Source organism: Bradyrhizobium sp. TM233, assembly GCF_036247965.1.
Taxonomy (GTDB): Bacteria; Pseudomonadota; Alphaproteobacteria; order Rhizobiales; family Xanthobacteraceae; genus Bradyrhizobium; species Bradyrhizobium ottawaense.
Genome location: NZ_BTIG01000002.1, coordinates 110,998 through 225,203 on the forward strand (window position 1 = coordinate 110,998; position 114,206 = coordinate 225,203).

Below are 114,206 nucleotides of genomic sequence, written 5' to 3' on the forward strand. Positions count from 1 at the left end.
GGAACCATCGTTCCCGCCTCGAGATTGTCTGGGCAGGTGGCGCGGCCAGCCGCGCCAAACGCAGACAGACATCAAGACGAGGGTTTTACCATGCTTGGCTGGGTTGTGACGTTTCTGGTTATCGCATTGATCGCCGGCATCCTGGGCTTCGGCGGCATCGCCGGCGCCTCGATCGAGATCGCCAAGATCATCTTCTTCATCGCGGTCGTTCTGTTCCTGGTCTCGGCCGTGGTCGGCCTGGCCCGCGGTCGCAACAGGATCTAGTGCGCCGGATCACGCGCTACCGCTTCGAGGGCATCGCCACGTTGCGGCCGATGCCCTCGGGGCGCGCCACCGCGCTGTGGGCCTTTGTGACCGCAGCGATGCGCTCGCTTATATCCGGCGGAAAAGGCGCAACCTTGCGCGAGTTCATGTCCATATGAAGCGACATGTTCTCGGAAGTCGCCGACAGCCAGCCTTCGCTTGCGTGCCGCATCTCCTCGAACGTGTGCAGCCGCTTGTCGTCGGCCTCCAGCAGCCAGACCAAGATCTGCACGGGATCGCCGAGGTGGATTTCGCGCAAGTAACGCACGTGGCATTCGGCGGTGAAGGTCGAGCCGTGGCGTTCCTTCATGTAAGCCGGCCCGATGCCGAGCTCGGCCCAGAGCTGGTCGATCGCGCGGTCGAACATCACGTTGTAATAGGCCATGTTGAGATGGCCGTTATAATCGATCCATTGCGGCTCGATCTGCATGATCGAGGCGCGGAATGGCTGTGCTTGGGGCGCTGAGGCGGCAGTCTCCGGCATGTTTCCTTCCAGCTATGCGTCCGGTCGCTTGACTTGACCGGTTTTATGTCCTTTGCCACGGTTCTTCTGTCGGGAGGAATTCCGTGGGTACGACCATCACCAATAATCCGCCGCGGCCGGAGCCGAAAGCCCTCGCGAGCGCACTGGAGCAGCTTGCCGCACGCTTCGGCAACCGCCTCATCACATCACAGGCCGTGCGCGAGCAGCACGGCCATACCACCACCTGGATCCCCAACCAGCCGCCGGATGGCGTGGTAATGGCGCAGGAGACCGCCGACATCCAGGACGTGGTGAGGATCTGCGCCAAGAACCGCGTCCCCGTCATTCCCTTCGGCACCGGCACCTCGCTCGAGGGCCAGGTCAACGCGCCCGCCGGCGGTATCTCGATCGACCTGCGCGACATGAACAAGGTGCTCGCGGTGCACGCCGAGGACCTCGACTGCGTGATCCAGCCCGGCGTGACCCGCAAGGCGCTCAACGAGCATCTGCGCGACCAGGGCCTGTTCTTCCCGATCGATCCCGGCGCGGATGCCTCGCTCGGCGGCATGGCCTCGACCCGTGCCTCCGGCACCAATGCGGTGCGCTACGGCACCATGCGCGACAGCGTGCTGGCGCTGAAGGTGGTGCGCGGCGACGGCGAGATCATCACCACCGGCACGCGCGCCAAGAAATCATCCGCCGGCTACGACCTGACCCATCTGTTCGTCGGCGCCGAAGGTACGCTCGGCATCATCTCGGAGTTGACCATCCGTCTGCGCGGCATCCCCGACACGATCGCGGCCGGTGCGGTGTCGTTCGAGAGCGTGCACGGGGCCTGTCAGGCCGTGATCCTGGCGATCCAGACCGGCATTCCCGTGGCGCGCATCGAGCTGCTCAACGCCGCGCAGGTGAAAGCCTGCAACGCCTATTCGAAGTTGACGCTGCCGGAGACGCCGCTGCTCCTGATGGAATTCCACGGCAGCGAGATCGAGGTCGCCGAGCAGTCCAAGGCCTTCGGCGAGATCGCGAAGGATTGCGGCGGCGGCGATTTCTCCTGGACCACGAAGCCCGAGGATCGCACGAAGCTGTGGCAGGCGCGGCACGACGCCTATTGGTCGGTGAAGGCGCTGCGGCCCGGCGACAGCATCGGCGTGGTCGCAACCGACGTCTGCGTGCCGATCTCGCGGCTGGCCGATTGCGTCAGTGAAACCGAAGAGGATCTCAAGCGCCTCAATCTGTTGTCGCCGATCGTCGGCCATGTCGGCGACGGCAATTTCCATTGCTCGCTGGTCTGCGACACCAACGACGCGGCGGAGATGGCGCGCGGCGAAGAGTTCATGCATCGCCTGGTCGAGCGCGCGCAGGCGATGGACGGCACTTGCACCGGCGAGCACGGCATCGGCCAGGGCAAGCAGAAATACCTCAAGGCGGAACTCGGCCCCGAGGCGCTCGATGCGATGCGGGCGCTGAAAAAGGCGCTCGATCCGCTCAACATCTTCAACCCCGGCAAGATCGTGCCGGAGGCGTAGGCCTTCGGCACCACAAGCCGCCGCAGGGCCGATGCCGTCCCCCGGTCGGGGGCGGGAACTTTCGGCAATCCTATCGGTTCCAATTCCCGCCAAGTTCCGATGCCTCAATGGTGCGGCTCTGCGGGAGGATGCGATGGTGCGACCGGTCATTGGAATTGCCGCGATGGCGCTTGCCTGCATGCTGGCGGGCGCGGCTCTGGCGAAGGGCGGACATGGCGGTGGCCATGGAGGCGGGCACGGCGGTGGCCATCACGGCGGCGGACATTTCCGTGGCCACGGCGGTGGACATGGGCATGCCGGCGGGCATCATCGCGGCATGCGGTTCACGTCCGGGGTCCGACGCGGCGGGCCCAACTTCGGCCAGATCCGCAATGCTGCGATCCGCCCCGCGAGCTTCCGCAATGCCCTGAACACCAGCGCATTCCGGAATGGCCGGCTGATCAGCAATCCGGCAGCGCGTACACAGATCGTGGCAGCGGCCGCGTTGGCCGGCTGGAGCGGCGCAAGCAGCGGATGGTGGCAGCATGCGGGCGGCGGCTATGGCTGGGTCGGGCCGCTGTTCTGGCCGTTCGCCTATAACGACCTTTACGACTACACGATCTGGGGCGACGGGCTCGGCTTCTGGGGTTACGGTTACCCCGACATCTATGCAGGCATTTTCGGCCCCTATGGCTATGATCGCCTGTCGGCCTATCTGCCGCAGCAACCGCAGGGACGACGACGGGCGCGTAACGCACCGCTCGATCAGCTCTGCGGCAGTGACCGGCGTGCCATCGCCGGACTACCGATCGATCAGATCGCATCCGCGGTGCAGCCGACAGATGCGCAGGGCGCCGCTCTCGATGCGCTCGGCAATGCCTCAGTCGACGCGGCAGCGCTGATCCGCACATCCTGTCCGACGCAGGCCGCAGCGACGGCGCCCGGCCGGCTCGCAACGATGCAGCAGCGCATCGAGGCGATGCAGAAGGCTGTCGAGCTGGTCCAGCCCGCGCTCGACCAATTCTATGGCTCGCTGAACGACGAGCAGAAGGCGCGCTTCAATGCGCTGGCCGAGGATCAGCGTCGTGCGACGGCATCGAACAATGCGAGGGAAGCGTCGGTGCAGTCTTGCAATGTGACCGCCGCGTTCGATTGGCCCGGTGCTGCGATCGATGAGAGGCTTCGTCCGAGCGACACCCAGCGCGCGGCGCTCCAGGTGCTCCAGGATACCAGCGCCAAGGTCAGCGCATCGCTCAAGGCGGGCTGCGAGCCCAATGACATGATGACACCGCCGGCACGCATGGCCACAATCCGCAAACGGCTCGATGCGATGCTGGACGGGATCAAGTCGGTGCGCGCGGCGCTCGATGATTTCTACGCCACGCTCAACGACGAGCAGAAGGCGCAGTTCGAGGCGATCGGGCCGCGCCGCACGTCCTGAACGGTGCAAGCCAATAAAGGCCACGGGTGGGGGCAATGAAGTGGTTCGCAAGGCGGCAGCCGGCCGACATCTGGGATGAGCCGATCCAGGGACCGATCGGCGATATCGACGCGGCGGAGCGCATTCGTAACATCTGCGAGGCTGCGAGAGCGGGCGCGGAGGCTGTCGGAGGCTCCGCACAGGCTGATAAGCGCGAACGTGAGCGCTTTGAACGTGCAGCCCGCGTCGCGATGGAAATTGCGATGAAGATCGCAGACGATCTGATGCGCGACGATGCGGTCCGCCGCATCGTCGACCTCTGCGTGAAGGCAAATGATATCAAGACGGCGCAGATCCTGTTTCGCGCGATCCAGGCGGGCTGGATCCGGGAGGCCGTCCAACACGACTATCCGGCGCTGGCGCAGTAGATCCGGCTCGCGCGTCGGGCGCGAGCCGGATCAATGTCTATGCTGGACAGTCTCAGTATCTGCGGTAGTCGCCGCGATAATGGTCGCCGCCGCCGCGGCCGCCCATTCCAATGCCGATCCCGATACCGACGCCGATGCCCTGCATGACAGCGGCTGGCGGCGGCCCCGGGGGCGGGGCGCGCTCGTAGACCACTTCGTCCGGAGGCGGTCGGCGCTTCGGCGGCGTCTCGACCACCTTGCGCTTGGGCGGTGTGTCGTCGATGCGCTTCTTGATCACGGGCGCGACGCTCGGATTGACGGGCGTTGCCGGACTCGACGGGGTCGAGCATGGGCAGGTCGGGGCCATCGCGACGGCAACCGGGGCAGGGCTCGCAGCGGCGGCGACAGGCAGGCCGTAATTTCGGTTCTGCACGCGAAGCAACAGCCTGCGTGCGGTTGCCGCGAGGTCGCTGTTGTCCCAGTTCGCAAGATAAGCCTCGAACGAGGCGCGGGTGTTGATCGCGGTAGCGCGCTCCCAGGCCAGCATCTGCCGTCGCCGCTCCAGCACGGTGCGCACGCGCGGTGTACGGGTGTCCTGTGCGTACAGCTCGATATAGGCCTGATACGCCGGCACCGTGTCGTCGGTGATGACGAGTTCATAGGCGACCATGGCCGGCTTGCCCTGCAAGTCCCGGCGCCAATCCTCGACGCTGCGCGTGCCGCTGGCGAGCGCCATCGAGGACGCGCCCGGCATGGCCGGCTGGCTGCCGCTGCTCTCGCCGAAGAACTTGAAGTCGGTCGTCAGCGAGGAGCTTTCCCAGGGGATCTGCCGTCCGTCGGTCGATTGCGCGACGGCGACGCGGATGCGCTTGAACACTTCCTCGATCGGCAGATTGGGCTGCTTGGCAACGGTCAGCGCTGCCGTGGTGTAGGGGCTGTCGATGCCACTGCCGTCCTCGGCCTCGGCGCCGGGCGAGGTTGAATAGGAGATGAAGGAGCCCGGCGCGCCGGCCTTGGTGTCGACGATCGCAAGCCCGTGGCCGGCGCCGCTGAGCGCCGGGAATGGATTGTTGCGGCAGGCATCGAGCATGAAGATGCGCGCCCGCGTCGGCAGCGCGCCGAGCGTGTTGAGCATGTCGTTCAGCCGCACGCCCTGGAGCGGAATGTCGGCCTCGCGCTTGGGATCGAGATCGACCGGCACCAGATAATTCTCGCCGTCGATCTGCAGGCCATGGCCGGCATAAAACACCAATGCCACCGTGTCGGCGCCGCTGGCGCTGACCTTGCCGGCGAAATCCGAGATCGCCGCGCGCATCTCGTTCTGCGCCAGGTTGGCGGCCGTGGTGACGGTGAAGCCGGCATTGCCGAGCAGCTCCGTCATGCCCTTGGCGTCGTTGGCGGCGTTGGGCAGCTCGGGCACGGTGCGATAGGCGGATTGGCCGATCACCAGCGCGAGCCGCGCTTCGGCCGCGGCCACCGTCGGTGTCATCAACTGTGCGAGCGCAAGAAAACCGGACGCAAGAAGCAAATTGGGAAAGGCTGGACGGCGCATGATGTCACCTCCATCGGCAATACGCGCGATGATGTCACTTTTTCTAGGTCGGTGCCATGACACTGTCTGTGCGCTAGCTCACGCTGGGCGTGCGACAAATCGGGCAGGATGTCTGCCTGGCCGGCGCGGCAGGCCGTGCGGCGTCACGGCAGTCCGCGGTCCCAGGGCGGGTCAGGCGCAAAGCACGCGGCGAGAAAGTCGATGAAGGCGCGTACCTTGGCCGGTGGCCGGCGGTCGGGCAGGTAGACCGCGTGCACCGCCGAGGTCTGGATTTCCGGCTGGTCGAGCGGGAGCGCGACGAGCGCGCCCGAGCGGAGATCGTCGGCGATGATGAAGGTGGGTTGTCGCGAGAGGCCAAGGCCGGCCAGCGTCGCCGCGCGTAGCGCATCGCCGTTGTTGGCACGCAAGGTGCCGCTGACCTGGACGCGGATTTCGCCCTCTGCGCCGAACAGCCATTCCGCCGCGCTCGCCTGCTGCGAGAGCGTGTACCCAAGGCAATTGTGCCCGGCGAGATCGGCGACGGTGCGCGGCGTGCCGTGCCTGGCAAGATATGAAGGTGTGGCGCAGACCACGAGGCGGTTCGGCGCGAGCTTTCGCGCCACCATGCTGGAGTCGCGCAAGCTGCCGATGCGGATCGCGAGGTCCCAGCCTTCCTCGGCAAGGTCGACGAGGCGGTCGTTGAGGCCGAGTTCGACCGTGACCTCGGGATGGCGTTCGCAGAACTCCGCGATCAGCGGCGCGATCTGCCTGGTGCCGAACACGACGGGCACGTTGACCCGCAGCAGTCCGCGCGGCTCGATGCGCTCGCGCGCAACCGCGGCATCGGCGGCCTCCATGTCCGCGAGGATGCGCTCGGAGGATTCGAGATAGCTCCGTCCGGCCTCGGTGATGGAGAGCCGCCGCGTGGTGCGGTGGAACAGTTTCGTGCCGAGCCGCGCCTCGAGCGAGGCGACATGCTTGGTCACCATGGTCTGCGACAGGCCCATGGCCCGGGCCGCGCCGGACAGGCTGCCGCTCGCGGCGACCTTGGCGAAGACCTCCAGGCTGGTCAGGCGGTCGAGCAAATAACCTCACTCTGCAGGTGTGAAGTGTATTTCGATAATAGCGGATTATCGTTGGAATGAGAATAGATCATGTTGCGGCCAAAGGAGACACCCCATGATCGATTCCCGTACCGCCCCGTACGCCGCACTGGTGCTGCGCGTGACCTTGGGCGCGCTGTTCCTGGCCCATGCCGGCCTCAAGCTGTTCGTGTTCACGCCCGCCGGCACCGCAAAATTCTTCGGCAGCCTCGGCTTTCCGCCCGAGCTCGCTTACCTCATCATCACCGTCGAGGTGCTGAGCGGCGTCGCGCTGATCCTCGGCCTCTGGGCCCGCTATGCCGCGCTCGCCGGCATTCCGATCCTGCTCGGCGCGATCTTCACGGTGCACGGCGCCGCCGGTTTCTTCTTCACCAATCCGAAGGGCGGCTGGGAATACCCCGCCTTCTGGGCAATCGCGCTGGTCGCGCAGGCCCTGCTCGGCGACGGCGCCTACGCGCTGCGTCCCTCGCGTGATGTCGCGGCGGCGGGCGGCCAGCTCAGCGTCGCGCATTCGCGCTGACGTCACGGCATTCGCTCCAACCTGAAAGCCGCGGGATCATGATCCCGCGGCTTTCATTCGTCTGCTTCGTACCAGGCCGATCAATCTACGTTCGGTATTGATCCATACCTGAATTGGATCGATCCGCGTCCATCTTGCCTGGCGGGTCTTTCGTTCGCCGGACCATCGCGCGGCATTCGTCGAAAACATCGGCAAACACAGGCATTCCACTGCGTGTTCGCCGGAATGCTTGTTCCTCCCGCGTCCGCTTCCTCACCGGCCGCAACCCTTGCCCGCGCCGTCGCTTTGGCCATACAGTCGTTGCAACGGGCTGCGGCAACGACCGCGGTCGCGAAAAAGAATAATCGGGGAGAGACCGCACCATGACCATCGTGCCCGTGAACCGTCGCGCGTTCATCAAGTCATCGGCGGCGGTCACCGCCGGCCTCGTGCTCTCCCCCGCCATCATCGGTCGTGCCGAGGCCGCGACGCTGAAGCTGAAATGCTCCTCCTCGCTGCCGAACGATCCCAAATACGCCAACGGCCGCGTCTACTACGACAACCTCGTCAAGAATTTGAAGGGCAACGGGCTCGGCGAGCAGATCGAGGTCGCGTTCTTCCCCGACAACCAGCTCGGCCAGGAGATCGATGTCATCAACTCGGTGAAGCTCGGCGTCATCGATCTCATGGTGTCGGGCTCCTCGATCTCGGCCAATCTCGTGCCTCTGGTCGGCACCTACGATCTCGGCTTTCTGTTCTCGAGCTTCCCGCAGCAGACCAAGGCGTTCGATGCCGGCGCCGCCAAGCCGATCGAGGACGCCCTGCTCAAGGGCGGCAACATCCGCATCATCGCCTGGGCCTATAATTTCGGCTCGCGCAGCGTCTTTGCCAAGAAGCCGGTGAAGACACCGGAAGATCTCGCCGGCCTCAAGATCCGCACCCTGCCGAATCCCGTCATCACCGAATGCCTGCGCCTGATGGGCGCCGCCGCGACGCCGCTGGCGTTCGGCGAGATCTACACGGCGTTGCAGGCCGGCGTGCTCGATGGCCTGGAGCACGATCCGCCGACGATCCTTGCCAGCAAGTTCTTCGAAACGGCGAAATTCTACGCGCTGACGCAGCACAATTTCTCGCCGCTTGCGATCTACTTCAGCGACATGACCTACAACCGCATGGACCCGAAGCTGCGCGAGGGTTTCCTCGATGCCGCGAAGAAGGCCGCGGCCGACACGCGTGCCCATGGGCTTGCGGTCGAGAAGGAGGCGCTGGCGGCGTTGACCGAGAAGGGCGTGACGGTTGCCGAATGCGACCGCGAGGCGTTCAGGAAGCGCGTCGCGCCGCAGACCGAGAATTTCATCAAGGCGCGGCCGGAATCCAAGGCCGTCATCGACATCATCCGCGCAACGCAAGCCTGAGATGACGATCACAGCCGCCGTGCCGCTCCCGGGCGGCCGCCACGGGAGCATCACCCTGCTGCTTCGCCTCAGCGATGCGATCGCGGCCGTCCTGCTCGCCGCCGATCTCGTGGTGGTCTGTGCGTCCGTGCTGTTGCGCTTCTTCTTCAACGCGCCGGTCGAATGGTCCGACGACGTCGCGCGCGGATTGATGGTCGGCTCGGCCTTCTTCGGTGCCGCGAGCGCGCTCGCGCGCGGCGAGAATGTCGGCGTGTCGTTCTTCCGCGACCTGTTGCCGGCACGGCTGCGGACGCTGGTCGATGCCGCCGGCGCGCTGCTGGTGGTGCTGATCTCGGGTTACGTCGCCTATAACGCCATCAAGCTGGGCTCATTGACTGCAGGCCAGACCACCGGTTCTGGCCTGCCGCTGGAGCTGACGTTCTATCCGATGGGCGTCGGCGCGCTGTTCATGACGGTGTTCGCGATCGACCATCTCTGCGCGAGGCCGCTTCCCGATATCGTCAGGGGGCTCGTTGCGATCATCGTCGTCACCGGGCTCTATCTCGCCTGGGATTATCTGTCGCCGTCCTCGGTCCCGTCGGCGGGCACCTTGATGCTGATCGGCTTTTTCGTGACGCTGTTCGGCGGATTGCCGATCGGCTTTGCGCTGGCGCTTGCCGCGCTCATCTTCATCTGGGTCGAGGGCGCGCTGCCCGGCGTCATCTTCGCCCAGCAGATGGCGCGCGGCATCGACAATTTCGTGCTGCTTGCGATCCCGTTCTTCATCCTCGTCGGCTATCTCATGGAAGCCAACGGCATGTCGGTGCGCCTGATCGAGCTGTTGCAGCGCGGGGTCGGCCGCATGCGCGGCGGACTAAACGTCGTGATGGTCGCTTCGATGGTGCTGTTCTCGGGCATCTCGGGCTCGAAGATGGCCGATGTCGCCGCGGTCGGCTCGGTGCTGATCCCGGCGGCGCGCCGCTCGAAGCAGAACCCCGGCGGCGCGGTGGCGCTGCTGGCGGCGTCCGCGGTGATGGCGGAGGCCATCCCGCCCTGCATCAACCTGATCATCCTGGGCTTTGTGGCGAACCTGTCGATCGGCGGCTTGTTCGTTGCGGGGCTCTTGCCGTCGGCGCTGATGGCGCTGGTGCTGATTGCGGTCTCCATCATCTTCGGCAAGCGGCCGGACAGGGTCGAGGACGTCGAGCCGCAGATGCCCGTGTCGGGGCTGTGGAGCGGGGCGATCGCCTCGTTCGGCCTGATCTTCATGATCTTCTTCGGCTTCAAGAGCGGCTTTGCCACCGCGACCGAGATCTCTGCCTTCGCGGTGGCCTATGCGCTCGTCGTCGGCAGCGTGGTGTTCCGCGAGCTCAGCTTCAAATCGGCCGCGCACAGTTTCGTGCAGGCGGCGACGCGCGCCGGTCTCGTGCTGTTCATCGTCGCTGCCGCGCAGTCGCTTGCGTTCACGCTGACCTTGCAGCAGGTGCCGCATGCGGTTGGCGATTTCATGCTCGGTTTGTCGAAGACCTCAGGCGTCTGGCTGTTCATCCTGCTCGCGATCGCCGTGCTGATCGTGATGGGCTCGGTGCTGGAGGGCGCCGCCGCGCTGATCATCTTCGGGCCGCTGCTGTTGCCGGTGGCCGTGCAGCTCGGCGTTGATCCCCTGCATTTCGGCGTCGTGCTGGTCATCGCCATGGGCATCGGCCTGTTCGCGCCGCCGCTCGGGCTCGGACTCTACGGCGCCTGCCTGATCGGCAACGTGCCGATCGAGCAGACGGTGAAGCCGATCATGGGTTATCTCGGCCTGTTGTTCCTCTGCCTGCTCGTCATTGCCTTCGTGCCGTGGCTGTCGACCGCGCTGCCGCGGGCATTCGGCTACTGAAGGAGTTTTGTCGTGAAGGTTCTGCTCGCTCACACGCCGGAGATGCGGCGCAATTACTATGGCGATCGCAGCCTGAACGGTTTGCGCGCGGCCGCCGAGGTGATCCTGCATGAGAGCGATGAAACGCTGGACGCGGACGGCCTCGTGCGCGCCGCGAAAGACGCCGACATCGTCGTTGCCGATCGCATGACGGAGGGACGCGGCGAGATCTTTGCACGGCTGCCGCGTCTGCGCGCGTTCGTGCGCTGCGCCGTCGACATCCGCAACGTCGATGTCGAGGCGGCCTCAGAGGCCGGCGTGCTCGTGACCCGCGCCGGCCCCGGCTTCGTTCAGGCCGTCGCCGAGCTCGCGCTCGGCTTCATGGTCGATCTTTCCCGCGGCGTGTCGCGGACGACCGCGGACTACCAGGCCGGCCGCAAGGTCGAGGCGCGGATGGGTCGTCAGCTCGCCGGCAGCAAAATCGGCATCGTCGGTTACGGCAGCATCGGGCGCTATCTCGCCGAGGTGGCAAAAGTGCTGCGCATGGAGGTGCTGGTCGCCGATCCCTTCGCCACCGTCAGCGATGCAGCGATCCGGCAGGTCGGCCTCGACGAGCTTCTCGCTGCGTCCGACTATGTCGTCTGCCTCGCCATCGCCAACGAGCAGACCGAAAACCTGATCGGCGAGGCGGCGCTGGCGCGCATGCAGAAGCATGCCGTCTTCATCAATCTCTCGCGCGGCAATCTGGTCGACGAGGCGGCGCTGGCCAAGGCGTTGCTTGAGAACCGCATCGCCGGCGCGGCGATGGATGTCGGCCGCGCGCCCGACCAGATGCCGACGCCGGAGCTGGCCAGGCTCCCCAACGTCGTCGCCACGCCCCATGTCGGCGGGCTGACGCCGCAGGCGATCGAATACCAGTCGCTGGAAACGGTTCGGCAGGTCGAAGCGATCGTCAGGGGCGAAATTCCCCCGGGCGCGGTCAACGCTGCGCGCTGGACGCGGCGGCCGTGAGCGGCCCTAAAGCCGATCCACCGCCTTGAACGTCCCGTCCTTCTGGATCACCGTCAAAAACACTTTCGGCGGCGTGTCGATCGTGCGCAGGCCGACGGTGACGGTGCTGCCGCTGATATCGAAGTGGCCGACATCGTTGATGGCGCGGAGCAGGTTTGCGCGCGTCGGTTTCGGTCCGGCCTTTTCCAGCGCCGCGGCCGCGAGGCGGCCGGAGAGATAGCCTTCCAGCGACACGAAGTCCGGTGTCAGCGTCGGATCGAACGCCTTCTGCGCCGCCTGGTAGTCGGCGACGAGCTTGAGCGAGCGATCCCAGGGAAACGGCACGACCTGTGAGACGATGACGCCTTCACCGTCGGGACCGAGCTCCCTGGCCAGCGCATTGGCGCCGACGAAGGAGACGTTGACGAAGGTCGGATAGAAGCCGCTGCGGTGCGCGAGCTTGATGAACTCCGCGCAGGGACCATAGGTCCCGACCATCACGATCGCCTCGGGTTCGGCGCGCTTGATCACCCGCCAGGCCGCGGTGACCGCGCGGGTGTTGCGTTCGAAGGTGCCTTCAGCGGCAAGCTCGAGGCCGCGCTTGGCGAGCGCGCGCTTGACGCCGGTCAGACCGTCGCGGCCGAAGGAATCGTCCTGGTAGAAGATGCCGATGCGGGTGAAGTGGCGATCCTCGGTGAGGTGCTTGATCCACGCCTCGGCCTCCGCACCATAGCTCGGGCGGATGTTGACGACGTTGGCAAGCTCGAGGTCGCGCAGGAATTCGGCGCCGCTGAACGGACCGATGAAGGGGACGTTCCTGGCGCTGGTGATCGGAATTGTCGCCATCGCGGTCGGCGTGCCGACCGCGCCGATCAGCGCGAACACCTTGTCGTCCTCGATCAGGTGCAGCGTCTGCGCCACCGAACGGTCGGGGTCGTAGCCGTCGTCGCGGCTGATGAGCTGGAGCTTGCGGCCGTGGACCCCGCCCTCGGCGTTGATCTCTGTGAATGCGGCGACGATGCCTTGCCGCATGCGCTGTCCGAGCGCGGAGGAGGGGCCTTCGAGCGCGGCGGCCTGGCCGAACAGGATCGCATCCTCGCTGACGCCGGCCTCGTCGGCTCTCGCGGCAAGCATGGTCGCGGCGAGGAGCGCGATGGTCAGGACGAGGGATGTCGCCGATCGAAATCGATGCATCGGGAAGGTCTTGCTGAATGAATGGAAGCAGCCTCGTGCAGCATATTCCTGCGAGCCTGAATAGCTCGCTAACCGGCGACGTGGCGGCAGCCCGTAGTACTCCGGGCAAAACCGGCAAGTTGTTTCCACAATGCCGGATCATTCGGACACTTCATTAACTAATTCGCGCGTTGCGGAATGCTCGGGTTCCGAAATTGTGCAGTTCTTAACCGCGGTCTTGTTCCGATAGCGGCGCCGGCACCTCAACCAGAGGTTCGGTTCGTCGCGGACAGGGGGACGGCGGCTTCAAGATGGGCGATCGCGATCAGAACGATCAGGATCGGAGGCGTATGACCGGATGGTGGCGTGCCGCGCCGCTGCTCGGGCTGTATCGCCCTGCGCTCGTCGCGGTCGGCGTCGGTCTTCTGTTCTCGGTTGTCGGCGCGGCCGCCGTGGCGCGGTGGGAAGACCGCGTCAACAGGATCGAGTTCGAGAACGCGGCCGAAACCGAAGCGATCGTCATGCAGAATGGCATGGGCGAATACATCTCCAGGCTCGTCGCGCTGCGCACGCTGTTCGAATCGACCAATGACGAAGTCACCCGCAGCGAGTTCGAGACCTTCAGCGCCCGCCTGTTCGAGCGCCATCCCGGCATGCTGCGCATTGCCTGGCTGCCGCGCGTCAACCGCAAGGAGCGCGCCGAATACGAGACCGCGGCGATCGCGGACGGCGTGTCCGGCTATCGCATCAAATCGCTCCAGAGCGAGGGCTTTGCGACGGCGCCGCAGAGCGACGAGTACTTTCCGGTGTTCTACTCGACCCAGCCGAAGACCTCGTCGGTCTACGGCATGGATTACGCCACCGTTCCGGAGCGCCGCGCGGTGCTGGAGCGCGCGCGCGACAGCGACAAGGTCGCAGCCATTCGCACGCGCCTGTTCGAGCCGAAGGAGGGGGGCCGGCTGCCCGACGTTCTCGTTGCCATTCCCGTCTACGCCAAGGGGACGTCGCGCGAGACGATCGCGGACCGGCGCCGCAATCTGGCCGGCTTCGTGGTCGGCGTCTTCGACCTGCCGCTGCTGATCCAGGCCATTCGCGTCACCACCGGGGCAAGCCCCGCTGTCAGCATGAACGTCTATCCGCCCTTCACGGCGCAGATCGTCAGCCTGGAGCAGATGCTGCCGGATTATTCCTCGGCGGCCACGGCGCCGCAATCGATGCGGGACGTCGCGCGGGCGCTGCACTGGGCAGGCAGCCTCAAGATCGGCGATACCGACTGGCAGGTGCGGGCGGTTCCAACCGCCGGCGGTCCGCTGGAGACGACTTACGATCGCGCCGGCACGGTGCTGATCGTCGGCATGCTGCTGACGCTGTCGCTGTCGACCTATCTCATGCTCGCAAGCCGCAATTCGCGGCGGCTGTCCCTGGCGAACCGGCGGGTGCTCGAGCTCGCCCAGACCGACATCCTGACCGGACTGCCGAACCGCGCCTTCTTCCTCACGCGGCTCGACGAGATGAACAGCCAGCTGAGTGTGCGAGGTCTGCCGTTCTCGATCCTGATGCTCGACCTCGACCGCTTCAAGAACGTCAACGACTCCCTCGGTCACGGTGCCGGCGATGCGCTGCTGCGCCAGGTGGCGCAGCGGCTGAAATCCGCCGTGCGCGCCAACGACGTGCTGGCGCGGCTCGGCGGCGACGAGTTCGCCATCATCCAGGAAACCGGCGCCGATCAGCGCGCCTGCTCGACCGAGCTGGCGGCGCGGATCGCCAAGCTCTTGACCGAACCGTTCCTGCTGCCCGGTCACCGCGTCGAGATCGGCACCAGCATCGGCATCGCCATCGCGCCGGATCACGGCAGCGATCAGGAGCAGCTGCTGAAGAAGGCGGACCTTGCGCTCTACCGTTCGAAATCGGCAGGCCGCAACTGCTTCACCATCTATGACGAGGCGATGTCGGCCGAGCTGGAGGCCCGCAACACGCTGGAGGGGGATCTGCGCGATGCCATCGCGCGGTGCCAGCTGGAGGTGCATTACCAGCCGTTCGTCGACGCCCTCAGTGGCGCGCGGCGCGGCTTCGAGGCGCTGGTGCGCTGGCGGCATCCGACCCGCGGCCTGATCCCGCCGGACCAGTTCATCTCGCTTGCGGAGGAGACCGGGCTGATCGTGCCGCTCGGCGAGTTCGTACTCCGGCGCGCCTGTGCGGATGCGGCCGGCTGGCCCTCCCACCTCGCGGTCGCCGTCAACCTGTCGCCGATCCAGTTCAAGGAGGCCCAGCTGTTCGAGGTGATCTGCGCGGCGCTCGCCGATTCCGGCCTGCCGCCCCAACGGCTGGAGATCGAGATCACGGAATCCGTGTTGCTGGAACGCGGCGGCGAGAACCACGCCTTCATGCAGCGGCTGAAGCAGCTCGGCGTCGAGCTCGCGCTCGACGATTTCGGCACCGGCTATTCCTCGCTCAGCTATCTGACGGCGTTCCCGTTCGACAAGATCAAGATCGACAAGTCGTTCATCCGCAACCTCACCCAGCAGCCGCGCAGCTCCGCCATCATTTCCTCGATCGTGACGCTGGCGCGCGGGCTGGACATGTCGGTCACCGCCGAGGGCGTCGAGACCCGCGAGGAGTACGAGCGGCTGAAGGCGCTGGGCGTCAATTTCGCGCAAGGCTATCTGTTCGGCCGCCCGCAGCCGATCGAGCGGATCCTGTTCGACGCACCCGTCAAACCTTCACGGCGCGACGCCGCCTGAGATCGCCCTGTCGCATCTCGCCCGACGGGCATGCGCGGAATTCGCTTGACCCGGGCACCCCCGGATGGTCGGTAGGACCGTCCAGGGATGAAACACACAAATATGCGGCTTCCGTTCTTCTACGGCTGGGTCGTGGTCGCCGTGACCTTCGTCACCATGGCCATTGGCGTCAACGCGCGCACCGCCTTTTCACTGTTCTTTCCTCCCATCATCTCCGAATTCGGCTGGGAGCGCGGCGTCACCGCCGGTGCCTTCTCCTTCGGCTTCGTGGTGTCGGGCGTGGTCAGCCCGCTGATCGGCCGCCTGATGGACCGCGCCGGCCCGCGCGCGGTGATGGAGCTCGGCGTCGTGCTGATGGGAGGCGGGTTGCTGCTTGCGCCGCTCACCAGCGCGCCCTGGCATCTCTATGTCACCATCGGCGTCATGGTCGGCGCCGGCTCGGTGTGTCTCGGCTATTCCGGCCAGTCGCTGTTCCTGCCGAACTGGTTCATCCGCAAGCGCGGTTTCGCCATCGGCATCGCTTTCGCCGGCGTCGGCATCGGCTCGGTGACGCTGCTGCCCTGGGTGCAGCACATGATCGAAGAGACCGGCTGGCGCACCGCCTGCACCGCGATGGGCCTGCTCATCCTGGTCGTGCTGGCGCCGGTCAATCTGCTGCTGCACAAGCGCCCGCAGGACATCGGCCTCGAGCCGGACGGTGATGCCGCCCCGGCCGCGGGCGCGGCTCAGCCGATCTCCAACATCGTCGATCCCGTCTGGGTCGGGACCGACTGGACGCTGAAACGCGCGGTGGCGACCGCGCGATTCTGGTGGATCGCACTCGGCTATTTCTGCGGCCTGTACATCTGGTACGCGGTGCAGGTGCACCAGACCAAATTCCTGCTCGACATCGGCTTCAGTCCCGGTGTCGCGGTGTGGGCGCTCGGCATCGTCAGCCTGCTCGGCATTCCCGGCCAGATCCTGCTCGGCCATGTCTCCGACCGGATCGGACGGGAATGGGTGTGGGCGATCAGTTGCGCGGGCTTTGTGATCTGCTTTGCGGCGCTTATGGCGCTGAAGTTCCAGCCGTCGCTGTGGCTGGTCTACGTGATGGTGTTCACGCAAGGCGCGCTCGGCTACGGCCTCACCTCGATCATGGGCGCCGTGGTGTTCGAGATTTTCCAGGGCAAGCACCAGGGCAGCATCTTCGGCACGATCATGCTGGCGGCGCTGGCGGGCGGTGCGGCCGGACCGTGGGTGACCGGCTTCCTCTACGATCGCACCGGTGACTATACGCTCGCCTTCGCCATTGCGATGATCGTGAGCGCCTTGTCGGCGCTCTCGATCTGGCAGGCCGCGCCGCGGAAGGTGCGGGCCGTCGCCGGGCGGCTGCACAAGCTCCAGGCAGGAACCGGCGCCGATTAGGTTCCGCACGCATCAACATACCGCCGTGGTTTTCGCCGATCGTTAAGCATGCCGCGTCTTGGTCCCGAGGCGATAGGGCGGCAAAAACGTCTTGGACACCATCGGAGCGTTGCCGCATTTTCCCGCTATCGCCGGGTCAAACGATGTCCGCCTTCGATTGTCTCACTGAAATTCCGGACGTGCTGCGAGCCGCGCTCGAACGCGCCGACGATGGCGTCGTCATCGTCGATGACGCCCATCGCATCACGCATTTCAACGCCGCCGCGGAGCGCATCTGGAAGCTGGCGCGCACCGACGTGCTCGGTCGCGATGCCGAAATTCTCACCCTCAAGGGCTTCCAGGCCGATCCGGTGACCGATCTCCGGGAAGAGATCAGTCTCGTGCGCCCTGACGGCAGCCGCATCAGGGCGGCTGTCGCGCTGTCTTCCGTGGCCATCGGCGGCGCCGATCATTACATCGTGTTTGCGCGCGACGTCACCATCGAAGCCGAGCGGCGCGTCAGGATTGGACTTCTCCACGCCGTCTCCGACCAGACCAACCGGGCGGTGATCATCAGCGACACCGAGCAGAACATCGTCTACGTCAATTCCGCCTTCACGACGCTGTTCGGCTACACCGACGCGGAGGCCGAGGGCCGCCGCGCAGGCGAGCTGATTGCCGGCCGGCACACCGATCGCAAGGCGATCGCGAAGCTCATCAAGCGCCTGATGCATGGCGGTCGCCGCGGCGAGGCCGAGGTGCTGGCCTACGACAAGGACGGCGAGGAGATCTGGGTCTGCGCCCGGATCGATGCCTTCCGCGACACGAAGGGCCGGGTCAGGCACATCTTCGCGCTGCTCGAGGACATCACCGAGACCAAGCAGCTGCGCTCGCTGCAGCAGCTCATCATGGGCGCGCTCGCCGACGAGGTGCCGATCGGCGAGATCGCCGACAGGCTGTGCCGTCGCGTCGAGGAGATCGCGCCCGACGTCGTCTGTTCGCTGCTCCATGTCGATGCCGCGGGCCTGATCCATCCGCTCGGCGGTCCCTCTCTGCCCGAGGACTATTCCCGCGCGCTGGACGGCGTGGCCATCGGCCCCAACGTCGGCTCCTGCGGCACCGCCGCCTTCTACGGCGAGCCGGTGCTGGCGACCGACCTGGAGACCGATCCGCGCTGGCAGCCCTACAAGGCCATGCCGCTCGCGATCGGGCTGCGCGCCTGCTGGTCGACCCCGGTCAAAGCCAAGGACGGCCGGGTCATCGCAACATTCGCCTTCTACTATCGAGAACCCCGCGCGCCCAGCAATTGGCACCGGCGCATCGTCGAGGCCTGCGTCAATCTCGGCGCCTTCGCGATCGAACGCAAGGAAGCGCGCGCCGAGATCGCGCGGCTCGCCTATCACGACATCCTCACCGGCCTGCCGAACCGCGCCCAGCTGCGGAACCTGATCACTACGGCGATCGATGCCTGCCCGACCGGCAGCCATGTCGCGCTGGCCTTCCTCGACGTCGATCATTTCAAGGACGTCAACGACACGCTCGGTCACGCCGCCGGCGACGAGCTCCTGATCCAGCTCGCCCAGCGCCTGCGCGAGCAGATCGGCCCCGAGGACATGCTGGGACGGCTCGGCGGTGACGAGTTCGTCATCCTGCTGCCGCAACGCAACGCCGAGGGCGCCGAGCGTGTCGCGGCCGGGATCACCGAAGCGCTGGCCGCACCCTTGAGGCTCGGATCGAAGCTGATGCCGATGTCGGCCAGCATCGGCATCAGCCTCTATCCCGATCACGCCACCGACATCGACACCCTGATGCAGCAGGCCGATGCCGCCATGTACATGGCCAAGCAGGCGGGACGCTCGACCCACCGCATCTTCAGCGCCGAGATGAACGGGCTCACCGAGCAGCGGCTGGCGCTGATCGCGGCGCTCCGCCGTGCCATCGCCGAAGGCGCGCTGACCCTCAGCTACCAGCCGCAGATCCGCAGCTGCGACGGCGCCATCCACGGCGTCGAGGCGCTGTCGCGCTGGCGTGATGCCGTGCTCGGCGACGTCTCGCCGGCGAAATTCATCCCACTCGCGGAGGAGTGCGGCCTGATCGAGCAGATCGGCCTGTGGTCGGTGCGCGAGGCCTGCCGGCAGATGGCGAGCTGGCGCCGCGCCGGGCTCAACATCCCTAGCGTGTCGGTCAACCTGTCGCCGATCAATTTCCGCAACGTCACGCTGGCCGCGCGGCTCAAGGACATCCTCGCCGAATACGATCTGCCGGCGGACGCCTTGATGCTGGAGATCACCGAAGGCGCCTTCATGCACGACAGCGTCGCGGCGCTGGAGACCATGAACGCGATCCGCGAGCTCGGCGTCGGGCTCTCGGTGGACGATTTCGGCACCGGCTATTCCAGCCTCAGCCGTCTTGCGCATCTGCCGATCCGCGAATTGAAGATCGACCGCAGTTTCATGCGCGACATCGAGCGTGACGCCGGCGCGCTCGCAATCGCCACCGCCGTGGTGCGCGTCGGCCAAGGCCTCGGCATGACCGTCGTCGCCGAAGGCGTCGAGACCGAAGGCCAGCGCAAAACGCTGGCCGAACTCGGCTGCGACGTCGTGCAGGGCTTCCTCTATGCCCCCGCGCTTCCTCCCGTCGCGTTCGAACGCTGGCTGATCGAGCACTGCGCCGAGCAGGCGAGGGCGATGCTGGGGCGGCTGGATATTGGGGCGGCGGGCAGCGATGCTGTGAGGCGGTCGGCTTAGGGGCAGGTTCGAAAATAGGGTGCGAACTCACTCATACCGTGAGTGCGCACCCCGGTTCGGCTCTAACCCGACGAGCGGTCAGTAGTCCCAGAAGGCTGGCACCCAGCGAAAGTGGTCGCCGTCGACCGCCACCCGGCCGATGGACGGGAACGGCATGTGAGTGGCGACGAGGAACTCTCCGTTCGCTGCCAGCTCCCGCAGAAGGCGGACCCGGACTCGGGCCGCCTCTTCGGGATCGTGCTCGAAGCCGTTGTACCAGTCGGGGTGGTCGAACCCAACAGTGAACACGGCGTCGCCGGCGAATGTCAGCCGATCGCCGCCGGATGCCAGGCGGACCACGCTGTGCCCGGGGGTGTGGCCGCCGGTGCGCGTGACCACCACTCCCGGCGCCACCTCGTGCTCGTCCTCGAAGGTGCGCAGCTGGTTGTGGTATTCCTTCGCGAACCGCTTGGCGGTCGCCCGAAGCGCGTCGGGGAATCCCGGCGGCATCGAGACGTGGGAGAAATCGGGCGCCTCCCAGAACTTGACCTCGGCAGCTGCCACGTGGATGCGCAGGTCCGGGCGCAGCCGGTCCCTCACCTCGTCGACGAGCAGCCCGCCAATGTGGTCCATGTGCATGTGCGTCAGCACCACGTCGGTCACGGACTCAAGATCGATACCGGCGGCTTCCAGTCGCTTGCTCAACTGGCCGGCCCGCGGTAAGTGCAGGTCCGGGTCGGATCCCAGTCCGGCGTCGACGAGGATGGTCTGGTCGCCGCTACGCACCACGACCACGTTCAGCGCCCAATCGAACGCATCCGGCGGCAGGAACATGTCCTTCAGCCACGCCGCGCGAACGGCCGGGTCGGCGTTGTGGGCCAGCATCGCGCCCGGCAGCGTCAGTACGCCGTCGCTGATTACCATCACGTCGATCTCGCCGATCTTCAGCGCGTAGCGCGAAGGAACCAGCTCTCGGGGCCCCGGCCCGCCGGGGCGTGTGGTGTTGTGCAGGTTCATGTTCGTCTCCTTAGTGTTACGGATCGTCTGGTTCATCTTGAAAGCTCCTTTTCTTCAGTCTGTAAGAGACCGCGCGTCTGCCGTGGGCAGTGCGGCCAATGCTGATGAGGTGTTCGGAGAATGGAGGCGCTCTGGGGCGACCAGATCCAACAAGCGGTCAGTAGTCCCACCAGGTCGGTACCCAACGAAACAGGTCGCCTGTGGCCGCGACCCGGCCGACCGACGGGAACGGCATGTGTGTGGCGACCAGCCACGCGCCCGTCTCCGCCAGCTCGCGCATGAGCCGGATCCTGACGCGGGTCGCTTCCTCGGGATCGTGCTCGAAGCCGTTGTGCCATTCGGGATGGTCGAACGAGACCGGGAATATGGCATCGCCCGCGAACATCAGCCGGTCGCCGCCGGACGCCAGGCGGACCACGCTATGCCCGGGTGTATGGCCGCCGGTACGACTGACGACCACGCCCGGCGCGACCTCGTGCTGCTGCTCGAAAATGCGCAGCTGGTTGCGGTATTCGTCCAGGAATTGCCTGGATGCTCGCCGAGCCAGGTCGGCAAGCGCCGGCGGCATGGCGGTGCGGGAGAAATCGGGCGCGCCCCAGAACTTGACCTCGGCCGCGGCCACGTGGATCCGCAGGTCCGGACGCAGCCGCTGCTTCACCCCGTCGACGAGCAGCCCGCCGACATGGTCGAAGTGCATGTGGGTCAGCACGACGTCGGTCACCGATCCAAGATCGATGCCGGCAGCATCGAGTCGCGAGCCCAGCTGCCCGGCGCGCGGAAAGTCCGGGTACTCCACACCAAGCCCGCTGTCGATGAGAATGGTCTGGTCGCCGCTGCGCACCACGACCTCGTTCAGCGCCCAATCGAACGCGTCTCGCGACAGGAACATGTCGTCCAGCCACGCTCCTCTTGCAGCGGGGTCGGCGTTGGTGGCCATCGACTCCGCGGGCGGCGTCAGCACGCCATCGCTGATCACCATCACGTCGATCTCGCCGACACGGAGCGCATAACGCGACGGAACCAGCTCGTCGGACCGCGCTCTGTCGAAATGTGTGGTGTCGTGCAGGTTCATGTTCGTCTCCTTCTGAGCGTGAGAGATCATCTGATTCATCTTTGAAGGCTCCTCTGTTCGCATTGTTTCATGCTGTGGATTGCTCATGGGCTGCAGCGGGGCCGCGCCCGCAGGGAGCGCGGCCCGTCATCGGGTTGGCGTTTAGAGATCAGTCACGCGTTCCGGATCGGCTGACGCGAGCGCCGCGGCGCGCTCGGCGCGTGGCGGGTAGATCCAGACCGTGTTGATCTCCCGCTTCGTCTTCTTGGCGACGTCGCCGACCATCTCGACATTGCGCTCCCAGCCGCGCGTGAACAGCGCGCCGGCTTCGCCGAGGTCGAGACAGGTGACGTAGGTTTTCTGGTGGTAAGGCCTTGTCGCGAGGCCGAGCAGCTCGGCCGCGGCATTGTTGCCGGCGAAGGCGCCCATCCGCGTCGCGTGCTGGCACGACATCAGTGCGTAATTGCCCTCGTCGTCGCAGGCTGCACGTGCCGCATCGCCGGCCGCGAAGACGCCCTGAACGCCTGTCACCTGCAGGCAGCGGTCGACAAGCAACCGGCCGAAACTGTCGCGCTCGGCGGGAATTTGCGTCGTCAACGGCGCCGCGCGAATGCCCGCCGCCCAGATCACGGTCTCGGTTTCGATGTGCTCACCACTCGACAGCGTGACGCCGGATTGATCGAGCGAGGCGACACCGGCGCCGATCCGTGTCTCTACGCCGACCTTGCGCAGAGCTTGCTCGATGACCGGGCGGGGGCCTGCGCCCATGTCGGGCGCGATCGCATCGTTGCGCTCGACGATGATGACGCGAGTCCTTGGGCCCGTGCCGAGGATTTCGCGAAGCCGCGCCGGCATTTCGGTGGCCGCCTCGATGCCGGTGAAGCCGCCGCCGGCGACGACGACCGTGTCGCGCCCGTTCGTGGCCGGTCGCTTGGCGAGACCATGCAGGTGCTTGTCGAGCGCGATCGCATCGTCCAGTGAATCGACGCTGAAGCCGTGCTCGGCAAGACCCGGAATGTTCGGACGGAACAGCCGGCTGCCGGTGGTCACGACGAGGCGGTCGTAAGAGAGCGTCTTCTTCGCGCCCTTCGCCGTGGCGATCTTCACCATGCAGGATCTGGTGTCGACCGTCTCGGCGCTGCCTTGCACATAGCTGACGTCGATGGCCTCGAGCACCTCAAGCAGGGGCGCCGTCAGGGTCTCCGGCTTCGATTCATAGAGCCGCGGGCGAACCACGAGCGTCGGTTCGGGGGCAACCAGCGCGATCTCGAGCTGGTCTGGCGAGACGCCTTGGATCTCACGCAGGCGAGCGGCGGAAAGGGCGGCGTACATGCCGGCAAAGCCGGCGCCGATGATGACTAGTCGCATGGGTCTACTCCTTGATCTCTGCGTTTCGAAAGTCCGTGCGCGAGCCGTCGCTGCTCCGCTCAAAGCAGCGTCCGGTGACGGCACGAAGAGGTGAAGTGAATCGCCGGTGTTAAGGCGCTACGCAGCGCGACAGCGGCGAACTCGATGGCCAGCCTTGGTGCAACCAACTTTGGCGTAGCCAACTTTGTCGAAAGACGACCGGCTGAGTCGTCCTCGGGCCCCAGTCCTGGTAGGGAAGACCGGAGCCATCCCGGATCATGATGGACACCAGCGGGTAGGTCGGATGCATGGCTTGCGCCGGAATCTCCACCTCTTCGCCCGTTGCCGACGTGAAGCGAACGGCCAGCGAGAGTCCGTACAAGGTTGCGGTTGCGAGGCCTCGGCGGCGCGACGCGATCACCCGCCGGCTGATGAAGTTTTTCCAGGTCATCTTCGATCTCCGTCGATTGGTCTGGGCATGGTGATGGTCTAGCGGATCGAATTTGCCGCTGCGCCAGAGCGATTGCCGTGGTTGCATCGCGATTGCTGTTAACGCTTATGCCTGCGCCAGTCGCTCGGCGTCTCGCCGGTCAGCTTCCTGAAGGCGGCTGCGAACGCCGTCTGCGACGAATAGCCCAGCGCCGCGGCGATCGAGACGACCGCTTCGTCGCTGTCGCGCAGCATGCTCATGGCCTGCTCGAGCCGGTGTTGGCGCAGCCAGGAGTGCGGGGAAAGGCCGGTGCTCTCCTTGAAGGCGCGGCAGAAGTGAAAGCGCGATAGTCCGGCATCGGAAGCCAGGGCATCGAGCGAGACGTCCGCATCGCTGTCCGAGCGCAACCGTTCGATCGCACGGAGCAGGATCTTCGGCGACAGCCCGCCCATGGTCGGCTGCAGCTTGGTGGGCGAACCTGTGTGCGCAACCAGCAGGCGCGTGGCGAGAAGATCTGTCAGTTGATGCCGGAACAGCGTATCCAGGGCTTCATTGCCTCCCAGCGCATCTGCCGCGCTCAGGAGTAGCCGGGACGTAATCGGGTCAGGATGCGCCGTCCGCTCCAGCAGGTCGTCCGTTCCCGTGATCTCGGCTTCGCGAGCAACGCGCTTCAACGTTGCATCCGGAAGATACAGTTGAACCACATCGACGGGCTTCGGAATGTCCCATCGGGAGCTCGATCCCTCCGGAATGATGATCAATACGCCGGGACGAAACGTACCGATCGCAATCGATTTTCCCGTCCGCCGCTCCATGCGTTGCATCATGCCGTTGTAGGCCATGATCACGTGGTGGCTCATGGGCTCGACGACATCGTGCAATGGATCATGTTTCCAATGGGCGATCCCGGCACCGGAGGACTCCAATGCCATGCGAAGTGGTTCGGTCCCGAGCACGCGCGCCATCTCCGCATCGGCGCGTCGCTCGGAACTCGAGCGATCGTCCGATTGTGGGCTCTGCGCGGGTGGCAAGCCCTTGTGCGAGGGATTGCGCATGAGTGTAGTGCTCCCGGTCATCGCGTGGCTCCTCCTGATCAGCTCAAGCTTTCGATCAGTGTCCGTATTTGTACGGGTCGGGGCGTGTTCTATGCGCGGCGAAGGCTCAGCGTATTTCCTGAAGCGGTTGTGCTTTGTCCGATCCTGCTCCAAGCCGGCGCGCGCTTTCACAAACGCACGATGGGCCGGTGATGCGCATGCCGAGGCATTGAACGGAGATTGCGCGAGAGGCACCCAAGCCCGTTGAGATTGCTCGTGAAAAGGGGTCTGAGGCAAGAAATGCGGCGGGCCGTCACACGGCTGTCGCCCCGAGCCGCTGGTCTGGACCGTCACTTGGCGATGTCGGATAATTGGGCCTGATTTGGCGGCGGCGCCGCGTTCCCAAATCTCCTCTCATATGAGTTCCACGCCCATGGCACAGGCAGCTGCCTTCGCGCAGAAGGTCGAACGGTTTCTGCATCTGAAAGATGCGCCGCCAACGCTGGTCACGCGTTCGCTGCGCAGCGCCGAGCTCGCCGTCACCGAGACCCGGGATGACCATCCCATGCCGCGTCTTTCCGATTCGATGCCCTCGGAGGACGCCTATCTCGTTGGCCTGAAATTCCGCGATTTCGCCGATTGCGAGTGCTGGGAGCGCGGCCGCTGCGTGATCAAGAGCGATATCCAAGCCGGCGCGACATACCTGTACGACCTGAAGCGCGATCCGCGCTACGTGATCGACAAGCCTTTCCATTCCCTGTTGTTCTATCTGCCCCGTTCGGTGCTGGACGACATGGCGAGGCAAGGCGGTGCGCCACGGATCGGCGAACTCGCCTATCAGCCCGGCGTCGGCCATGACGATACGACCATCCGCCATCTCGGCGCGTCGTTCCTGGCGGCGTTGCGCCAGCCTGATGAGGCCAACCAGCTCTTCATCGACCACATGATGCTCGCGCTCACCGCACATGTTGCGACGACCTACGGCGGATTGCGGAGCGCCGCCGAGCCGGCGCGCGGCGGCCTTGCCCCATGGCAGGTCAAGCGGGCTTGCGAAAGGCTTGAATCCGATCTCCGCGGAAAGCTTTCACTGGACAAGATCGCAGCCGAGTTCGATCTCTCCGTCAGTCATTTTTCGCGGGCATTTCGCCTCTCCACCGGTCTGCCGCCGCACCAATGGCTGCTGCGCCAGCGCGTGGACACGGCCAAGCAATTGATGACGGTGCGCGACCTGTCCCTGGCGGAGATTGCGATATCGGCCGGGTTCGCCAATCAGAGCCACTTCACCCGGGTGTTTTCCTCGGTGGTCGGCATCAGCCCGGGAATGTGGCGCCGCGAGGCGCAGGGCGCGCCGGAAAGCGAAACGTGATCCGGCCTCCAAAAGCCTGTCCGCTCGCTGTTCGGCTCAACGGCGCCTTGCCTGAGAGATGGTATAGGCGGCGCTGCGCGCCGCAAACATCTCGTCCGGCGGGTGGCCGATGCCTTCGGCAAGATTGGCCGGATTGAACGCGGACCCGTCGCACGTCTCGTTTGATTCTGTGCCCGTTATCACGATCGTTCCGAGGCGTACCGCTTCGCGCGCATCCTCGTCGGGCCAACGGGTGGTCACGTCCATGACGGGATCGCCGGGCCGGTCCAGCAGCGCCATCACGCTGAACCTGACATCGCGTGCCCCGATCCGGGCTTCGAGCTCGCCGCGCAGAAAGCCGGTGGACTCGGCTATGGCCGCGTCCTCGGGCGGCGTGCCTTCCTCGCCGACCGGCGCGACCTTGAATTTGATGAACCGTGCCTCGCCCTTCGCGTTCGTTGCGGGAAAGGCGTGCACGCCCCAATAGGTCGTGCACGCAAGGCTCGCGGGCGGCGGATGCACGGCAAGGTAGCTTGCCTGACGCAGCGTTTCGGGATTGGCGGCGGAGAATGCCGCGACCTGCGCCATGTCCTGCTTGCCGTCCGGCCCCGGCATGCGCGCCTGGAGGAACGCTAGCATCTGGTCGAGCGTTCTGGCGAAATGAACCGGGGCGCTCTGGGTGAAGATCTCGGAGCGCTGATCCCCACTGCCGAGCCGGAAGCTGAAGCCGCGCAGCGAGCACCTGTCAGTGTCCACCGCGTTTGGGGTGCAGCCGTCCGCCGAGAACCGCGCCAGCACCCGGGACGGCTTGGTGAAGCTGCGGGATCTGGTGATCTCCTCGACCTGATGCGACGGGGTGTAGGTGCCGCGAACACATTGGCCCCAGGAAAAGCTCGCGCGGGCCTTGGGCGGAAGCCCGGCAACCGCCTTCAGGGCATCGACAACAGACGTCGGCGTGGCAGCGCCGCTGGGGAACTGAGGCAGGACGAACCCCTGGGTTCGAACGGTGGCGCTCGTTTGTGGCGCAGGACTGATCGAGCTTCTTTCCCAAAGCGGGCGTGCCTTGTCCGATCCTGCGACAAATCTCGCGACTCGCTTGCTCGGGCCCGCCGCGCTCTATGAAGACGCCCCCTCGTCCGATGCCAGTCCCGTCCTCCGCCGCAAATCCGTGATCGCGCGCAGAAAGCTGTCCGCGGGCGTCGTCTCGGGATCGATCAGCCGGTGCAGGCGAAAGCCGTCTTCGAGCGCCAGCACGACGGAGGCCATCCAGGGCGGGTTCAGATTGTCGTTCCGTCCGTTGCTCTTCAACGTCGCCTCGACGATGTCGGCCACCAGCTTGCGCCGCGCGCGCAGGCGTTTGGCGAGCTCGGGGCGGCGCTTCTCGGCGCGGGCGACGAACAGGATCATCTCCATGTGCAGCAGCGGCGAGCGGGCGAGGGGATCCTGCCGCGTGCGGTCCATCGCCTTCAGCGCGGCGATGAAATCGTCGAGATTGTCGTGCTGGGCGAGGATGTCGAGGTTGCGCCGGATCGACTGCTCGACATGGTCCTCGAGCATGGCGATGATCAATTCGTCCTTGCTCTTGAAATTCGAATAGAACGCGCCGCGGGTGAAGCCCGCCGCCGCCGCGATCGCCTCGATGCTGGCGCCGCCGATGCCGTCCTCCTCGAACACGCGCGCGGCCGCCTCGAACAATTTGTCGCGCGTGTCGTCCCTGGTCGGCCTGGTTCTCAGCCTTGACATCGGAGGAGGTTAAGGCAGAATGCAACTCGATACAACAATGTATCGAGTTGATAAATTCAAGGGATGGTTGCGCCGGGCAGTGGGGCTGCGATCGGCGTATTCGTGTCATCGGCAACCGATTTGAGGTCACCATGAACGAGCACGTGCAAGGCGCCGGCGGCGCGCCGCTGTTCAACCCGCTCTCGCCGGACTTCATCCGCGATCCCTATCCGCACTATGAACGGCTGCGCACGATCGATCCGATCCACGTGACGCCGTTCGGCCAATTCGTCACCAGCCGCCACGCCGACGTCAGCCTGGTGATGCGCGACAAGCGCTTCGGCAAGGATTTCGTCGAGCGCACGACGCGCCGCTATGGCGAGAAGATCATGGACGAGCCGGTGTTCCGCAGCATGAGCCATTGGATGCTGCAGGCCGATCCGCCGGATCACACTCGCCTGCGCGGCCTCGTCGTAAAGGCCTTCACCGCGCGCCGGGTCGAGGACATGCGGCCGCGCATCCAGGCGATCGTCGACCAGGCCATCGATGCCGTGATCGATCGCGGCCACATGGACCTGATCGAGGATTTCGCCTTCCGCCTGCCCGTCACCATCATCTGCGAGATGCTCGGCATCCCCGAGGACCATCGCGAGGTCTTCTACAAGAGCTCGCGTGACGGCGGCCGGCTGCTCGACCCCGTGCCACTCACTGCCGAGGAGATCAAGAAGGGCAACGAGGGCAACCTGATGGCGCAGATGTATTTCCAGCAGCTGTTCGAGCTGCGCCGCAAAAATCCCGGGGACGATCTCACCACCCAGCTGGTGCAGGCCGAGGAGGACGGCAACAAGCTCACAAACGAGGAGCTGACCGCCAACATCATCCTGTTGTTCGGCGCCGGCCACGAGACCACGGTGAACCTGATCGGCAACGGCCTTTTGGCGCTCCACCGCAATCCGGACCAGCTTGCGCTGCTCAAGGCGCGCCCCGAGCTGATGGAAGGCGCGATCGAGGAATTTTTGCGCTACGATTCCTCGGTGCAGATGACCGGGCGCGTCGCGCTGGAGGAGATCGAGGATCTCGGCGGCAAGAGGATCCCCAAGGGCGAGACCGTGCTGTGCCTGCTCGGCTCGGCCAACCGCGATCCCGCGGTCTATCCTGACCGGCCAGACCGGCTCGATGTCACCCGCCAGAACGTGAAACCGCTGTCGTTCGGCGGCGGCATCCATTTCTGCCTGGGTGCCCAATTGGCGCGCATCGAGGCCGAGATCGCCATTGCCACGCTGCTGCGGCGGCTGCCCGATCTGCGCATCGACGACGTCGAAAACCCGGAATGGCGGCCGACCTTCGTGCTGCGTGGCCTCAAGCGGCTGCCGGCGAGCTGGTGAGGCGCGCCGGCATTAACCTCCGCGCGCAACAGTCGCTGTGACTTCGCCACACTTCCCCCTATATAAGGGGCTGTTCCGGCACGCCTGAAGTCCACTAAGGCCAGGGTTTGGTCCGGATGCCGGTTTGGCCGAGGGGAGACCCGTGCAGACGACACTGCTCGGATTGGCGATTGCCTTCATCATTGCGCTGCTGGCCGCGCTGATCGGGCCTTACTACGTCGACTGGAACCAGTTCAGGCCCCAGTTCGAGGCGGAGGCTGGCAAGATCATCGGCGTACCGGTGCGGGTCGCGGGCGAGCTCGACGCGCGGCTGCTGCCGGCGCCGACGCTGCGGCTGCGCCAGGTCACCTTCGGCGGCAACAACGATCTCGGCCGCCTGCGCGCCGACAAGCTCGACGTCGAGTTCAGCCTCAGCTCCCTGATGCGCGGCGAATGGCGCGCCACCGAGCTTTCGGTGGGTGGCATGGCGGTCGATCTCGGCCTCGATGCCCGGGGGCGGGTCGATTTGCCCTCCACCGCGAGCGGCACCTTCAATCTGGCGTCCCTCGCCATCGAGCGGCTGAATCTCACCGGCCGCATTGCGCTTCACGATGCCGCCAGCCGCTCGACGCTGGAGCTGAACGACATCGTCTTCTCCGGCGACGTCCGCTCGCTCGCGGGCTCGGTGCGCGGCGACGGCAGATTCACCGCCGCCGGGGTGCGCTATCCCTTTCGCGTCTCCTCCGGCCCGAGCGCCGACGGCAGCGCCACCCGTCTTCACCTCAACATCGATCCCGGCGAGCGCGCCATCCTCGCCGATCTCGAAGGCGTGCTCGCCTTCGACAACCGCCTGCCGAAATTCGACGGTGCGCTGACGCTGGCCGTGCCGGCGGTCAAGAAGGCGGGCGAGGCGGGTCCGACGCCGTGGAAGCTCACGACCAAGCTCAAGGCGGACCCGGCCGGCGCGAAGTTCGAGCAGATCGACGCGAACTTCGGCGCTGAAGACAATGCGCTGAAGCTCGGCGGCGTCGGCGACCTCAGATTCGGTGCCTCGCCGCTGCTGCGCGCGGTGCTGTCGGCGCGCCAGGTCGATGCCGACCGGCTCGCGGGCAAGGACGATGCCGAGCCGCTCCGCATTCTGCCGGCGCTGCGCGCGGGGCTGGCTGCCATTCCGCAGGCACCAATCCCGGCGCAGATCGAGTTCAACTCCGACCAGATCATGCTCGGCGGCCGCCCGCTGCAGAACATCACGGCCGAGCTGCAAACCGATGGAAGGTCCTGGACCTTCCAGAGGCTCGAGCTGCGCGCGCCCGGCACGACGCAGCTCTCGCTCAACGGCGCAACCCCGGGCGCCGACAGTTTCAGCGGCCGTCTCAGCGTCGAGTCTTCGGACCCCGACACGTTGGTGGCCTGGCTGCAGGGCCGCAGCGAGATCAACCGCCGCAGCACGCGGCCGCTGCGTCTTGCCGGCGACGTGACCATCGCCGCCAACCATCTCGCCATCGACAGGCTCAAGGCCGACATCGAAGGCGGCGCGGTCGAGGGCCGCATCGCCTTCGTGCAAACAGGCGCGAGCAAGGGTTCGCGGATCGACGCGGAGCTCAAGGCCGACCGGCTCGACCTCGATGCCGCCGCGAGCTTCGTGCGCGCGCTTGCGGGGCCGCAAGCCGAATGGCCGGAAGAGGCAAAGCTCTCGCTCGATATCGGCCGCGCGATCTCCGCCGGCCAGGAGCTGCGGCCGTTCGCGGCAAAGCTCGCTTTCGGCCCCGCATCGCTGTCGCTGGAGCAGCTGCGCTTCGGCCAGGCCAGCGGCGTGACCACGGAGGCGAGCGGCAGCTTCGACCGCACCAAGGCCGCCGGCAAGCTCGCGCTGAAATCCTCGGCCAATTCGCTGCGCGAGCTCACCGCGCTGATCGAGCCGTTTGCGCCCGCGGTGCGCGCCCGCTTCGATGCCATCCCGGCATTACCAGGCGCGACCCGCCTCAGGCTCGATCTCAGTCTCGACAGGAATGCCGAGCATGCCGATCGCAGCAACGCCCGCGCCGTGCTCGACCTCGACGCGCCGCAGCTCAAGGCGAGCGCGACGCTGGCCGCGCAGATGCCGGCGGCGGCCGTCAATGGCATCGATATCGACAAATTGCGCGACAGCGACTTCACGCTGGATTCGAAAGTGTCGACGCCGCAGGCCGGCGCGCTGCTGGCGCTGCTCGGGCTCGATCGCGTGGTGGCCGCAGGCGAGGGCGCTTCGCAATTCGAAGGCAAGCTGATAGGTAGCTGGCGGCGGCCGTTGCAATTGAACGCAAAGCTCAGCGGCGGCGGGCTCGAAGCCGATGCGCAGGGCAGCGTCGAATTGTCGGAGCCGAAAGCCAGCGTGAACCTGCGCGTGCGCAACGCCAATCTGGCACCGCTGTTCGGGACCAGCCCGGCCGACAAATCGATGCAGGCCGTCAGCCTGTCCTCCCGCGTCGGGCTCTCCGGCAGCCGCCTGACCTTCGACGATCTCGACGGCAATGCGGCCGGCTCGCATTTGCGCGGTCATCTGGCGGTGAGGCTCGATCAGGAGAGAAGCGTCGACGGCGAAGTCGGCCTCGATACGCTCGACCTGGCGCCGGCGCTCGCGATGGCGATCGGCGCCGCCGGGCATGAGTCCGGCGAGCCGCTGAGTGCGGGGGTGTTGGGCGGCTGGCGCGGCCGCATCGCCTTCCAGGCGTTGCGCGGGATGTTGCCCGGCGGCATCGAGCTGCGCCCGTTCGGCGGCACGATTCGAAGCGACGGCCAGTCGCTCGCGCTCGATGCGCTGAAGGGCGGCCTCAGTGGCGGCGAGATCTCGGCGAGCTTCGACGCACGCAATGGCGCGAATGGTCTTGCGCTCAACGCGCGCATCGATCTCAGCAATGTCGACGCGGCGGCGCTGCGCTATCGCGATCTCGCGCTGCCGAAGGGACGCGCCTCGGTGCAGATGGCGCTGACCAGCCAGGGCCGCAGCGTGGCGGCGCTCACCGGCGCGCTCGCCGGCAACGGCATGGTGACGCTGGACTCCGCGGAAATCGGCGGCCTCAATCCGCGCGCCTTCGAGATTGCGATCCGCGCCAGCGACGGCGGCCAGGTCGCCGACGACAACCGCCTGCGCCAGCTCGTCGAGCCCGCGCTTGCCGCCGCACCGATCGCGGTGGCCTCGGCGCAGATCCCGTTCACGATCCGCGACGGACGCTTGCGCGTCGGCGCGACGCCGCTGGAAGCGAAGAACGCCCGCGCCATCGTCTCCGGCGGCTACGACATCCCCGCCGACCAGGCCGACATCCGCGCCAGCCTGACGCCGATCATGACCGGCCTCTCCGGCGCCCCGCCGGAGATTCAGCTGTTTGCGGCGGGCCCTCCCGACAGGCTGAGCCGCACCATCGATCTTGCGCCGCTGTCGTCGTGGCTGGCGGTGCGCACGATCGACCGCGAGACGCGCCGGCTCGACGCCATCGAGCGCGGCGAGCCTCCGCCGGCGACCGCGGCGCTGCCGACGCTGGTGTCTCCGGATGCAGCGCCCGAGCAGGCGCCGGCCAATGTCCCGCTGCCGGGCCACGATCCGCGCCGCGCGCCGCCAAAGCCGAAAGCCGCACCGCTGCCGAAGGCTCCGCAAGCCGCGCCCGCAGCGCCAAGCCCTCCGCTGACAAGCCCGCCGCTTGCCAGCCAACAGCTCGCGCCCTTGCCTCCGCCGATCGACGTGAGGCCCGCCCCGGGTCCTGCGCCCGCCAGGCCCAAGCCAAAGCCGCCGCTGGTGCTGACGCCGCAGAATCCGTAGGGGCGGATTGGTTTGCGCGAATTGAGCCGCGGGCTCGCTTACCTCTCCCGCTTGCGGGAGAGGTCGCGCACCTTCTCCCGTGAACCTCTGGTAAACCCATTCGCTCGCATTTGAATGAATTTTGCCCGGCAAAACTGATTTGCCGATTTTACCGAATTCTCGCGTTTGATCTCTAGCGTCAGTTCTCAGAGGAATCCGGTGTCCCGCCACGAGCGGCGGGACGGCTCGCCAAAAGAACTGCCAAGAACTGGGGTTATCGAGATGAACGGGGCGAAAACGCTTCTACAGGATCTGGACGACGCGATCGCGCGCGGCACTGACGAAAGCCGGGCGAAGGCCTTGTGGCATGCGACCGATATTCTGATCACCGGCCGCTACAGCGACGACGAGATCAGCATGTTCGGCGAGGTCATCGGCCGGCTCGCCGACGAGATCGAGGTCGCTGCGCGCGCGCAGCTCTCGGAGCTGATGTCGGCGTGCGATCACGCTCCGCTCAACGTCATCGAAAAGCTGGCGCTCGACGATGAGATCGAGGTCGCCGGTCCCGTGCTGCGCGACTCCAATCGTCTCGACGAGAAGATGCTGGTGGAGAGCGCCATGACCAAGGGCCAGTCGCATCTGCTCGCGATCGCCCAGCGCAAATCGATCGGCGAGGCCGTCACCGACGTGCTGGTCAAGCGCGGCGATCAGGAGGTCGTGACCTCGGTGGCCAGGAACGAGGGCGCGCGCTTCTCCGGTTCGGGCCTGTTGCACATGGTCCGCCGCGCCGAGGGCGATTCGATCCTCGCCGAGCAGCTTGGCCTGCGCAAGGACGTGCCCCGCCACATCTTCCAGCAGCTGATCTCGAAGGCGTCGGAAGACGTCCGCCGCCGCCTCGAGACCGAGCGGCCCGAGATGATGGCGCAGATCCAGAGCTCGGTGACCGAGGTCACCGGCGATCTTCAGTCCAAGTTCGGCCCGTCCTCGCGCAGCTATTTCGTCGCCAAGCGCGTGGTGACGACGCAATATCGCCAGGGCAACCTCAACCAGGAATCGATCTCGAACTATGCGCGCCAGCATCGCTTCGACGAGGTGCAGATCGGCCTGTCGCTGCTGTCGGCGCTGCCGGTCGACGTGATCGAGCGCGCGATGATGGACCGCAACCGCGAGATGATTCTGGTGCTGTGCAAGGCGCTCGATTTCTCCTGGGACACGACCATGTCGCTGCTGTTCCTCGGCGCCAAGGATCATCTGATCACGGCGCGCGAGCTCCACGACAACGAGCGCGATTTCGGCCGGCTCAAGATCGAGACCTCGCGCAGCGTTCTGAAGTTCTACCAGTCGCGCAAGACCGCCGCTGATTCCGCCTCAGGCGGCCGTCAGCCCGAGCTTCAGGTCCACTGAACAGGTGCACTGAGCATCGTCCCGGAATTCGAAGGGGAGTATTTGCAATGTTGCCTCAATTCGGCACCGCGGTTCGCAAGAAGAACCTCGACAGCGCGGTCACCGCCGATCTCGGCGGTGGAGCGCCCGACAAGGCGTCGGTGGACGCGGCCTGGCTCGTGCTGGAAGCCGCCAACGACCTCGGCGACCACGCCGCGATCGACGCCTGCCGGCGTGTCATCGACGCCGAGCTGAACGGCACGGTGGCCGGAAGCTCGGACATCGATCTCGTGCTGGGGTATTTCCGGTAAGCTGCCTCCCACCCGTCATCACCTCTCTCGCTTCGCCGTGAGGCGTTGCCCCATCTTACAGGGTGATCAACGTCTTGATCGCGCGCCGTTCGTCCATGGCGCGGTATCCCTCGGCGACGTCGGACAGCGGCAGCTTGAGATCGAACACCTTGCCCGGCTTGATCTTGCCGGCGAGGACGCGGCCGATCAGGTCCGGCAGGAAGCGCCGGACGGGTGCCGGTCCGCCGAGCATGCGCCGCTGCGCGAAGAACATCGCCTGGCCGTCGAAGGTCACGCCGTGCGGCACGCCGACATAGCCGATCGATCCGCCGGGCCGCGAGCAGGCGATCGCCTGCGCCATCGATTCCTGCGTGCCGACGCACTCCAGAACGGAATCGGCGCCGACGCCGTCGGTGAGGTCCTTGATGCGGGCAATGCCCGCCTCGCCGCGCTCGGCCACGATGTCGGTGGCGCCGAATTCGACCGCGAGCTGCTGCCGCGTCTTGTGCCGGCTCATGGCGATGATCCGCTCGGCGCCCATCTCCTTGGCCGCCAGCACGCCCATCAGGCCGACGGCGCCGTCGCCGACTACGATCGCGGTCGATCCCTTGCGAACGTTGGCGGCATCGGCGGCATACCAGCCGGTGCCGAGCACGTCGGAGGTCGCGAGCAGGTCCGCGATGAGATCGGGCGACGGATGCTCAGCGGTTGCGACCAGGGTGCCGTCGGCCAGCGGAACGCGCGCGTAGGGGGCTTGCGCGCCCGACATGAATTCGCGCTGGACGCAGGAGGAATGGAAGCCGAAGCGGCAATGCGGGCAGGTGTTGTCGGAGATGCAGAACGAGCCGACGACGAACTGCCCGGGTCGCACCGTCTTCACCTCGCTGCCGACCTCCACGACCACGCCGCAATATTCGTGGCCCATGTGCTGCGCACGACCGTCGATCGGCTGCAGGCCGCGATAGGGCCAGAGGTCGGACCCGCAGATGCAGGTTGCCGACAGCTTGATGATGGCGTCGGTGGGCTTGAGGATCCTGGGATCGTCGACCTCTTCGCAGCGGATGTCGCCGGGACCATACATGAGTGTTGCCAGCATGGCTGAACCTTTCGGGTTTGATCGTCAGGGGATAAGCTCGAGCCGCAGCGGATATTTTCCGCGCGTGAGCAGGGGCTGAGCGCCGCCGTCGAGATGGCCGAGACGGATCAAGCCCTTCGAGTAGCGATAGCTGCCGTGGAAGAAAGCGAGATTGCCCCAGGGCGCGAAGTAGCAGAGATCGCCCGGCGCCTCGTCAGCGAACGGGACGCTGTCGAGCTCCGTCAGCTTGCGCGGCAGATAGGCGATCTTCTCGTTGGTCGAATAGTCCTCAATGGCGAGGTCGAGCGGCAACAGAGCGACGAGGTCCCGCGCCGACGGGTTGTCCAGAAGGGTTGCCGTAAAACTGTGGCGCTCGAAGGCGCATCGCATCTGCATGTTCGCAGCTCCCCTCCGCCCGGAGGCGTTCGTCACGGTGAGGCCGGCGACGGAGCCGGGCACCGCGGCGATGGCCACGATGCCGCCGACAACGGTCCGGCGCGCGAAGCAATGTCTGGACATGATACATGCGCCTGTGGTCGGGGTCGGACGGCACGCGAGCCGCAGCCGCCCCCGCCATTGAACATAACGCCCGGCACGCGATCCGATTAGATGGATTAATCCGCTTGCGTTGATCGATGGGAGGCATAAATGGGAACTCTCAGCGGTGGAAAGCGATGGCCAGGCAGGATTTCAACGACCTTCTTTCCTTCCTCACGATCGCCAAGGAGCTCAGCTTCACCAAGGCGGCAGCCAAGCTCGGCATTGCCCAGTCGACACTGAGCTACACCATCAAGCGTCTCGAAGAGCAGATGGGTATCCGGCTCTTGACGCGGACCACCCGCAGCGTCGGTCTGACAGAGGCCGGCGAGCGGCTGCGGCAATCGATGGCACCGCGCATCGCGGAGATCGAGGCCGACATCGCCGACCTCATGGCGTTCCGCGACAAGCCGTCCGGGCGGATCAGGATGACGATCTCGAACCATGCATTCGAGAGCGTGGTGTGGCCGAAGCTGGAGCCGGTCCTGAAGAACTATCCGGACATCAAGCTCGAAGTCAGCCTCGACAGCGGATTTCGCAACATCGTCGAGGAGGGTTTCGATGCCGGCGTCCGTCTCGGCGAGAGCGTCGAAAAGGACATGGTCGCGGTGCGGATCGGGCCGGATTGGCGCCTGGTGGCCGTGGCTTCACCCGGCTACTTCGCCGAGCACCGCGCGCCCAAGCATCCCCACGAGCTCGTAGGGCACAGTTGCATCAATCTGCGACTGGAACGGGCGGGCGGGCTTTACGCCTGGGAATTCGCCAAGCGCGGCCAGGAGCTTCGCGTCCGGGTCGACGGGCAATTGACGTTCAACAGCTCCTACACCCAGGTCGAAGCGGCCCTGAGAGGATACGGCATCGCCTATGTGCCGGAGAACATCGTGAAGGCGCACATCGCCTCGGGCGACCTCGCGTTGGTGCTGGACGACTGGTCTCCGACGTTCGACGGCTACCACATCTACTATCCGAGCCGGCGCCAGAACTCGCCCGCCTTCAAGGTCATCGTCGACGCACTGCGTCATCGCGGGAAGTGACGGCGGCCGGCGATGCGGTTCGGTGCCGTCCCGTTCGTTCGAAGTCAGTACGAACCCGAGCGCTTTGATCCTGCATCGAGCCGTAGATTTGACCTCGCCGCGCTCAGCGCCGCAGACAGCTCGTCGATGTGGTAGGGCTTCGCCAGGATCTGGATGCCCGCCGCCTGCGCCTCATGGACGGAGGCTTCGGCGTAGCCGCTGGTCAGCAAAACCGGTATGTCGTTGCGACGCCGTTTGATCTCGTGTGCGAGCTCAACCCCATTCATGCCGCCCGGCATCATGACGTCCGAAAAGATCACATCGACGGAGCGACCATCGGCCAAGGCGCCGAGAGCCGCGGCAGCGCTGGCGGCGCGTGTGACTTCGTAACCGAGCTGGCCGAGCATCTCGGCGACCAGTGCGGCCACCTCGTCGTCGTCTTCGACCAGCAGGATTCGGCCCTGGTTGCTTTTCTTCGGTCGCACCCTGGTGAGGTCGATGAGGTGCCGCTCGCTCGAAGGGACATCGAACGATCGCGGCAGGTACAGTTCGATGCTGGTGCCCCGGCCGGCCTCCGATTGAATGCGGACCGTGCCCCGAGACTGCGTCGCAAATCCATGGACCTGCGCGAGCCCAAGTCCCGAGCCCTTGCCGACGTCCTTGGTCGTGAAGAAGGGCTCGAAGACCCGCGACAGGATCTCCGGAGCCATGCCGACACCTGTGTCGATCACGGACAGCCGGACATAGTCGCCGGCGATCTCCGCGTCGTTCAGCTCGGGCAGGTTTTCGCCGCGGACGAGGATCGTGCCGCCGTTCGGCATGGCGTCGCGGGCATTGACGGCCAGGTTGAGGATCACCAGCTCGAGCTCGCCGGGATCGACCTCCACCGGCCACAGCGAATCCGGAAATTCGAACTCGACATGGACGTCGCCTCTCAGGCTTCGATCGAGCAGCTCGCGCATGCCGCCGATCTGCGCGGCGACGTCGACGGGTTCGGGGCGCAGCTTCTGCCGGCGCGAAAACGCCAGAAGCTGCTTGGTCAGGCTGGCCCCGCGCTGCGCCGCCTGGATCATCCCGTCCATCAAGCGGCGACGGCGGTTGGGGTCCGTCTGGCGGTCGAGCATGTCGAGGCCGCCGGAAATCACCATCAGCAGGTTGTTGAAGTCGTGAGCTACGCCGCCGGTGAGCTGGCCGATGGCTTCGATCTTCTGAGCCTGGCGAAGCGTCTCCTCGACGCGAGCGCGCTCGTTCATTTCGAGACGCAGTTGCTCGTTGGCTTCCTCCAATTCGCGCGTCCGCTCGACCACCAGCTTCTCGAGCTCCTGCGCGGTCTGCTCGCGGGCCTCGAGCAGAGCCCGGATTTCATATTGGCGCCGGCGTGCCCGGATCGCCGACTGGATGGCGCTGGTCAGCGTGATCGGCTGAACCGGCCGTTCGAGCAGCGAAACGTTACGGAGAAGCTCGACGATACTGCGGCGCCACGCGACGACCGCCGGCTGTTCGCGATGGCTGGTGAGAACGACAAAAGGGAGGTCGGACCACGGGGGTTGGCGCTCGATCCATTGTGCCAGCGGCGCCGTGTCTCTCCCGAACAATCCTTCCTCGGCCAGGAAGACCGCGCCCACGCCTTCGGTCATCGCACTGACGAGCGCGGACAGATCGCGGCAGTTGACCGCCTCCAGGCTCGCGCCGCGAAAGAGTTCGGTCGATGCCGGCCCGTCGCGGCCGATCGGGGCGAATACGAGAACGCGGTGATCCGGGTCGAGGCTCATTCGAATGGCTCTTCCGGCAATGCCCTGCCGGTATAATGCGGATTGCCGGAAAAGATGCCGCTGAACTCCTGCAGTGGCGGGCCGAGCCTGATCCCGCTGCTGCCGAGCCGGAACTCGCGAATTGTATGCTCGTGATTGCCGCTACGCTTCTTGACGACGGACAAGGCGCGCCGCACCGTTCCACCGAATTCGAAATAGCGCAGCATCAGCACTGCATCGCTCAAATAGCTGATGTCGAGCGGCGTATCCATGGGACCTACAAGCCCATGCTGAGCGAGGATCAGGATGGTGAGCACGCCCTGCTGTGCCAGGTAGCTCAGGAGTTCATGCATCTGCAGGATGAGAAAACGTTCATCCGGCATCGCGTTCAGGTAGCCGTTCAGGCTGTCGATGACGACAAGGCGGGCGTTGTCGGCCTCGACGCTTCGGCGGAGCGTCGCCGCGAACTCACCGGGCGACAGTTCGGCCGGATCGATCTGTTGAAACCGGATTTTCCCCGAGGCGAGATGTTTCTCCAGAGGCAAGCCAAGTGTCCGTGCACGTGCTTCGACCGTTCCACGGCCTTCATCGAAGGCGAAGAATACGGCGTGCTCGCCACGTTCGGCCGCCGCGATGGCATAGGTCAGTGCGACCGACGACTTGCCCGCACCGGCAGAGCCGAGCAGAAGCGCGTTGGTGCCGCGTTCGAGTCCGCCTCCCAGGAGCTGATCGAGCTCGGCGTTGCCGCTGGAGATGGGCTCACCGGCGAAGGGCTTGTGATGTTCGGCCGCGACGAGCCGGGGGAAGATCCGCAACCCGCCTTCCGAAATTGTAAAATCGTGGTAACCGCCGCGAAACCGGATGCCCCGCATCTTGATCACGCGAAGACGGCGCCGCTCGGCCCCGTAGTCGATGGCGATCTGTTCGAGCATCACCACGCCGTGCGCAATCGAATGCAATTGCAGGTCGTCCTGAGAGGACGAGAGATCGTCGAGGAGAACGACGGTGCAGTTGCGATTGGTGAAGAAGTGCTTCAGGGCCAGAACCTGACGCCTGTAGCGGAGCGGGTTCTGGGCAAGCAGGCGCAGTTCGGACAGGCTGTCGAGCACCACGCGGGTGGGATCAATTCGTTCGACCTCCCTGAAGATCAAATTGGTGGTTTCGCTCAGCTCCATTTCGGCGGGATGGAAGACCGTGAGCTCGCGCTCGGGGTCGAGCGTCGTCTCCGGTGGCACCAGCTCGAAGATGTCGACCCCGTCCAGCGACCAGCCATGCCGACGCGCGACGACACTCAGCTCCCTCTTGGTTTCGGACAGGGAGATATAGAGCACGCGTTCGCCATCACGCACACCTCTCAGAAGGAATTGCAGCGCGATCGTGGTCTTGCCGGTGCCAGGCCGTCCTTCGTAAAGATACATCCGATTGGCGTCCAAGCCGCCGCCCAGGATGTCATCCAGGCCGTCGCTGCCGGTCGAAACTCTCGGCGAATCCTTAAGGTCGCTGTCTGGAGCAGCCCTCGACGGACCGGTCATTGAACCCCCTCGCGCATGTTTTCCGGAAGCTGATTTTGCCCGAGCGCCCAGAGGCTGGCAGCCGGGGTTGGACCGAACAGGTCCTTCCAAGGAACTCTTCAGACAGGAACGAGTTCCCGCAAAGAGGTTACCGGGCGATCGGTGCCCCGGCTTGAGTTATCGATGCAAGAAGCAAGTTGCGGGTCGGAGCGTCCAAGGGACCGGCCGCAATAGACTGTGCCGATAGCTCGGTGCTGTCGGTTCAAAACTGAACACAAGCTCCTGTGCTCGCCGCAGGTGGATCCGGTCGCAGGCGGTCATCGCCTTGCGCGGTAGATCACCACGTCCTCGCCGTGACGGTTCGTGCCCCGCTCGAGCCGGTAATTCGATTTCTCCAGCACGCGGCGCGATGCGCCGTTTGCGACATAGACGATGCCGATGAGAGACGGCAGCTCGAGTTGTGACAGCCCGATCTCAGTCAGCGCGGTCGCGGTCTCGCTGGCAAATCCCCGGCCCCAGAGACTGGGGGTGAACGCGTAGGCGATCTCGATCTCGTCCACGTCATCCACCAGGATGTGCCGGATGCCGGCCCGCCCGGCAAATGCGCCGTCTTTCGTGCGCAGTGTCCACAGGCCGAAACCGTATTGATCCCAGTGCGCCATGTTGACGGCGAGATACTTCTCCGTTGCCTCCGCCGAACGCACGCCGCCGATATAACGCGACGCTTCGGGATCCAGATGGAGCGCGACGAGGTCGGCGAGGTGACTTTCGTTCAGCCTCTCCGCGGTCAGGTTATCGGTACTGAAGCGATCCATGGAAGCAGGGTGTCGCCCGGAGCTGATCGCGATCTGGATGTTGTCGAGGCCGATGATGCCATCGTGCCGCTGTTTTGCCCGACAGGTCAACCGGCTCGCGGCCTTTAGGCTTTTGTTTAAGCATGGTCCTTTCGGAAAACCGCCGCGCACTTTTCCGGATCATGCTTTAGACCGGGCCGTGCGAGCCGGGCGGGACCATGTAGAGCGTCATCGCGAAGATCGTGTAGATGCAGAGCAGGAGGGCGCCGACGAACCAGGCCGAGCGTCCGCCATTGGTGACGAAGCTCGTCACCACGGTGGCGATCATGACCATGGTCACCGCTCCCGGCCAGAATTGAAGGTCCATGGGCTGCGGCCCGACGACGTAGCTCAGCAGCACGAGAACGGGTGCGACGAACAAGGCGATCTGGCTGGCGCTTCCGAGCGCGATGCTCACGCTCAAGTCGAGCCGGTTGCGGCGTGCCGCGGAAAACGCCACGGCCATCTCGGCCGCAGCCCCGACCAGGGCAACGACGATGAACCCGACGAATGCCGGGGTCATGCCGAGCGTTTCGGCGGCCTTCTGCACCGATGTTACGAAGATCTCGCTCACGAGTGCCACCAGCACGGTGACGATTCCCAGTGTCGGAACGGCGATCGCAATCGGCAGTATCGAGCCGCCTGCCTCGCCATGGTCGCTGCTTGCAAACAGCTCCTTGTGCGTCTTCAGCGCGAACAGCAGGCTGAGACCGTAGGCCGCAATCAGCAGGACCGCCAAGGCGGTGCTCAAGCGCTGCACCGTCGCCTCGTGGCCGGGAAAGTCGAGGTCGGCCACGGCCGAGGGTGACAACAGGGCGATCGTGGCCATCAGCAGCAGCGCGGAATGGAGCCTGCCGCCTGCCCGGTTGTATTCCTGCACGCGATGCCTCAATCCGCCCAGAAACAGCGATGCGCCCAGCATGAATAGCGAGTTGGTCACGATCGCACCCGCAATCGAGGCTTTGACCAGCATGTATTGACCGGCCTGCAACGCCGTGACCGCGATGATGAGCTCCGTGAGATTGCCAAGCGTGGCGTTCAACAGCCCGCCGACCGCATCGCCGGTCTTCTCGGCCACGGCCTCCGTCGCGTGGCTGAGCAGGCTCGCGAGCGGCACGATGGCGATCACGGCCAGCACGAACAGCAGCGTATGCGCGTCCGGCATGACATGCTCGAGCGCGATCACGACAGGCACGACAACCAGCAGCCACAGCAGCGGGCTGTGCCGGATTTCCCTGAGCAGCGCGTTCATGGTCCGTCCTACGCGGTCAGACCTCGACGCTGCCGCCGGAGCGGGCCCCGGTGTTGATCTAGCTCAACGGCTTGTGCGCCCTCGAACCGGCGCCTCAATAGCAGGGCGGATAGGGGTGATATCCACAAGCCCGGCGATAGCCATAGGCGCCATAGGCGGCAGCTCCCGCAGCTGCGGCACCGTAGTAAGCCCGCCGATGGACTCTGCGGTTGACGCCGGCAACGCTTCCCGGCGTGAGCGGGCGTCCGACGCGGGCCTCGGCGGTGTCAACGGACACGGCGAGCGCATCCACCGGCGAGGTGTGGAACGACAGGGGCGCTGCCGTGAACAGCGCGGCGGTGACGAACAGTCCGATCAGCTTGGCATGTCCGGTCATGTGCTCTCTCCCTTTGCAGGACGACGAGAAAGCGTGACAGGCCGGTGAGGTGGACCATTGACCGAAATCAATGGTCGCGGTTTCCTGGGATCGCCTGGCCCGGATGATTCCTGCACTCGCGTAAGCCATTGATTTCACGACCCCGGTCTACTGTGCATGGGGTTGTTTTCGCAATTTTAGTTTTGAGGGCTTCAGCCGGCGCCCAGCGCCACCGCGACGTTGTAGGTCAGGAGGCTCGCGGCATAGGCCAGCACCAGCATGTAGGTGAAGGTCACGGCCATCCAGGTCCAGCTTCCGGTCTCGCGCCGGATCACGGCCAGCGTCGAGGCGCATTGCGGGGCGAAGATGTACCAGGCCAGCATCGACAGCGCGGTGGCGAGCGACCATTTCGTCGCGAGCACCTGTCCGATCTGCTCGGCCGCTTCCTTGCCGCCTTCGATCGCATAGACGGTGCCGAGCGCCGCGACCGCGACCTCGCGCGCCGCCATGCCCGGGATCAGCGCGACCGCGATCTGCCAGTTGAAGCCGACCGGCGCGAGCAGCGGCTCGAGCGCCTTGCCGATGATGGCGGCGAGGCTGAAGTCGATGGCGGGCTCGGTGGCGCCCGCCGGCGGCTGCGGGAACGAGGCCAGGAACCAGATCAGCACCATCATCGAGAAGATCGTGGTGCCGGCCCGCACCAGGAACATCTTGGCGCGGGTGTAGATGCCGATCGCGATCGATTTCAGCTGCGGCATCTTGTAGTCCGGCAGCTCCAGCATGAACGGCGCCGGCGCATAGTCGCGCAGCATGAAGAACTTGATCAGGAACGAGACGGCAAGCGCGCTGATGATGCCGGCGGCGTAGAGGCCGAACATCACGAGGCCCTGCAGGTTGATGAAGCCCCAGACGTCCTTCGCCGGAATAAAGGCGGAGATGATCAGCGTGTAGACCGGAATGCGTGCCGAGCAGGTCATCAGCGGCGCGATCAGGATCGTGGTCAGCCGGTCGCGCTTGTTGTCGATCACGCGCGTCGCCATGATGCCGGGAATGGCGCAGGCAAAGCTCGACAGCAGCGGAATGAAGGCGCGGCCGTGCAGGCCGGCGCCGCCCATGATGCGGTCCATCAGGAACGCGGCGCGCGCCATGTAGCCGAAATCTTCCAGGAGCAGGATGAACAGGAAGATGATGATGATCTGCGGCAGGAACACGATAACGCTGCCGACGCCAGAGATCACGCCGTTCTGGAGGAAGCTCTGCAACAGGCCGGCGGGCAGGGTGGCGTGAACGAGCTCGCCGAGCGCATCAAAGCCCGAATTGAGCAGCTCCATCAGCGGCTGCGCCCAGGCGAACACCGCCTGGAACATCACGAACAGGATCAGCGCCAGCACGATGAGGCCGCCGACCGGATGCAGCACGACCGCGTCGATCCGCGCGGTCCAGGTGTCGGGTCTAGCAGGCAGGCTGACGCAGTCGGCGATGATGCGGTCGGCCTCGCGCTGGGTCGCGCGCAATTCGGATACGCTGAGCGCGCGCCAGCTGTTCGCCGCCGCCTCGGCGGCGAGCCTTACCGAGATCTCGTCGGTCAGCTTCAAGAGGTCGGCGGTGCCGCCCTTGCGCACCGCGATCGAGGTGACCACGGGCAGGCCGAGCTCCTTGGCGAGCCGCTCGACGTCGACCGTGATGCCGCGGCGGGCTGCGATGTCGAACATGTTGAGCACGAGCAGCATCGGCCGTCCGGTGCGCTTGAGCTCGAGCAGCAGGCGGATGGTCAGCCGCAAATTGGTGGAATCGGCGACGCACAGCACGAGATCGGGCACGGTCTCGCCGGAGGCCTTGCCGAGCACGAAGTCGCGGGTGATCTCCTCGTCGGGGCTGCGGCCGCGCAGCGAATAGGTGCCGGGCAGGTCGACCACCGAGACCTGACGTCCCAGGGGCGTGACGAAGAAGCCCTCCTTGCGCTCGACGGTGACGCCGGGATAGTTCGCGACCTTTTGCCGGCTGCCGGTCAGGGCATTGAACAGCGAGGTCTTGCCGCTGTTCGGCGTGCCCACCAGGGCGAGATGCAGCAGGGGTAATTCCATGGAATCACTGGTCCGGGGTCAGAGGTCCGGTCGCTATCTAGGCGACGATGATGGCCATGGCTTCGCGGCGGCGGACCGCAATCGTGATGCTGTCGACCCGCACGGCGATCGGGTCCCGCCCGACCAGCCCCTCGTGCAGGACCTCGACCCGGGCCCCCTCGACGAAGCCGAGCTCGATCAGGCGGCTCTCGAGCTCGATGTCGGAGAGCGCCGAGCCCGCCTCGCGAGCGGAAAGATGCTGGATGACGCCGGTATAGCCGCGCTGGGCCAGACCCAGCGGCATGTGCGGGCGCGTGTCATTGGTGTCGGTCATGCCCTGTATTTTCAACGCAAGGCATTGAGGTCAAGCGCGCGCGCTCCCTGAAACCGCACCTTAGAGTGATTTTAAAGTGCGGGTGGCGGAGCGCCGTCGAAGGCGCCCCCGAGGGCTGGGTTGGCTACTGGGCCGCGACCTTGTCCGGCTGGGGAGCCATCGCCCGGCTCTTGAAGTAGTCCAGGACGAACAGACGGATCGCCGACGACAGGTTGCCCTGCTGGCGGTTGTTGTCGATCTCGCCGACCAGCTCGGACAACGTCATGTTGCGCAGGCCGGAAATCTCCTTCATGCCGTTCCAGAACGCCTCTTCCAGGCTGACGCTGGTCTTGTGCCCGGCGACGACGATCGACCGTTTCACGACGGGCGACTTCATGGCTGCTCCTCGCGATCGATCTGATGCTGATCCAGGTGCGCCTTCGCCTTGTCCGCGCGCGTCTCCTCCGCCGACCGGTCCGCCTTCGTGCGGCCGAACTTCGTCCGGTTGGCGTCCGCCTGTTTCGCCGAGGCTTCCCGTTCGGCGCGCTTCCTGAAACGATTCAGGTTGATGACGTTCCCCATGCCGCGTCTCCATCATCCGATCCTTTCCAGGCAGGATGAAACACTCAGAAACAGGGTGCCGCACTGCGCCCCACAAGACTTGATCGCCATTCGCTTGTCCTCGTCAATCGGCCGCTCGGGCCATCAAACGATGAATTTCGCCCCCGTCGAGGGGCGGAAAGGCTGCGTAGCACGCCGTCCGGCCGGAACATTGACGGTAATCAAATCCCGCCCCTAAAGCCGCACATTTCTAGGGCGGCGAGCGTCCGTATCATTACGGATGGCTATCGGAATTCGGAGTTCTATCCCGGGCTGGTCATTTTCTCGGGGCGGACCAGGCGATCGAACTCGTCGGCCGAGACGAAGCCGAGCCGCAGCGCCTCCTCCTTCAGCGTGGTGCCGTTGGCATGGGCCGTCTTGGCCACCTTGGCGGCGTTGTCGTAGCCGATCTTCGGGGCCAGCGCCGTCACCAGCATCAGCGAGCGCTGCATCAGCTCACTGATGCGCTTTTCGTCGGCACGGATACCGCTCACGCAATGCTCGGTGAAGGATCGCGCGGCATCCGCCATCAGGCGGATCGAGTGCAGCATGTTGTAGGCGAGCACGGGCTTGTAGACGTTGAGCTCGAAATGGCCCTGGCTGCCGGCCACCGTGATCGCGGTGTGATTGCCGAACACCTGGCAGCAGACCATGGTCATCGCCTCGCACTGGGTCGGATTGACCTTGCCCGGCATGATCGAGGAGCCCGGCTCGTTCTCCGGCAGGATCAGCTCGCCTAGCCCCGAGCGCGGGCCTGATCCCAGGAGGCGGATGTCGTTGGCGATCTTGAACAGGCCTGTCGCGACCGAATTGATGGCGCCATGCACCAGCACATAGGCGTCGTTCGAGGCCAGAGCCTCGAATTTGTTGGCGGCGCTGGTGAAGGGCAGCTTCGTGATCGCGGCAACGTGCCTTGCGAACAGCTTTGCAAAGCGCGGCTTCGAGTTGAGGCCGGTGCCGACCGCGGTGCCGCCCTGCGCCAGGGGATAGAGGTCTTTCACTGCGACCTTGAGCCGGGCGATGCCGCTTTCCACCTGCGCCGCATAGCCGGAAAACTCCTGCCCGAGCGTCAGGGGCGTTGCATCCTGGGTGTGGGTGCGGCCGATCTTCACGATCTTCGCGAACGCCTTCTCCTTCTTGCGCAGCGCGCGGAGCAGCTCGCCGAGGGCCGGGACGAGATCGGCATTGATGCGGCTTGCGGCGGCGATGTGCATCGCGGTCGGAAACGAATCGTTCGACGACTGGCTCATGTTGACGTGATCGTTGGGATGCACCGGCTTCTTGGCGCCGAGCTCGCCGCCGAGCAGCTCGTTGGCGCGGTTGGCGATCACCTCGTTGAGGTTCATGTTGCTCTGCGTGCCCGAGCCGGTCTGCCACACGACGAGCGGGAAATGGTCATCGAGCTTGCCCTCGATCACCTCGCGCGCGGCGCTGATGATCGCATTGGCGCGGCGCCGGTCGAGCAGGCCGAGCTCGAGGTTGGACTGTGCCGCGGCGAGCTTGACGATGCCGAGCGCGTGCACCAGCGAGATCGGCATGCGGTCGGTGCCGATGCGAAAGTTCTGGCGCGAGCGTTCGGTCTGCGCGCCCCAATAGCGGTCGGCAGGGACCTCGATGGGACCGAAACTGTCGGTCTCGATGCGGGTGGCGGGGCGGGCGGTCTTCGCGCGGGCGGCTTTGGCCATGAGCACATCCATTCTGCCGCGCGAAACACCGCGCAGCGCTTTCATGTGCTTCTCTATATAGGGAGTTCGGCCGCGTGCGACGGGTTCGGGTCTAACCTAGATCATTTCTTGCGGAAACGATCGAGCCGCACCACTTCGGCGCCGCCCTGGTTCGGGGCCGCCGGCTCCTCCGTGCTTTCCGCCGTTTCGGGAGCAGGCGTCTGCACGGCGACAGCCGACGGCGCGGGAGCCGCCGGCAGCGTCTCGGGCGCGACCTCGGCGACGTCGGACGTGTCGAACTGCAGGCCGAACTTCACGGACGGATCGAGGAAGCTCTTGATGGCGCTGAACGGCACGATCAGCCGCTCCGGAATGCCGCCGAAGGACAGGCCGACCTCGAAGCGGTCTTCGAGCACGGTCAGATCCCAGAACTGATGCTGCAGGATGATCGTCATCTCTTCCGGATATTGCGCGAGCAGGCGCGACGACAGCTTCACGCCCTCGGCCTTCGACACGAAGGTGATGAAGAAATGGTGCTCGCCCGGCAGGCCTTGGGTCGCGGCATCGGTCAGCACCTTCCGCAGCACGCCGCGCAGCGCGTCGCGGGCCAGCACATCGTATCGGATATGATCGGTCGCCATGGTGGTCCTGTTGCATCCCCGAAGCCGGACCGTGCCGACCCGACTCGCCAAGCCGCAATAGTACCGCGCCTGACGGGTCAGCAGGAGTCCCCGCCGGGGAAGAAATCAAGAGTAAAGTGGAGGCTTCTGTTGCCAGGTGCCTCCGAACCCCGCCTAACGGAGCTTAACCCGTTAGGACTTCAGAATGGTCTTTCAAACTGCGTTACGCAGCCTGAGCAACCGGAGCAAAGTTGTCGTTGGCAACTATTGCATAGCCCGATAACGGCGGAACAATACCGGGAAAAAGTTCGCCCTTTACGCCCTCGTCGATCCTATTTCGCCCCCGCCAAAGCCCGCTTCGGGATGACCCGTTGGTGGGCTTTGGTGGAGGCGCCGGGTACCGCCCCCGGGTCCGAATGGTTTATTGCGACGACCGTTTATTTCCATAGCCGGCGAACCGGCAACCCCAATATAGGGCGCAAAGGTTTCGAATGACAGGTGTTTCGCGCGGCGATCCCACGGTTCCCTTTGGATAGGTTCCGGATGGCCTTCCCTATGATCTTGGCCGCGTGGAGCCTCGCGTTCTAAGCTCCTGACATGTCCACGGATTCAGCACCGGCCGCCCAAGAGCCGGATCGAGAGCCGGATATCCCCGCCACCCATGCCCCCGCGCCCGGCCTGCTCGCGCTTTTCCTGGCCTTCGCCCGGATGTCGCTGGCCGGCTTCGGCGGGGTTTTGGTGTTTGCCCGGCGGGCGATCGTCGAGCAGCACCGCTGGATGAATGCGGACGAGTTCAACGAGACCTTTGCGCTCTGTCATTTCCTGCCCGGACCTAACATCGTCAATCTGTCCATGGTGTTCGGATCAAGGCTGCGCGGCATCGCGGGCGGGCTTGCCGCCTTTGCCGGGTTGTTGCTGCCGCCGACGCTGATCATGACGGTGCTTGCGACCATCTACGCCCGTTACGGTGACCTCGACGTGCTGCGCCGCAGCCTCGCCGGCATCTCCTGCGCGGCGGTCGGTCTCTTGATCGCGGTAGTGTTCCGCATGATGACGCCGCTGCTGAAGCGGACGGATCCCCTCGCACTGATCCTGATGGCCGGCGTGTTCCTCGCCATCGGCGTGCTCCGCCTGCCGCTTCCGGCGGTGCTGCTGGTCGCGATCCCCATCAGTGTCGGCGCCACTTTTTTCCTGCGGCGGAAAGTAGCAGCATGAAGCCTGAGAATCCGATCTGGGCGCTGATCTCCACCTTTGGACTGATGTCGCTGCTCGCCGTTGGCGGCGCCGCGGCGGCGGTGCCCGAGATGCACCGCATCGCGGTCGAGGTGCATCACTGGATGACCGACAAGCAGTTCACCGACGCCTATGCGATCGCGCAGCTCTCGCCAGGTCCGAACGTGCTTATCGTGACGTTAATCGGCTATGCCGTCGCCGGCATTCCCGGCGCGCTGGCGGCGACGCTGGCGATGTGCCTGCCGACGGCGCTGCTTGCCTATTATGTCAGCCGGCTCCTGAACCGGCCCAGCCAATCGCGCTGGCCCGGTTTGATTCAGGCTGCACTGGTTCCGCTTTCGATCGGCTTGATGGCGGCGAGCGCCCTGATCCTGGCCCAGTCGACCGATCGCACGATTGCTGCAGTGCTTCTGACCGCAATGGTTGCGGTGATCGCGTCCGTCTCGCGCATCAATCCACTCTGGCTCCTGCTCGCCGGGGGACTGTTGGGTTTCGCTGGCATTGTGTAATGAAAATCGCTAGGCAGTGGTCGGGCGGGGGATCCATTTCCAGCCGATTTAGAACAACAGTGCTCGTGACTTACGGGTCGCGGAGGAGACATGCATGGCCGATACGATGGGCCACTCGGCGACAGCCACCCGAAACACATCGGTGGCGCTCGGCTTCTGTCTGCTGGCGATTGCGCCGCAGATTTTCGAATTCATCTGGTCGATAGGGACGATTTTCGGTTGGGGCGCGGGGCGCGGCCCGGCCACGGTCGTGATCAGCCACGCCACCGCGTTGCTCGCCGGTGCGCCCGGTACGTTGATCGGAGCGGCCAGCGGTGACACCAAGAAGGCGTCGTCCGAGGTGCTGCTCGCGCTGATTTATTCCTATCCGATCTTTGCCGTGGCGATCGTCACGCTGTTCATGACCATCAGGTCGGCGCAGGACTATGTCGGCGGGGTCATCCTGATGGCGCTGGCGCTGTTTGCGCTGTGGGCCTCGAGCGATCTGCAGGGCATGCGCGGCTTCTCCTTCGGCGCGGGCACTGCGCCGCGGATGTTCGGCGGACTGCTGGTGGCCTTGTCCGCCGGCATCGCCCTGACCGGCCTTTTGACCGATGGGCCGGCGATGGCCCATTACTCATGGCGCGGGCCGATGTTCGTGATGGCGGCGATCGTGTTCTTCGCGCTGGCGATCCGGCCGCTCGGCCTCGTGGTCACGGCCTTTGCGAGCTTCATGATCGCGGCGACGGGGTCGCATGAGACGCGCTGGCTGGAGGCCGCCATCGTCGGCGCCTGCCTGACGCTTGGCTGCGCAATCCTCTTTCCCTACGTGCTCGGGCTACCGATGCCGATGTTTCCGCGTTTCCTGATCCAGTGAGGGCGTGATGGATATTTTTGCCAACCTCGCTCACGGCTTTGCCGTCGCGCTCTCTCCGATCAACCTCCTGATGTGCCTGATCGGTGCCCTCGTCGGCACGCTGGTCGGCGTTCTGCCGGGCATCGGCACCATCGCCACCGTCGCGATGCTGCTGCCGATCACCTTCGGACTGCCGCCGGTCGGTGCGCTGATCATGCTCGCCGGCATCTATTACGGCGCCCAGTATGGCGGCTCGACCACGTCGATCCTGGTCAATATTCCAGGTGAGGCGACATCGGTCGTCACCGCCATCGACGGTCACCAGATGGCCAAGCAGGGCCGCGCCGGCCCGGCGCTGGCGATCGCGGCGATCGGCTCGTTCTTCGCCGGCTGCGTCGCGACCGTTTTGATCGCCGTGCTCGGTGCGCCACTCACAAAACTCGCGCTGGCGTTCGGCCCGGCCGAATATTTCTCGCTGATGGTGCTCGGCCTGATCTTCGCCGTGGTGCTGGCCAAGGGCTCGGTGCTGAAGGCGATCGCGATGATCGTGTTCGGCCTCTTGCTGTCGATGGTCGGCTCGGACATCGAGACCGGCGCCTCGCGCATGGCCTTCAACATTCCGGAGCTCGCCGACGGCCTCGGCTTTGCGACGGTGGCGATGGGTGTGTTCGGCTTTGCCGAGATCATCCGCAATCTCGACCATGGCGCCGAGATGAACCGCGATCTCGTGCAGCAGAAGATCACCGGCCTGATGCCGACCAGGAAAGACCTAAAGGACTCCGCGCCGGCGATCTTGCGCGGCACCGTGCTCGGCTCCATCCTCGGCATCCTGCCCGGCGGTGGTGCGGTCATCGCCTCGTTCGCGGCCTATACGCTCGAGAAGAAGCTTGCGAAGGATCCGAAGCGGTTCGGCCGCGGCGCGATCGAGGGCGTGGCGGCGCCGGAAAGCGCCAACAACGCCGCGGCGCAGACCTCCTTCATCCCGCTCTTGACGCTCGGCATCCCGCCGAACGCGGTGATGGCGCTGATGGTGGGCGCGATGACCATCCACGGCATCGTGCCGGGTCCGCAGGTGATGCAGAAGCAGCCCGACCTCGTCTGGGGCATGATCGCCTCGATGTGGATCGGCAATCTGATGCTGATCATCATCAACCTGCCGCTGGTCGGAATCTGGGTCCGGCTGCTCCGCGTGCCGTACCGGCTGATGTTCCCGTCGATCGTGATCTTCTGCGCGATCGGCATCTACTCGGTGAACAACGCACCGGTCGACGTCATCCTCGCCGGCGTGTTCGGTCTCGTCGGCTACTGGCTGATCAAGCACGATTTCGAGCCGGCGCCGCTGCTGCTCGGCATGGTGCTCGGACCGCTGATGGAAGAGAACCTGCGCCGCGCGCTGCTGATCTCGCGCGGCGACTGGAGCGTGTTCCTGACGCGTCCGCTGTCGGCGGTGCTGCTCGCGATCGCAGCGAGCCTGCTGCTGCTCACGGTGCTGCCCGCGTTGCGCTCGAAGCGCGACCAGGTGTTCACCGAATCCGAGAACTGAGGGCGCGGGCGCTGCGTGCCTGCGTCGGCGCGCCGCATTCGGAAGTCGAATCGACTTGTGTGACGGCTTCGTGAAATGAAAATGCCGGCCTTTTGGCCGGCATTTTTGTTTGGTCCAAGGACCGATACGGGGATCGACATGACCTTCATTCGCGCGCTCACAGGCGCATGTGCCGCAGCGCTCACGTCGCTGTGCGCTTCTGTTGCGCCGGCTGAGGCGCAGACTTATCCGACGCGCAGCATCACCATGATCGTGCCGTTTGCGGCCGGCGGTCCGACCGACGTCATCGCGCGCATCGTCACCGGGCATATGGCGCAGACGCTCGGACAGAGCATCATCATCGAGAACGTGGTCGGCGCCGGCGGCACCACCGCGACCACCCGCGCCGCGCGTGCAGCCAATGACGGCTATACGCTGATTACCGGGCATATGGGCACCCATGCGGCCTCCGTGCCGCTCTATCCCAAGCTCGCCTATCATCCCGAGAAGGACTTCGAGCCGATCGCGCTGCTCGCGGGTACCCCGATCCTGATCCTCGCGCGCAAGGACTTTCCGCCGAAGGATTTGAAGGAGTTCGTGGCCTATGTGAAGGCCAACGCCGAGAAGGTGAACGCTGCCCATGCCGGCGTCGGCTCGGTCTCGCACGTCTCCTGCGAGCTGCTGCACTCGATCCTCGACATCAAGCCGGTCGGCGTGCCCTTCAACGGCACGGGACCCGCGATGAACGCGCTGGTGGCGGGGCAGGTCGACTACATGTGCGACCAGATCGTCAACGCCGTGCCGCAGATCAATGCCGGCACCATCAAGGCCTATGCGATCGCAACGCCGGAGCGCAATCCGTCGCTGCCGAACGTGCCGACGACGGCGGAAGCGGGCCTGCCGAAATTCCAGGCCCAGGCCTGGAATGCGATGTTCGCGCCCAAGGGAACTTCGCCGGCGATCCTGGCCAGCCTGAATGCTGCGGCCAGCAAGGCGCTCGACGACGAGACCGTGAAGAAGCGCCTGCTCGAGCTCGGCAGCGTCATCCCGGGCCCCGCGGAGCGGACGCCGGAGGCGCTGGCCACCCTCGTGAAGAACGAAATCGCAAAATGGACCCCGGTGCTCAAGCCGGCAACTTAGGCAATGCGATCAAGCCGATAGGGCAAGGGGCGGGACGTAAGTTCCGCCCCTTGTCGTTTGCGCCGGGACCACTCACTTTTCCGGGTATAATCGGAGCGGACAGCGAATCGCCGCTGTTGCAGCGCGGGGGCGGTCGCTAAGTTCGCCGCCTCCCCAAAGGCTCAGTCGCACATGCACCAGTATCAGGACCTGCTCGAGCGGATTCTTTCAGACGGCGCCGAGAAGACCGACCGAACCGGCACCGGTACGCTCTCGGTGTTCGGCCACCAGATGCGCTTCAATCTGTCGGCCGGCTTCCCGATGCTGACCACCAAGCGGCTGCCACTGAAGGCGATCATCCACGAGCTGCTGTGGTTCCTGAAGGGCGACACCAACATCAAATATCTCAGGGACAACGGCGTCACCATCTGGGACGAATGGGCGGATGCCAATGGCGATCTCGGCCCGGTCTATGGCCATCAATGGCGCTCCTGGCCGGCGCCCGACGGCCGCAGCATCGACCAGATTGCGAACGTGGTCGATATGATCAAGCGCAATCCGGACTCGCGCCGCCTGATCGTCTCGGCGTGGAATCCAGCCGAAGTCGACAAGATGGCGCTGCCGCCGTGCCATTGCCTGTTCCAGTTCTACGTCGCAGGCGGCAAGCTGTCCTGCCAGCTCTATCAGCGTTCGGCCGACGTCTTCCTCGGCGTGCCCTTCAATATCGCCTCCTATGCGCTGCTGACGATGATGGTGGCGCAGGTCACCGGCCTGAAGCCCGGCGACTTCGTGCATTCGTTCGGCGATACCCATCTCTACTCCAACCATCTGGAGCAGGCCCGGCTTCAGCTCACGCGCGCGCCGCGCGCGCTGCCGGTGATGCGGATCAATCCCGACGTGAAGGACATCTTCTCCTTCCGCTTTGAGGATTTCGAGCTCGTCGGCTATGACCCGCATCCGCACATCAAGGCGGAAGTCGCGGTTTAGCGCCGATGTCGCTCAACATCCGCCGTGTGCGCCCGGGCGAAGCCGGGCTCGTTCTCGCTTTCATCCGCGAGCTCGCCGAATACGAAAAACTCTCGCACGAGGTGGAGGCGACCGAGGCTGACATCGCTGACGCGCTGTTCGGCGAGAGGCCGCAGCTCTATTGCGCGATCGCAGAGTGGAACGGCGAGCCGGTCGGCTTCGCGGTGTGGTTTACGAATTTCTCCACCTTCAGCGGCCGCCATGGCATCTATCTCGAAGATCTCTACGTGCGGCCGTCGCACCGGGGCAGGGGCCTCGGCAAGGCCCTGCTGGTCTATCTCGCCAAGGAATGCGTCGACAACGGTTGGTCCCGCCTGCAATGGGCGGTGCTCGACTGGAACGCGCCGTCGATCGCGTTCTACAAATCTCTCGGCGCCGTCATGATGGACGACTGGACGCTGTGCCGTGTCACCGGGCCAGCGCTGACGCGGCTTGCCGGGAGTGCGCCCTGATGGAGATCGTCTTCGTCGTCGCGATCGCGGAGAACGGCGTCATCGGCGCCGGCAACGCCATGCCGTGGCGCATGAAATCCGACATGGCGCGCTTCAAGGCGCTCACGATCGGCAAGCCCGTGGTCATGGGCCGCAAGACCTTCGAATCCCTGCCCCGGCCGCTGCGGGACCGCACCAACATCGTGATCACGCGCGATGCGGCCTATCGCGCCAACGGCGCCATTGTCACGACATCGGCCGCTGATGCCGGCGCGGTTGCACTTGGCGACGCCCTGCGGCGTTCGGTCACCGAGATCGCGGTGATCGGCGGCGCCGAGATCTATCGGCAATGGCTCGATCGCGCCGATCGCCTCGAGATCACCGAAGTGCACGCGCGCCCCGAAGGCGACACGCGTTTCGACATCGACAAGGCGGAATGGGACGAGGTTGAACGTATCCGCCATGCTGCCGGCCCCGACGACAGCGCCGACTTCTCCTATGTGACATATCGTCGGCGGCGCGGCCATTAACCGCTTTCGTCAATGTTTACATTGACTTTTTCGTGCCCGAGCATAGCTCGAAAGACGGCGAAGGCTGCGTTGTAAGGGACTTGCCTGTCCCCTATAAAGCCGGACCGGACAAAGCGGGCGGGGGCAATTCCACCCTGCCGAGGAGAGCGTCGAATGCCGTGGAAGAATCAGGGCGGTGGCCCATGGGGCTCGGGTCCGAAGGGACCATGGGGCTCAGGCCCGCAACCGGTCGGGCCGAGGCCGCCGGATCTGGAAGACCTTCTGCGTCGCGGCCAGGACCGCCTCCAGCAGATCATGCCGGGAGGCTATTTCTCCGGCATCGGCATCACGCTGATCGTGCTGCTGATTGTCGCGTTCTGGCTGCTGTCGGGCTTCTTCCGCGTGCAGTCCGAAGAGCTCGGCGTCGTGCTGCGCTTCGGCAAGCATGTTCGCACCGTGCAGCCGGGCCTGAACTATCATCTGCCCTATCCGATCGAGACAGTGCTGCTGCCCAAGGCGCTGCGCGTCAACACCATCTCCATCGGCATGACGCTGATCGACGATCCGGCGCGGCGCGGCCGCTCCATTCGTGACGTGCCGGAAGAGAGCCTGATGCTGACCGGCGACGAGAACATCGTCGATGTCGACTTCACCGTGCTCTGGCGCATCAAGCCGGATGGCGTCGGCGACTTCCTCTTCAACATCCAAAATCCCGAAGGCACCGTGAAGGCGGTCTCCGAGAGCGCGATGCGCGAGGTGATCGGCCGCTCGCAGATCCAGCCGATCCTCACCGGCGCGCGCAACGTCACCGAGCAGGGCGTGCAGGAGCTGATCCAGAAGACCCTGGACAGCTACGGCGCCGGCATTCAGGTCAGCCAGGTGCAGATGCAGAAGGTCGATCCGCCGGCGCAGGTGATCGACGCCTTCCGCGACGTCCAGGCGGCGCGCGCCAATCTCGAGCAGTTGCAGAACGAGGCACAGACCTACGCCAACCAGGTGGTGCCGCAGGCGCGCGGACGCTCGGCGCAGATCATGCAAGCCGCCGAAGGTTACAAGGAGCAGGCGGTTGCCGAGGCCAAGGGCCAGAGCGCGCGCTTCCTGAAGGTGTACGAGGAATACAAGAAGGCGCCCGACGTGACGCGTGAACGGATCTATCTGGAGACGATGGAGCGCGTGCTCGGCGGCGCGGACAAGCTCGTCTATGACGGCGGGCCCTCGGGCCAGGGCATCGTGCCCTATCTGCCGCTCGGCGAACTGACGACCAAGCGGCCGCCTACCACCGGTCCGCAGTCGAGCGGAGGTAGCCGATGAGGTCCCCGGTCACAGGTATCGTCACCCTGCTCGCCCTCCTGCTCGTCGTGATCGTCGGCTACATGTCGTTGTTCACGGTGCAGCAGACCGAGCAGACCATCGTGCTGCAGTTCGGCCGGCCCGTCGACGTCGTCACCGCACCCGGCCTGCACTTCAAGGCGCCGTGGAATTCGGTGATCAACATCGACAAGCGGATTCTCGACCTGGAGAACCCGTCGCAGGAAGCGATCGCCTCCGATCAGAAGCGGCTCGTGGTCGACGCCTTCGCGCGCTACCGCATCAAGGACGCGCTGCGCTTCTATCAGAGCGTCGGCTCGATCCAGGCTGCCAACATCCAGCTCACCACGCTCCTGAACGCGGCGCTGCGCCGCGTGCTGGGCGAGGTCACCTTCATCAACGTGGTGCGCGACGATCGCGAGAAGCTGATGCAGCGCATCCGCGACCAGCTCGATCGCGAGGCCGACGGTTACGGCATCCAGGTCGTCGACGTCAGGATCCGCCGCGCCGACCTGCCGGAGCAGAACAGCCAGGCGGTCTATCAACGTATGAAGACGGAGCGCGAGCGCGAGGCGGCCGAGTTCCGCGCACAGGGCGGCCAGAAGGCCCAGGAGATCAAGTCCAAGGCCGATCGTGAGGCGACCGTCATCGTCGCGGAAGCGAATTCGCAGGCCGAGCAGACCCGGGGTGCCGGCGATGCCGAGCGCAACCGCCTGTTCGCCGAAGCCTACAGCAAGGATGCCGACTTCTTCGCCTTCTACCGGTCGATGACGGCCTACGAGAACGGGCTGAAGTCGAACGACACCCGCTTCCTGCTGCGGCCGGACTCGGATTTCTTCCGGTACTTCAGTAACCCGTCCGGCAAGATGGCGACCGAGACGCCGGCGAAGCCGTAAGCTAGACAAAGGGCGGCGGATTTCGCCGCCCTTCGTCCAGACAAGAATAGCATCACGGGAGGTTCCAATCCGATGAGGTCCATTGCGTTCGCCGACTTCCTCATCGGCTTGGGCATCCTGTTCGTGCTGGAAGGCTTGATGTTCGCGGCAAGTCCTAACTGGATGCGCAAGGCCATGAAGAGCGCCATCGCCACGCCGGACAACATCCTGCGGGCAGTCGGGATCGGTTCGGCCGTCGTCGGCCTGGTCCTGATCTGGGTTATGCGGCGCCCAATTTAGGCGTCGCGCCAACGCCAAAGTGAAGGCGACAGACCGGTTTTCGCCGTATTATCGGGGTTCTGAGGCCCGTTAAGCTCCGCGCTTGCGCCGTCCTCCCGTCAAGCGCAGTCTGGCGCCGAATCCCTCTCTCTGGAGATCACAATGACCGCTGCCACCATTGCCCCGTCCCGCTCGCGACTTGGTGTGCGAATTGGGCTGGCCGCGCTCGCCGTCGCTGGTTTCAGCGCGTTCGGTACGCCGGTCTATGCGCGCGGACCGGAGGGCATCGCGGACGTCGCCGAGAAGGTGATCGACGCGGTCGTCAACATCTCGACCTCGCAGACCGTCGAGGCCAAGGGCGGCGGCAGCAACGCCATGCCGCAATTGCCGCCCGGCTCGCCCTTCGAGGAGTTCTTCGACGACTTCTTCAAGAACCGCAAAGGTCCGGGCGGCAGCAAGGGTGGCGAGCGCGGCGACGGCGGCCAGCCGCCGCGCAAGACCAACTCGCTCGGAAGCGGCTTCATCATCGACACGTCAGGCGTCGTCGTCACCAACAACCACGTCATCGCGGACGCCGACGAGATCAACGTCATCCTCAACGACGGTACCAAGATCAAGGCCGAGCTGGTCGGCGTCGACAAGAAGACCGACCTTGCGGTGCTGAAGTTCAAGCCGACCAAGCCGCTGGTCGCGGTGAAGTTCGGCGATAGCGACAAGCTGCGTCTCGGTGACTGGGTGGTCGCGATCGGCAACCCGTTCAGCCTGGGCGGCACGGTGACGGCCGGCATCGTCTCGGCCAAGAACCGCGACATCTCCTCGGGTCCCTATGACAGCTACATCCAGACCGACGCCTCCATCAACCGCGGCAATTCCGGCGGTCCGCTGTTCAACCTCGACGGCGACGTCATCGGCGTCAACACGCTGATCATCTCGCCCTCGGGCGGCTCGATCGGCATCGGCTTCGCCGTGCCCTCGAAGACGGTCGCAGGCGTCGTCGACCAGCTCCGTCAGTTCGGCGAGCTGCGCCGCGGCTGGTTAGGGGTGCGCATCCAGAGCGTCACCGACGAGATCGCCGAGAGCCTCAACATCAAGCCGGCGCGCGGCGCGCTGGTTGCCGGCGTCGACGACAAGGGCCCGGCCAAGCCGGCCGGCATCGAGCCGGGCGACGTCGTCGTCAAGTTCGATGGCAAGGACGTCAAGGATCCGAAGGACCTGTCCCGCGTCGTCGCCGACACCGCGGTCGGCAAAGAGGTCGACGTCGTCATCATCCGCAAGGGCAAGGAGGAAACCAAGAAGGTCACGCTCGGCCGCCTCCAGGATCCCGACAAGGTGCAGGCCGCGGTGAAGACCGACGAGCCCGCGCCCGAAAAGACCGTGACGCAGAAGGCGCTCGGCCTTGATCTTGCGGTGCTGAACAAGGATCTGCGCACGCGCTACAAGATCAAGGAGAGCGTCAAGGGCGTGGTCGTCACCAATGTCGACGCCAATTCCGACGCCGCCGAGAAGCGCCTCTCCGCCGGCGACGTCATCGTCGAGGTCGCGCAGGAGGCCGTCACCAGCGGCGCCGACATCCAGAAGCGGGTCGACCAGCTCAAGAAGGACGGCAAGAAGTCGGTGCTGCTGCTGGTCTCCAACGCCGACGGCGAACTGCGGTTCGTGGCGCTGAGCGTGCAGTAGTTGCTAGGGCAGTCTCGAAGGGTGGGCAAAGGCGCATAGCGCCGTGCCCACCGACTTTCCACTATCGCTGCGAGAGTGGTGGGCACGGCGCCAGCGCGCCTTTGCCCACCCGACGGCTTCTGAGCGAACAGCGAGAGCTGACGACGAGAGAGGCTACCCCTCCACGAACTCGTCCCGCCGATACCCCTGCGCATACAGCAGCGCGGTGAGGTCGCCGTGGTCGATCCGCGCCGCTGCCGCGGCCGCCACGGCCGGCTTGGCATGATAGGCGACGCCCAGTCCCGCCGCCTGGATCATGGCGAGATCGTTGGCGCCGTCGCCGACCACGACCGAGTCGATGTCGTCGAGATCGAACGACTCCATCAGATCCACCAGCGTGGCAAGCTTCGCCGCGCGGCCCAGAATCGGCTCCTTCACCTCGCCGGTGAACTTGCCGTCGCGCACGACGAGCTCGTTGGCGCGGTTCTCCTGGAAGCCGATCCTGGCGGCGACCGCGGTCGTGAACAGCGTGAAGCCGCCGGAGACGAGACAGGTATAGGCGCCGTGGGCGCGCATGGTCGCGACCAATTCGCGGCCGCCCGGGGTCAGCGTGATGCGCTTGGCCAGCACCTCGTCGACCACGCCGGCGGGCAGGTCCTTCAGCAGCGCGACGCGCTCGCGCAGCGCCGGCTCGAACTCGATCTCGCCGCGCATCGCGCGTTCGGTGATGGCGGCCACGTGGGCCTTCATCCCGACGAGATCGGCGAGCTCGTCGATGCATTCCTGGCCGATCATGGTGGAATCCATGTCGGCGAGAAAAAGTCTCTTGCGCCGGGCGCCGACTGGCTGCACGACGATGTCGACGGGCAGGTCGCCGCGAAGCTCACGAAGCCGCTCCTCGATGGCGTGACGGTCGCCTTCGAGGCTACTGTCGGCGCCGAAGGGGATGTCGACCGCGACCCCGTCGAACAGCCAGTGCGCGGGAGCTGCCTGGGGCAGCACGGCGCGGGCGCCATCGACGATGGTCGAGTCGAGAGCGGGATTGTCGGGGTTGCAGATCAGCGTGGCGACGAGGGACATTTGAGGTTTTCGTGAGCGAGGGGCAAGTCAGCAGAAGCCATGTCGGCAAGGCCGTGCTTATCGCAGGCCCGACCGCCAGCGGCAAGTCGGCGCTGGCGCTGGAGCTTGCCCTCAGCACGGACGGGGTCGTCATCAATGCCGATTCCATGCAGGTCTATCGCGACCTCCGCATCATCACGGCGCGTCCCACACAAATCGAGGAAGCGCGCGCGCCGCATCGCCTGTACGGTCATGTCGATGCAGCCGTGAATTTCTCGGCCGGTGCCTGGGTGAGTGATGCCGCCAAGGCGCTCGACGAGGCGAAAGCGGAAGGCCGTCTGCCGATCTTCATCGGCGGCACCGGGCTTTATTTCAAGGCGCTGACGGCCGGGCTCTCCGTGGTGCCGCCAATTCCCGCCGAGGTGCGCGAGGACGTGCGCGCGCGGCTGGAACGGAACGGTGCGGAGGCGCTGCATGCGGAACTGGCGCGTCGTGATCCACCCGCAGCGGAGCGATTGAACCTGCGTGACCGCACGCGCATTGCGCGCGCACTCGAAGTGGTCGAGGCGACCGGCCGTTCGCTGCTCGACTGGCATCGGGAGGGCCAGCCGCCGCTGCTACCGAAGGACAGTTTTCGCGCGGTGTTTCTCGCCCCCGACCGCGACGAGCTTTACGCCCGCATCGATGCCCGCTTCGATGCCATGCTGGGCACCGGTGCATTGAGCGAGGTCGAGCGGCTCGCGGCCAGACACCTCGATCCGCTGCTGCCGGCGATGAAGGCCCATGGCGTGCCGGCCCTGATCCGGCATCTGCGCGGTGAGCTCAGCCTGGAGGACGCCGCAGGAATCGGCCGCGCCGACACCCGCCACTATGCCAAGCGGCAATTCACCTGGTTCCGGCACCAATTGCCGGAGTTCGAATGGGTGAAGCCGGGGGAGGCGAGGGGATGGCTCGCCGCCATTGTGAACGCGGCCCGCGACCTCGCCTGAGGCGCTTTTCTGTCCGGGTTCCCAAATTTACCTCTCGCCGAACCCGGGGAACACCGCTACACTGCCAAAATCGCGCGGGAACGGCCGCATCGCCTTGACATCCAGGCTTTGGCCGCTATGTTTCGCGCAACCTTTGGGAAGCCGGGCGCCTGCCATGCGTAACATTATTACCAAACTCCTTATCGCCGTCGTACCCAGGCACACCGCCGGGGGTGGCTAGCTGCCATCCACATGACAGGCGGTGTGCATGGGCCCTCTTCGGGGCCTTTTTTATTTCCCGAACCCGACACGAACGAAGCCGCTGACAACAGCGCATCCGGAGCAAGCCAATGAGCGACAAGAGCCACGATCCGAACCAGATGACCGGCGCCGCGATGATCGTCCGCGCGCTCATCGATCACGGCGTGACCGACATTTTCGGCTATCCCGGCGGCGCGGTGCTTCCGATCTACGACGAGATCTTCCAGCAGAGCGAGGTCCAGCACATCCTGGTCCGTCACGAGCAGGGCGCGGGCCATGCCGCCGAAGGTTATGCGCGCTCGACCGGCAAGCCGGGCGTTGCGCTGGTGACGTCAGGCCCCGGCGCCACCAACATGGTGACGCCGCTCACCGACGCGCTGATGGACTCGATCCCGCTGGTCTGCATCTCCGGCCAGGTGCCGACGCATCTGATCGGCAACGACGCGTTCCAGGAATGCGACACCGTCGGCATCACGCGTCCCTGCACCAAGCACAATTGGCTGGTGCGCGACGTCAACGATCTCGCAAAAGTGCTGCACGAGGCGTTCTACGTTGCGACCACGGGCCGTCCCGGCCCCGTCTTGGTCGACGTTCCCAAGGACGTGCAGTTCGCGACCGGCACCTATCATCCGCCGCGCAAGTCCGACGTGCACCGCTCCTACGCGCCGCGCGTCAAGGGCGATGCGACCCAGATCCGCAAGGCCGTGGCGCTGCTCGCCAATGCCAAGCGCCCCGTGATCTACAGCGGCGGCGGCGTCATCAATTCCGGCCCCGAGGCGACCAGGCTGCTGCGCGAGCTGGTCGAGGTCACCGGCTTTCCGATCACCTCGACGCTGATGGGCCTCGGTGCCTATCCGGCGTCGGGCAAGAACTGGCTCGGCATGCTCGGCATGCACGGCACCTACGAAGCCAACATGACGATGCATGATTGCGACGTCATGCTGTGCGTCGGCGCGCGTTTCGACGACCGCATCACCGGCCGCGTCGACGCGTTCTCGCCGGGCTCGAAGAAGATCCACATCGACATCGACCCGTCCTCGATCAACAAGAACATCCGCGTCGACGTGCCGATCATCGGCGATTGCGGCAACATCCTCGGCGACATCCTCCAGGTGTTCAAGGCGGAGGCGAAGAAGCCCGACATCAAGGCGTGGTGGCAGCAGATCGCGCAGTGGCGCGCCCGCAACTCGCTGTATTACAAGAAGAGTAACGACTTCATCCTGCCGCAGCACGCGATCCAGAGCCTGTTCGAGGCGACGCGCGGCAAGGATACCTACATCACGACGGAAGTGGGCCAGCACCAGATGTGGGCGGCGCAGTTCTTCGGCTTCGAGGAGCCGCATCGCTGGATGACGTCGGGCGGTCTCGGCACCATGGGCTACGGCCTGCCGGCCGCGGTCGGCGTGCAGGTTGCCCATCCCGACAGCCTGGTCATCGACATCGCGGGCGATGCGTCGGTGCAGATGACGATGCAAGAGATGTCGACGGCGGTTCAGTACGAGCTGCCGATCAAGATCTTCATCCTGAACAACCAGTACATGGGCATGGTGCGGCAGTGGCAGCAGCTGCTGCATGGCAACCGGCTGTCGCATTCCTACTCGGAGGCGATGCCGGACTTCGTCAAGCTCGCGGAAGCCTACGGCGGCGTCGGCTTCCAGGTGCACAAGCCCGGCGATCTCGACGGTGCCATCCAGGAGATGATCTCGGTCAAGCGCCCGGTGCTGTTCGACTGCCGCGTCGCGTCGCTGGAAAACTGCTTCCCGATGATTCCGTCCGGCAAGGCGCACAACGAGATGCTGTTGCCGGAGCAGGCCAACGACGAGGCCACCGCCAAGGCGTTCGCCGGCGGCAAGGCGCTGGTGTGACGCGAGACATTTGAGGGGACGACAATGAACCAGCCCGCATCCGCCTACTTCATCGAAGAGCGCCACGATCCGAACGAGACGCATACGCTCGCGGTGCTCGTGCAGAACGAGCCGGGCGTGCTCGCGCGCGTCATCGGCCTGTTTTCGGGCCGCGGCTACAACATCGAAAGCCTTACGGTCTCGGAGACCGAGGCCCAGAAGCACCTGTCGCGCATCACCATCGTCACCACGGGGACGCCGATGGTGATCGCGCAGATCAAGAACCAGCTCGACCGCATGATCCCGGTCTACCAGGTCGTCGACATGACCCAGACCCGGCGCTCGATCGAACGGGAGCTCGCGATGGTGAAGGTGCGGGGGCAGGGCGAGCATCGGGTCGAGGCGCTCAGGCTCGCGGATGCGTTCCGCGCCCGCGTGATCGACGCAACGACCGAGAGCTTTGTGTTCGAGATCACAGGCAATACGGACAAGATCAATCAATATATCGACCTGATGCGCCCGCTCGGCCTCGTCGAGGTGTCGCGCACCGGCGTTGCCGCGATCGGCCGCGGGCCTGAAGGGATGTGAACCATGCTGGCGCGCGACTGGTACTATAACGAGCGGAACCGGATGGGGATCGAGCCCGCGGTGGCCTCGATCTACGACGCCCACGACGATGCCGATCTGCGGGCGCGCGCCGCGCTGAAAATGCTGGGAGTCCAGCGCGGCTGGCGCATCGCCGACATCGGCTGCGGCAACGGCGTGCTGGCGACCGAAGCCGCGCTGCTGGGCGCCGAGGTCGACGCCATCGACATCTCGCCGGCGATGCTGGCGCTTGCGGAGATCTACGCGCGCGATCGCAAGGCGCCCGTGCGCACCCAGTCCGCCGGCCTGCTCAGCTTCGCCTATCGGCCGGAATCCTACGATCTGATCGTCAGCGAATTCACGCTGCACCATTTGCCGGATTTCTGGAAGGCGGTCGCGATGTCGCGGATTTTTCGCGCGCTCAAGCCGGGCGCGAGCTTTTATCTGCGCGACATCGTCTACGCCTCCATGCCCGACGCGATCGAGCGCGACGTGGAGCAATGGGCCGACTACCACATCAAGAACCACGATTTTTCGCGCGAGGGCGTGGTGATGCATATGCGCGACGAATATTCCACCTTCGGCTGGGTGATGGAGCGGATGCTGACCGACGTCGGCTTCACGCTGGTCTCGGCCGATTACCACGCACCGATGCACGGCACGTATCTGCTGCGCAAACCAAGAGCCGGCGAGCAAGGCTAGACGACAACAACAGGGCTGCACGACAGGGCAGAACCGAGAACAACAATGAAGCCGGCCGATATCCTCATCGCCATCCTGGTGGCGATCATCTGGGGGCTTGCCTTCGTGGCAAGCCGGATCGCGCTCGACGAGTTTTCGCCGGAACTGATGACCGCGATGCGCTTTTCCATCGCCGCGCTGCCGTGCCTGTTCATCCCCAAGCCGAAAGTCGCATGGTCGCTTCTGATCGCGATCAGCTTCACGTTGTTCCTCGGTCAATTCCTGAGCCAGGCGTACGGCATTGCGCATGGCGTGCCCGTGGGGCTGACCAGCGTCGTGGTGCAGAGCCAGGCCCTGTTCACCATCGGATTTGCCGCGATCGCCTTCGGCGAACGGCCGACGCCGGTCCAGACGCTTGGCGTTGGTATCGCTGCGACCGGCCTTCTGATGATCTGCGGTACGGTCGGTTATGATTTCAGTGTCGCTGCATTTGCAGTGCTGATGATCGCTCCGATCTGCTTTGCCGTCGGCAATCTCCTGCTGCGCGGCGCCCGCGGCGCGCCGATGTTCGATTTGTTTGCCTGGCTCTGTCTCATCGCTGCGGTGCCGCTGTTCGCGCTTGCGCTGGTCGTCAACGGGCCAATGCCGACCTTCGAGTCGCTGATCCACATGTCACTGACCGGCTTGATCTGCCTGCTGGTGATCGGCGCCATCTCGACCAGCATCGCCTACTGGCTCTGGGGACGGCTGCTGCGCGACTATCCCGCTGCGCAAGTGGTGCCGTTCGCGCTGCTGGTGCCGTTCGTCGGCTCGGCCGCCTCCAGCATCGTGTTCGGCGAGCGGTTCGGACCCCTGCGGCTTGCGGGCATGCTGACCGTGATCGGTGGTATCGCGGTGACGGTGCTGGCGAGGCGGCCGCAAGTCCTGCCGAAGACGGCGTGAGGTGAACATGACCTACTCGCTGTTCTATGCCTTCCTTGCCTTCATGGCCGTGATGTACTTCACGCCCGGGCCGAACAACATCATGCTGCTGTCCTCGGGCCTGACCTACGGCTTCCGTCGAACCATCCCGCACATCGTCGGAATCGTCCTCGGCTTCGCCTTCATGGTCGCCACCGTCGGTCTCGGGCTCGGCACCGTGTTCTTGGCCTACCCGATCCTCCAGACCATTTTGAAATATGCCGGTGCCGCCTACCTGATCTATCTTGCCGCTGCGATCGCCATGTCCGGCCCGACCAGGCCGGGCGAGGAGGACGGCCGCGGCCCGATGACCTTCTGGGGCGCGGCGATGTTCCAATGGATCAACGCCAAGGGCTGGGTGATCGTGATCGGCACCATCACCGCCTATGCGGCGATTGCCCGGTTTCCGCTCAACATCGCGATCCAGACCGTTATCAGCCTGCTGGTCGGCACGGTCTCGACCGTGGTCTGGGCCCTGTTCGGCTCCGCATTGCGGCCGGTCCTGACCTCGGAGCGGCTGGTTCGCGCCTTCAATATCCTGATGGCGCTCCTGCTGCTGGCCTCCCTCTACCCCGTTTTCATGGATGCATGATGTCGCGGATTTCCATGCAGAAACGGGTTTCCCTATGGGCTGAAAATGCTCTAGACAGCCCCCGAAATCCGCAAATTTCACCCTTCGGACACTGACCATTGGCCGATTTCGGCCCTGAACGAGGAAACGACCCATGCGTGTTTATTACGATCGCGACGCCGACCTGAATCTGATCAAGGGCAAGAAGGTCGCCATCGTGGGCTATGGCAGCCAGGGCCACGCCCATGCGCTCAACCTGAAGGATTCCGGCGTCAAGGACGTCGCCATTGCGCTGCGCAAGGACTCGGGCTCGGTCAAGAAGGCGGAAGCCGCCGGCTTCAAGGTGATGGAAGTCGCCGAAGCCGCCAAATGGGCCGACCTCGTCATGATGCTGACCCCGGACGAGCTCCAGGGCGACATCTACCGCGAGCACCTGCACGACAACATGAAGAAGGGCGCCGCCCTGGTGTTCGCGCACGGCCTCAACGTCCACTTCAACCTGCTCGACCCGCGCGCCGACCTCGACGTGCTCATGATCGCGCCGAAGGGCCCCGGCCACACCGTGCGCTCGGAATATCAGCGCGGCGGCGGCGTGCCCTGCCTGATCGCGATCGCCAAGGACGTCTCGGGCAACGCCCATGACCTCGGCCTGTCCTATGCTTCGGCCGTCGGCGGCGGCCGCGCCGGCATCATCGAGACCACTTTCAAGGAAGAGTGCGAGACCGACCTGTTCGGCGAGCAGGTGGTGCTCTGCGGCGGCCTAGTCGAGCTGATCAAGGGCGGCTACGAGACCCTGGTCGAGGCCGGCTACGCGCCGGAGATGGCCTATTTCGAGTGCCTGCACGAAGTGAAGCTGATCGTCGACCTGATCTATGAAGGCGGCATCGCCAACATGAACTACTCGATCTCCAACACCGCCGAGTACGGCGAATACGTCACCGGCCCGCGCATCGTCACCGCCGAGACCAAGGCCGAGATGAAGCGCGTTCTCGCCGACATCCAGGGCGGCAAGTTCGCCCGCGACTGGATGCTCGAGAACAAGGTCAACCAGACCTCGTTCAAGGCGACCCGCGCCAAGCTCGCCCAGCACCCGATCGAGGAAGTCGGCGCGAAGCTCCGCGACATGATGCCCTGGATCAAGAAGGGCGCGCTGGTCGACAAGTCGAAGAACTAAGTCGCGTTTCCCGGGACGCAGCGCAGCACTTTGGTGTTGCGCTGCTGATCCGGGGTCCAATGCGGCTCCTGGGTCCCGGCTCGGCGCTCCGCTTCGCTTCGCTTGTCCGGGACACCGGTAAAAATCCAAGGCATGATCGCGTGAACTTCAGGGGAGAAGACCATGCGATCTGTCGTCGTCACCGGTGCGTCCACCGGCATCGGCTGGGCCACAGCAAAATTCCTGATTGAGCGCGGCTTTCGCGTGTTCGGCAGCGTCCGCAAGCAGGCCGATGCCGACAGGCTCAAGGCCGAGCTCGGCGCCAATTTCACGCCGCTGCTGTTCGACGTCACCGACGAGGCTGCGGTCCTTGCTGCCGCGCGAACACTCCGCGAGGCGCTGGGCGGCGAAACGCTGGCCGGCCTCGTCAACAATGCCGGCATCGCGGTCGCAGGCCCCGTGCTCGAATTGTCGGCCGATGATTTCCGCCGCCAGATGGACATCAACGTCATCGGCCCCGTGATCGCGACGCAGGCGTTCGGGCCGCTGCTCGGGGCGGACCCGTCGCTGAAGGGGCCGAAGGGGCGGATCGTGATGATCAGCTCGGTCGCGGGCAAGAACGGCAATCCGCTCTCGGCGCCCTACTGCACCTCCAAGCACGCCGTCGAGGGACTGTCGGAAAGCCTGCGCCGCGAATTGATGCTGTTCGGCATCGATGTCATCATCGTCGCCCCCGGCGCGGTGAAGACGCCGATCTGGAGCAAGGCCGAACAGATCGATCTGTCCGTCTACCAGAACTCGCCCTATCTGCCGGCGCTGAACAAGGTCATGGCCTTCATGATGGACCTCGGCGCGAAGGGCCTGCCGGCCGAGCGGATCGCCGAGATCGTGTTCGAGGCGCTGACCGCGGCGAGCCCCAAGGTGCGCTATCAGATTACGCCCGACCCGCTCCGCCATCTGATCGGCGCCGTGCTGCCGAAACGGACGATCGACCGGATCATCGCCAAGCGGCTCGGGCTGCTGCCGCAGGGGTGACCGACGTTTCAGCTCGCCCCGGCCGCAAGCCGCGCGGCCTCCGGCCCGCGGTCGAAGCCTGACGATGCCCCGGGCGACCTCCGACGTGTGCCGATGCGCTGCAGCTTGCACCGGAAGAGCAGGTGGCGGCCCAAAACCGGAGGTTGGCCGGCCAGCCTGTCCGGCCTGCGGCCCATCGCCGCCCGCGAAACATTAAGCGAAGGTCGGATCACGGCGCGCGTTGCCTGTCCTTGACCGTTCAGTTACAGTTTTATGACACGGTGCAGGCTTTCCGGCTGCGCCGGACGCCCTAGCCGCCCTTATTCCCGCCTTGGGCCGGCCAGACGGCTAGGTATCATTGCGCCGGACCAGCTGTTGCGTGTCGTCGATGGCGTCCGCGCCCAATCCAGGTCCTTCTGCCGCCACCGCCGTGCTGGCGAGCGTCGCCGCGCTCGGCATCTGGCGGCTGCTCGCGGTTGCCGCGCCCCATCTTGCCGCGCTCGCGCTGATGTACGAGACCGAGACCGATTTCGGCTCGCGCCTCTCCTTCGCGCTGGCTTGGGGCATCCTCAATTTCTTCTGGATCACGCTGCTGCGCCGGCCGGCGCTGTCCGGCGCGCTGTCGCTGACCATGGTCGTGGTGCTGGTGCTGCTGTCGCGGCTCAAGCACGACGTCGTGCAGATGACGGTCAACTTCATCGACCTGATGATGATCGACCGCGACACCGTCGCGTTCCTGTTCACGATCTTCCCGAATCTGCGCTGGTCGGTGATCCTGGCCGGCTTCGTCACGCTGCCGCTGATGTATGCGCTGTGGTGGCTCGATCCGTTCCGCATCCGCCGCCTGCCGGCGCTCGCCTGCAAGCTGGCCTGTCTTGCCGCGCTGGTCGGCTATTCGCTCTATCATCCGGACGAGGCCTGGCGCGGCTATTACGACGACGGCTATTTGTCGAAATTCTTCCGCTCCGGCGTCGGCTCGGTCTCCGACTTCGTGCAATACGGCTTCATGGAATCGGCCGCCGCGACCAACGAGCGGCTCAACATGCCGCTGGTCGATTCCTGCCATCCTGCCGGACGCCGGCCGAACATCATCATGATCCATGATGAATCGAGCTTCGACATCCGCGCCGCCCAGGGCATCAAGGTGCCGCAGGGCTATGGCAGCCACTTCAAGTCCTGGGACGGCAAGCAGCGCTCGTTTCTGGCCGAGAGCAATGGCGGGCCGAGCTGGTTCACCGAATACAACGTGCTCGCAGGCCTTTCCTCGCGCTCGTTCGGCCGCTTCGCCTATTTCGTGACGCGCATCGCCTCGAACCGCGTCGAGCGCGGGCTGCCGCTGGCGCTGCGCCGTTGCGGCTACGACACGATGTCGCTCTATCCCGCCCATGGCGGCTTCATGGCCGCGCGCAGCTTCCAGATGACGACCGGCGTCGAACGCTTCCTCGACTCCAAGGATCTCGGCGCCAAGGACGTCGAGCCCGACGGCTTCTTCTACGACAAGGCGCTCCAGCTGATGGGTCAGCAGCCGCCCAACAAGCCGCTGTTCACCTTCATCTATCTCGGCGCCAATCATTTCCCCTGGGAGACGCGCTTCCGTCCCGACCTGCTGCCGAACTGGCGCGCGCCCGGCAATGTGCCGTCCATCGACGAATATCTGCGCCGGCAGGCGATGAGCGCCGAGCAGTACAAGGCGTTCGTCGCGGGCCTGAAGAAGAATTTTCCGGGCGAGCCCTTCCTGATCGTGCGCTATGGCGATCACCAGCCTGAGTTCGCGCCGCAGATCCTCGAGCCCGGGCTCGACGAAGGCGCTCTCGGCAAGAAGCTGGACGCCTACGATCCGCGCCTCTACGCGACCTATTACGCGATCGATGCGGTCAATTTCGAGCCGGTCAGAAGCGAGGCCGTGATGGACACGATCGACGGCCCCTATCTGCCGCTGGTGATCCAGGAGGCCGCCGGCATCCCGCTCGATCCGTCCTTTGCCGAGCAGAAGGAGATCATGCTCCGCTGCAAGGGCATGTTCTACAGCTGCAAGGACGGCGCCGAAGCGCGGCGGCTGAACCGCCTGCTGATCAATGCCGGGATGATCAGGGGGCTGTAGCTGCCTTGCTTTGGCCGCAAGCGATACTCTTTGACAGTCACCCTGAGGTGCTCACCAAGCGGCGTCAGATCGTAGGGTGGGCAAAGCGAAGCGTACCCACCATCCCGTCGCGCGTGTTGAGAGACGGTGGGCACGGCGCTTTCGCGCCTTGGCCCACCCTACGAAATCCGGGCCTACCGCCCACTCACCTTCTCCCATAGCCATTTCGCCACTGCGTCCGGCGAGGAATTCGCGTCGTTGCCGCTGGCGCGTAGATTCGCTTCGCGCATGGTGGCGATGTCGATCTTGCCGAGCAGGGGCTTGAGTGCGGCCTGCAGTCGCTCGTCGCTGGCACGTTTCGGCGCCAGCAGCAGGATGGCGTCGTAGGGCGGGATCGCGTGCCTGGGATCGTCCAGCGCGACGAGATCGTATTTCGCGATCAACCCGTCGCTGGTGTAGCCGGCGATGACGTCGACTTCGCCGCTCGCAACCGCTGCATACATGAAGTCGGGCTGCATCTGGCGCTGGGCGCGGAATGAGAGGCCATAGGCCTTTTGCAGCGCCGCCCATTCCGGGCGCGAGAAGAACTCGTAGTCGCCGGCAATCGACATCGTCGATGCGTGCGCGGCGAGATCGGCAATGGTGCGGATATGAAGCGCCTCGGCGCGCTTCTTCGGGAGCACCAGCGCATAGGCATTCTCGAAGCCGAGCTCGCCGAGCAGGGTAATGTTGTCCTTTGCCAGGCTTGTCTTCAAATCCGTCAACAGCTCTGCGCGCGGCTTGATGTCGGTGCGATGCAGCTGGTTGGCCCAGAGCGTGCCGGAATAGTCGATATAGAGATCGATGTCGCCGGCCTTCAACGCCCCAAAGATCACGCTGGAGCCGAGGCCCGAGCGCGCCGTCGCGGACAGACCGGCGGCCTGGAGGCGGTCCCTGAGCAGGGCCGACAGCACATATTGCTCGGCGAATGTCTTGGCGCCGACGACGTAGCCCTGCGACGAGCGCCCCATCGTCGGCACCAGCGTTGCGGCGACCAGCGCCGCGATTCCGGCCGCGCCGAGCGCGGTTTGGGCGCGGCCGCGGCGGCGCAGACCGCTCTCGATCAGGCCGAGCAGCTGGTCGACGGCGAGCGCGAGCAGGGCCGAGGCAAAGCAGCCGAACAGCACAAACACCCAGTTCTGGGTTTGAAGCCCGGCGAAGATGTAATTGCCGAGGCTGGTCTGGCCGATCGGCGTCGACAGCGTCGCGGTGCCGATCACCCACACCGCGGCGGTGCGGATGCCCGCCATCATCACCGGCAGCGCCAGCGGCAGCTCGACCATCACCAGCGACTGCCGCGCGGTCATGCCGACACCCTTGGCGGCCTCGATCAGCGCGGGATCGATGCCGTTGAGCCCGGTGATGCCGTTGCGCAGCACCGGCAGCATCGAATAGAGCGCCAGCGCCAGCATCGCCGGCAGGAAGCCGAATGCCGAGAAGGACACGCCGAACCAGGCCAGCGTCACCGAGGCGGCCAGCAGCAGCAGCGGATAGAACAGCGCGAGCAGCGCCAGGCCCGGCACCGTCTGCACGATGCTGGCGATTGCGAGCAGGATGGCTCGCGGCGCCGGGCGGTTGCGCGTCAGGATCGCCAGCGGCAGGCTGACGGCGAGACCGAGCGCGAGCGCAGCGAGGCTCACCCGCACATGATTGCCGAGATAATCGGGCAGATGCGCCAGCGCCTCGCCCCAGCGTGGATCGGAAAACAGGCTCATGCCGCACCGCTTTGTGGCAGCAGCGCGTTCAGCCGCTCGATCTGGCGCCGCGGCGTGCGCAGCAGCTCCAGCACGTAAGCGTCGCTGCTCTTCGAGAGCGCGGCGGGGGTGCCCTGCGCGAGCAGCTGTCCGCTGCGCATCACCGCGATGCGGTCGGCGAGCAGGATCGCCTCCGTCATGTCATGCGTGATCATCACGGTGGTCAGACCGAGCTTGCGATGCAGCGAACGATAATCCTCGCCGAGGGCATCGCGGGTGAGGGGATCGAGTGCGCCAAACGGCTCGTCCATCAGCACGATGCGCGGCTTCGCCGCCAGTGCCCGCGCCACGCCGACGCGCTGGCGCTGGCCGCCGGACAGCGCCTCCGGCAGACGGCTGCGATGCGCCTCACGGTCGAGCTGCACGAGATCCAGCAGCTCGTCGACGCGCGCTGCGATATCGGCCGCCGGCTCGCCCAGCAGTTTCGGCGTGATCCCGATATTGTCGGCGACGCTCAAGTGCGGAAACAATCCGCCGCTCTGGAACACGTAGCCGATCCGCCGCCGCAGCGCGACCGGATCGACGCTCTGCACATTCTCGCCCTCGACCGTGATGGTGCCGCCATCGGCCTCGATCAGCCGGTTGGCGAGCCGCAGCAGCGTGGTCTTGCCGGAGCCCGAGCCGCCGACGATCGCCAGAAATTCGCCCTCGGCGATGTCGAGCGACACGTTGTCCACGGCCTTGAGCGGGCCGAAGCTCTTGGTGACGTGGACGTAGCTGATGGCCGGCTTGGAAGGCATTCGACGCAGCTCGTTCTTCCTTGCCCTCTCCTGGAGGGACAAGGCATGCCTAGCACGCTTGGCGCCTTGATTGAACTTGAGCGCGCGAGCGGCTAAGGCATCGGGCCAAGTTCGGAGGGTACACATGTCAACGCCCACGGCAGTGGCGCTGGAAGATGCCAAGGTTGCGTTCCGGCTCGGGGACGGGCGGGTCTATACGGCGGTGGAGAAGGCGCATCTTGCGGTCGCGCAGGGTGAGTTCGTGGCCATTGTCGGCCCGACCGGCTGCGGGAAATCCACGCTGCTCAACGTCGCGGCCGGGCTGCTCAAGCCTGCTGCCGGCAATATCAGGATATTCGACCGGCCGCTCGCGGGGCTGAACCGGGATGCCGGCTACCTGTTCCAGGCCGACGCGCTGTTCCCGTGGAAGACCGCGCTCGACAATGTCGCGATCGGGCTCGAGATCAAGGGCACGCCGCGCGCCGAGGCGCTGCCGCGGGCGCAGAAATGGCTGACGTCGGTGGGCCTTGGCGCGTTCGCGGGCCGGTATCCGCACATGCTCTCCGGCGGCCAGCGCAAGCGCGTGGCGCTGGCGCAGGTGCTGATCCGCGATCCAAAAATCCTCTTGATGGACGAGCCATTCGGGCCGCTCGATGCGCAGACCCGCCAGGTGATGGGCAATCTGCTGCTCGACCTCTGGAACGCCGACCGCAAGGCCGTGCTGTTCGTCACCCATGATCTCGAAGAGGCGATCGCGCTCGCCGACCGCGTCGTGATCATGTCGGCGGGGCCGTCCTCGCGCATCATCGGCGACTGGCGGGTGAGCCTGCCGCGCCCGCGCGACATCTTCGAGGTGCGGCTGGACAAGGAGTTCCATGCGCTCCACCGCGAGATCTGGAGTGTGCTCAAGGACGAGGTGATGAAGGGCTACGCGCAATCCACCCAAGCGGCGGGGGCGGTCTGATGTCGCGCCCGACGCTGTTTGCGCTGCAAGTCCTGGTCGCGGTCGTCTGCATCGTGCTGTGGCAGGTGCTGTCGACCGTTCCCGTGTTCGGCAAGATCCTGCTGCCGCCGTTCTTCTTCTCCAACCCCCTCGACGTGTTCAGCCAGATCGTGAAGTGGTTCGCCTCCGGCGTGATCTGGAAGCATCTGGGCATCACGCTGGCGGAATCGATCCTGGCCTTCGTGATCGGATCGGCCGGTGGTGTGCTGATCGGCTTCTGGTTCGCGCGCCAGCCGCTGGTCGCCGCGGTGTTCGATCCCTACGTCAAGATGGTCAACGCGCTGCCCCGCGTGGTGCTGGCGCCGATCTTCGCGCTGTGGCTGGGGCTCGGCATCTGGTCCAAGGTCGCGCTCGGCGTGACCTTGGTGTTCTTCATCGTGTTCTTCAACGTCTATCAGGGCGTCAAGGAGGTCAGCCGCACCGTGCTCGACAATGGCCGCATGCTCGGCATGAGCGAGCGGCAGCTGATGCGGCACGTCTATTGGCCCTCGGCGCTGTCCTGGATGTTCTCCTCGCTGCACACCTCGGTCGGCTTTGCCGTGGTCGGTGCGGTCGTCGGCGAATATCTGGGATCGGCGGCGGGGCTCGGCTATCTCATTCAGCAGGCCGAGGGTGTGTTCGATGTCGCCGGCGTGTTCGCCGGCATGTTCGTGCTGTCGGCCTTCGTCATCCTGATCGACTATGGCGTCACGCTGGTGGAACGGCGCCTGTTGGTGTGGCGGCCGAGCGCGGCGGATGGGCGGGGATAGTTGCAAAGCATATTGCAGGAATTGGTGCGAGCCGCGGCGGCAGTTAACCTCTCCCGCTTGCGGGAGAGGTCGGCGCGTAGCGCCGGGTGAGGGTTTTCTCCTCTGGGGGATTGTCCCAGCGCGGAGGCACCCTCTCCCCAGCCCTCTCCCGCAAGCGGGAGAGGGAGCTCACCATCATCAATCCAGCAGCTTGGTGTCGTCGGGCGCCTGCGGCGGCGTCTTGATCGCGATCGCCTTGACCTGTCCGCTGATCGGCTTGGTGCCGCCATGCGGCGTGCCCTTCGGAATGATGACGAGGTCGCCCGGCTTCACCGTCACTTCCTTGTCGCCGAGCCAGATCGTGCCGGTGCCGTCGAGAATGTACTGGATCTCGTTGGTGTTGGGATGCATGTGCTTGGGCACATTGCCGACCTGGATCGAGATCGTGGCGCCGTCGGCGCTCGCGAACATTTTTGAGCGGTAGCCGACATTGTTGGCGGCCCCGAGCGCATCGCCTTCCATCTCTCCGGTGTGGATGATCTGCGCATTGATGTTCTCGGCGGCGAGCGCCGGCCGGAGCAGCTGGTTCGCGCCGCATCCGGCGGCAAAGGCGGCGGCGATCGACAGCCCGATTGCAAGGCGATTCATGGATGATCCTCCCCATCAAGAATTGTTGTTGTACCCGCATGCTATTGCGCCAAAAGGCCGATGGCCAGTGCCTTAGGCCACGCTTCTCAAGCCCGACCCGCTGCTCTATGGTGCCGCCGGCCGAACGGAGGAAACCAATGAAGAACACGATTGCCAGGCTCGCCGGCGCGCTGCTGGCGCTGACGCTCACCACCGGATTTGCCGCGGCGCAAAGCAAGGTGACCATCGCGGTCGGCGGGGGCTCCTGCCTGTGCTATTTGCCCACGGTGCTGGCCAAGCAGCTCGGCGAATACGACAAGGCCGGCCTCAATGTCGAGCTGGTCGACCTCAAGGGCGGCTCGGACGCGCTCAAGGCCGTGCTCGGGGGCAGCGCCGATGTCGTGTCCGGCTATTTCGACCATTGCGTCAATCTGGCCGCCAAGAAGCAGGAGCTTCAGGCATTCGTGGTCTATGACCGCTATCCCGGCCTCGTGCTCGTGGTCGCGCCCTCGCGCACCAACGACATCAAGTCGGTCAAGGATCTCGCCGGCAAGAAGGTCGGCGTCAGCGCGCCCGGCTCCTCCACCGACTTTTTCCTGAAGTACATGCTGAAGAAGAGCGGGGTCGATCCCACCAGCGCCGCCGTGATCGGCGTCGGCCTCGGCGCCACCGCGGTCGCCGCGATGGAGCAGGGCCAGATCGACGCGGCCGTGATGCTCGACCCCTCCGTCACCGTGCTCCAGGGCAGCCACAAGGATCTGCGCATCCTCTCCGACACCCGCACGCAGAAGGACACGCTCGAGACCTTCGGCGGCGAATATCCGGGCGGCGCGCTGTACTCGACCGCGGCCTGGGTTGCCAAGCACGAGAAGGAGACGCAGGCGCTCACCAACGCGATCCTCGCCACGCTCGCCTGGATCCATTCGCACAGCCCTGAGGAGATCATGGCGAAGATGCCGGAAGAGACGGTCGGCAAGAACAAGGATCTCTATCTCGCCGCGCTGAAGAACACGATCCCGATGTTCTCCGAAACCGGCAAGATGGACCCGAAGGGCGCGGACGCCGTGCTCGCCGTGTTCAGCGTCGGCTCGCCCGAGGTGGCCAATGCCAAGATCGACGTCAGCAAGACCTTCACCAACAGGTATGTCGAGCAGGCCAAGAAAACCACGGGGAACGCCAAATAGCTGACGCGAAGGCGTGATAGACGCCCCCTCATGACGTCACTGGTCATTCATCGCGTCACGACGCTTGCTCTTGCCGTGCGGCCGATCGTCTGGCCGTTCGCCGAGGAGCGTCGCGCCGAGATCGCGATACATTTTGCCGAGAAGCAGCGCGAGCGGCCGAAGATCTGGAACGGCCGCGTCCTGCTCGGGTGCGATCCCGTGTTCACGGGCGGCCATTTCGCCTCGACCTATTTCGAGACCGATTTCGCAAGCTTCCTCGCCTGGCGCGACTGGGGCTTTCCCGGCGCTCCCGTGTTCAACGGTTTTGGCATGGGCGCGCTGCGCACGTCCGACGGTGCCTTCGTGATGGGCGAGATGGCGCAGCACACCGCCAACGCAGGCCGCATCTATTTCCCGTCGGGCACGCCCGATCTCGACGATGTCAGGGACGGGACGCTGGACATTCCCGGCAGCGTCGTCCGCGAAATTCAGGAGGAGACGGGCCTGACGGCGGCGGACTATCGGGCCGAGCCGGACTGGCACTGCGTCGTCAGCGGCCCCACGATTGCGATGATGCAGGTGCTCAACCTCGACATGCCCGGCGATGAGGCCCGCGCCCGGATCGAAGCCAATCTCGCCCGTGAGCACGAGCCTGAATTGTCGGCCATTCATCTCGTGCGCGGGATGGGTGATCTCACGCCGACCATGCCGCGATTTGTCACGGCCTTTATCGAGCAGCAGTTCGCTTCGCGCTGATGCGCAAGGCTTGACATCCCTGCGCTCTGCCCATGTGATGGGGGCAACCAAAAGCAAGACGAATGCAATGCACAATCGTCCAGGGAGGTTTTGATGCGCCTGCGCATGGCTGCCCGATTGGTACGTGGGCTGGTGGTCGCGATTGCTGCGACGAGCCTGGCGGCGTCCGCCCAGGCCCAGGACAAACCCCAGGACAAGAAGATCAAGATCGGCGTCGTTTTTGATTTGACCGGACCTCTGGCCGGCGGCGGTTCCGAGCTCGGCTATATCGGCGCGAAGATCATCCTCGACCATTTCGCCAGGACCGGCGTCGAAGGCTACAAGATCGAGGCGGTCTATGCCGACGCGCAGAGCAAGCCGGACATCGCCATCAACGAATCCGTCCGCCTGCTCGAGCAGGAGAAGGTCGACATGGTGCTCGGCTTCTTCTCCTCGGCGCAGTGCGTGCCGGTGGCGGCCCGCGTCGAGCAGCTCAAGAAGTTCATGTGGATGACGACCTGCATCTCGTCCGCTGTGTTCAACGAGAAGGGCTACAAATACGTGTTCCGCCCGCAGGCCAGCGGCGACCAGTTCGGCATGATGACGATGGATTTCATCGCGCAAAACGCCAAGGCGAAGTTCGACAAGGAGCCAAAGGACCTGCGCGTCGCCATCATCCACGAGGACGGCGCCTATGGCGTCGACGTCTCCAAGGGCAACGAAGCAGGCGCGAAGAAAGCCGGCTTCAACGTCGTGATGAAGGAGGGCTATTCGGCGACCGCGCCCGATCTGTCGGCGCTGGTGACCAAGCTGAAGCGCGCCAAGCCCGATGTGATCTTCCACACCGGCTACAACCCCGACATCACGCTGCTGCTCCGCCAGGCCCGCGAGCAGGGCCTGAAGTTCGGCGCGCTGATGGGGCATGGCGCGGGCTACGGCGTCTATGAGAAGCTGAAGGAAGGCATGGGGGCCGACGCCACCTATATCTTCAACACCGATCCGATCTCGATCTGGCTCGCCAACCAGAAGACCATGGATCCGAAGCTCCCGCCCGTGATCAAGATGGTCGGCGAGGAGTTCGACAAGATCAGGCCCGGCGTTGCCATTCGCTCAGCCCATGTCGGCATCGGTGCGTCCAATACCTACGTGTTCATGGCCGACGTGCTGCCGCGCGCGATCAAGAAATACGGCGGTGTCGATCCCGAGGCGCTGCGCAAGGCCGCGCTCGACACCGACATCCCCGAAGGCGGCACCATGCTCGGCTTCGGCGTGAAATTCTACGGCGAAGGCAGCCCCATGGCCGGGCAGAACGAGCGCTCGTTTCCCGTCGTGATCCAGTATATCGACGACAAATCCTCCGTGGTGTGGCCGAAGAGCCAGGCGCAGCGCGAAGCCGTGCTGCCGCTGCCGAAAGGCACCACCTACAGCAACCAGTAGCGGCGGAGAGCCCTGGTGCTGGAGGTCAGCGGGCTGGTGAAGCGGTTCGGCGGCTTCACCGCCGTCAACAACGTGTCATTTCGGGTCGATCAGGGCGAGATCCTCGGCCTGATCGGCCCCAACGGCTCGGGCAAGAGCACGATCTTCAACATGCTCTCCGGCACGCTAGCGCCGACATCGGGCTCGATCCTGTTCGGCGGCTCCGAGATCGCGGGCCTCGCGCCGCACCGGATCATCAACAGCGGCGTCGGCCGCACCTTCCAGATTCCGCGCCCCTTCCGCCGCCTGACCATCTTCGAGAACGTCGCGCTCGCCGGCTTTTACGGCCAGGGCCGCCATAGCCGTGCCAGGGCGGAGGAGGCGGCCGAGCGTTCGCTGGCGATGGTCGGCCTGCCGACCGATCGCCATGCCAGCGTCGATGGTCTGGGCGCGGCCGGTCTGAAGAAGCTCGAGCTTGCGAAAGCGCTCGCCACGGCGCCAAAGCTGCTGCTCGCCGACGAGAGCCTCGGCGGTCTCGACGAAACGGAGATGGATCAGGCCGCCGACATGCTGCGCAACATCCGCGACGAGCTCGGCATCACCATCATCTGGGTCGAGCACATCATGGGCGTGCTGATGCGCGTCGTCGATCGCGTCATGGTGCTCGATCACGGCGAGAAGATCTCGGAAGGCTTGCCGAGCGCGGTCGCGGGCGATCCGCGCGTGATCGAGGTCTATCTCGGCACCGATGCCGAGACCACGCAGGCCGCGGCCGCCGAAGCGCGCCGCCGCGCGGGAGGCGCCTGATGCTGGAGCTCCGCGCCGTCAGTGCCGGCTATGGCACGTTCCAGGCGCTGTTCGACGTCAATCTCGACGTGAAGGCCGGCGAGGCCGTCGGCGTCATCGGCCCCAATGGCGCCGGCAAGACCACCCTGATGCGCGTCATCTCCGGCCTGATCCGGCCCTCGCGCGGCTCGATCCGGATGGAGGGCACCGACGTCGTGGCAACGCCGCCGCACAAGATCGTCAGCCTCGGGATCGCGCATGTGCCGGAGAACCGGCGGCTGTTTCCGCAGCTCTCGGTCGACGACAATCTCAAGATGGGCGCCTTCATGAAGGAGGCGCGCGGTCACTATGCCGAGCGGCTCGAAGTGGTGTTCGACCTGTTTCCGCGCCTGAAGGAACGGCGCCACCAGATGGCCGGCACCATGTCCGGCGGCGAGCAGCAGATGTGCGCGATCGGCCGTGCGCTGATGTCCAATCCAAAACTGCTGCTGCTCGACGAGCCGTCGGCGGGGCTGGCGCCGGTCGTGGTGCAGCAGGTGTTCGAGCTGGTGAAGCGGATCCGCGCCAGCGGGCTGACCGTGCTGATCGTCGAGCAGAACGTGCAGCAGGTGCTGAAGGTGGTCGATCGCGCCTATCTGATCGAGGCGGGCACGATCAGGGCGTCGGGCACCTCGGCCGAGATGCTGGCAAGCGACACGGTCAAGGAAGCTTATCTCGGGGTGTGATGGGCATGCAGGCATTCTTGGACATCTTCGACATCTATCTGCTGGAGGCCGTGATCAACGGCATCCTGCTCGGCGGCGTGCTGGCGCTGCTCGCGCTCGGGCTGAACCTGATCTTCGGCGTCATCGACGTGACCTGGATCTGCTATGCCGAGCTGGTGATGATCGGCATGTACGCCATGTATTTCATGGTGCAGGTTTATGGCGTCAGCTATTTCGTCGCCGCGCCTCTCACCATCGTGCTGGTCGCGATCCTCGGCGCGGCGCTGCATTACCTCGTGATCGCGCCGCTGCTGACCGCGCCGCCGATCAACCAGCTGCTCGCCACCGGCGGGGTGCTGTTCGTGCTGCAGAGCTTTGCCACCGTCGCCTTCGGCATCGACTTCCGCAATCTCGGCATCCGCCTGCCGGTGCTCGCCCTCGGCGACATGAACTTCAGTTACGCGCGACTCCTGTCATTTTTGGCGGCGCTGGTCGGCATGGTCGCGGTCTATCTGTTCATGACCCGCACCTTCACCGGCACCGCGATCCGCGCCATCTCGCAGGACCGGCAGATCATGGCGCTGATGGGCGTCGATACGAAGAGGATCTATCTCATCACCTCCGCAATCGGCGGCGGGTTGGCCGGGCTCGCCGCCTGCCTCCTGGTGCTGCAATACGACGTGCATCCCTTCGTCGGCCTCTCCTTCGGGCCGATCACCTTCCTGATCTGCGTGCTCGGCGGGCTCGGCAATTTCATCGGCGGCTTCATCGCAGCCTTCGTGTTTGCCGAGATCATCTCGCTCGGCGGCCTGTTCTCCGATCTGGAATGGGGCTATGTGCTCGCCTTCGCCTTCTTCATCGTCATGATGTTCATCCGGCCCGCGGGCCTGCTCGCGAGGCGCCGATGATGGGGCAGGGGCGGCTTGCAGCATGGGGGATCGGGCTGGCGGCGCTGGTCGCGCTGCCCTTCGTCTATCGTGATCCCTATCATCTGCACATCCTGGTGCTGATCCTGATCTGGTCGTTTGCCTACACCTCCTGGTCGATGATGGGGCGGTTCGGCCTCGTCTCGCTCGGGCATGGCGGCTTCATGGGGATCGGCGCCTATGTCACCGCGCTGCTCTGGAACCACCTCGGCGTGTCGCCCTGGATCGGCATTCCCGTCAGCATGGTCGCGGCCGGCGTGCTGGCGCTGATCGTCGGCTATCCCTGCTTCCGTTTCCGCATCACCGGACACTATTTCGTGTTGGTCACGCTGGCGCTGTCAGGCATCGTGCTTCAGGTCATCACGGCGACGCGCGATTACACCGGCGGCTCGCTGGGTTACACGCCGAATCGAACCTCGGGCAACAAGCTGCTGGCACTGCAGTTCGACGACAAGATCACCTGGTATCTGATCGCGCTCGGCGTCTGGCTGTTCGGCATCGTGGTCTGGCACTGGGTCGACCGCAGCATGAGCCGCTACGCGCTGGAGGCGATTTCGGAGGACGAGGACGCAGCCGCCGCCGCCGGCGTCGACGTCACCGCGGAGAAGCTGAAGATCACGCTGCTCAGCGCGGTGATGACGGCGCTCGCGGGCGCGATCTACTGCCAGTATCAGATGTTCATCACGCCCGACACCGTCAGCGGCATCGCGGTGTCGCTGCAGATGGTGTTCGCGGCCATCGTCGGCGGCCTGTTCGTCTCGCTCGGCCCGACCTTTGGCGCCGTGATCACGATCCTGCTGGCCGAGACCCTTCGCATCGGCTTCGGCACCAAGGCGGTCGGCTGGGACAATCTCGTCTATGGCGTGCTGCTGGTCCTTTTCATCATATTCCTTCCCAAGGGTATCCTTGGTAGCTTGCTCGACCGACTGAAGCCGCAACGCAAGGTGCCCCGCGCTCATGAGCAAGAAGCCGTCCAAATCGCTCGCCCAGGAACTTGACCGCTACATCACGCCGTTCCGCTATGACGGCTCGGGCAAGTTTCATCTCAAGGCGCACAAGACCGACGAGAAGGGCGATCTCGACAAGGAGAAGGCGCTGGCGATTCTCGACGCCAACAAGAAGCGGCTGATCGGGTTTCAGGAGAAGCTCTATGCCCAGGACCGCTGGTCGCTCCTGATCGTGTTCCAGGCCATGGACGCCGGCGGCAAGGACAGCGCCATCAAGGCGATCTTCGAGGGCATCAATCCGCAGGGATGCGAGGTCCATGCCTTCAAGGCGCCGAGCAGCAAGGAGCTCGACCACGATTTCCTCTGGCGCCACGCGATCGCGCTGCCCGAACGCGGCCATATCGGCATCTTCAACCGATCCCATTACGAGGAGTGCCTCGTCACGCGTGTGCACCCGGAGATCCTCGCCAAGGAGAAGCTGCCGCAAAAGCTCCTCACCAAGAACATCTGGAAGGAGCGGTTCGAGGACATCTCGGCGTTCGAGCGCTACCTTTGCCGCAACGGCACCGTGGTGCTGAAGTTCTTCCTCAACGTGTCCAAGGACGAGCAGCGCGAGCGCTTCCTCGACCGGCTGGAGGACCCGGCCAAGCAGTGGAAGTTCTCCATGGACGACATCAAGGAGCGCGCGCTGTGGCCGCGCTACCAAGCGGTCTATCAGGACATCGTCCGCCACACGGCGACGTCCCACGCGCCCTGGTACGTCGTGCCCGCGGACCACAAATGGTTCGCGCGCGTCGTGATCGGCTCGGTGATCAATGCCGCGCTCGAAAAACTCGACCTGCGTTTCCCCCGCGCCGACAAGGCCTCGGTGGTGGAGTTCGAGCAAGTCCGCAAGGCGCTGGAGAAAGAGGGGACGGGAGGCAAGAAGAAAGCAAAGTGACAGCCAATCCGACCGCCGACCGCAAGACCGTCAATTTCGCGCTCCAGGGCGGCGGCGCGCACGGCGCCTTCGTCTGGGGCGTGCTCGACCAGGTGCTCGAAGACGGCAGGCTCGCGATCGAGGCGGTCAGTGCGACCAGTGCCGGCGCCATGAATGCGGTGGCGATGGCTTCCGGCATGGCGCACGGGGGTGCGGAGGCCGCGCGGGAGAGCCTGCACGCATTCTGGTACGAAGTGTCTCGCATGGACATGGCGTACGATTTGATGTCGCCGTTGAACCAGTGGATCCAGGCCCTGAAGCTGCCGCCGGAATATCATCCGGTTCACGCCGTCATCCACACGTTGACGCATACGCTGCCGCCGGGCCTGCTCAATCCCTTTCATTTCAACCCGCTCCGGTCACTCTTGCAGCGCGTCGTCGATTTCGACCGGCTCAATTCCTCGCCCGAGGCGCCGCAACTGTTCCTCAACGCGACCAATGTCCGCACCGGCAAGATCAAGGTATTTCAGAGCCCGCATCTCACCGCGGAGACCGTACTGGCCTCGGCCTGCCTGCCGCCCTATTTCCAGGCCGTCGAGATCGACGGCGAGCATTATTGGGACGGCGGCTATCTCGGCAATCCCGCGATCTATCCGCTGATCTACCGCAAGGGCAGCCACGACGTCGTCATCGTGCAGGTCACGGCGATCCGGCGCGACGAGCTGCCGACGAGCGCGGCCGACGTCCTCCATCGCATCAACGAGATCAGCTTCAATTCGTCCCTGATGCGCGAGATGCGCGCGATCGCCTTCGCCACACGGCTGATCGATGATGGCGAGCTCGACAGCGGCAAGCACAGCCGCATGTACATGCACTGGATCGGCAACGACCAGCTGATGTCGCAGCTCGGCACGGCCACGCAATTCCATCCCGAATGGAGCCTGTTGTGTCGCCTGCGCGACGAGGGCCGTTCGTCGGCGCGAAGCTGGCTGGCGCGCAACTTCGACCGGGTCGGGATGGCCTCGACGGTGGACCTAGCCGACATGTTTCTCTAGGCCGCAGACAAAAACTACGAAAACGACCCCATGCACAGTAGCCGGGCGCAGCGGAATCAATGGCTTGCCGGCGGGTGTCATATGAATGCTGATTTTGCGAAATCGAATTGACGCGGCGGGCAAAACAGGGACATGATGTCACCATGCCTATCCATGGGAACCGGCACATTCAAATGTGATCCTTCACATCATTGATCCCGCTTGACAGTGTTGTGGCACAGGAGGAGCATGCCGATGGTCGCAACAAGCGACGCGCAACGTCCACCTCATGAGCAAGGGGAGGTCTATGACTCCACCTCCGCAAATCCAGCCGCGTTAAGTGCGATGGAGCTCGTTCGGACTATCGCATAGCGGCGGAAACCGCGAACGGCACGCCGGGTCAAGGTTTAGCGGGCTGCATCAGTGAGGCATAGCCCCTACCTTCCCGGCGCTGTGTTTTGCATCACATCGATTGTGTCCGGATGGCCGTGACGAGGCCGGCCGCGACAGGCGTTTTCGACATCCTGCTTTTCTCCTCTCCCTCCTCCTCGCCGTCATTCCGGGCCGTTCCCGGAATGACGGGCGTGATCGCATGTCGCTCGTGGCGACGGCCTGAGCGTGCGCCTCGTCCTTCGAGACGACCGCTTCGCGGCCTCCTCAGGATGGGGCTCATCGGCATCGGCGCTGCTTGAAACTGCTGCCACGCACTCCGCCCTCATCCCGAGGAGCCCGCCTAAGGCGGGCGTCTCGAAGGACGGCTGCAGCAAAATTGCAGGCAACGGGGCTCCGCCGATCTCGCGGGTTCCCCCATCTTCGCATTACGGCAAATGCCAAGAGAATGTCGCCTCGAAGGCCAACTTCCGACACAGCGCCGGGGCGAATAACTGCCATCCGACATGACGCATGTGCTTCGGCGGTGACGGTCCCGACGCCGCCGGCTCATTCATTTTTTCCAGGGAATCCTCGTGTCGCATAAGCTTGCCCCGGCGTTCCTCGCCGCTCTCTTCCTCGCGGTCTCCTCTCTCTCCTGTGTCCGCGCCGAAACGCCTCGGCCGGCGACGAATCATGCTGCTGCATTGTCGCCCGACGAAGCCAGGGGCGCGTTGGAGACGCTCCAGGACGACAAGAAGCGCGCGCAGATGATCGATACGCTGCGCGTAATTGCCAATGCGTCCGGTCAGCAGCAGCCTGCGCCGCCCCCGTCCGAGCAGAAGTCGCCGATCCCGCTCTCGGCCGACGGCCTCGGGGCGCAGCTGCTGCTCACGGTGTCGGAGGAGATCGGCGAGATCTCGAGCGAGATCGCCAGCGTGGCGCGGACGCTCACGCATTTCCCGGCCTTCTACTACTGGATCGTGCGGACCGCGAACGACCCGGGAGCCTACAATCTCCTGATCGAGATCGCCTGGAAGCTCGCGCTGGTGCTCGGTTGCGCACTCTCGGCCGAATGGGTGATCTTCCGCCTGATCCGGCGTCCGGTTGCGTTCCTGGAAGGACGTGTGCCCCAGACCGCGCGCCTGCCGGCGCAGGCGCTGCCCATCGCCGATCCGCCATCGTCGGTGACGGATGTCATCGCCGAACCGGAACTGCACAAGCGCCGTCACAGCCTGGCGCGGGTGTGGCAGGTCATGCTGCGGCTGCCTTTCGTGCTGGGGCGCTTCGTCCTTGAACTGCTTCCCGTGGTCCTCTTTGTCGGCGTTGCCACGGCGCTGCTCGGCACCGTGATCGGTGAGCCCACGACGGTTCGCCTTGTGATCCTCGCGGTTGCCAACGCCTATGCGTTCTCGCGCGGGCTCATCTGCCTGGTCCGGGCGCTGGCGGGTCCGTTCGGCCTGTTTCCGGTTCGGGCCGAGACCGCGGCCTATATCGAGATCTGGGCGCGCCGCATCGTCGGCGTCGGCGTCTCCGGTATCGCCTTCGCCAATGTAGCGCTGCTGCTGGGCCTGCATCGTGCCGGTTACGCTGCGCTGCTCCGCATGGTGATGCTGGTCGTTCACCTCTTCGTCGTCGTCATCATCCTGCAATGCCGCCGGCAGGTCGCCGAGGCCATCGGCGCGCCGGCCGACCGGCCGGGCATCGCGGCCCGCCTGCGCAACCGTATCGCCGGCGGCTGGCATTATCTCGCCATCGCACTGGATCTTGCGCTGTGGGCGGTGTGGGCGCTCAACATCCGCAACGGCTACTCGCTGCTGCTGCAATATTTCGTCGGCACTGTCGTGGTCGCCGTGATCACGCGCCTCGCCATCATGCTGACGCTGAGCCTGATCGACCGCGGCTTCCGCATCCAGCCGGAGATCCTGCAGCGCTTTCCGGGCCTCGAGATCCGCGCCAACCGCTATCTGCCGCTGCTGCGCAGGATCGTCTCCAGCGTGATCGTCTTCATTGGCCTCGTGGCCGTGCTCGAGGTCTGGGGTGTGGATGCCATCGTCTGGTTCTATGGCGGCCAGATCGGCAGCCGGCTGATCTCGGCGGTGGTGACCATCGGCCTCGCCGTGTTCATGGCAGCGGCGATCTGGGAAGCCAGCAACGCGCTGCTGGACCGCCAGATCAACACGCTGTCGCGGGACGGGCACTACGCCCGCGCCGCGCGTCTTCGCACCTTCCAGCCGATGCTGCGCACGGCGCTGCTCTGCCTGATCGCCACCGTCGTCGGCCTCACCGCGCTGAGCGAGATCGGCGTCAACGTCGCGCCGCTGCTCGCGGGGGCCGGCATCGTCGGCATCGCGATCGGCTTCGGTTCGCAGAAGCTGGTGCAGGACCTCATTACCGGGCTGTTCCTGCTGCTGGAGAACACGGTCCAGGTCGGCGACAATGTCAGCGTGTCTGGGCTGTCAGGCGTGGTCGAGAATGTTTCCATTCGAACGATTCGCCTGCGCGCGGGCGACGGCGCCGTGCACATCGTGCCGTTCAGCGCGGTCACGACCATCACCAATGCCAGCCGCGGCGCCGGCAACGCCTCGGTCAGCGTCAACGTCGCCTACAAGGAAGACACCGACCGCGCCGGCCAGATCCTCAAGGACATCGTCGACGAGATGCGCCGCGAGCCGGAATTCCGCCCGCTGATCCGCGGCGACCTCGATCTGTGGGGCGTCGACAAGGTCGACGGCGCGATGGTGTCGATCGTCGGCCAGATCCGCTGCACCGAGGCCGGGCGCTGGCCGGTTCAGCGCGAATTCAACCGTCGCATGAAGCTGCGCTTCCAGCAGAACGGCATCGACGTCGCATCCGCCACCCAGACCATCCTGATGCACATCGTGCCGCCGGCAGATGGCGCGGCCAATCTGACGCCGCGGCGGGCGGCCGGATAGCCCGTCGGCCGTAACTTCCGGCTTGCCTCTGCCCACCCGGCAGCGTTCACTCGGCCTCCAGCCCGCTGCCGACATGCGGGCGACGACAATGGGTGGGTGGAATGCTACGAGGGCTGTGGGCCGCCTTGCGCGGTCATGTGATCGTCTTGTGCGCCTTGGTCGGAGCTGCCGCGTGGATCGCACCGGGCCATGCTCAGCCGTTTCCCTCGCGACCGATTACCCTCATCGTACCGTTCGCGGCGGGCGGTCCGACCGATACGCTGGCACGGATCCTGTCGGAGCGGATCGCCGCCGAGCTGCACACCACGGTCGTGGTCGAGAACGTGGCGGGCGCTTCCGGCAGCATCGCCGGTGCGCGCGCGGCGCGTGCGGCGCCTGATGGCACCACCATCACCATCGGCCATTGGGGCACCCACGTCTTGAACGGCGCGATCTTCAAGCTGCCCTATGACGTGGTCACCGATTTCGAGCCGGTCGCGATGATCGCGATGGGGACGCAGCTCATCGTCGGCCGGAAGTCACTCGAGGCGACCAACCTGAAAGAGATGATCGCCTGGCTGAAGGCCAACCCCGGCAAGGCCACCGCCGGGACGGCCGGGGCCGGCACGGGCGCGCATGTCGCCGGCGTCTTCTTCAAGGGCAAGACCGGCACCGACTTCCAGTTCGTGCCCTATCGCGGCGCAGGGCCCGCCATGATCGATCTCGTCGCCGGGCAGATCGACATCATGTTCGATCAGGCCTCGAACTCGCTGCCGCACGTCAAGAGCGGTGCGATCAAGGCCTTCGCAGTGACCTCGCCGACGCGGCTCGCGTCTGCGCCCGATGTGCCGACGGTCGACGAAGCGGGTTTGCCCGGTCTCTATATTTCCTACTGGCACGGCATCTGGGCACCGAAGAACGCGCCAAAGGACATCGTCACCAGGCTCAACGCCGCGATCGTCGCCGTGCTTGCGGAGCCTGCCGTCAAGCAGCGCTTTGCCGAGCTGGGACAGGAGATTCCGCTGCCAGCGCAGCAGACGCCCGCAGCGCTTGCGGCGTTCCAGAAGGCCGAGACCGAGAAATGGTGGCCGATCGTGAAGGCTGCCGATATCAAGCCCGAATAGCCGCGGCGTTAACCTTTTCTCGCGTGCGATTGCCTGTCGTTCGCGAAAGTCTCGCTGCGGTGCGAGATCACAATCGATGCCTCCGTCGCTACGTCCTTGATCTCAATGGAGCGCTGGCCGACAATGTCCGCGGTTCAATGTGAAGCTTTTTGGGGGAATTCGTGAATAGACCTGCCCGGGTCGTTGCCCAATCGACGTCGTCCGATTCGCCGCAAGGCATGACACTGTTGCGCGATCCGTTGCTCAACAAGGGAACCGCCTTTACGGAAGCCGAGCGCGCGGCCCTCGGCCTGCGCGGCCTGTTGCCGCCTTGCGTGTTGACGATGGAGACGCAGGCCCAGCGCGTCCTCACCAATCTGCGCACGCTGCCGACCGATCTTGAAAAATACGTCGCACTGAACGCGCTGCATGATCGCAACGAGGCGCTGTTCTTCCGCGTCGTCGTCGACAACATCGACGAGATCCAGCCGATCATCTACACCCCGACGGTCGGGCTCGCCTGCCAGAAATACGGCCTGATCTTCCAGCGGCCGCGCGGCATGTTCATCTCCTCGCGCGACCGCGGCCAGATCGCCGAGCTTCTGAAGAACTGGCCGTATGCGGCCAAGCTGATCGTCGTCACCGACGGCGAGCGCATTTTGGGACTTGGCGATCTCGGTGCCAACGGCATGGGCATCCCGGTCGGCAAGCTCTCGCTCTATTCGGCCTGCGCCGGCGTGCATCCGGAAGCGTGCCTGCCGATCGTGCTCGATGTCGGCACCAACAACGAAGAGCTGTTGAACGATCCCTATTATCTCGGCCTGCGCGAGCGGCGGCTGACTGGCGAAGCCTATGATAGCTTCGTCGACGAATTCATGCAGGCCGCGCGAAAAACCTTTCCGGGCGTGCTGATCCAGTTCGAGGATTTCGCCAATCACTCGGCGTTCAAGCTGCTGCACAAATACCGGGATGACGCCTGCGTCTTCAACGACGACATTCAGGGCACTGCGGCGGTCGCGCTCGCCGGCCTGTTCTCGGCGCTCCGCGTCAACGGCGGCAAGCTGAGGGATCAGCGCATCCTGTTCCTCGGCGCAGGTGAGGCGGCAACCGGCATTGCCGACCTCGTGGTGTCCGCGATGATGGCGGAGGGCGCCTCGGAAGCCGAAGCACTGCGGCGCAATTGGCTGGTGGATTCCCGCGGCCTCGTCGTCGGTGGCCGCGAGGGCCTCTCCGGTCACAAGCTGCGCTATGCGCACACCGGTCAGGCGCCGATCTTCGACTTCCTCACCGCGATCAAGACGCTGAAGCCGACGGCGATCATCGGGGTTGCCGCAGTCGGCGGCGCCTTCACGCCCGAGGTGCTCGAGGCGATGGCCGAGCTCAACGAGCAGCCGATCGTGTTCGCGCTCTCCAACCCGACCTCGAAGGCCGAATGCTCGGCGGAGGACGCCTATCGCTACTCCGAGGGGCGCGCGCTGTTCGCCTGCGGCAGCCCGTATGACCCGGTGACGCTCAACGGCCGCAGCTTCGTGCCGCGCCAAGGCAACAACTCCTACATCTTCCCCGGCGTCGGCCTCGGCGTCATCGCCAGCGGCTCGAAGCTGGTGACCGACGAGATGTTCATGGCGGCGGCCCATACGCTCGCCGATTGCGTCGGCAAGGAGGACCTCGCGCAGGGCAGCCTGTATCCGGCCCTGCCGCGCATCCGCGAGGTCTCGGTCCGCATCGCCGCGGCCGTCGCGGACGTCGCCTATCAACGCGGGCTCGCCGACGGCCCGGCGCCCAACGACGTCAAGGCTCTGGTGCAGTCGCAGATGTACGAACCGCATTACTGAGAAAGCCGATTCCCGAGTGCTGCTAATCGCTGTCAAAGCAGAACGGGGCTGAGATCGAATCAGGCGGCCGAGGGCTCGGTGCACCTCTCCCGCCTGCGGGAGAGGTCGGCGTCTCCGGGCGACGCGCAGCATCGTCCCGAGTGCCGGGTGAGGGCTGTCTCCTTTTGGGGTTTCTTGATTGCGGAGAAGCCCTGTCCCCAGCCCTCCCCCGCAAGCGGGGGAGGGAGCAAACCTTCCTCGCGGCGGCGTTCGCTACCTGATCCCATTCATGCTCCAGGTCAGCCCGGCGCCACCATCACAGGTGGAATCGCCGTTGTGTCGCGCGGCCGCATATGCGACAGTCTGTAGCGTTACAAGAAACTCAATCCGCAAGGTAAGCCGCCATGGACGATCGTTTGCCCGAGCTGGGCGACCTCGAGCACGAGGTCATGCAATTGGTTTGGGCCCATGGTCCTGTCACGGCCGAAATCGTGCGCGAGCGGTTGTCCCGGCGTCTGAAGGAATCGACGGTGCGCACGGTGCTGCGCCGGCTCGAAGAAAAGGGCTATGCTAATCACACCGTGGACGGACGCACCTATGTCTACCACGCGGCCGAAGAGCGCTCGCGGGTTGCGGCCAAGGCGGTGCAGCGCATCGTCGACTGGTTCTGCAACGGCTCGATGGAAGAGGTCCTCGTCGGCATGGTGGACAACAAGATGCTCGACCAGCAGCAATTGCGCACGCTGGCCGACCAGGTGGCCAAGGCGAAGAAGGCGAGGGGAGTGAAGAAGGAATGATCGCAACTCTGGCGGAGGCGGCACTGCGCTCCCTTGTGCTGGGAGGCGTCGTCTGGTTCGGTCTCAACCTGTTTCGCGTGCGCAATCCGCACGTTCACATGACGGCCTGGGTCGTCGTGCTGCTGGCGTCGCTGGCGATGCCCTTCGTGATGCACTGGCCGACGCTCACGATCACCCGACTGCCTTTGCCGGTCGCCGTGCCGGATGATTTCCTCCCCGCCGACATCTCGATGCTGGAGACGCCGCAGCCCGCTCTGCCAGTCGCGCCCGGCATTGCTATCGCGCCGCAAGCCAAAGGCGGGCTTTCGATCAATTGGTGGCTCGTTGCCACCATCATCTATGCCGGCGTCGCCGGCCTGTTGCTGCTGCGGCTCGCGACCGGGCTCTGTCTGACCTGGCGTCTGAGGCGCGCGGCGAAGCCGATCAAGAGCCTGCAGATGATCGACGCCGACGTGCGCGTCAGCCGCGATGTCGGCGGCCCCGTCACCTTCGGCTCGACCATTCTGGTGCCGCCGCAATTCGCCGGCTGGGACGCGAAGAAGCGCCTCGCGGTGCTCGCCCATGAAGGCGCGCATGTCGCCAATCGCGATTTCTACGTCCTCCTGCTGGCATCCCTCAACCGCGCGGTGTTCTGGTTCAGCCCGTTCTCGTGGTGGCAGCTCGCGCGCCTTGCCGAGCTCGCCGAGATCATCAGCGACGCCGAGGCGATCGAGGTGATCGACGACCGGCTGTCTTATGCGGAAATCCTGCTCGATTTTGCCAGCACCGTGAAACCGCGGCCGGTCGAGCTTGCGATGGCGCGGGCCTCGACCGTGCGCGCCCGTGTCGAGCGCATCATCGCGGCTGCGGCGATGCCCGTGGCGGTCAGCTGGCGCAAGCGGGTATGGATCGCGGCTGCGATCGTCCCGGTGGTGATCGTGTCCGCCGGCATGATCGCCTATCGCACGCCGGATGCGGCGCCCCTGGCCGCGGATGCCGGCGAGGTGCCTGCCCAGCATTACCGCCCGTTCGTCAATTTCTACGCCATGGGTCCGGCCTCGGTGTTCGCCATCTTCCGCGAGGGCGACGAGGTCTATGGCCAGCTCACCGGCCAGCGCAGGCTGCGCCTGACGGTCGGCAATGACGGCACGGCGTCCTACGCAGCCTCGTCCGGCGAGATCACGTTCTCAGCTGATGCGGAGCGCCGCTCCTCCGAGCTGACACTGCGCATGAACGGCCGCGACATTCGCGCAGTTCGTGTCGCCGAGATGCCGACGGCGGCCGCAGGTCCGGCGCCGCTCGATCAGTATGTCGGTTGGTACAGGGTCGCGCCGAACCGCGTGCTCACGGTGCGCCGCGACGGGGATCGGCTCCAGGTGCAGGAAACCGTGCAGGGCCGTGCGGCGCTCCTCGCCGAAGGTGCCGACGTCTTCTCGATCCGTGGCGACAATCTCCTGATCTTCCTGCGTGATGACCAGGCCAAGGTTTCGCGCGTGCTGGTCCAGAACGCGGTCTTCGGCGCCCGTCTCGCATCGCGGATCGACGCGGCAGCGGCGCAGGCGATCGAGGCCGACTTCGCGCGCCGTGTCGCGGAGGTGCCGGATCGCTTCCGCGAGCAGGTTCCCGTCGCCGGCGGCAAGGAGATGATCCTGCGTGGAATCGAAGACCTGCGCCATGGCACGCCGAATTACGATCGGATGAGTGCACCGTTCGCTGCCAAGATCCACCGTCAGGTCGACGAATTGCACGCGACGTTCGTCGCTCTCGGCGCGGTGGAGTCGCTGTTCTTCCGCGGCGTCGGGCCTGGCGGCTACGACATCTATGGCGCAAAGTTCGAGAACGGCACGGCCGAATTCCGCCTGCTGCTCGAGCCCGACGGCAAGGCCGGCGACGTGCTGTTCCGGGCCGACGGCAATGACGAGCTCGGCGGCATCGTGCCTTGCGCGGAGGAGGCGGGCGTGCGCGGCCGTGCCGGCACCTCGCCGATCAGGATCATGGTCTATAACGAGATGGGCGACGACATCCAGCTGTTCAATCTCGATGCGGACGGCAATCGCAAGACGCAGATCGTCAGGCCCAACATGACCTGGGCCGCCACGACCACCGTGAACAATCCCTGGATGATTGCCGACAAGTCGGGACGGTGTCTGGAGATCCTGGTGCCGGGCCGGCAGACGCGCTTCCACAATGTCGAGGCTTCGAACCTCGGCGCGCGTCCGGGGCGCGCCGCGCGCCGCGCCGTTCCGATCGCCAACGGCGAGGCGATGCTGCGCCGCTATATCGAGGGCGTCGGCAGAGGACAGCCGGACTACGAGCACATGACCGCGGAAGTGGCTGATATCACGCGTCAGCAGCTGCCGTTCGACCAGGCGATCCTGGCGCGGCTCGGTGCGCTGCGTGCGGTCTCCTTCCGCGGCGTCACCGCGCTCGACAGCGACATCTACATCGCCCAGTTCGCCAACGGCTCGGCGGAATGGCGCATCGGGGTCAGGAACGACACCATCACCAAGATCGCGCTCGGGCCGAATTTCTAGCGGCAGCGCCGCTCCCGATGTCTTGATGGAGGTGTTTCAATCTCCGCTTGTCTGCCAGTCCTGCGAATGCTACGATCCGTAGCATTACAATTCGTAGCCCCGAGCGACACCGTCGGGCGGGCTCGAAGAAGTGGGCATCCGCCATGAGCAATTCCGCAAAGGCCGAAGCCGTGCTGGCGCTCCATCGCTTCGGGATGGGGCCGCGGCCGGGATCGATTGCCGCCCTCGGGAGCGACCCGCGCGGCGCGCTGATCGCCGAACTCGACCGTCCGCTCGCGCTCACCGCGGCGAACGGTCTGCCCTCCAGTGCGAAAGCCTATCGCACCGTGGCCGATGCCAATGCGCGGCGGGCGGCGCGCGCCAAGCAGGCGCAGCAACAGGCGAAGAAGCAGAAAATGGCCATAGCGACCGTTGCTTCGAGCGACCAAGCTCAGGCGCAGCCCGACGGGCAAGCGCAGGGTTATAACGAGGACAAGGACGCCGCCGAGATGGCGGCGAAGCAGGCGGCCGACGCCGTTCCCGATCCCGGACGTCCGATGTATCTGCAGGAGGCCAAGCTGCGCACGGAGGCGGCGCTCTCTGCCGATATCGGCTTTGCCGAGCGGCTGGTCTGGTTCTGGTCCAATCATTTCTGCGTCTCGGCCAACCGGATCCAGAGCATGTCCGGCGCCTATGAACGCGAGGCGGTTCGCGCCAATGCGCTTGGCCGGTTCGTCGATCTCCTGCTGGCTGTCGAAGGCCATCCGGCGATGCTGTTCTATCTCGACAATCTCGGTTCGATGGGGGCGAACTCGACCGCGGGCATCAACCGCAGCAGCGGCCTCAACGAGAACTTTGCCCGCGAGATCATGGAGCTGCATACGCTCGGCGTGCGCACCGGCTACACCCAGGACGACGTCATCAGCTTCGCCAACGTGCTGACCGGCTGGACGCTGGTGCCGCCGGGGGCCGATCCCCAGCACGGCGGCGACTTCACCTTCAATCCGCGGCTGCACGAGCCCGGCGGACAGACCGTGCTCGGCAAGCGCTATGAGCAGGACGACGTCGAGCAGGGGCGCGCCGTGCTGCGCGATCTCGCCGCGCATCCGGCAACCGCGACCCATGTCGCGACCAAGCTTGCGCGCCATTTCGTCGCCGACGAGCCGCCGCCGGCCCTGGTCGAGCAGATGGCGAAGGCGTTTCGCGACACCGACGGAGATCTCAAGCAGGTCGCGACCCTGATGGTGTCGTCGGACGAGGCGTGGCGCGGTCCGCCGTCAAAGCTCAAGCGTCCGGGCGAATGGGTCGTCGGCATGGCGCGCGCAACCGGCATCACGGTGGTCGATCCCGTCCGCTTCACCGGAGGCCAGGAACTGCTGGGCGAGGCGCTGTGGCGGCCGCCCGCGCCCAAGGGTTATCCGGACGACGAGGCGAGCTGGATCGACGGCGTCGGCCGGCGGCTCGACGTCGCCAACAATTTTGCCGAACGCATCACCGGCATGGCCGATCCGCAAGCCATCATCGAGGACGTCTTCGCATCGCAGATCGCGCCCGAGGTGAAGCAGGCGGTCGGCCGCGCCGAGAGCCGGCAGCAGGCGCTGGCGCTGCTGTTCATGTCGTCGGATTTTCAGAGGAGGTGAGCATGGGCTTCGTCAATCATTTGCCCACGCGGCGCGAGCTTCTGGTCGGCTCCGGTGCGCTGTTCGCATGGAGCCAGATGCCAAGGATTGCGCGCGCCGAAGGCCGCGATCCGCGTCTGCTCGTCATCGTTCTTCGCGGCGCGCTCGACGGCCTCGGCGCCGTCGCGCCGGTCGGCGATCCCGACTGGATCTCGTTACGCGGCGATCGCGCACTGGTGCTGGACGGCAAGCCGCCGGCGCTGCCGCTCGATGCCTTCTTCGCGCTCAATCCGGCGATGCCGAATTTGCACCGCCTCTACAAAGGCGGCAAGGCCGCGATCGTCCACGCAGTTGCGACGCCCTATCGCGAGCGCTCGCATTTCGATGGCCAGGACGTGCTGGAGAGCGGGCTCGTCAAGCCCGGTATGACCAGTTCGGGATGGCTCAACCGCGCGCTGCTCGCGCTGGAATCCGGCGGCCGCGTCGATCCGCGCGGCAGCCGCGCGCTCGGGATCGGCTCGGTGACACCGCTGGTGGTGCGCGGCTCGGCGCCGGTCATGACTTGGGTGCCGCAAAAATTGCTGCCGGCGAGCGAGGATACACAGAGCCGCCTGCTCGATCTCTACCAGCACACCGACCCGAAGCTCGCGACCGTGCTGCAGGCGCGCATGAAGCTCGCTTCGCTCAGCGGGGCACCTGGCGCGGGCGATGCCATGTCGGACGATCCGACCCTGGCGCCGCCGGGCATCGCGCGCGTACGCGCCTATTTCGCCGACGCCGCCGGCACCGCCGCGCGCTATCTTGCCAAGCCCGATGGTCCGCGCGTCGGCGCCATGGGCTTCGTCGGTTGGGATACGCATATCGCCGAAGGCGCAGCATCTGGTCAGCTCTACAATCTGCTCGGCGCGCTCGACGGCGCCTTCGCCGCGATCGAGAGCAACATGGGCGAAGCCTGGAAGGAGACCGTCGTTGCCGTCGTCACCGAGTTCGGCCGCACTGCGCGCATCAACGGCACGCAGGGCACCGATCACGGCACCGGCACGGTCGCGTTCCTGATCGGCGGCGGGCTCGCCGGCGGTCGCGTGATCGCGGACTGGCCGGGGCTGAAGCCGGCGCAGCTGTTCGAGGATCGCGACCTCAAGCCGACCACAGATCTGCGCGCCGTGCTCAAGGGCCTGCTCAGGGATCATCTGCGCGTCGAGGAGAAGGTGCTGGCCGATCTGGTCTTCCCCGGCAGCGCAGACATCAAGCCGATGGGGGGCCTTGTGGCCTGAAGCGCGATGTGCATGCTGACACAACGAGAGCTCGATTTTCTCGCCAGCTTGAAGACGACCTGGCGAAGGCTTTATTGGCGTGAGTTTGCGCGTATTCTCAAAGAGGGGGCAGAGTCCGGCGAGACTCGCGTCAACATTTGCCCCGCCTCGCAAAGGGTGTGACGAGAAGCCTGGATGAGACGCCGGCGGTTCATTTCATTTCTCGGGGCAGCCGCGCTGGCGCCGCTCTCCGCTCCGCCAGTGTATGCGGAGCCATCTGGCGGCTGCGGTGTTCCGCTCGAGCGGGAAGATGGCTGGCCTGCCGGCTCCGTCAATGACGATGGGCTCGTCGACCGCGACGCGCTATGCAGGATGGGGGATCGGCTCGCATCGAGCGATGCCAATATTCATGCAGTGCTGGTCGCCCGCAACGGCAAGCTGGCGTTCGAGCGATACTTCAAGGGCTCTGACGAGATACCCGGCCACATCTACGGCCGCCGGGTGGAAACGGTCACCTTTGATGCCGCTACACTGCATGACATGAAATCGGTGTCGAAGAGCGTCACCTCCCTCGCGGTTGGGATCGCGATCGATCGCGGGCTGATACGCAGCGTCGACGAGCCGATCTTCAGCTTTTTTCCCGAGCTGTCCGACTTGCGTTCTCCTGAAAAGGACCGCATCCGGCTGGCGCACGTGCTCACCATGTCGATGGGTCTGAAGTGGGTCGAGGCGACGCCCGCAACGGGAGACTACGACAATGACGAGGCGCGCATGCACATGGCATGGGATCCGTGTCGCTACGTTCTTGGTCTTCCGGTGACAGCCGCCGCGGGGCAAGAGTTCTTCTACAACACCGGCGCGCTCACGCTGGTGTCGGCCATCATCCGCAAGGCGACTGGACGTCCCCTCGACGAATTCGCGCGCGAGAATTTGTTCGAGCCTCTGGGTATCACCGGCCCGGCATGGGGGCGGTACAGGGGGGATACCGATGCTGGAGGAGGATTGCGTCTACGGCCGCGCGACATGGCCAAGATCGGCCAGCTTGTGCTTGCGGGCGGCCGATGGAACGACCGCCAGATCGTCTCCAAGGCGTGGATCGAGGCTTCGACGGCAGAGAAGATCAAGGCGACGGACGATCAATCCTACGGATATCTGTGGTGGCGCGGCCAAACGCGCCTCAATGACCGGAAGGTCGCCTGGCTCGGCGCGCTGGGGCGCGGCGGGCAGTCGATCCGCATCGTCCCGGAGCTCGATCTCGTCGTCGCAGTGACTGCGGGTCACTATCAGGACTACAGCCCGAAAGCGTTTCAACTCCAGTTCGGCATATTCAGGGACGTCCTGCGCGCGATCCCGCCTCCGGCCTGAGCTGGAGCCGGCCACCGGGGGGCAGCTTGTCCCGATTCAGGACGCGTCACTGTGGTGGAATCGACACAGTTGACGCGAAACGGCGGCGGCCCCAGGCCCGCTTTTGTTCCGACAAGGTTCTGCCCTCATTGCCCACCGAAACTCGGCATCGTTCGGAGGGCGCATCATGTCTTGCATTGCACGTGCCGAAACTGCCCGGATTTCACTGGCAACCTCGAGCCGGCTGCTGCTGGCCGTCGTCGGAGCCGCCTCGCTCGCCGCCTGTGCGCAATCGCCGGTTGGCCGCCAGAAGGCCGATCTCGCGGCCACCGGCCGGCAGGCCGCGGTCGAGCGGCCGCACCGGGTGGCGGCGCTGCATCCAAGGCCGGTCAGCCGGGTGCGCATTCCCGATGGCGATGCAAAGCAAGCGGCCTCGCACGGCGTTGCCAGCTTCTATTCGGATACGGAGACTGCGAGCGGCGAGAAGTTCGACAAGAACGAATTGACCGCGGCCCATCCGACCCTGCCATTCGGCACGAAGCTGCGCGTCACCGACGTTTCCTCCGGCCGCTTCGTGACCGTCAGGGTCAACGACCGCGGTCCCTACATCCGCGGACGCGTGGTCGACGTCTCGCCTTCCGCGGCCGAGGCGCTCGGCATGGTCGACAGGGGCATCACCAATGTCCGGCTCGACGTCGTGCAATGAGGCCCGGTCCGTCGAGATCGATTCCCGCACTTAACCGGCTGTTAGCCGCTCTGTCGCACCATGGGCGTCCAACAATTCGGGGCTCCAGGTTCGGGGTCTTCTGGGGAGGCGGCGCTTGAATACGATCCAGTATCTCGAAGATCAGGCTGCGCGCGCCGAGAGGCTCGCCAAACGGATCACGGATACGCTGACGATCGAAAGGCTCCTGACCTTCGCGGGCGAGCGCCGCCGCGAGATCGAGGTCATCGCCGGCAAGCACCGCCGCGCTTAACTCCTGCATCCATGCTCTGAGCGCATTCGCCCTCGCTGCGAGGCGCGGAACTTCTTCCTTTTTCCTGCGTCATGACAGTGATTGAAGAGGAGGACATCATGGGTTTTGGACGAGGTGCTTTGCTTTGGTTGCTTGGCGTGCCGCTGCCGATCGTTCTGCTGCTGGCATTGTTCTGGCATCACTGAGGTGACTGGATCACATGAAAGCGCCGCGGAAGCGGCGCTTTTTTGTCGATGCGTAAAACGGCTTAGCGCTCCTTCCGACCGGATGGCGCAACGCTCAGTATGAGTGGCTCTCGACGAAGTCGCTGAGATAATCGGGCATCGTCACGCCGTCGATATCGCAGCGCGCCCGGATCTCGCCGGCAACATCGGTCGAGATGTCCTTCATCCAGTGTTCGAGCGTGTTGAACGAAATCACCTTGATGGGGTCGTTGAAGCAACCCGCGACGAGCTCGCCGATCGTGGCTTCGAGATCGCTCCGTTCGATGCGAATCACCGTTGCCTCATTGAGGCGATCGATCACCACGAACAGGGTTTGGTCTGCGCCGTAGGGCACGACCGGGGGCGGCAGGGCGGCTTGGAGCATCTGGGGGCACTCACGCCTTTACTTCCGATAATCACTAACGGGAAAATCCGGAAGAAAGTTCCTGAGCTCAACCAGCTTCTGGGAATCGTCAGAGAAATTCTCTCCAGCGCGAAAGCTCGATGACGTGTTCGGGCGAGAGGATGCCTGTCACGAGGGGCGGTTGTGCCACGGTGCGGATCTCATAGAGATGCCGGGTCGCGGCCGGCTTCTTCATGAAGGCCGAGATGCACTCGTCGAGGGTGCCTTGACTGATCTGGTAAGGCTCCCGGTCCGGCCGGCGCTCGTTTGCCAGCGACGGCCATTTATGCAGGGCCGCAAGCGCACCGAAATCGACCTTTGACTCCGCAACCACGTCTCCCATCGCTCTGCCTCACGCACAAAAACATCCCAGCACGCGGATTTGCGTGCCGGGGCCCACACCTGTCGCTGCATCTCAATGCCACAACGCCGAAAACGCAGCAGCCGGGAAAAGGTTCCCGGCCGCGTTGTCGCGATCAGCTCGCCGCCGCGATCTTGTGCCCCGGGCTGGCTAGACCGTGGCCGTGCTCGTCGCCGCGGCTGACCTCCGGCGGCAGCCCGGCGAAGCGCCGCAAGGCTTCCGCCATCTGCACCCGGCCCGGCACCCCGGTGATCACCACATCGACCATGGTGAAGGACGAGTGGAAATGGCCGTGCGCCCTGAGCTGCTCGACCGGGACGCCTGCGGCCGACATCGCTTCGGCATAAGCGACCCCTTCGTCGCGCAGCGGATCGAACTCGCAGGTCGTCACGAACGCCGGCGGCAACCTATCGACCTTGCCGCGCAGCGGCGAGACGCGCGGATCGGTGCGGTCGGCTGGCGAGCAGTAGAGGTCCCAGAACCAGTACATCAGCGAGCGCGTCAGGAAATAGCCCGTCGCATTGTCGTTGTAGGAGGGACGATCGAAGCTGCAGTCGGTGACCGGGCAGATCAGGAGCTGACCGGCGATCTCCGGCCCGCCACGGTCGCGTGCGAGCTGGCAGGTGACGGCGGCGATGTTGCCGCCGGCGCTCCAGCCCGCAACCAGCACCGGGCCCGGCTTGCCGCCGAGCTCAGTGGCGTGCTCGGCGATCCAGCGCGTGGCCGCATAGCCGTCTTCGGCCGCCGTCGGGAAGCGATGCTCGGGGGCGTGGCGATAGCCCACGCTGACGAACATCATGCCGGTCCGCCGCACCATGTCGCGGCAGAACGGCTCGTCCGACTGCGCGTCGCCGAGCACCCAGCCGCCGCCGTGGAAATAGATCACGACCGGATGCGGTCCCGGCGTTGCCGGCTTGTAGACGCGGTACGGCAGCGCGCCATCGGTGACGGGCAGTGTGCCGTCGACGATATCGCCGATCGGCCGCCCGGCGGGGCGGCCCTTGTTGAACTCGTTCACGAACTCGCGCGCGCCGAGCGCGCCCATCGACTCGATCTGCGGCAGGTTCAGCGATGCGAGCAGGTTCAGCACCAGCCGCACATCCGGCTGCAGCCGCACCACCTCGCCGTCATTGCATTGCTCTGCGCCGCCGGGGCCGGTGAGCTTGAAACCAAGCATGCCGCGGCTGACCACCTCGTCGCAGATGCTGCGATAGGGGCCGACGCCACCGGTATAGGGCATCAGGCCCTGCACCTTGCCGGGGACGTTGGCGCCCGTGTACCAGGTGTTGGCGAGCCGATGCAGCGTCACCATCGAACAGTCCGCCATGTGCCGGCCCCAGCCGGCCTGCGCCGTCTCGGTCGGCTCGATCGTGGTGAAGCCGGCATCGCGCAGTGCGGCCAGCCGGTCGACCACCCAATCGACATGCTGCTCGATCGACACCGCCATGTTCGACAGCACCGACGGGCTGCCGGGCCCGGTGATCATGAAGAAGTTCGGAAAGCCTTCGACCGTCAGCCCGAGATAGGTCTGCGGCCCCTGGGCCCAGACATCGGTCAGCGACTTGCCGCCGCGCCCGGTGATCGGATGCACGGCGCGGATCGCGCCGGTCATGGCGTCGAACCCGGTCGCGAACACGATGACGTCGACGTCGACGCTGCGGCTGTTCGTGGAGATGCCGCTGGCCGTGATCGCCTTGATCGGCTCCTGGCGCAGATTGACCAGCGTGACGTTCGGCCGGTTGTAGGTGGCATAGTAGTTGGTATCGAGGCAGGGACGTTTTGCGCCGAACGGGTGGTCGTGCGGCATCAGCGCCGCAGCGGTTTCGGGATCCTTCACGGCCGCCGAGATCTTCTCGCGGATGAGATCGCAGATCAGCTTGTTGCCGTCGACATCGACCGCCTGATCGGCCCAGAGCTGCGTCAGGATATAGACGAGATCGCCCTTGCCCCAGGCTTCCTCGAAGCGCGCGCGGCGCTCGGCGTCGCTCAATTGCCAGCTCACCGCCATCTGCTGCGGATAGGGCACGCCGGCCATCGACTGGCGCGCCTGCTCGCGATAGGCTAGGCGATCGGCCTGCAGCAGGCTCATGCGGTCGGACGGCGCCGGCCCGTTATGCGCCGGCAGTGCGAAGTTCGGCGTGCGCTGGAATACGGTCAGATGCGCGGCCTGCTCGGCGATCAGCGGGATCGACTGGATCGCGGACGAGCCGGTGCCGATCACGGCGACGCGTTTTCCGGCGAGATTGACGCCGCCATGCGGCCAGCGCCCGGTGAAATAGACCTCGCCTTTGAAATCCTTGACGCCGTCGATCTCCGGCGGTTTGGGCGCCGAGAGGCAGCCGGTGGCCATGATGTAATGGCGGCAGGAGACCGGTCGGCCATTGTCGGTGGTCAACTGCCAGCGCTCGGCCTTCTCGTCCCATTTGGCTTCGGTGACCTTGGTCCCGAAGCGGATGTCGCCCCTGAGGTCGTAGCGGTCGGCGACGAAGCCGAGATAGCGCAGGATTTCGGGCTGGGTCGCGTATTTCTCCGACCAGGTCCAGGCCGTCTCGAGCTCCGGATCGAACGTGTAGCTGTAGTCGATGGTCTGGATGTCGCAGCGCGCGCCCGGATAGCGGTTCCAATACCAGGTGCCGCCGACATCGCCGGCCTCTTCGAGGCCGACCGCCCTAAAGCCGGCCTTGCGCAGGCGATGGAGGAGATAGAGGCCGGCAAATCCGGCGCCGACCACGGCGACGTCGACCTGCTGAGCGGTTCCGCGCTCCTCGGAGGCACGTGTAGCAACCATCGCGTCAGGCATGGCATCCTCCCGTATGTTTTGTTTTGCCGGCAGGCTATCGCCACATGCACGGCTTGTCATCACAGCAAGTGCAATCTTGGGTAGGCGTTTGCGGCGTCATCGTGGCCGCGTGAACCTTGCGGCACTACACGCACCGCGATGCACAATGGCCGTGATTGCCCGGGCTAATCATGCCCGATCCGCCTGTGTATGCTTGCGGTTACAAGCCACGCGTACCGACCGGGCGTCATGACAGAGTTGAGTGAGCGGACTAAAGCGAACATGGACGTCGTCCTGGAGGAGACGTGCCGGCAATTGCCGCATGGCGGCGATCACGACAGCCGCAGGTTCATCGCCGAGCGCCTGATCGAGGCAGCGCAGGCCGGGCACTCCACGCTCGGCGAGCTCGGCATCGTCGCGCGGCACGCGCTGGCGGCGATTCTCGCAAAGCGCAGTTAGTGTGAGCCGGCAGGCTTGCCCCGCCGACGGCCGCGGACGTAACCTGCAGGAAACCGTTCCGCGCATCGAGATGCACCGAAGATGCGATCCGTGCTCGCGCTTCTTGCGGCCTCCATTGTCCTGTGTTGCGCCGGCTCGGCCGTAGCGCAGCCGGTCGGACAGTTTCCATTCGCGCTGACGCGTGAAGGACAGATGCTCGGCGCCGTCGAAGGTGAGATAGCCTCGTTCAAGGGACTGGCCTACGCGGCGCCGCCGGTCGGCGCGCTGCGCTGGCGCCCGCCGCAGCCGACGCCCGAAAGTTCGGAGATGCACACCGCCTACGATTACGGCGCGCCGTGCCTTCAGCCGGCGTTGCCTGATGCGAGCGAGGATTGCCTGACGCTGAACGTGTTCCGTCCCTTCGGGGTCGACGGCCCGCTGCCGGTGATGATGTTCATCCATGGCGGCGGATTTGTCGGCGGCACCGCGAATGAGCGGCTGTTCGACGGTGCCAGGCTGGCGCAGGCCGGCCTCATCGTGATCACCGCAAATTATCGCCTCGGCGCGCTCGGCTGGCTCGCTCATCCCGCGTTGACGGACAGCGGCTCCGGCAATTACGGCCTGATGGACCAGATCGCCGCGCTGCATTGGGTTCATGACAACATCGCGGCCTTCGGCGGCGATCCTGATAATGTCACCTTGTTCGGCTGCGACGCAGGCGCGACATCGATCGCGCTTCTGATGCTGTCCGCGCAGTCGCGCGATCTGTTCCAGAAGGTCATTCTGCAATCGGTGCCCGGTCGCGCGCCGCTGCGTTCGGCGCAGGACGCGCAGGCGATGGGCCGGCAGTTCGTGGCGGCGCTTGGACCGCAGGCGGATTTGCGCGCTGCCGAACCGCGACGCCTGCTTGCCGCCGAGAGCCGTCTGCTGGAGCAATCGCGGCACGGCTTCGCGCCGATGGTGGATGGAGCTCTGGTGACCGAGGATATCGCGGCAGGCTTTGCGGCCGGACACCAAAGCCGCATTCCCCTGATGATCGGCTCGAACGACGACGAGACCGGTTTCGACGGCGAGTTCGATACCAGGGAAGAGCTTGCCGCGTCAGGCCTGACAAGCGATGAGCTGCGCAAGCTCTATCCCGATCTCGCCAAGCCTTCTCTCGCCAGGCCTTCGGATCTTGCGGCGAGGTTCTTCACCGACAAGGTCTTTTCCGAGCCTGCAAGGCTGCTGGCGCGCCTGCATGCCGCAAGCGGCGCGGCGACCTTCCGCTATCGCTTCGCCTACGTGCCCGAGGCGCGTCGTGCCAATCCTGGGACCGGGCACGGGCGGGAGCTGCAGTTCATCTTCGGTGCGGAAGGCGTGCCCGGAGCGGGTATCCTCTCGCGAGCTGATCGCGAGGTCGCAAGCCGCATGCGGTCCTATTGGATCAACTTCGCCAGGAGCGGCGATCCCAACGGTCCCGGTCTGCCGCGCTGGGACGCCGCGGCAGGCCGCGATCGCCTGCTGCTGATCACGAACGATCGCATCGCGAGCGGCGACGATCCCTTCGCCGAGCGTCTCGACCGGCTCGCGCGCTAGCGCGACAGAAAATGGATGGGCTTAAGCGGCGAGCTCGACGCGGGGCGCCGGCGTCAGCCGGTCTTCCTCCAGATAGTCCATCGCGCCGTCCTTCTCGACGGCGTAGAACTGCTGGCCTTCGCGCGACTTGAAGGCGGCGCGAACGATGCCGCGGCGGCCCTTGTCACTGTTGACGACGTCCCCCAGCGCAAACTTCTTCATCTCACGTCTCACTTGTCTTCAGGCCGACTGCTTCGGCCACGCCGGGATTTTGGGCGGCAAATCGTTAACGACTTGCTAACCATGCCGGTTTGCCTATGCTCGCCGCCGCGCGCGGGCACGCGCGCAGAGTGCCGATGAGACGAGCCCATGACGCGATTACCGACCCTGTTCCTGTCGCACGGCGGCGGCCCCTGGCCGTTCATGGAGGACCGGCGGGTGCAATATGCCAAAACCGCCGCGGAGTTCGGCCGGTTGCCGCAGCTTCTCCCGGAGAGGCCGAAGGCCGTGCTCGTCATCACCGGCCATTGGGAGGCCGATGCCTTCACCGTGTCGACCTCGCCGCAGCCGCCGATGGTGTACGACTATTACGGTTTCCCCGAGCATACCTATCACCTCAAATATCCGGCGCCGGGCCGGCCTGAGCTCGCGGCGCGGGTGAAGGCGCTGCTTGCCGGCGCGGGCGTCGATTGCCGGGAAGATCCCAATCAGGGTTTTGATCACGGCACTTTCGTGCCGCTCGGCCTGATGTATCCGAACGCCGACATGCCGATCGTGCTGCTGTCGCTGAAATCTGCTTACGATGCGGCCGAGCACATCAGGGTCGGCGAGGCGATCGCCTCACTCCGCGATGAAGGCATCCTGATCGTCGGCAGCGGGCTGACCTATCACAACATGCGCGGTTTCAACCGGCCGGAATCCAAGCCGGTCTCGTATGATTTCGAGGCCTATCTGAACGAGGCGATCAGCAACCCGGATGCGGGCCGCCGCAACGCGATGCTGGTCGATTGGGAGAGCGCGCCGAGCGCACGCCTGGCGCATCCGCGCGAGGACCATCTGCTGCCGCTGATGGTGGCCGCCGGCGCCGCCGGCAGCGATATCGGCAAGCGCGTCTTCGTCGACGAGGTCGCGGGTGTGGCGATGGCGTCGTATGTGTTTGGATGAATTCGTAGGGCGGATTAGCCCGCGGCTGCGCGAAGCGCAGTCCGCTGGCGTAATCCGCCGTCGTGCGGCATTAAGGTGGCGGATTACGCCTTCGGCTAATCCGCCCTACGGCATCCCGCGACCTCACCCGTATTTCAGCTTCATGAACAGGATGCCGCCGGCGAGCAGCATGGTGATGGCGTTGGCGGCGACCAGCGGCGCATCGCCCGAGAGCAGGCCGTAGATCAGCCAGAGCGCCAGCCCGAGCACCATGACCAGGAACATGCCGAGCGAGATGTCGCCGGTGGAGCGGGTCTTCCACACCTTGATGGCTTGCGGCGCGTAGGCCACGGTGGTGCAGGTGGCGGCGGCAAAGCCGATCAGCTTGATCACGAACGGGTCCATGCCGGCTCTATAGCATGGATTCGACGACGGTCATGCCTCAGGCACGCTCCGCCATGAGCCCGCGATAGAGCGCGGCATAGTCGCCGGCGCGGTTGCGCCAGGAGACGTCGGTCGCAAGGCCGTTTCGTTGCAGGCGCCGCCAGGTCGGCTTGTCGTGGAAGGCGGTGTTGGCCTTGCGCAAGCTGCCGGCGAGGGCAGCCGCCGTCACGGGTGCGAACTTGAAACCGGTGGCATCGCGGCCGGAGGCGTCGGCCTCGTTGATATCAACGATGGTGTCCTCGAGCCCGCCGACGCGTGAGACGATCGGAACGGCGCCGTAGCGCAGCGCGCAGAGCTGGGTCAGGCCGCACGGCTCGAAGCGCGAGGGCACGATCAGCGCGTCCGATCCGGCCTGGAGCAGGTGCGCCAAAATCTCGTCATAGCCGATCACGACGCCGATCCGGCCGGGATTGGCGCGGGCTGCGGCCTGGTAGCGATCCTGGAGATCGCGGTCGCCGCTGCCGAGCAGCGCGAGCTGCATGCCTTCGGCCAGAATGGTCGGAATGGCCTCGAGCAGCAGATCGAGCCCCTTCTGCCAGGACAGCCGGCTGATGACGCCGAGCAGCGGCGCCTCGTCGGAGGAATCGAGATTGAACTGCTGCTGCAGCACCGCCTTGTTCGCGGCCCGGAAGGTGAGGTCCTGGGCGCCGTAGCGGTAGGCGATGTGCGGATCTCCTTGCGGATTCCACACCGAGATGTCGATGCCGTTGAGAATGCCGCTCAGCACGTTGGCGCGTGCGCGCAACAGGCCGCCGAACCCCATGCCGCCTTCGTCGCTCTGGATTTCCTGCGCGTAGGTCGGCGACACCGTCGTGATGCGATCGGCGAATTGCAGGCCTGCCTTCAAGAAGCTGATGCCGCCGAAATATTCGATCTCGTTGACGTTGAACGCGTGCCAGGGCAGACCGATCGCACCGATCAGCTCGGGAGCGAACTTGCCCTGGTAGGCCATGTTGTGGATGGTCATCACGGTGCCGGGCCGCGGGCGGTTGTCATAGTGCAGATAGGCGGGCGCGAGCCCGGCCTGCCAGTCATGGGCGTGCACGACATCGGGCACGAAGGCGGGGACCAGGCCGTGGCCGATATCGGCCGCGATGCGCGACAGCGCCGCGAAACGCACGCCATTGTCCGGCCAGTCGACACCCTCGGTGGTGACATAGGGATTGCCCGGCCGCGCATAGAGATGCGGCACGTCGAGCACGAACAGGTCGAGCCCGTCATGGGAGCCCGCGAGCAGCCGGCCCGGCCCGCCGAAATAATCCGGCCAGCTCCGGATCTCCTCTGCGCTCGATACGAGCCGCATCACGTCGGGATAGCCCGGCATCAAGGTGCGCATCTCGACGCCATGCGCCTTCAGCGCGATCGGCAGCGCACCGGCGACATCCGCGAGGCCGCCGGTCTTGACGATGGGATAGACTTCGGAAGCGACCGCGAGGACGCGAACAGGCCTCATGTATTGAGCCTGTCGATCATGGGCTGGGTCACGAGCGAAATCCCCTGCTCGGTGGTGCGGAAGCGCTTGGCATCGAATTCGGGATCCTCGCCGATCACGAGTCCTTCCGGAATCTCGACGCCGCGGTCGATCACGACGTTCTTCAGGCGCGCGCCGCGGCCGACATTGACATAGGGCATGATGACGGCGTTCTCGACGTTGGCGTAGGAATTGATTCGCACGCCGGTGAACAGCAGTGACCGGCGCAGCGAGGCGCCGGAGATGATGCAGCCGCCCGAGACCAGCGAGCTCACGGCCTGGCCGCGCCGGCTCTCCTCGTCATGGACGAATTTCGCCGGCGGCGTGATCTCCGCATAGGACCAGATCGGCCATGAGCTGTCGAACAGATCGAGCTCGGGCACCACGTCGGTGAGGTCGATATTGGCGGCCCAATAGGCATCGACCGTGCCGACGTCGCGCCAATAGGCGCGGAGGTCGCTGCCGGAACGCACGCAGGAGGTGGAATATTGGTGCGCCATCGCGCGGCCGTTCTTGACGAGGTAGGGAATGATGTCCTTGCCGAAATCGTGGTTCGAGTTCGGGTCCTCGGCGTCGCGCTTCAGCTCCTCGAACAGGAACTTCGCGTCGAACACGTAGATGCCCATGCTGGCGAGCGACACGTCCGGCTTGCCCGGCATCGGCGGCGGATCCTTCGGCTTCTCCAGGAATTCCTGAATCCATCCGTTCTCGTCGATATGCATGATGCCGAAGCCCGAGGATTCCGCCCGCGGCATCTCCAGGCAACCGACGGTGACGTCGGCGCCGCTCTCGACGTGCTGGCGCAGCATCACCTCGTAGTCCATCTTGTAGATGTGGTCGCCGGCCAGCACGACGATGAAGCGGCAGGCGTGGGATTCGATGATGTCGATGTTCTGGTAGACCGCATCCGCCGTGCCGACATACCACATGTTCTCGGAGACGCGCTGGCTCGCGGGGAGGATGTCGAAACTCTCGTTGCGTTCGGGGCGGAAGAAGTTCCAGCCCATCTGAAGGTGCCGGATCAGACTGTGCGCCTTGTACTGGGTCGCGACCGCGATACGGCGGATGCCCGAATTGACCGCATTGGACAGCGCGAAATCGATGATGCGGGACTTGCCGCCGAAATAGACGGCTGGCTTGGCGCGGCGGTCGGTCAGCTCCAGGAGCCGGCTGCCACGTCCGCCGGCCAGGACGAACGCCAGCGCCTGACGGGCAAGCGGCTCGGGTCTCGCGGCACTCATGTCATCCTCCCCACTCACGCCCGGCGCAGGCCGAGGCTATTTGTCGCGAGAAGCCTCGCGCCATTGGAACCGATAGTAACGGTACGAATAGTCAATCGTGAAGTAGGTTGTTGGTTGCGAAGGCGGCAAGCTTAATGCTTTGCCTTGGCCGCAGGGCTGCGGCATCGCACCGGTGTCGCGAGGGGCAGAGCAGGCGCGTTGCGCGCTTCGCATGCCGGCGGCCGGCTCGCAGCGAGGCATGGACGAGGCTTGTGCGCCGCACGCAATCCGGGCTTGAAAATCCGGGCTTTGACTTGGCGCAAAGATGCCCGATCATGCTGCTGCGATCCTTTTCCAAGCGAAACGTCAGACAGGGAGCAAGTCGATGAGGATCTGGAAAACGGCAATTGCCTGTTCGGTCGCCGGCGTGGTCATGGCCGGCCAAATTCATCAGGCGGCAGCGGCCCCGCTGCCGACAAACGTCGCGACCATGAAGGCCGCGGTTGGCGACGACGTCGCGCAGGTGCATTGGCGCGGTCGCGGCTGGGGATGGGGCGGAGGTGGCCTCCTCGCCGGTGCAATCATCGGCGGCGCCATCGCCAGCAGCGCGCCTTATGGCTACGGCTATTACGGCGGCGGCCCGTATTACGGTGGCTATGGCTATGGTTATGCGCCCGCCTATTATGGCGGCTATGGACCGGGTTACGCCTATGGTCCGGGTTACGGTTATGGATATCGTTCCTATTACCGTCCCCGTCCGTACTACGGCTACCGCTATGGCTATTACCGGCCTCGCGCGTACTACCGTCCCTACTATCGCGGATATTGGTGATCGCGCAGAGCTAAAGCGAGAGCCACACGATCAGGCTCATGCAGGCGAAATGCGCGAGCACGATCGCGGGGAGATGCAGCGGGCCGGCCTTGAGGCGAGGCCGTCTCCATTCTGAGTGCGAAGGATTGAAGTCGAATTGAGTTCGGACAACAGCAGCGCTCTCTCCGTTCCCTCCCCCACAAGGGGGGAGGGGCAGGGAGGGGGGTGCCACACCGGGATTCTTTCCGTCGCGCTCCCATCCTCTGTGCGTCATCACTCGCACCTCTTCCTGGACTACCCCCCTCCCTAGCCCTCCCCCACAAGGGGGGAGGGAACGCATCTATGTTGGGGTGTTAAGTGTCATCCATTGGGGAGTTAATTCGATCCGGCGGCCGCAGCCGTAAAGCTGCGGTCGACGGCTTTGCTGACGTCGAGCTTCTTGGGCAGGATGCCGTAACGCGTCGAGCGGTCGGAGGCTTCCTGCACCTCCTTCACCACGTTCTCGTCGATCACGATCGGGCTGGTACGCTGCGCAGTATAGGCTGACAGCAGCACGTCCTCCGGCAGTTTGGTCAGCTCGGCGGTGTTCCTGGCATATTCGGAGACGTGATCCAGCGACCACAGACGCGCCTTGTTCAGCCGCTGCACCAGGTCCTGCACCGCCGCGCGCTTGGTGGCGATGGCGTTGTCGGAGGCGACGATGAAGGTGATGGTCGGCGTCAGGCCTTCGCCGTCGGCGATCACCCGCGCCTTGTCCTTCAGCGTGGCGAACGAGACGTAGGGCTCCCACACCGCCCAGGCGTCGATCGAGCCGGCGACCAGCGCGATCTTGGCATCGACCGGGCCGAGCGGCGCGAAGGTCGCGTCCTCGAGCTTGATCTGCGCCTTCTCCAGCGTCGCGTCGATCAGGAACTGGCCCCAGCCGGCGCGCGTGCCGGCGAGGCGCTTGCCCTTGAGGTCGGCGGCCGATTTGATCGGCGAGTCCTGGCGCACCAGGATGGCTTGCGTCTTCGCATCCGACCTGGTGCCGCCGATCGCCTTGATCGGCGCGCCGGCGGCGTAGACCGAGAGGAAGGAGAGATCGCCGGTGTAGCCGACGTCGAGCGCGCCGGCGTTGAGCGCTTCCAGGATCGGCGCCGCCGCGGGGAATTCCGACCATTCGATCCTGTAGGGCAGGTCCTTCGCATAACCGGAGATCTCGAGCAGCGAGCGGTTGCCGCCCTTCTGGTCGCCGACGCGCAGCACGACGGTGTCCGCGGCAAACGACGCGGCAGCCGTCGACAGCGTGATGGCGGCGGCGAACAGCGAAGCGGCGAGCCGGCGGGTGATGGAATGATCGTGGGAGTTGATGCTCATGTAGCCTGTCTTGTTGCCTGCTTGTGACTTGGCTCACGACGCGTGAGCGAGCGATGCAGCGAGACGATCAAGTCTATGATCGCGCGAAGTGCAGTCAATGAAATGGCCGTTCGTATTGCGCGTGCATCAGGCAAGGACGTTTCATCGAATCCCGGCGCGCGAGAACACGATGGTCTTGCGAGAGAAGGATGCACGGAATCGAAGCAGACGCGCGCTCGTGGCGATCGTCGGGAGCAACCGCATTCATGAAAATCGTTTCATCGTTCCCGCGCGCGCCGATGGAGAGAATGACCTCGCTTCGCATCACATTCGAAATTCCATTTCATTGACGATGCGGCGGGCGCGCCGCATGATTTGCGCATCGCATCAACGCGGCGCGACAAGCGCCGACGGAACAATTTTCTCTTAACGCAGCTCCGCACGGAACATGCGCAACGTGAAGCGTTGCGCCGACGGCGGAGCCGTGCCAGCGCAGGAGTGGGGACTGATGAACAACGACGACAAGCGCGGTGGACGGGGTCTCGATCGGCGCCATCTGCTCCAGGCCGGGCTTGCGGCGGCTTTCGCCGCGCCGCTCGGCGCGCTGGGCGCGCAGGCTTTTGTGCCGCGCGGGATTGCATCCGGCATCGACTTCTCGGAGTTTCCACTGTGCCGGACGGCGTCCGACGCGCCCGCGCTCACCGGCGCGCCTCGCAAGCTGAAACTGTCGTGGAATGCCGGCGCCGTCTGCCTCGCGCCCGTGCCTGTTGCGATCGAGCATGGCTTCTTCCAGAAGCACAATCTCGACGTCGAGCTCGTCAACTATTCCGGCTCGACCGACCAGCTGCTCGAAGCCATCGCGACTGGAAAGAGCGATGCCGGCCTTGGCATGGCGCTGCGCTGGCTGAAGCCGCTGGAGCAGGGCTTTGACGTCAAGATCGCCGCCGGCACCCATGGCGGCTGCATGCGCGTGCTGTCGCGCACCGACTCCAACGTGAGCAAGCTCGCTGATCTCAAGGGCAAGATCGTCGCGGTCGGCGATCTCGCCGGCCCCGACAAGAACTTCTTCTCGATCCAGCTCGCCAAGCTCGGCATCGATCCGGTCAAGGACGTCGACTGGCGCGCCTATCCCGGCAACCTCCTCAACGTCGCCGTGGAGAAGGGCGAGGTGCAGGCGTTCCTGTCGTCTGATCCGCTCGCTTATCTCTGGCTCAAGGACACCCAGTACAAGGAGGTCGCGTCCAATCTCGACGGCGAATTCCGCGAAAAGAGCTGCTGCATCCTCGGCCTGCGCGGCAGCCTGGTGCGGGAGGAGCCGCAGGTCGCGCGCGCCATCACGCAAGCGCTGCTCGATGCCGCGATGTTCACCTCGCAGAATTCGACGATTGCGGCAAAGTCGTTCCAGCCCTACGCGCCGAAGGCGGCCACGCTCGCCGATATCGAGGGCATGGTGCGCTACCACACCCACCATCATCATCCCGTCGGCGACGTGTTGAAGCGCGAGCTCAAGGCCTATGCCGACGATCTCAAGAGCGTGCAGGTCTTCAAGCCGAGCACCGACACGGCCAAATTCGCGGAGCGCATCTATGTCGACGTATTCGCTGTCTGACGGACTCGCCTCCGGCGCGCCGCGTCTTTCCCGCACGCCGCTGCTGGCGAGCTGGGCGAGGGAATCCGGCGTCGGCGTGCTCGCCAGCATCGCCTGGACCGCCTTCGGCCTGTCCTGCCTGTGGTGGGCGGATGTCGGCGACTGGTCGCGCACGCATTCGCTCGGCATCGCCGCCTTCGTCATCGCGGCCATCGCGCTGTTCGGAACCGTCGGTGCCGACTATCTGGGATCGGCGGGCAGGGCCCTGCATAAGCGCGCACCCTGGCTGGTCGCGCTCGGCGCCTTCCTGACGCTGTGGGAGGTCGCGACGGCAAAGTTCGCCTGGCTGCCGCTGCCGTTCTTCCCGCCGCCGCAATCGATCATCGAGGTCTATACCGACGATTTGCCAAAGCTGCTCGACAGCGTCTTCGCCTCGGTCAAGCTGCAGCTCGGCGGCTATCTGATCGGGGCTACGGTCGGCTTCCTGACCGGCGTCTCGATCGGCTGGTCGCGCGCGGTCGGCTATTGGGTGCATCCGGTGCTGCGATTCATCGGCCCGCTGCCGGCAACGGCCTGGCTGCCGATCGCCTTCTTCACGTTCCCGTCGAGCTGGAGCGCCTCGACCTTCCTGATCGCGCTGGCCACGGGCTTTCCCGTCACCGTGCTGACCTGGTCTGGTGTCGCGAGCGTCAGCAATGCCTATTACGACGTCGCGCGCACGCTCGGTGCCAAGCCGTCCTTTCTGGTGCTGAAGGTCGCGATCCCCGCGGCGTTGCCGCACGTGTTCGTCGGCCTGTTCATGGGGCTCGGTTCGTCCTTCGCCGTGCTCGTCGTTGCCGAGATGATCGGCGTCAAGGCTGGGCTCGGTTGGTACCTGCAATGGGCGCAGGGCTGGGCGGCCTACGCCAACATGTATGCGGCGCTGATCGTGATGTCGCTGCTCTGCTCCGGCGCGATCACGCTACTGTTTGCGATCCGCGATCGCCTCTTGGTCTGGCAGAAGGGGACTGTGAAATGGTAGCCGCAGCTCTCGCCGAAGCCGTCAAACACCCGGCTGCCGGCGCCGCGCTCGACATCGAGCAGGTCAGTCACGCCTTCGACATCGATGGCACTGAGCTGCCTGTTCTCAGCGACGTCAGCATTTCCGTGGAGCCGGGCGAGTTCGTCGCGTTGCTCGGTCCCTCCGGTTGCGGCAAGTCGACCTTGCTGCGGCTCGTCGCGGGCCTCGACAAGCCCAAGGCGGGACGATTGCGCGAGGACGAGGAGCGCATCAGGAGCCCGCATCCCTCGCGCGTGGTCGTGTTCCAGGATCCGACGCTGTTTCCCTGGCGGTCGGTCTGGGACAACGTCGCCCTGGGCCTCGAGGCCCAGGGCATTCTCAAGAGCCAGCGTCATCGTGTCGATGCCGCGCTCGATCTGGTCGGACTGGCGTCGTTCCGCAACGCCTATCCGCACCAGCTCTCCGGCGGCATGGCGCAGCGTGTCGCGCTGGCGCGTGCGCTGGTCAACGATCCCAAGATCCTGATCCTCGACGAGCCGCTGGGAAAGCTCGACTCGCTCACCCGCATCACCATGCAGGCCGAGCTCGTCTCGCTCTGGCAGCGCAAGGGTTTTACCACGCTGCTCGTGACCCATGACGCCGAGGAAGCCCTCGTGCTCGCCAACCGCGTCATCGTCTTCAGCGATCGTCCCGCACGCGTGAAGGCCGACATCCGTGTCGACCGGCCCTATCCGCGCCATCGCGGCGATCCCTATCTCGCCGATCTGCGCCGCCAGATCCTCGGCCTGCTGGGGCTGGACGCCACATGGTGACATCCGCAGCCAAGGGGCGCACGGCCCATAGCGAGCCCGACTACATCGCGCGTGCCGAAGCATTGGCCGAAGGTTTCGCGGCACGCGCGGCCGGGCATGACCGCACCGGCAGCTTCCCCTTCGAGAATTTTCGCGA

Annotated in this window: 104 protein-coding genes and 1 other RNA gene (1 of these 105 running past the window's edge); 68 read left to right on the forward strand and 37 right to left on the reverse strand. The window is 65.4% G+C overall.

Features of this window, described 5'->3' with window-relative positions; genetic code table 11:
* Positions 1-90: 90 nt before the first annotated feature.
* Positions 91-264 carry a DUF1328 domain-containing protein gene (locus tag AABA86_RS06435; RefSeq protein WP_008556598.1) on the forward strand — a complete coding sequence of 58 codons (174 nt, stop codon included), beginning with the start codon at positions 91-93 and terminating at the stop codon, positions 262-264.
* A gap of 16 nt (positions 265-280) precedes the next feature.
* On the opposite strand, the gene AABA86_RS06440 is transcribed toward AABA86_RS06435, so the two are convergent.
* Positions 281-787 (reverse strand): thioesterase family protein, encoded by a 507-nt coding sequence (locus AABA86_RS06440; RefSeq protein WP_212249901.1) that lies wholly within the window; start codon positions 785-787, stop codon positions 281-283.
* An 83-nt stretch (positions 788-870) separates the two neighbouring features.
* On the opposite strand from AABA86_RS06440, the gene AABA86_RS06445 reads away from it, so the two are divergent.
* From AABA86_RS06445 to AABA86_RS06455, 3 genes are all read left to right on the forward strand, one after another.
* A complete protein-coding gene (locus AABA86_RS06445; RefSeq protein WP_212249900.1) occupies positions 871-2,295 on the forward strand; it encodes an FAD-binding oxidoreductase in 1,425 nt (474 codons plus the stop codon).
* 133 nt (positions 2,296-2,428) lie between these two features.
* The gene (locus AABA86_RS06450) at positions 2,429-3,715 is read left to right on the forward strand and encodes a Spy/CpxP family protein refolding chaperone (protein ID WP_338306223.1); all 1,287 of its coding nucleotides are present in this window, start codon (positions 2,429-2,431) and stop codon (positions 3,713-3,715) included.
* Positions 3,716-3,750: 35 nt separating this feature from the next.
* On the forward strand, positions 3,751-4,122 hold the full coding sequence (locus AABA86_RS06455; RefSeq protein ID WP_028145489.1) for a hypothetical protein: 372 nt from the start codon (positions 3,751-3,753) through the stop codon (positions 4,120-4,122).
* A gap of 52 nt (positions 4,123-4,174) precedes the next feature.
* Here AABA86_RS06455 and AABA86_RS06460 read toward each other — a convergent pair whose 3' ends face one another.
* Both AABA86_RS06460 and AABA86_RS06465 read right to left on the reverse strand, forming a co-directional pair.
* Entirely contained in the window at positions 4,175-5,653 is a 1,479-nt protein-coding gene (locus AABA86_RS06460) for a caspase family protein (RefSeq protein ID WP_338306224.1), read from the reverse strand.
* A 143-nt stretch (positions 5,654-5,796) separates the two neighbouring features.
* Positions 5,797-6,717 carry a LysR family transcriptional regulator gene (locus AABA86_RS06465; protein ID WP_338306225.1) on the reverse strand — a complete coding sequence of 307 codons (921 nt, stop codon included), beginning with the start codon at positions 6,715-6,717 and terminating at the stop codon, positions 5,797-5,799.
* Between the two features lie 94 nt (positions 6,718-6,811).
* On the opposite strand from AABA86_RS06465, the gene AABA86_RS06470 reads away from it, so the two are divergent.
* The 4 genes from AABA86_RS06470 to AABA86_RS06485 all read left to right on the forward strand — a co-directional run bounded on the left by AABA86_RS06470 (position 6,812) and on the right by AABA86_RS06485 (position 11,500).
* Positions 6,812-7,255 carry a DoxX family protein gene (locus AABA86_RS06470; RefSeq protein ID WP_338306226.1) on the forward strand — a complete coding sequence of 148 codons (444 nt, stop codon included), beginning with the start codon at positions 6,812-6,814 and terminating at the stop codon, positions 7,253-7,255.
* A gap of 362 nt (positions 7,256-7,617) precedes the next feature.
* A complete protein-coding gene (locus AABA86_RS06475; RefSeq protein ID WP_338306227.1) occupies positions 7,618-8,649 on the forward strand; it encodes a TRAP transporter substrate-binding protein in 1,032 nt (343 codons plus the stop codon).
* A 1-nt stretch (position 8,650) separates the two neighbouring features.
* Positions 8,651-10,510: a TRAP transporter large permease gene (locus AABA86_RS06480; RefSeq protein ID WP_338306228.1), complete on the forward strand. Its 1,860-nt coding sequence runs from the start codon at positions 8,651-8,653 to the stop codon at positions 10,508-10,510.
* Positions 10,511-10,522: 12 nt separating this feature from the next.
* Positions 10,523-11,500: a hydroxyacid dehydrogenase gene (locus AABA86_RS06485; protein WP_338306229.1), complete on the forward strand. Its 978-nt coding sequence runs from the start codon at positions 10,523-10,525 to the stop codon at positions 11,498-11,500.
* A 6-nt stretch (positions 11,501-11,506) separates the two neighbouring features.
* On the opposite strand, the gene AABA86_RS06490 is transcribed toward AABA86_RS06485, so the two are convergent.
* Positions 11,507-12,673: an ABC transporter substrate-binding protein gene (locus tag AABA86_RS06490; RefSeq protein WP_212249890.1), complete on the reverse strand. Its 1,167-nt coding sequence runs from the start codon at positions 12,671-12,673 to the stop codon at positions 11,507-11,509.
* Between the two features lie 329 nt (positions 12,674-13,002).
* Here AABA86_RS06490 and AABA86_RS06495 point away from each other — a divergent pair, with 329 nt between their 5' ends.
* The 3 genes from AABA86_RS06495 to AABA86_RS06505 all read left to right on the forward strand — a co-directional run bounded on the left by AABA86_RS06495 (position 13,003) and on the right by AABA86_RS06505 (position 19,523).
* Positions 13,003-15,393: a bifunctional diguanylate cyclase/phosphodiesterase gene (locus tag AABA86_RS06495; RefSeq protein ID WP_338306230.1), complete on the forward strand. Its 2,391-nt coding sequence runs from the start codon at positions 13,003-13,005 to the stop codon at positions 15,391-15,393.
* A 102-nt stretch (positions 15,394-15,495) separates the two neighbouring features.
* On the forward strand, positions 15,496-16,797 hold the full coding sequence (locus tag AABA86_RS06500) for an MFS transporter (RefSeq protein WP_212250090.1): 1,302 nt from the start codon (positions 15,496-15,498) through the stop codon (positions 16,795-16,797).
* 143 nt (positions 16,798-16,940) lie between these two features.
* Complete coding sequence (locus AABA86_RS06505) at positions 16,941-19,523, forward strand: EAL domain-containing protein (RefSeq protein ID WP_338306231.1); 2,583 nt, start codon at positions 16,941-16,943, stop codon at positions 19,521-19,523.
* A 78-nt stretch (positions 19,524-19,601) separates the two neighbouring features.
* Here the strand turns inward: AABA86_RS06505 and AABA86_RS06510 are convergent, their stop codons facing one another.
* The 5 genes from AABA86_RS06510 to AABA86_RS06530 all read right to left on the reverse strand — a co-directional run bounded on the left by AABA86_RS06510 (position 19,602) and on the right by AABA86_RS06530 (position 24,402).
* Positions 19,602-20,555, reverse strand: a complete 954-nt coding sequence (locus tag AABA86_RS06510) for an MBL fold metallo-hydrolase (RefSeq protein ID WP_338306232.1) — start codon at positions 20,553-20,555, stop codon at positions 19,602-19,604.
* Between the two features lie 121 nt (positions 20,556-20,676).
* Positions 20,677-21,630, reverse strand: a complete 954-nt coding sequence (locus AABA86_RS06515; RefSeq protein ID WP_338306233.1) for an MBL fold metallo-hydrolase — start codon at positions 21,628-21,630, stop codon at positions 20,677-20,679.
* Positions 21,631-21,732: 102 nt separating this feature from the next.
* The gene (locus AABA86_RS06520) at positions 21,733-22,938 is read right to left on the reverse strand and encodes an NAD(P)/FAD-dependent oxidoreductase (protein WP_338306234.1); all 1,206 of its coding nucleotides are present in this window, start codon (positions 22,936-22,938) and stop codon (positions 21,733-21,735) included.
* A 109-nt stretch (positions 22,939-23,047) separates the two neighbouring features.
* A complete protein-coding gene (locus tag AABA86_RS06525; RefSeq protein ID WP_212249875.1) occupies positions 23,048-23,368 on the reverse strand; it encodes a hypothetical protein in 321 nt (106 codons plus the stop codon).
* Positions 23,369-23,466: 98 nt separating this feature from the next.
* Positions 23,467-24,402 (reverse strand): helix-turn-helix transcriptional regulator, encoded by a 936-nt coding sequence (locus AABA86_RS06530; RefSeq protein WP_246550551.1) that lies wholly within the window; start codon positions 24,400-24,402, stop codon positions 23,467-23,469.
* 412 nt (positions 24,403-24,814) lie between these two features.
* On the opposite strand from AABA86_RS06530, the gene AABA86_RS06535 reads away from it, so the two are divergent.
* On the forward strand, positions 24,815-25,747 hold the full coding sequence (locus tag AABA86_RS06535) for a helix-turn-helix domain-containing protein (RefSeq protein WP_338306283.1): 933 nt from the start codon (positions 24,815-24,817) through the stop codon (positions 25,745-25,747).
* A gap of 36 nt (positions 25,748-25,783) precedes the next feature.
* On the opposite strand, the gene AABA86_RS06540 is transcribed toward AABA86_RS06535, so the two are convergent.
* Complete coding sequence (locus AABA86_RS06540) at positions 25,784-26,710, reverse strand: catalase (RefSeq protein ID WP_338306284.1); 927 nt, start codon at positions 26,708-26,710, stop codon at positions 25,784-25,786.
* Positions 26,711-26,842: 132 nt separating this feature from the next.
* Positions 26,843-27,469, reverse strand: a complete 627-nt coding sequence (locus tag AABA86_RS06545) for a TetR/AcrR family transcriptional regulator (RefSeq protein ID WP_212249874.1) — start codon at positions 27,467-27,469, stop codon at positions 26,843-26,845.
* Positions 27,470-27,600: 131 nt separating this feature from the next.
* On the opposite strand from AABA86_RS06545, the gene AABA86_RS06550 reads away from it, so the two are divergent.
* From AABA86_RS06550 to AABA86_RS06565, 4 genes are all read left to right on the forward strand, one after another.
* Complete coding sequence (locus AABA86_RS06550) at positions 27,601-28,833, forward strand: cytochrome P450 (RefSeq protein WP_212249873.1); 1,233 nt, start codon at positions 27,601-27,603, stop codon at positions 28,831-28,833.
* A 142-nt stretch (positions 28,834-28,975) separates the two neighbouring features.
* Positions 28,976-32,605 (forward strand): AsmA family protein, encoded by a 3,630-nt coding sequence (locus AABA86_RS06555; protein ID WP_338306235.1) that lies wholly within the window; start codon positions 28,976-28,978, stop codon positions 32,603-32,605.
* 261 nt (positions 32,606-32,866) lie between these two features.
* Positions 32,867-33,988 carry a DUF2336 domain-containing protein gene (locus AABA86_RS06560; RefSeq protein ID WP_212249871.1) on the forward strand — a complete coding sequence of 374 codons (1,122 nt, stop codon included), beginning with the start codon at positions 32,867-32,869 and terminating at the stop codon, positions 33,986-33,988.
* 47 nt (positions 33,989-34,035) lie between these two features.
* Positions 34,036-34,278, forward strand: a complete 243-nt coding sequence (locus AABA86_RS06565) for a hypothetical protein (protein WP_338306236.1) — start codon at positions 34,036-34,038, stop codon at positions 34,276-34,278.
* Positions 34,279-34,333: 55 nt separating this feature from the next.
* On the opposite strand, the gene AABA86_RS06570 is transcribed toward AABA86_RS06565, so the two are convergent.
* Entirely contained in the window at positions 34,334-35,353 is a 1,020-nt protein-coding gene (locus tag AABA86_RS06570; protein WP_338306237.1) for a zinc-dependent alcohol dehydrogenase family protein, read from the reverse strand.
* Between the two features lie 24 nt (positions 35,354-35,377).
* The gene (locus tag AABA86_RS06575; RefSeq protein ID WP_338306238.1) at positions 35,378-35,851 is read right to left on the reverse strand and encodes a cyclophilin-like fold protein; all 474 of its coding nucleotides are present in this window, start codon (positions 35,849-35,851) and stop codon (positions 35,378-35,380) included.
* Between the two features lie 155 nt (positions 35,852-36,006).
* Here AABA86_RS06575 and AABA86_RS06580 point away from each other — a divergent pair, with 155 nt between their 5' ends.
* Positions 36,007-36,903, forward strand: a complete 897-nt coding sequence (locus AABA86_RS06580) for a LysR family transcriptional regulator (RefSeq protein ID WP_212249866.1) — start codon at positions 36,007-36,009, stop codon at positions 36,901-36,903.
* A gap of 44 nt (positions 36,904-36,947) precedes the next feature.
* Here AABA86_RS06580 and AABA86_RS06585 read toward each other — a convergent pair whose 3' ends face one another.
* From AABA86_RS06585 to ssrA, 12 genes are all read right to left on the reverse strand, one after another.
* Positions 36,948-38,654 carry an ATP-binding protein gene (locus tag AABA86_RS06585; protein WP_212249864.1) on the reverse strand — a complete coding sequence of 569 codons (1,707 nt, stop codon included), beginning with the start codon at positions 38,652-38,654 and terminating at the stop codon, positions 36,948-36,950.
* Entirely contained in the window at positions 38,651-40,165 is a 1,515-nt protein-coding gene (locus AABA86_RS06590) for an ATPase domain-containing protein (protein ID WP_338306239.1), read from the reverse strand. The genes AABA86_RS06585 and AABA86_RS06590 overlap by 4 nt, the downstream gene beginning before the upstream one ends.
* Positions 40,166-40,461: 296 nt before the next feature.
* Complete coding sequence (locus tag AABA86_RS06595) at positions 40,462-40,959, reverse strand: GNAT family N-acetyltransferase (RefSeq protein WP_338306285.1); 498 nt, start codon at positions 40,957-40,959, stop codon at positions 40,462-40,464.
* Between the two features lie 166 nt (positions 40,960-41,125).
* Positions 41,126-42,229 carry a calcium/proton exchanger gene (cax, locus tag AABA86_RS06600; RefSeq protein ID WP_338306240.1) on the reverse strand — a complete coding sequence of 368 codons (1,104 nt, stop codon included), beginning with the start codon at positions 42,227-42,229 and terminating at the stop codon, positions 41,126-41,128.
* 94 nt (positions 42,230-42,323) lie between these two features.
* Complete coding sequence (locus AABA86_RS06605) at positions 42,324-42,605, reverse strand: hypothetical protein (RefSeq protein ID WP_028145466.1); 282 nt, start codon at positions 42,603-42,605, stop codon at positions 42,324-42,326.
* A gap of 191 nt (positions 42,606-42,796) precedes the next feature.
* The gene (gene feoB, locus AABA86_RS06610; protein WP_212249858.1) at positions 42,797-44,668 is read right to left on the reverse strand and encodes a ferrous iron transporter B; all 1,872 of its coding nucleotides are present in this window, start codon (positions 44,666-44,668) and stop codon (positions 42,797-42,799) included.
* Positions 44,669-44,705: 37 nt separating this feature from the next.
* Positions 44,706-44,981: a FeoA family protein gene (locus tag AABA86_RS06615; protein WP_018319701.1), complete on the reverse strand. Its 276-nt coding sequence runs from the start codon at positions 44,979-44,981 to the stop codon at positions 44,706-44,708.
* Positions 44,982-45,105: 124 nt separating this feature from the next.
* Positions 45,106-45,357: a ribbon-helix-helix domain-containing protein gene (locus tag AABA86_RS06620; protein WP_018319702.1), complete on the reverse strand. Its 252-nt coding sequence runs from the start codon at positions 45,355-45,357 to the stop codon at positions 45,106-45,108.
* Positions 45,354-45,542 carry a DUF4169 family protein gene (locus AABA86_RS06625; protein WP_338306241.1) on the reverse strand — a complete coding sequence of 63 codons (189 nt, stop codon included), beginning with the start codon at positions 45,540-45,542 and terminating at the stop codon, positions 45,354-45,356. Before AABA86_RS06625 ends, AABA86_RS06620 begins: the two co-directional genes overlap by 4 nt.
* A gap of 281 nt (positions 45,543-45,823) precedes the next feature.
* The gene (fumC, locus tag AABA86_RS06630) at positions 45,824-47,257 is read right to left on the reverse strand and encodes a class II fumarate hydratase (RefSeq protein ID WP_338306286.1); all 1,434 of its coding nucleotides are present in this window, start codon (positions 47,255-47,257) and stop codon (positions 45,824-45,826) included.
* Positions 47,258-47,346: 89 nt separating this feature from the next.
* On the reverse strand, positions 47,347-47,865 hold the full coding sequence (locus AABA86_RS06635) for an SspB family protein (RefSeq protein WP_338306242.1): 519 nt from the start codon (positions 47,863-47,865) through the stop codon (positions 47,347-47,349).
* A gap of 115 nt (positions 47,866-47,980) precedes the next feature.
* Positions 47,981-48,345: a transfer-messenger RNA gene (ssrA, locus tag AABA86_RS06640) on the reverse strand.
* A 96-nt stretch (positions 48,346-48,441) separates the two neighbouring features.
* Between ssrA and AABA86_RS06645 the strand changes: the two genes are divergently transcribed.
* From AABA86_RS06645 to AABA86_RS06700, 12 genes are all read left to right on the forward strand, one after another.
* Positions 48,442-49,059: a chromate transporter gene (locus AABA86_RS06645; RefSeq protein ID WP_338306243.1), complete on the forward strand. Its 618-nt coding sequence runs from the start codon at positions 48,442-48,444 to the stop codon at positions 49,057-49,059.
* Positions 49,056-49,586 (forward strand): chromate transporter, encoded by a 531-nt coding sequence (locus AABA86_RS06650; protein WP_212249843.1) that lies wholly within the window; start codon positions 49,056-49,058, stop codon positions 49,584-49,586. The genes AABA86_RS06645 and AABA86_RS06650 overlap by 4 nt, the downstream gene beginning before the upstream one ends.
* A gap of 94 nt (positions 49,587-49,680) precedes the next feature.
* Positions 49,681-50,442 carry a tripartite tricarboxylate transporter TctB family protein gene (locus tag AABA86_RS06655; protein ID WP_212249841.1) on the forward strand — a complete coding sequence of 254 codons (762 nt, stop codon included), beginning with the start codon at positions 49,681-49,683 and terminating at the stop codon, positions 50,440-50,442.
* A 7-nt stretch (positions 50,443-50,449) separates the two neighbouring features.
* Entirely contained in the window at positions 50,450-51,964 is a 1,515-nt protein-coding gene (locus AABA86_RS06660; protein WP_212249839.1) for a tripartite tricarboxylate transporter permease, read from the forward strand.
* Positions 51,965-52,102: 138 nt separating this feature from the next.
* Positions 52,103-53,083 (forward strand): tripartite tricarboxylate transporter substrate binding protein BugD, encoded by a 981-nt coding sequence (locus tag AABA86_RS06665; RefSeq protein ID WP_338306244.1) that lies wholly within the window; start codon positions 52,103-52,105, stop codon positions 53,081-53,083.
* Between the two features lie 171 nt (positions 53,084-53,254).
* Positions 53,255-54,049, forward strand: coding sequence for a thymidylate synthase (locus AABA86_RS06670; RefSeq protein WP_018319711.1), 795 nt, complete (start codon positions 53,255-53,257; stop codon positions 54,047-54,049).
* A gap of 5 nt (positions 54,050-54,054) precedes the next feature.
* Positions 54,055-54,540 (forward strand): GNAT family N-acetyltransferase, encoded by a 486-nt coding sequence (locus tag AABA86_RS06675; protein WP_212249834.1) that lies wholly within the window; start codon positions 54,055-54,057, stop codon positions 54,538-54,540.
* Positions 54,540-55,049 (forward strand): dihydrofolate reductase, encoded by a 510-nt coding sequence (locus AABA86_RS06680; protein ID WP_338306245.1) that lies wholly within the window; start codon positions 54,540-54,542, stop codon positions 55,047-55,049. The genes AABA86_RS06675 and AABA86_RS06680 overlap by 1 nt, the downstream gene beginning before the upstream one ends.
* Before the next feature lie 153 nt (positions 55,050-55,202).
* A complete protein-coding gene (hflK, locus tag AABA86_RS06685) occupies positions 55,203-56,339 on the forward strand; it encodes an FtsH protease activity modulator HflK (protein ID WP_028145454.1) in 1,137 nt (378 codons plus the stop codon).
* On the forward strand, positions 56,336-57,232 hold the full coding sequence (gene hflC / locus AABA86_RS06690) for a protease modulator HflC (RefSeq protein WP_212249832.1): 897 nt from the start codon (positions 56,336-56,338) through the stop codon (positions 57,230-57,232). Before hflK ends, hflC begins: the two co-directional genes overlap by 4 nt.
* 72 nt (positions 57,233-57,304) lie before the next feature.
* The gene (locus tag AABA86_RS06695) at positions 57,305-57,511 is read left to right on the forward strand and encodes a DUF2065 domain-containing protein (protein ID WP_028145452.1); all 207 of its coding nucleotides are present in this window, start codon (positions 57,305-57,307) and stop codon (positions 57,509-57,511) included.
* Between the two features lie 141 nt (positions 57,512-57,652).
* Positions 57,653-59,167 carry a Do family serine endopeptidase gene (locus AABA86_RS06700; RefSeq protein WP_338306246.1) on the forward strand — a complete coding sequence of 505 codons (1,515 nt, stop codon included), beginning with the start codon at positions 57,653-57,655 and terminating at the stop codon, positions 59,165-59,167.
* Positions 59,168-59,320: 153 nt separating this feature from the next.
* On the opposite strand, the gene serB is transcribed toward AABA86_RS06700, so the two are convergent.
* The gene (serB, locus tag AABA86_RS06705; RefSeq protein WP_338306247.1) at positions 59,321-60,226 is read right to left on the reverse strand and encodes a phosphoserine phosphatase SerB; all 906 of its coding nucleotides are present in this window, start codon (positions 60,224-60,226) and stop codon (positions 59,321-59,323) included.
* Positions 60,227-60,237: 11 nt separating this feature from the next.
* On the opposite strand from serB, the gene miaA reads away from it, so the two are divergent.
* The 9 genes from miaA to AABA86_RS06750 all read left to right on the forward strand — a co-directional run bounded on the left by miaA (position 60,238) and on the right by AABA86_RS06750 (position 70,343).
* On the forward strand, positions 60,238-61,194 hold the full coding sequence (gene miaA, locus AABA86_RS06710) for a tRNA (adenosine(37)-N6)-dimethylallyltransferase MiaA (protein ID WP_338306248.1): 957 nt from the start codon (positions 60,238-60,240) through the stop codon (positions 61,192-61,194).
* 329 nt (positions 61,195-61,523) lie between these two features.
* Entirely contained in the window at positions 61,524-63,299 is a 1,776-nt protein-coding gene (locus tag AABA86_RS06715) for an acetolactate synthase 3 large subunit (RefSeq protein ID WP_338306249.1), read from the forward strand.
* Between the two features lie 24 nt (positions 63,300-63,323).
* Entirely contained in the window at positions 63,324-63,866 is a 543-nt protein-coding gene (gene ilvN, locus AABA86_RS06720) for an acetolactate synthase small subunit (protein WP_028145447.1), read from the forward strand.
* A gap of 3 nt (positions 63,867-63,869) precedes the next feature.
* Positions 63,870-64,565 (forward strand): class I SAM-dependent methyltransferase, encoded by a 696-nt coding sequence (locus AABA86_RS06725; RefSeq protein WP_028145446.1) that lies wholly within the window; start codon positions 63,870-63,872, stop codon positions 64,563-64,565.
* A 45-nt stretch (positions 64,566-64,610) separates the two neighbouring features.
* On the forward strand, positions 64,611-65,486 hold the full coding sequence (locus tag AABA86_RS06730; protein WP_338306250.1) for an EamA family transporter: 876 nt from the start codon (positions 64,611-64,613) through the stop codon (positions 65,484-65,486).
* Between the two features lie 7 nt (positions 65,487-65,493).
* Positions 65,494-66,096 carry a LysE family translocator gene (locus tag AABA86_RS06735; RefSeq protein WP_212249820.1) on the forward strand — a complete coding sequence of 201 codons (603 nt, stop codon included), beginning with the start codon at positions 65,494-65,496 and terminating at the stop codon, positions 66,094-66,096.
* Between the two features lie 133 nt (positions 66,097-66,229).
* Positions 66,230-67,249 (forward strand): ketol-acid reductoisomerase, encoded by a 1,020-nt coding sequence (gene ilvC, locus AABA86_RS06740; protein ID WP_028145443.1) that lies wholly within the window; start codon positions 66,230-66,232, stop codon positions 67,247-67,249.
* Positions 67,250-67,411: 162 nt separating this feature from the next.
* Positions 67,412-68,263 (forward strand): SDR family oxidoreductase, encoded by an 852-nt coding sequence (locus tag AABA86_RS06745; protein WP_212249818.1) that lies wholly within the window; start codon positions 67,412-67,414, stop codon positions 68,261-68,263.
* 367 nt (positions 68,264-68,630) lie between these two features.
* On the forward strand, positions 68,631-70,343 hold the full coding sequence (locus tag AABA86_RS06750; protein WP_338306251.1) for a sulfatase-like hydrolase/transferase: 1,713 nt from the start codon (positions 68,631-68,633) through the stop codon (positions 70,341-70,343).
* Positions 70,344-70,516: 173 nt separating this feature from the next.
* Here the strand turns inward: AABA86_RS06750 and AABA86_RS06755 are convergent, their stop codons facing one another.
* Both AABA86_RS06755 and AABA86_RS06760 read right to left on the reverse strand, forming a co-directional pair.
* The gene (locus AABA86_RS06755; protein WP_338306252.1) at positions 70,517-72,076 is read right to left on the reverse strand and encodes an ABC transporter permease/substrate-binding protein; all 1,560 of its coding nucleotides are present in this window, start codon (positions 72,074-72,076) and stop codon (positions 70,517-70,519) included.
* Positions 72,073-72,855 (reverse strand): ATP-binding cassette domain-containing protein, encoded by a 783-nt coding sequence (locus AABA86_RS06760; protein WP_338306253.1) that lies wholly within the window; start codon positions 72,853-72,855, stop codon positions 72,073-72,075. Before AABA86_RS06760 ends, AABA86_RS06755 begins: the two co-directional genes overlap by 4 nt.
* A gap of 124 nt (positions 72,856-72,979) precedes the next feature.
* Here AABA86_RS06760 and AABA86_RS06765 point away from each other — a divergent pair, with 124 nt between their 5' ends.
* Positions 72,980-73,798, forward strand: coding sequence for an ABC transporter ATP-binding protein (locus AABA86_RS06765; protein ID WP_212249810.1), 819 nt, complete (start codon positions 72,980-72,982; stop codon positions 73,796-73,798).
* On the forward strand, positions 73,798-74,586 hold the full coding sequence (locus tag AABA86_RS06770; RefSeq protein WP_338306254.1) for an ABC transporter permease: 789 nt from the start codon (positions 73,798-73,800) through the stop codon (positions 74,584-74,586). Before AABA86_RS06765 ends, AABA86_RS06770 begins: the two co-directional genes overlap by 1 nt.
* A gap of 177 nt (positions 74,587-74,763) precedes the next feature.
* Here the strand turns inward: AABA86_RS06770 and AABA86_RS06775 are convergent, their stop codons facing one another.
* Positions 74,764-75,213 (reverse strand): cupin domain-containing protein, encoded by a 450-nt coding sequence (locus AABA86_RS06775; protein ID WP_338306255.1) that lies wholly within the window; start codon positions 75,211-75,213, stop codon positions 74,764-74,766.
* Between the two features lie 137 nt (positions 75,214-75,350).
* Here AABA86_RS06775 and AABA86_RS06780 point away from each other — a divergent pair, with 137 nt between their 5' ends.
* From AABA86_RS06780 to AABA86_RS06870, 19 genes are all read left to right on the forward strand, one after another.
* Entirely contained in the window at positions 75,351-76,376 is a 1,026-nt protein-coding gene (locus AABA86_RS06780) for an ABC transporter substrate-binding protein (RefSeq protein ID WP_212249804.1), read from the forward strand.
* 30 nt (positions 76,377-76,406) lie between these two features.
* On the forward strand, positions 76,407-77,111 hold the full coding sequence (locus AABA86_RS06785) for an NUDIX hydrolase (RefSeq protein WP_338306256.1): 705 nt from the start codon (positions 76,407-76,409) through the stop codon (positions 77,109-77,111).
* A 93-nt stretch (positions 77,112-77,204) separates the two neighbouring features.
* On the forward strand, positions 77,205-78,527 hold the full coding sequence (locus tag AABA86_RS06790) for an ABC transporter substrate-binding protein (protein ID WP_212249794.1): 1,323 nt from the start codon (positions 77,205-77,207) through the stop codon (positions 78,525-78,527).
* A gap of 15 nt (positions 78,528-78,542) precedes the next feature.
* On the forward strand, positions 78,543-79,313 hold the full coding sequence (locus tag AABA86_RS06795) for an ABC transporter ATP-binding protein (RefSeq protein WP_338306257.1): 771 nt from the start codon (positions 78,543-78,545) through the stop codon (positions 79,311-79,313).
* Positions 79,313-80,017 (forward strand): ABC transporter ATP-binding protein, encoded by a 705-nt coding sequence (locus AABA86_RS06800; protein WP_338306258.1) that lies wholly within the window; start codon positions 79,313-79,315, stop codon positions 80,015-80,017. The genes AABA86_RS06795 and AABA86_RS06800 overlap by 1 nt, the downstream gene beginning before the upstream one ends.
* 5 nt (positions 80,018-80,022) lie before the next feature.
* Positions 80,023-80,904 (forward strand): branched-chain amino acid ABC transporter permease, encoded by an 882-nt coding sequence (locus tag AABA86_RS06805; RefSeq protein WP_212249790.1) that lies wholly within the window; start codon positions 80,023-80,025, stop codon positions 80,902-80,904.
* Entirely contained in the window at positions 80,901-81,920 is a 1,020-nt protein-coding gene (locus tag AABA86_RS06810; RefSeq protein WP_212249788.1) for a branched-chain amino acid ABC transporter permease, read from the forward strand. Before AABA86_RS06805 ends, AABA86_RS06810 begins: the two co-directional genes overlap by 4 nt.
* Positions 81,880-82,809: a polyphosphate kinase 2 family protein gene (locus AABA86_RS06815; protein ID WP_338306259.1), complete on the forward strand. Its 930-nt coding sequence runs from the start codon at positions 81,880-81,882 to the stop codon at positions 82,807-82,809. The genes AABA86_RS06810 and AABA86_RS06815 overlap by 41 nt, the downstream gene beginning before the upstream one ends.
* On the forward strand, positions 82,806-83,843 hold the full coding sequence (locus AABA86_RS06820) for a patatin-like phospholipase family protein (protein WP_212249784.1): 1,038 nt from the start codon (positions 82,806-82,808) through the stop codon (positions 83,841-83,843). The genes AABA86_RS06815 and AABA86_RS06820 overlap by 4 nt, the downstream gene beginning before the upstream one ends.
* Before the next feature lie 944 nt (positions 83,844-84,787).
* Positions 84,788-87,127 carry a mechanosensitive ion channel domain-containing protein gene (locus tag AABA86_RS06825; RefSeq protein WP_338306260.1) on the forward strand — a complete coding sequence of 780 codons (2,340 nt, stop codon included), beginning with the start codon at positions 84,788-84,790 and terminating at the stop codon, positions 87,125-87,127.
* 101 nt (positions 87,128-87,228) lie between these two features.
* Complete coding sequence (locus AABA86_RS06830) at positions 87,229-88,230, forward strand: Bug family tripartite tricarboxylate transporter substrate binding protein (RefSeq protein WP_338306261.1); 1,002 nt, start codon at positions 87,229-87,231, stop codon at positions 88,228-88,230.
* Between the two features lie 161 nt (positions 88,231-88,391).
* Positions 88,392-90,044, forward strand: a complete 1,653-nt coding sequence (locus AABA86_RS06835) for an NAD-dependent malic enzyme (RefSeq protein ID WP_338306262.1) — start codon at positions 88,392-88,394, stop codon at positions 90,042-90,044.
* Between the two features lie 383 nt (positions 90,045-90,427).
* Positions 90,428-90,820 (forward strand): BlaI/MecI/CopY family transcriptional regulator, encoded by a 393-nt coding sequence (locus tag AABA86_RS06840; RefSeq protein ID WP_028145423.1) that lies wholly within the window; start codon positions 90,428-90,430, stop codon positions 90,818-90,820.
* Positions 90,817-93,333 carry a M56 family metallopeptidase gene (locus AABA86_RS06845; protein ID WP_338306263.1) on the forward strand — a complete coding sequence of 839 codons (2,517 nt, stop codon included), beginning with the start codon at positions 90,817-90,819 and terminating at the stop codon, positions 93,331-93,333. The genes AABA86_RS06840 and AABA86_RS06845 overlap by 4 nt, the downstream gene beginning before the upstream one ends.
* A gap of 143 nt (positions 93,334-93,476) precedes the next feature.
* Positions 93,477-94,952, forward strand: coding sequence for a DUF1800 domain-containing protein (locus AABA86_RS06850; protein WP_338306264.1), 1,476 nt, complete (start codon positions 93,477-93,479; stop codon positions 94,950-94,952).
* Between the two features lie 2 nt (positions 94,953-94,954).
* A complete protein-coding gene (locus tag AABA86_RS06855; RefSeq protein WP_338306265.1) occupies positions 94,955-96,205 on the forward strand; it encodes a DUF1501 domain-containing protein in 1,251 nt (416 codons plus the stop codon).
* 174 nt (positions 96,206-96,379) lie between these two features.
* The gene (locus AABA86_RS06860; protein ID WP_338306266.1) at positions 96,380-97,549 is read left to right on the forward strand and encodes a serine hydrolase domain-containing protein; all 1,170 of its coding nucleotides are present in this window, start codon (positions 96,380-96,382) and stop codon (positions 97,547-97,549) included.
* Between the two features lie 166 nt (positions 97,550-97,715).
* Complete coding sequence (locus AABA86_RS06865) at positions 97,716-98,234, forward strand: septal ring lytic transglycosylase RlpA family protein (protein WP_338306267.1); 519 nt, start codon at positions 97,716-97,718, stop codon at positions 98,232-98,234.
* A gap of 115 nt (positions 98,235-98,349) precedes the next feature.
* A complete protein-coding gene (locus AABA86_RS06870; protein WP_018319756.1) occupies positions 98,350-98,505 on the forward strand; it encodes a hypothetical protein in 156 nt (51 codons plus the stop codon).
* A 279-nt stretch (positions 98,506-98,784) separates the two neighbouring features.
* On the opposite strand, the gene AABA86_RS06875 is transcribed toward AABA86_RS06870, so the two are convergent.
* The 3 genes from AABA86_RS06875 to AABA86_RS06885 form a co-directional block, all read right to left on the reverse strand.
* Positions 98,785-99,093, reverse strand: coding sequence for a hypothetical protein (locus AABA86_RS06875; RefSeq protein WP_338306268.1), 309 nt, complete (start codon positions 99,091-99,093; stop codon positions 98,785-98,787).
* Between the two features lie 88 nt (positions 99,094-99,181).
* Entirely contained in the window at positions 99,182-99,454 is a 273-nt protein-coding gene (locus tag AABA86_RS06880) for a hypothetical protein (protein ID WP_338306269.1), read from the reverse strand.
* Positions 99,455-99,587: 133 nt separating this feature from the next.
* Positions 99,588-102,272 carry a flavin-containing monooxygenase gene (locus AABA86_RS06885; protein ID WP_338306270.1) on the reverse strand — a complete coding sequence of 895 codons (2,685 nt, stop codon included), beginning with the start codon at positions 102,270-102,272 and terminating at the stop codon, positions 99,588-99,590.
* A 189-nt stretch (positions 102,273-102,461) separates the two neighbouring features.
* On the opposite strand from AABA86_RS06885, the gene AABA86_RS06890 reads away from it, so the two are divergent.
* Together AABA86_RS06890 and AABA86_RS06895 are read left to right on the forward strand one after the other, a co-directional pair.
* Entirely contained in the window at positions 102,462-102,710 is a 249-nt protein-coding gene (locus AABA86_RS06890; RefSeq protein ID WP_212249765.1) for a hypothetical protein, read from the forward strand.
* Between the two features lie 81 nt (positions 102,711-102,791).
* Positions 102,792-104,267: a carboxylesterase/lipase family protein gene (locus tag AABA86_RS06895; RefSeq protein WP_212249764.1), complete on the forward strand. Its 1,476-nt coding sequence runs from the start codon at positions 102,792-102,794 to the stop codon at positions 104,265-104,267.
* Between the two features lie 21 nt (positions 104,268-104,288).
* Here AABA86_RS06895 and AABA86_RS06900 read toward each other — a convergent pair whose 3' ends face one another.
* Positions 104,289-104,468, reverse strand: a complete 180-nt coding sequence (locus AABA86_RS06900) for a hypothetical protein (RefSeq protein ID WP_212249763.1) — start codon at positions 104,466-104,468, stop codon at positions 104,289-104,291.
* Between the two features lie 147 nt (positions 104,469-104,615).
* On the opposite strand from AABA86_RS06900, the gene AABA86_RS06905 reads away from it, so the two are divergent.
* Positions 104,616-105,410, forward strand: coding sequence for a DODA-type extradiol aromatic ring-opening family dioxygenase (locus tag AABA86_RS06905; RefSeq protein WP_212249762.1), 795 nt, complete (start codon positions 104,616-104,618; stop codon positions 105,408-105,410).
* 123 nt (positions 105,411-105,533) lie between these two features.
* Here the strand turns inward: AABA86_RS06905 and AABA86_RS06910 are convergent, their stop codons facing one another.
* Genes AABA86_RS06910 through glgC form a run of 3 tightly spaced genes read right to left on the reverse strand, consistent with a single transcriptional unit; the run spans position 105,534 to position 108,545 of the window.
* The gene (locus tag AABA86_RS06910; protein WP_028145410.1) at positions 105,534-105,794 is read right to left on the reverse strand and encodes a SemiSWEET transporter; all 261 of its coding nucleotides are present in this window, start codon (positions 105,792-105,794) and stop codon (positions 105,534-105,536) included.
* 37 nt (positions 105,795-105,831) lie between these two features.
* Entirely contained in the window at positions 105,832-107,286 is a 1,455-nt protein-coding gene (glgA, locus tag AABA86_RS06915) for a glycogen synthase GlgA (RefSeq protein WP_338306271.1), read from the reverse strand.
* Positions 107,283-108,545, reverse strand: coding sequence for a glucose-1-phosphate adenylyltransferase (glgC, locus tag AABA86_RS06920; protein WP_338306272.1), 1,263 nt, complete (start codon positions 108,543-108,545; stop codon positions 107,283-107,285). Before glgC ends, glgA begins: the two co-directional genes overlap by 4 nt.
* 364 nt (positions 108,546-108,909) lie before the next feature.
* Here glgC and AABA86_RS06925 point away from each other — a divergent pair, with 364 nt between their 5' ends.
* On the forward strand, positions 108,910-109,356 hold the full coding sequence (locus AABA86_RS06925) for a hypothetical protein (RefSeq protein ID WP_212249756.1): 447 nt from the start codon (positions 108,910-108,912) through the stop codon (positions 109,354-109,356).
* Positions 109,357-109,710: 354 nt separating this feature from the next.
* Here the strand turns inward: AABA86_RS06925 and AABA86_RS06930 are convergent, their stop codons facing one another.
* The gene (locus tag AABA86_RS06930; protein WP_338306273.1) at positions 109,711-110,691 is read right to left on the reverse strand and encodes an ABC transporter substrate-binding protein; all 981 of its coding nucleotides are present in this window, start codon (positions 110,689-110,691) and stop codon (positions 109,711-109,713) included.
* A 97-nt stretch (positions 110,692-110,788) separates the two neighbouring features.
* On the opposite strand from AABA86_RS06930, the gene AABA86_RS06935 reads away from it, so the two are divergent.
* The 5 genes from AABA86_RS06935 to AABA86_RS06955 all read left to right on the forward strand — a co-directional run.
* On the forward strand, positions 110,789-111,100 hold the full coding sequence (locus AABA86_RS06935) for a hypothetical protein (RefSeq protein ID WP_338306274.1): 312 nt from the start codon (positions 110,789-110,791) through the stop codon (positions 111,098-111,100).
* 78 nt (positions 111,101-111,178) lie between these two features.
* A complete protein-coding gene (locus tag AABA86_RS06940) occupies positions 111,179-112,279 on the forward strand; it encodes an ABC transporter substrate-binding protein (protein ID WP_338306275.1) in 1,101 nt (366 codons plus the stop codon).
* Positions 112,257-113,279 carry an ABC transporter permease gene (locus AABA86_RS06945; RefSeq protein ID WP_212249749.1) on the forward strand — a complete coding sequence of 341 codons (1,023 nt, stop codon included), beginning with the start codon at positions 112,257-112,259 and terminating at the stop codon, positions 113,277-113,279. Before AABA86_RS06940 ends, AABA86_RS06945 begins: the two co-directional genes overlap by 23 nt.
* Positions 113,273-114,070 carry an ABC transporter ATP-binding protein gene (locus AABA86_RS06950; RefSeq protein ID WP_212249747.1) on the forward strand — a complete coding sequence of 266 codons (798 nt, stop codon included), beginning with the start codon at positions 113,273-113,275 and terminating at the stop codon, positions 114,068-114,070. Before AABA86_RS06945 ends, AABA86_RS06950 begins: the two co-directional genes overlap by 7 nt.
* On the forward strand, positions 114,064-114,206 hold the 5' end (the start) of the coding sequence (locus tag AABA86_RS06955; protein ID WP_338306276.1) for an acyl-CoA dehydrogenase family protein. Its footprint extends 1,030 nt past the window's final position; only the first 143 of its 1,173 coding nucleotides appear in the window; its start codon is at positions 114,064-114,066; its stop codon lies off the right edge, out of view. Before AABA86_RS06950 ends, AABA86_RS06955 begins: the two co-directional genes overlap by 7 nt.

Bases quoted from the DNA above. Each gene is read 5' to 3' on its own strand.
- AABA86_RS06435 (WP_008556598.1), top strand. From the start codon at position 91: ATGCTTGGCTGGGTTGTGACGTTTCTGGTTATCGCATTGATCGCCGGC.
- AABA86_RS06440 (WP_212249901.1), bottom strand. From the start codon at position 787: ATGCCGGAGACTGCCGCCTCAGCGCCCCAAGCACAGCCATTCCGCGCC.
- AABA86_RS06450 (WP_338306223.1), top strand. From the start codon at position 2,429: ATGGTGCGACCGGTCATTGGAATTGCCGCGATGGCGCTTGCCTGCATG.
- AABA86_RS06455 (WP_028145489.1), top strand. From the start codon at position 3,751: ATGAAGTGGTTCGCAAGGCGGCAGCCGGCCGACATCTGGGATGAGCCG.
- AABA86_RS06460 (WP_338306224.1), bottom strand. From the start codon at position 5,653: ATGCGCCGTCCAGCCTTTCCCAATTTGCTTCTTGCGTCCGGTTTTCTT.
- AABA86_RS06470 (WP_338306226.1), top strand. From the start codon at position 6,812: ATGATCGATTCCCGTACCGCCCCGTACGCCGCACTGGTGCTGCGCGTG.
- AABA86_RS06475 (WP_338306227.1), top strand. From the start codon at position 7,618: ATGACCATCGTGCCCGTGAACCGTCGCGCGTTCATCAAGTCATCGGCG.
- AABA86_RS06480 (WP_338306228.1), top strand. From the start codon at position 8,651: ATGACGATCACAGCCGCCGTGCCGCTCCCGGGCGGCCGCCACGGGAGC.
- AABA86_RS06490 (WP_212249890.1), bottom strand. From the start codon at position 12,673: ATGCATCGATTTCGATCGGCGACATCCCTCGTCCTGACCATCGCGCTC.
- AABA86_RS06495 (WP_338306230.1), top strand. From the start codon at position 13,003: ATGACCGGATGGTGGCGTGCCGCGCCGCTGCTCGGGCTGTATCGCCCT.
- AABA86_RS06500 (WP_212250090.1), top strand. From the start codon at position 15,496: ATGCGGCTTCCGTTCTTCTACGGCTGGGTCGTGGTCGCCGTGACCTTC.
- AABA86_RS06505 (WP_338306231.1), top strand. From the start codon at position 16,941: ATGTCCGCCTTCGATTGTCTCACTGAAATTCCGGACGTGCTGCGAGCC.
- AABA86_RS06510 (WP_338306232.1), bottom strand. From the start codon at position 20,555: ATGAACCAGACGATCCGTAACACTAAGGAGACGAACATGAACCTGCAC.
- AABA86_RS06515 (WP_338306233.1), bottom strand. From the start codon at position 21,630: ATGAATCAGATGATCTCTCACGCTCAGAAGGAGACGAACATGAACCTG.
- AABA86_RS06520 (WP_338306234.1), bottom strand. From the start codon at position 22,938: ATGCGACTAGTCATCATCGGCGCCGGCTTTGCCGGCATGTACGCCGCC.
- AABA86_RS06525 (WP_212249875.1), bottom strand. From the start codon at position 23,368: ATGACCTGGAAAAACTTCATCAGCCGGCGGGTGATCGCGTCGCGCCGC.
- AABA86_RS06530 (WP_246550551.1), bottom strand. From the start codon at position 24,402: ATGCGCAATCCCTCGCACAAGGGCTTGCCACCCGCGCAGAGCCCACAA.
- AABA86_RS06535 (WP_338306283.1), top strand. From the start codon at position 24,815: ATGGCACAGGCAGCTGCCTTCGCGCAGAAGGTCGAACGGTTTCTGCAT.
- AABA86_RS06545 (WP_212249874.1), bottom strand. From the start codon at position 27,469: ATGTCAAGGCTGAGAACCAGGCCGACCAGGGACGACACGCGCGACAAA.
- AABA86_RS06550 (WP_212249873.1), top strand. From the start codon at position 27,601: ATGAACGAGCACGTGCAAGGCGCCGGCGGCGCGCCGCTGTTCAACCCG.
- AABA86_RS06560 (WP_212249871.1), top strand. From the start codon at position 32,867: ATGAACGGGGCGAAAACGCTTCTACAGGATCTGGACGACGCGATCGCG.
- AABA86_RS06565 (WP_338306236.1), top strand. From the start codon at position 34,036: ATGTTGCCTCAATTCGGCACCGCGGTTCGCAAGAAGAACCTCGACAGC.
- AABA86_RS06570 (WP_338306237.1), bottom strand. From the start codon at position 35,353: ATGCTGGCAACACTCATGTATGGTCCCGGCGACATCCGCTGCGAAGAG.
- AABA86_RS06575 (WP_338306238.1), bottom strand. From the start codon at position 35,851: ATGTCCAGACATTGCTTCGCGCGCCGGACCGTTGTCGGCGGCATCGTG.
- AABA86_RS06580 (WP_212249866.1), top strand. From the start codon at position 36,007: ATGGCCAGGCAGGATTTCAACGACCTTCTTTCCTTCCTCACGATCGCC.
- AABA86_RS06585 (WP_212249864.1), bottom strand. From the start codon at position 38,654: ATGAGCCTCGACCCGGATCACCGCGTTCTCGTATTCGCCCCGATCGGC.
- AABA86_RS06590 (WP_338306239.1), bottom strand. From the start codon at position 40,165: ATGACCGGTCCGTCGAGGGCTGCTCCAGACAGCGACCTTAAGGATTCG.
- AABA86_RS06595 (WP_338306285.1), bottom strand. From the start codon at position 40,959: ATGGATCGCTTCAGTACCGATAACCTGACCGCGGAGAGGCTGAACGAA.
- cax (WP_338306240.1), bottom strand. From the start codon at position 42,229: ATGAACGCGCTGCTCAGGGAAATCCGGCACAGCCCGCTGCTGTGGCTG.
- AABA86_RS06605 (WP_028145466.1), bottom strand. From the start codon at position 42,605: ATGACCGGACATGCCAAGCTGATCGGACTGTTCGTCACCGCCGCGCTG.
- feoB (WP_212249858.1), bottom strand. From the start codon at position 44,668: ATGGAATTACCCCTGCTGCATCTCGCCCTGGTGGGCACGCCGAACAGC.
- AABA86_RS06615 (WP_018319701.1), bottom strand. From the start codon at position 44,981: ATGACCGACACCAATGACACGCGCCCGCACATGCCGCTGGGTCTGGCC.
- AABA86_RS06620 (WP_018319702.1), bottom strand. From the start codon at position 45,357: ATGAAGTCGCCCGTCGTGAAACGGTCGATCGTCGTCGCCGGGCACAAG.
- AABA86_RS06625 (WP_338306241.1), bottom strand. From the start codon at position 45,542: ATGGGGAACGTCATCAACCTGAATCGTTTCAGGAAGCGCGCCGAACGG.
- fumC (WP_338306286.1), bottom strand. From the start codon at position 47,257: ATGGATGTGCTCATGGCCAAAGCCGCCCGCGCGAAGACCGCCCGCCCC.
- AABA86_RS06635 (WP_338306242.1), bottom strand. From the start codon at position 47,865: ATGGCGACCGATCATATCCGATACGATGTGCTGGCCCGCGACGCGCTG.
- AABA86_RS06645 (WP_338306243.1), top strand. From the start codon at position 48,442: ATGTCCACGGATTCAGCACCGGCCGCCCAAGAGCCGGATCGAGAGCCG.
- AABA86_RS06650 (WP_212249843.1), top strand. From the start codon at position 49,056: ATGAAGCCTGAGAATCCGATCTGGGCGCTGATCTCCACCTTTGGACTG.
- AABA86_RS06655 (WP_212249841.1), top strand. From the start codon at position 49,681: ATGGCCGATACGATGGGCCACTCGGCGACAGCCACCCGAAACACATCG.
- AABA86_RS06660 (WP_212249839.1), top strand. From the start codon at position 50,450: ATGGATATTTTTGCCAACCTCGCTCACGGCTTTGCCGTCGCGCTCTCT.
- AABA86_RS06665 (WP_338306244.1), top strand. From the start codon at position 52,103: ATGACCTTCATTCGCGCGCTCACAGGCGCATGTGCCGCAGCGCTCACG.
- AABA86_RS06670 (WP_018319711.1), top strand. From the start codon at position 53,255: ATGCACCAGTATCAGGACCTGCTCGAGCGGATTCTTTCAGACGGCGCC.
- AABA86_RS06675 (WP_212249834.1), top strand. From the start codon at position 54,055: ATGTCGCTCAACATCCGCCGTGTGCGCCCGGGCGAAGCCGGGCTCGTT.
- AABA86_RS06680 (WP_338306245.1), top strand. From the start codon at position 54,540: ATGGAGATCGTCTTCGTCGTCGCGATCGCGGAGAACGGCGTCATCGGC.
- hflK (WP_028145454.1), top strand. From the start codon at position 55,203: ATGCCGTGGAAGAATCAGGGCGGTGGCCCATGGGGCTCGGGTCCGAAG.
- hflC (WP_212249832.1), top strand. From the start codon at position 56,336: ATGAGGTCCCCGGTCACAGGTATCGTCACCCTGCTCGCCCTCCTGCTC.
- AABA86_RS06695 (WP_028145452.1), top strand. From the start codon at position 57,305: ATGAGGTCCATTGCGTTCGCCGACTTCCTCATCGGCTTGGGCATCCTG.
- AABA86_RS06700 (WP_338306246.1), top strand. From the start codon at position 57,653: ATGACCGCTGCCACCATTGCCCCGTCCCGCTCGCGACTTGGTGTGCGA.
- serB (WP_338306247.1), bottom strand. From the start codon at position 60,226: ATGTCCCTCGTCGCCACGCTGATCTGCAACCCCGACAATCCCGCTCTC.
- AABA86_RS06715 (WP_338306249.1), top strand. From the start codon at position 61,524: ATGAGCGACAAGAGCCACGATCCGAACCAGATGACCGGCGCCGCGATG.
- ilvN (WP_028145447.1), top strand. From the start codon at position 63,324: ATGAACCAGCCCGCATCCGCCTACTTCATCGAAGAGCGCCACGATCCG.
- AABA86_RS06725 (WP_028145446.1), top strand. From the start codon at position 63,870: ATGCTGGCGCGCGACTGGTACTATAACGAGCGGAACCGGATGGGGATC.
- AABA86_RS06730 (WP_338306250.1), top strand. From the start codon at position 64,611: ATGAAGCCGGCCGATATCCTCATCGCCATCCTGGTGGCGATCATCTGG.
- AABA86_RS06735 (WP_212249820.1), top strand. From the start codon at position 65,494: ATGACCTACTCGCTGTTCTATGCCTTCCTTGCCTTCATGGCCGTGATG.
- ilvC (WP_028145443.1), top strand. From the start codon at position 66,230: ATGCGTGTTTATTACGATCGCGACGCCGACCTGAATCTGATCAAGGGC.
- AABA86_RS06745 (WP_212249818.1), top strand. From the start codon at position 67,412: ATGCGATCTGTCGTCGTCACCGGTGCGTCCACCGGCATCGGCTGGGCC.
- AABA86_RS06750 (WP_338306251.1), top strand. From the start codon at position 68,631: ATGGCGTCCGCGCCCAATCCAGGTCCTTCTGCCGCCACCGCCGTGCTG.
- AABA86_RS06755 (WP_338306252.1), bottom strand. From the start codon at position 72,076: ATGAGCCTGTTTTCCGATCCACGCTGGGGCGAGGCGCTGGCGCATCTG.
- AABA86_RS06760 (WP_338306253.1), bottom strand. From the start codon at position 72,855: ATGCCTTCCAAGCCGGCCATCAGCTACGTCCACGTCACCAAGAGCTTC.
- AABA86_RS06765 (WP_212249810.1), top strand. From the start codon at position 72,980: ATGTCAACGCCCACGGCAGTGGCGCTGGAAGATGCCAAGGTTGCGTTC.
- AABA86_RS06770 (WP_338306254.1), top strand. From the start codon at position 73,798: ATGTCGCGCCCGACGCTGTTTGCGCTGCAAGTCCTGGTCGCGGTCGTC.
- AABA86_RS06775 (WP_338306255.1), bottom strand. From the start codon at position 75,213: ATGAATCGCCTTGCAATCGGGCTGTCGATCGCCGCCGCCTTTGCCGCC.
- AABA86_RS06780 (WP_212249804.1), top strand. From the start codon at position 75,351: ATGAAGAACACGATTGCCAGGCTCGCCGGCGCGCTGCTGGCGCTGACG.
- AABA86_RS06785 (WP_338306256.1), top strand. From the start codon at position 76,407: ATGACGTCACTGGTCATTCATCGCGTCACGACGCTTGCTCTTGCCGTG.
- AABA86_RS06790 (WP_212249794.1), top strand. From the start codon at position 77,205: ATGCGCCTGCGCATGGCTGCCCGATTGGTACGTGGGCTGGTGGTCGCG.
- AABA86_RS06800 (WP_338306258.1), top strand. From the start codon at position 79,313: ATGCTGGAGCTCCGCGCCGTCAGTGCCGGCTATGGCACGTTCCAGGCG.
- AABA86_RS06805 (WP_212249790.1), top strand. From the start codon at position 80,023: ATGCAGGCATTCTTGGACATCTTCGACATCTATCTGCTGGAGGCCGTG.
- AABA86_RS06810 (WP_212249788.1), top strand. From the start codon at position 80,901: ATGATGGGGCAGGGGCGGCTTGCAGCATGGGGGATCGGGCTGGCGGCG.
- AABA86_RS06815 (WP_338306259.1), top strand. From the start codon at position 81,880: ATGAGCAAGAAGCCGTCCAAATCGCTCGCCCAGGAACTTGACCGCTAC.
- AABA86_RS06830 (WP_338306261.1), top strand. From the start codon at position 87,229: ATGCTACGAGGGCTGTGGGCCGCCTTGCGCGGTCATGTGATCGTCTTG.
- AABA86_RS06840 (WP_028145423.1), top strand. From the start codon at position 90,428: ATGGACGATCGTTTGCCCGAGCTGGGCGACCTCGAGCACGAGGTCATG.
- AABA86_RS06845 (WP_338306263.1), top strand. From the start codon at position 90,817: ATGATCGCAACTCTGGCGGAGGCGGCACTGCGCTCCCTTGTGCTGGGA.
- AABA86_RS06850 (WP_338306264.1), top strand. From the start codon at position 93,477: ATGAGCAATTCCGCAAAGGCCGAAGCCGTGCTGGCGCTCCATCGCTTC.
- AABA86_RS06855 (WP_338306265.1), top strand. From the start codon at position 94,955: ATGGGCTTCGTCAATCATTTGCCCACGCGGCGCGAGCTTCTGGTCGGC.
- AABA86_RS06860 (WP_338306266.1), top strand. From the start codon at position 96,380: ATGAGACGCCGGCGGTTCATTTCATTTCTCGGGGCAGCCGCGCTGGCG.
- AABA86_RS06865 (WP_338306267.1), top strand. From the start codon at position 97,716: ATGTCTTGCATTGCACGTGCCGAAACTGCCCGGATTTCACTGGCAACC.
- AABA86_RS06875 (WP_338306268.1), bottom strand. From the start codon at position 99,093: ATGCTCCAAGCCGCCCTGCCGCCCCCGGTCGTGCCCTACGGCGCAGAC.
- AABA86_RS06880 (WP_338306269.1), bottom strand. From the start codon at position 99,454: ATGGGAGACGTGGTTGCGGAGTCAAAGGTCGATTTCGGTGCGCTTGCG.
- AABA86_RS06885 (WP_338306270.1), bottom strand. From the start codon at position 102,272: ATGCCTGACGCGATGGTTGCTACACGTGCCTCCGAGGAGCGCGGAACC.
- AABA86_RS06890 (WP_212249765.1), top strand. From the start codon at position 102,462: ATGCTTGCGGTTACAAGCCACGCGTACCGACCGGGCGTCATGACAGAG.
- AABA86_RS06895 (WP_212249764.1), top strand. From the start codon at position 102,792: ATGCGATCCGTGCTCGCGCTTCTTGCGGCCTCCATTGTCCTGTGTTGC.
- AABA86_RS06900 (WP_212249763.1), bottom strand. From the start codon at position 104,468: ATGAAGAAGTTTGCGCTGGGGGACGTCGTCAACAGTGACAAGGGCCGC.
- AABA86_RS06905 (WP_212249762.1), top strand. From the start codon at position 104,616: ATGACGCGATTACCGACCCTGTTCCTGTCGCACGGCGGCGGCCCCTGG.
- AABA86_RS06910 (WP_028145410.1), bottom strand. From the start codon at position 105,794: ATGGACCCGTTCGTGATCAAGCTGATCGGCTTTGCCGCCGCCACCTGC.
- glgA (WP_338306271.1), bottom strand. From the start codon at position 107,286: ATGAGGCCTGTTCGCGTCCTCGCGGTCGCTTCCGAAGTCTATCCCATC.
- glgC (WP_338306272.1), bottom strand. From the start codon at position 108,545: ATGAGTGCCGCGAGACCCGAGCCGCTTGCCCGTCAGGCGCTGGCGTTC.
- AABA86_RS06925 (WP_212249756.1), top strand. From the start codon at position 108,910: ATGAGGATCTGGAAAACGGCAATTGCCTGTTCGGTCGCCGGCGTGGTC.
- AABA86_RS06930 (WP_338306273.1), bottom strand. From the start codon at position 110,691: ATGAGCATCAACTCCCACGATCATTCCATCACCCGCCGGCTCGCCGCT.
- AABA86_RS06935 (WP_338306274.1), top strand. From the start codon at position 110,789: ATGAAATGGCCGTTCGTATTGCGCGTGCATCAGGCAAGGACGTTTCAT.
- AABA86_RS06940 (WP_338306275.1), top strand. From the start codon at position 111,179: ATGAACAACGACGACAAGCGCGGTGGACGGGGTCTCGATCGGCGCCAT.
- AABA86_RS06945 (WP_212249749.1), top strand. From the start codon at position 112,257: ATGTCGACGTATTCGCTGTCTGACGGACTCGCCTCCGGCGCGCCGCGT.
- AABA86_RS06950 (WP_212249747.1), top strand. From the start codon at position 113,273: ATGGTAGCCGCAGCTCTCGCCGAAGCCGTCAAACACCCGGCTGCCGGC.